This is a genomic window from Nocardia sp. bgisy134, from assembly GCF_057708325.1.
Window position 1 is genome coordinate 801067 of the sequence record NZ_JBYIRW010000001.1, and the last position, 95605, is coordinate 896671.

Sequence of the window (95605 nt, forward strand, 5' to 3'; positions counted from 1 at the left end):
CGAGATCCTCGACGACGATCGGGGTGCGATCGAAGCGGGCGGACCGGGTGGTGCGCGTGTCGTTCACGTCGTTGACGGTACGCCCTGCGATTGCGAGCTCGTCAGGGACTCGGTGTGCGGTATGCCACACGCTTGCGGGGCGAGCCGTCGGTAGAGAGATGGTGGTCCGCTGGAATGGCGGCTTCAGACTTCGACCGGCAGCGTCAGCTGCATCAATGTCAGGTCCATCCATCGGCCGAATTTGTGGCCGACTTCCGGCAATTCACCCACGACGACGAATCCGAATCGCTCGTGCAGCGCGATCGAACCGGTGTTGCTGGATTCGATGGCGGCGATCATGGCGTGCACGCGACCGGATCGGGCGGCGCGGTCGATCAATTCGGTGAGCAGGGCGCTGGCCAGGCCGCGGCGCTGGAAGCGGTCGGCGATGTAGACCGAGTTCTCCACGGAGTAGCGGTATCCCACCTTCGGCCGCCACTGGCCGTAGCTGGCGTAGCCGGCGACTTCGCCCTTGACTTCCGCGACGAGGACGGGCATGCCCGCGGCGGTGCGGGTGCGGAACCAGGTCTTGCGCTCGTCGATGCCGACTTCGTCGATGTCCCAGATGGCGGTGGAGGTGGCGATGTTGGCGTTGTGGATGTCGAGGACCGCGGGCAGGTCACCCTCGTGCGCGTCGCGGATGACGGTGGCGTGGCGGGTGTCCATGGCGGTCAACGAGGTTCTCCGTGGTTCGGTGAAGGAGGTCGGCATTCCCCGCGCAGTGTGCGAGGTGTTTGCCGGTGTGGCCTTCCGGTTGGTGTTCGAATCCGATCATCGCGCGTGCCGGAACGCCCGGCAATGCGGGTTCGGTCACCTGCTGTCCGCAGTTGGTCCGGCGGCCGCTATCGCCGTGAGCGCTTGTGCGGTCCCGTGGCCGCGCGGGACTGGCAGCCCGCCAACGCGAGCGGGTGCAGCCGCAGTTCCCCGAAGCGCTCCTGGCCTGGAGGTGGGACCGCCTGCGGAAGACCACGGTCACGGACGAAGATGCGCCAGCAGTTCGTCCGCGGCGGGGTAGGGGCGCTCCTGGGGCAGGAGCTTGGCGGCAGAGTCGAGGTCGCCGTCGTTGACCAGCGCGTGAATCTCGCGGGCGAGTGGAGTCACGTCGCTGATGTCGACTGTCAACTCGTCCGCGTAACGTCGCACGGCTTCGCCGCAGAGCCCGAGTTGCAGAGAGCGGTACGGGAGGGGCCGCAGGTGCAGATCGCGCTCGGGATCCCACTGGACTCGGGCGGGCGAGCCCTTCAGCTGGCGTTGCCAGGTGCTGCGGTCGGAATGCAGCCCGGGCTTATAGCTGGACAGGCATGCATGCCGCAATGCCCAGTCGAAGCCGTCACGTGAGATCTCCACGGCGAGGACGGTCTCTTGATCCGGCTTCGTACCCCAGCCGCAGCGGTACATCATCCACAGAAATGACGGCTTGATCCACGTCATCCGGTCGCGTTTCCATGCCGCCGGGAAGCGGCCGTCGCGGAGGGCGGGCCCGCCGATGACCGGGGAGTACGCCTGGTAGACGGTGACGGTGGATTCCGTGTGGAGCGCGCGAATCCTGTGTTGTGGTTCTTCCATGCCGAAGAGCGTGCCGCCGATCGACTCGGTTGGCGATCGAATTTCGCCCGAGTAGCCGTCCGCATAGCTCCGACCGCGCCCCAGGCAGGCCGGTCGGCTCGAACGTATCCTCCGCCACATCAGCAGCAGGCCCTCAACCGACCTCAACGGCCGCAGCCAATGTTCGGCCTCGTGGAATCATTCATCCAGGCGGCGGCGAGCGCGGCCCGGCGGCGGGGAGCGGCCTTTCTCAGGCCGTGGGAATGCCAGGTGCGGCACTGCGGACGCGGATCACCGGTCGTCCGAGTCGCGGCCGATGGTCGCGGCCAGGGCGGAGCCGATCGTTGGATGGCGGAAGGGATAGCCCGCCTCCTCCAGCGCCGTGGGGATGGCTCGGGGCCCACGCAGGATGGCCTCGTCGGCGAACTCTCCGACGAGCGCGCGCAGGGCGAACGCGGGCAGCACCAGCGGGGTGGGGCGGTGCAGTGCGCGCCCGAGGGCGCGGTTGAATTCGGCGTTGGTGACCGGGGCCGGGCCGACCGCGTTGATCGGCCCGGACACGGTGTCGTTGGTGAGCGCGAAGACGATCGCGCCGATCTCGTCGTCCATCGAGATCCACGGCGTGTATTGGCGGCCGGTGCCGAGTCGCCCGCCGAGCCCGAGGGAGTACAGCGGGTGCAGCATGCCGAGCATCCCGCCGTGCTTGGACAGCACGACGGCGCTGCGCACGAGCACGGTGCGCACGCCCGCGGCGCTGGCCGGACCGGTCGCGGCTTCCCAGTCACGGCACAGCGTGGCGAGGAAACCCGAACCGGCGGGGGAGGATTCGTCCACCACGCGGTCGCCGGTGGTGCCGCCGTAGTAGTGCACGCCGCTGGCGTTGACCAGCACCGGCACGCCCGCGGCGGCCACCTTGTTGGCGAGGACGTCGGTCGGGGTGATGCGGCTGTCGCGCAGCTCCTGCTTGAAGCTGCCGTTCCAGCGACGCCTGCCGAGGCTCGCCCCGCAGAGGTTGACCACCGCGTCGGCCCCGCGCAGCGCCCGCTCGTCGAGCTCGGCGCGAGCGGGATTCCAGACGAACTCGTCCGGTGCGGCGGCGGGACGGCGCACCAGCCGCGCCACCTCGTGCCCGTCGCGGCGCAGGGCCGCGACGAGCGCCGTCCCGATCAGCCCGGACGAACCGGCGATCACGACCTTCATTGCGGGACGAACCTTCCCGGGTTACAGACCCAGATCGGCCTCGAACGCGGCCTCTTCGAGGCGGTGACGGATCGTGGTCAGGAAGCGACCTGCGTCCGCGCCGTCGATGAGCCGGTGATCGTAGGTGAGCGGCAGGTAGCACATGGAGCGCACGCCGATCGACTCGTTGCCGGTCTCGTCGGTCACCACCACCGGGCGCTTGACGATCGCGCCGGTGCCGAGCATGCCCGCCTGCGGCGGAACAAGGATCGGGGTGTCGAACAGCGCGCCCTGGCTGCCGATGTTGGTGATGGTGAAGGTGCCGCCTGCCAGTTCGTCCGGCTTCAGGCCGCCGTGGCGAGCCCGGTCGGCGATGTCGGCGATGGCGCGGGCCAGACCGGCGAGCGACAGGTCGCTGGCGTTGTGGATGACCGGGGAGAGCAGGCCCTGCTCGGTGTCGACGGCGATGCCGAGGTGCACCGAGGCGTGGTAGGTGATCTCCTTGGTGCCCTCGTCGTAGGAGGCGTTGACGTTCGGGTGCACGCCGAGCGCCTCGACGACCGCCTTGGCGAAGAACGGCAGGAACGTCAGGTTGACGCCCTCGCGCTCCTTGAAGGCACGCTTGGCCTGCGCACGCAGCGCCGCGATCTTGGTGACGTCGGCCTCGTGAACCTGGGTCAGCTGCGCGGTGGTCTGCAGCGATTCGCGGGTCTTCGTGGCGGTGATCTGCCGGATCCGGTTGGCCTTCTGGACGGTTCCGCGCAGGTGCGCCAGCTGCGCGGCGGCCGGAGCCGACGGAGCCTTGGTGGGCGCGGCGGCAGCCGGAGCGGGCGCGGCCGCGGGGGCGGGCGCCTTCTTGGCCTCGGCCGCGGCGAGCACGTCCTGCTTGCGGATGCGGCCGCCGACGCCGGAACCCTGCACGGTGGCCAGGTCGACGTTGTTCTCCTCGGCGAGCTTGCGCACCAGCGGGGTGACGTACGGGGTCGCGCCGTTGCCGTCGGCAGCGGCCGGGGCGGGAGCCTTGGCCGGAGCCGGCTTGGGGGCCGGGGCGGGAGCCGGGGCCGGTGCGGGCGCGGGAGCCGGAGCGGCGGCCGCGGGGGCCGGGGCGGGCTTGGGCGCGGGCGCCGGAGCAGGGGCCGGGGCGGGAGCAGGAGCCGGTGCAGGCGCGGGGGCCGGAGCGGCGGCCGCGGGGGCGCCGCTGCCGATCACGCCGAGCTGTCCGCCGACGGAGACCACCTCGTCTTCCGGCGCGGAGATCTCCAGCAGGGTGCCCGCGACGGGCGAGGGGATCTCGGTGTCGACCTTGTCGGTGGAGACCTCGAGCAGCGGCTCGTCGACCTCGACCGTGTCGCCGACCGACTTCAGCCAGCGGGTGACGGTGCCCTCGGTGACCGACTCGCCCAGCTCGGGCATCTTCACCGAGGTGCCCTCGGCGGGGCCTGCCGACGCGGCGGCGGGCTGCGGGGCCGGGGCCTGCGCGGCGGGTTCGGGTTCGGGAGCCGGGGCGGGCTCTTCCACGGCGGGCGCGGGAACCGCGGCCTCCGGTGCGGGCGCGGGTGCGGCGGCGGGCGCCTCACCGGCTTCGCTGATCACGCCGAGCTCGCCACCGACCTCGACCACATCATCTTCCTGGGCGACGATCTTCGACAGCACACCCGCCGTCGGGGACGGGATCTCGGTGTCGACCTTGTCGGTGGAGACCTCGAGCAGCGGCTCGTCGACCTCGACCGTGTCTCCTTCCTGCTTCAGCCACCTGGTCACCGTTCCCTCGGTGACGCTCTCACCAAGAGCCGGCATCTGGACGGAGAAGGCCATGTCCGTTGACTCCTCTGACTGCTCGACGGGTTCTACAACAGTTGATCTCTGGCGGGTCCTCGCCGCTGGTCGCGGTGAAAACCCGGAAGCCACCAACATTCTGGTGGGCACCGGAGATCTGTGCGGTTCTTGTACCGCGGTCCATCCTTGCACTCGTCCGCGTGGCGCGTAGCACAGGGCATGTCTCTACCGGGAAGCTGGCAGTATGGGAGGACCGGGTGTGAGCATTTATCCGGTGTACGAAGGAGGTCGGCGTCAATGGGTTTGCTCGATCGTTTCCGTGGCGCGCTGAACCGGGGAGGGTCCGTCGCACGTGCGTCGACCTCGAACAACGAGGACGCCCGCTACCTCGCCGACTGGATGCGCACCCACATCGGCGTCGAGGGGTACCTGGAGCCGAAGACCACTATGACAGATGTCACGGTGGTGTTGGTCGCCGCGGACGGTGAGTGGACGCGGCGGATCGTCGGGGAGCGCGGGGCTCGAAGGTTGGCAGGCGATCTGAGCATTCCGGTGTACGAGGTCCGCAAGACGGGGTATCCGCAGCGGATGCGGGATTACGACGCCAGGAAGAAGATTGAGCGTCAGCGGGCGTTCGAGGCGGAGTTGCGGGATCTGTAGGGGATTCTCGGCCTGGCACGCCTCGCAACACGGTGAGGGCGGTCGCTTTGGTCGGTGATCCGGTTCGGTGACGAGTCTTTGGGCTGTGTGCCGGTTGCTGTCCAGGATTTCGGGCAGGGCGAGCCGGTGAGTTCGACTGGCGGTCTGGTTTCGGTGATGTGCGCTCGGACTACCTGTCCGTCTTCGGTACCCACCCGGGCTTCCGCTGAGCGGTGCTGGGCGCGTTGTTTGCCGGACCCGGCTTACCTCCCGCAGTCAGGCGCGATGCGGGCTTCCAGCCTGGTCGACCGGCTGTGGTTGCGGTCTATCGAGCGCAGCAGACTCTCGACATGCGCATTCGAGTAGGGCACTACTCGCGCGTTGGGTCGGACGTGGGCGAATGCTGCAAGTGCAAGTGTTCATCGTCTACACCAGGAGAAGTGCGCGCGCCGGGATCGGTGCGTTCGTCGACTGTCCAGCCATCCAGTGCTGCGTCCACGAAAGTCATGTCCTGCCGGGAATCCCGGCGCACTGACAGCACCGAACGAGCCAGCACGGCGCTCGGCGCTGGGCGGGATCACTCGTAACGCTCGGGATCGCATCGTCGAGCACGGAAGGAATCATGCAATGTTCACGTTCAAGAGCACGGCGGTCGCCGCGGCCATGGCCGCGGCGACCGTAGTACTTGCTGTGCCTGCCACTGCGTCAGCGAATCCGGATGTGTTGCCTGCGCATTCACTCTGGAACGGGCCTGGGTTGGAACCCCCGGGTGTCTTCTCCATCCCCGTTCTGGAGCCTTTGCGGCTGTTCCTCTTGAACGGCTGCTTTGCGATCGGCCCTACCTTCCTCGGCGGCCAGACGGGGTCCGAGCTTTGTTCACTGTTCTTGGGCGGTACCGAAACCGGGAACCCCTAGCAATCGAGATCGGCGAGGTGCCCGCCGACCAGCGCATCGTTGTCAACGAGTCGACGATCGAGATCGCCCGGAGGGTGTCCGCGGGCGGCGCGACGACCAGAGCAGGGCGCCGGGGGGCTTTCCGCGCTGGTACGTAGGCGTGCAGTGGAGTTCAGCCAGGAGACCGAGCACACCTCGTTCTCTTTCACCGACAGGAGGCGAAGTCATGGCGAATGTAACCGTCGATGTGATGAAGTGCGTCGATGAGACCGGTAGCGGATTGGATGAGTGGGGCTCCGACGACATCTACATGTTGCTGTTCCGAGGCAGTATCCCGACAGGTATCGGTCTTGCCTCGAAGACCGAGTTCACCGTCACTGGACCAGGAGGATTCTGGGACGAGATGGACGATGGAGACAGACGCAGTCGTGATGTTCCGGTCGCTGACTACGATCCCCGTTCGCTGTACGTAGTGCAGCTGGTCGAAAAGGACAACGGTCGAGACGTTGACGACGATGTGATCGCCGCGTACCGAACCGCATTGAACGGTGCGTGGAGCGCGGCCCTCACCCGCACCGCAGGGCAGCCCGCAAACGAGCGCGCAGCCGTTCTCGCCGACACTGTGTCGGACACCTTGCGGGGCCTCCACACCATCTACATGGAATTTCCCAAAGGGAATGACGACCCCATCGGCCGGCCTCAACGCCTGACCTTTCCCAACGCGCAGGCCACGCCAGTCCTCGAATTCAGCGGCGCCGCCGGCCGCTACCGGGTCACGTTCAAGCTGGTTGAGCCAGGCTGGTTCATCTAATTCGTTGGCGAACGAATGCCTGTCACCGAGTGGGGATTCGCTTCGCTTCGGTCAGCGCGCGTGATCCGAGACGTGTTGGCCGACCCGGACTGAGACAGGGTGCTCACCGCCGAGGATGAATGCGGCCTGATCCCGCTCTTCTGGTCGCAAGTGCTCCCATGGCGAGGTCGAACTCAACATGAACACTCGGTTCGCGTTGAGCGGAGCATCGTCTATTTGCGGATCGTATGCCGACATCGCCTGGCTACGCGATCGATGGTTCCGGGGTCCAGGAGGACGCCGAGGTTGCCCTGTAGTCGGCTGGCTTCATCAGAACAACGGCGCGCCGCCCCCGAACAGGACGGCGCACCCGCGAACTCACTCCCCGGCGATGTCCTCGATCACCGCGATCAGCGTCCGAACCGGAACACCGGTCCCGCCCTTCCCGATGTACCCGAACGGCCCGCCCGTGTTGTACGCCGGGCCCGCGACGTCCAGGTGGGCCCACTGCACACCTTCCGGCACGAATTCCTTCAGGAACAGTGCGGCCGAGAGCATTCCGCCCCAGCGGTGCTGGGCGACGTTGGCGAGGTCGGCGATCTTGGAGTTGAGGTCGGCGCGGAGTTCGGCGGGAAGGGGCATGGCCCAGCCGTTTTCGCCGACTTCGCGGGAGAGGCGGGCGACGCGGTCGCGGAATTCGTCGGTGCCCATCACGCCGGGGGTGCGGGTGCCGAGGGCGACCATCTGGGCGCCGGTGAGGGTGGCGACGTCGATCAGGTAGTCGGGGGACTCCTCAGCGGCGCGGACGATGGCGTCGGCGAGGATCAGGCGGCCTTCGGCGTCGGTGTTGAGCACCTCGACGGTGGTGCCGCCGTACTGGGTGAGCACGTCGCCGGGGCGCTGCGCGGTGGCCGAAGGCATGTTCTCGGCCATCGGGACGGTGGCGCTCACCGTGACCGGCAGGCTCAGCCGGGCCGCGAGCAGGGTGGTGGCGATGACCGCGGCGGCGCCCGCCATGTCCGAGGTCATGTTCTCCATGTTCTGCGCGGGCTTGATGGAGATGCCGCCGGTGTCGAAGGTGATGCCCTTGCCGACCAGCGCGATCTTCTTGGGTCCGCCGGAGTAGGTGAGCCGCACCAGCCGCGGCGGGCGCGAGGAGCCCTTGCCGACGCCGAGCACGCCGCCGTAACCGCCCGCCTCCAAAGCCTTTTCGTCGAGCACCTCGACCTCGAGACCTGCGGCCTCGGCCAATACCTGGGCGCGCGAGGCGAATTCGGCGGGGAACAGGTGGCTGGGCGGGGTGTTCACGAAATCGCGCGCGGTGGCGACGGCCTCGGCCACCAGTTGCGCGCGGAAGAGCGCCTCTTCGCCGAAGTCCGCCTCGGGGACGAGGAATTCGATCCGGGCGACCGGCTGCTCGTCCGCCTTGGGCGCGGACTTCTCCGACCGGAACGGCGTGAACGAATAGGCGCCGAGGTAGAAGCCTTCGACCGCCGCGCCCAGATCCAGGCCCGACAGCGTGGTCGCCACCAGCTCGGTGCCGTCGAGCGCGCGGCCCGCGACACCGGCGGAGCGGCGGATCTGCTCCGCGTCCACCTTGTCGGCGGCGCCGAGCCCGACGGCGAGGATGCTGGTGACGTTGTCCAGCCCGGCGGGCGCGGGCACCCGGGTCAGTTCTTCGGCCTTGCCCTTGGCGCCGACCGCGCCCAGCTGGTCGAGCAGCTCCGCGCGGACGTCGGCGGTGAGCACATCGCCGAACAGGTCGTCGGGCGCGATCGACGGACCGTTCTCCGAGGACGTCAATCCGATCACCAGCACGTCGGTGTCCGGCCCGATGGTTACGGTGCGCGCCAATTCCGGTCCGAGTGAGCGATCTGCAACAGCGGTCATTGGCATAGGCTATTCGGTCTTCTTCAGGCGGCGCATGGCGACGCCGTCCAGCAGCAGGCCGACTCCCTCGCTCACCAGCTTGTCGAAGTCCAGTTCCGGGCCAGGCGGGCCTGAGGCGAAGAGTTTCCGCAGGACCGGCCGGGCGACGACGAGTTCGACCAGTTCGGCGCGCACCATCTCGGAATCCTGCGGTCGCGCGCTCGCCGCCCGTCCGCCGCGGTCGGCGCTCCACAGCAGCGCCAGGCCTTGCACGAGGCCGGAGCAGGCGAGGTAGACGGCGAGCGCGTCGTCGCGGGACAGACCTAGTTCGTCCAACGCGGTGAACGAGCGTTCCAGGATGTCGAACAGGGCGGGCCCGACCGGCGGCCTGGTGCGGGCCAGCACCGGCAGCAGCCAGGGGTGGCGCTGGTAGAGCCGCCATTCCTGTTCGGCCTCATGGGTCAAGGCGGCGTGCCAGTCGAGGGGCTCCGCAGGCGGCGGGCTCTCGGCGAGGACGAGCTCGGTCATGGCGGTGAGCAGCGCCTCTCGATCGGGGAAGTGCCGATAGAGTGCGGCGGTTGCGACGCCGAGTTCGCTGGCGAGGCGGCGCATGGTGAGTCCGTCGATGCTCTCGCGGTCGGTCATCTCGACGGCGGTGCGGGTGATTCCGACCGCGGTGAGCCGGGCCGGTCGTGGACGGGCGGCGGGAACGCGCCGGTCGCGGCGGGCCCGGTAGGCGCGGGCCTGACAGGAGCGCGAGCAGTAGCGTCGGCGACGTCCGCGGCTCGGCTGGATCAGCGCGCGTCCGCAGGTGGCGCACGGCGGTGATTTCGACACACCAACAAGTGTGACGAAATGGTGGTCGCGGCGCGCTGTGCTGCATAAATTGTCGGCTGTTTACCCCGTTCACTATCGAGAGGTTCACCATGCAGACAACCGTTCGGCGGGCCAATATCGATGAGATCGACGCCATCGCGGCAGCGTTCGCGCGCGGGTCCGTCGACGAGGCGGTGTCGACCTGGGTGGTCGCCGATCACCCCGAGATCGCGGAGGCCTTTCGCACCGAACACGCGCCGCGTTTGGTCGAACGCGCCATCCGCGACGACGAGGTGTGGCTCGCGGGCGCGGGCGACGAGATCTGGGCGGTCTCGCTCTGGCAGACGGTGACCTCGGCGGATCGGGTCGTCGCCGAGGCGGCCGAGGCCCGCGCCATGGCCGAGGCCGCGCCGGGCCTGCGTCCGCTGACCAGGCTGGTCGCCGTCACCGCGCTGCTCGCCGAACATCATCCGCGCGAGTTCCCGCACCGCTATCTCCAGGCGATCGTCACCGTGCCGGAACACCGCGGCAAGGGTGCGGGCGGCGCCATACTTGTCGACCGGCTGAAGGCGTTCTCCGACGCGTCCGAGACCGCGTTTCTCGAGGCCAGCACCGAACGCTCCTCCCGCCTCTACGCCCGCAACGGGTTCGTCCGCACCGGCGTCACGCACACGTTGCCCGACGACGGGCCTACCCTCATCCCGATGTGGTTCCGCAGCTGAGGCGCGGGCAACCGGGCCCAGGCGAGCGGCAGTCGCCGGGACGTCGCGCGTTGCCCGACGACGGGCCCATCTGGCTGCGGTGCTGCGGCTGACGCCTCGGAACTGGCCAGTCCGGTCGAGTGGCGGTGCGCCGGGAGGCCGCGCGGCGCGCGGTGCCCAACGATGCGTCTGCCCTTTCGGCTGTGGTTTCGCGGCTGACGTAACGGTTAGACCGGTCCGCTCGAGTGGCGGTGCGCCGGGAGCCCGCGCAGCACGCGTTGCCCGACGACGGGCCCACTCTCATTCGGATGTTGTTCCGCTGCTGACGCGCCGGACGACCGGTCCGCTCGAGTGGCGGTGCGCCGGGAGCCCGCGCAGCACGCGTTGCCCGACGACGGGCCCACTCTCATTCGGATGTTGACGCGCCGGACGACCGGTCCGGACGAGCGGCAGTGCGCCGGGACGTCGCACGGCGCGCGGTGCCTGACGATTCGCCTGCCCCTCATTCGGATGTGGTTCCGCGGCTGATGTGACTGGTGGACCGGTCCGGCCGAGCTGCGGTGCGCAGGGAGGCCGCGCGACACACGTTGCCCGACAACGGGCCCACTTCGGCTGTGGTTCTGCGGCTGACGCCTCGGATCGGATCGATCCGGACAAGCGGTGCTGCGCCGGGCCGCCGCGCAACGACGTCGTCGTGCGGGCGCCCGTACCGCGGCCCTACCGCCCCGTGCAGCGGTTAAGCTCGCCGGGTGACCGAGACGAACCTGCTGCAAGGCCCGATCCACGATGTCCATGTCGAACTGGGCGCGACGTTCGCGCCGTTCGGCGGGTGGGAGATGCCGGTCTCGTACGCGGGCACGGTCGGGGAGCACCAGGCGGTGCGCACCGCCGTCGGTCTGTTCGACGTGAGTCATCTCGGCAAAGCGACGGTCGCCGGGCCGGGCGCGGTGGCGTTCGTGAATGCCGCGCTCACCAACGATCTCGGCCGGATCCGTCCCGGCAAGGCGCAGTACACGCTCTGCTGTACGCCCGAGGGCGGCGTGATCGACGACCTGATCGCCTATTACGTCAGTGACGACGAGATCTTCCTCGTGCCGAACGCGGCGAATACCGCGGCGGTGGTCGCGGCTCTGCGCGCGGCGGCCCCCGAGGGCATCACAATCACCGACGAGCACCGGGAGTACGCGGTGTTCGCGGTGCAGGGCCCGCGCTCGACCGAGGTGCTCACCGCGCTGGGCTTGCCCACCGAGATGGAGTACATGGCCTACGCCGACGCCGAATGGGACGGGCGTCCGGTCCGGGTCTGCCGCACCGGCTACACCGGTGAGCACGGCTACGAGCTGCTGCCGCGCTGGGCCGACGCCGCGGCGGTGTTTCGCGCGCTCGCCGAGCAGGTCGAGGCCGCGGGCGGCCAGCCCGCCGGTCTCGGCGCGCGCGACACCCTGCGCACCGAGATGGGTTACCCGCTGCACGGGCACGAACTGTCGCTGGAGATCTCGCCGGTGCAGGCGCGGGCGGGCTGGGCGGTCGGCTGGAAGAAGCCGGAGTTCTGGGGCAAAGCCGCACTGGAGAAGGAGAAGTCGGCGGGACCGCGGCGAACCCTGTTGGGGCTCAAGGCGCTCGACCGTGGCGTGCTTCGTCAGGGCCAGTCGGTGCTGCGCGACGGCGAACCCGTCGGCGAGACCACCTCGGGCACTTTCTCGCCGACGCTCAAGGTCGGCATCGCGCTCGCCCTGCTCGACACCGACGCCGACCTCGAGCCGGGCAACGAGGTCGAGGTGGACGTGCGCGGCCGACGGTTGCGCTGCGAGATCGTCAAGCCGCCGTTCGTCCAGGCGCGCACCGCCTGAGCCGCTGGGTATCGCGTCCGCCGCGGGCTGTCGAGTCCGGCGCGCTGGATCGGAACGTGGTCACTCGGCGGCGGCGCCGCGCGGTCGCCGAGTCGTTTCCCGACAGGTGGACGGAAGGAAATCCGGCACCGATAGGATCACCTGCATGACCGTTGCCGCACAGTTCGCCCATGTTCCGCATCCTGCGCCCGCGCCGGCGCAGCGGGTACAGGAGATTCTGGCGGCGCCGGGGTTCGGCCGGTTCTTCACCGATCACATGGTGTCGATCGACTACACCGCGGGCGAAGGCTGGAGCAATGCGCGAGTCGAGCCGTACGGTCCACTGGCGCTGGACCCGGCCACCATGGTCTTCCACTACGGCCAGGCCATCTTCGAGGGTCTCAAGGCGTACCGGCAGAGCGACGGCAGCGTCTCCTGTTTCCGGATCGACGCGAACGCGACCCGTTTCCGTAAGTCGGCGCGGCGTATGGCGATGGCCGAGCTGCCGGAGGAGCTGTTCATCGAGTCGGTGCGCCAGTTGCTCGAAGTGGACGAGCGCTGGGTGCCCGCCGCGGGCGGCGAGGACTCGCTCTACCTGCGGCCCTTCATGTTCGCCACCGAGGCGGGCCTGGGTGTGAAGCCCGCCGCCTCCTACAAGTACCTGCTGCTGGGTTCGCCCGCGGGAGCGTACTTCCCGCGCGGCGTGAAGCCGGTGCGGGTGTGGCTGTCCACCGAGTACGTGCGGGCCGCGCCCGGCGGCACCGGCGAGGCCAAGGTGGCGGGCAACTACGCCGCCTCGCTGCTCGCCCAGGCGCAGGCCTCCGAAAAGGGCTGCGACCAGGTGGTGTGGCTGGACGCCTGCGAGCGCCGCTACGTCGAGGAGATGGGCACCAACAACCTGTTCTTCGTCTTCGGCTCCGGTTCCGAGGCGCGGCTGGTGACTCCCGAACTGTCGGGCTCGCTGCTGCCGGGCATCACCCGCGATTCGCTGCTCACCCTCGCCGCCGACTCGGGTTACCCCGTGGAGGAGCGCAAGGTTTCGGTGGAGGAGTGGCGCAAGGGCGCCGAAAGCGGTGAGATCAGCGAGGTTTTCGCCTGCGGCACCGCCGCCGTGATCACCCCCGTCGGCTGGGTGCGCTCCACCGAGGGCGAATTCACCATCGGCGGCGGCGAACCCGGCGCGGTCACCATGGCGCTGCGCGACACGCTCACCGGTATCCAGCGCGGCACCTTCGAAGACAAGCACGGCTGGATGCGCGGTATGTGAGACTGGCCCGCCCTTGGGCGTGGGCGGGCCGTAGCCTCGGCTGTCGGACAGCCGGGAAAGTTGGGGGGACGCAGTGCGTACATCGATCGCGGCCGGAATCTTGTCGGCAGCCCTGGGTGTTTCGGCCTGTAGTGGTGGAACTTCGGTGCCGGACAACGTAGTTCGCACCACCACGTCCGCCGCTACTCCGGCGACGACTACCGGGCATCCCGCCAACCCCGAGCCGACGTGGTCGAAAGCCGGTCTGGACTTCGACCATTCGGCGGACTCGTGGATCTCGGTGGCGGGCAGTGCTGTCCTGGTTTCGAGCGAAGAAGCGCTGGTCGCTGTGGACCGCGCCACCGGTCGTGAGCTGTGGCGAAGAGTGCCGAAGACGAAACCGAGCGACTACTCCTACGCGGTGAGCGGTGACACCGTCGTTTTCCTGGAGAACGAGGGCAAACCCAGCGAACCGGCGCTGGTGGAGGTCATCGAGGCCGCCGATGGCCGGACGCTGTGGCAGGCGAGCGCCGATGACGTTGTGGTCTTCGACAAAGCGATCTACATGGTCGAGTGCGCGCGCGGCCGCGACGACTGCACCTCCCTGCGGCTCGACATCCGATCCGGAGCGCCGACGTGGCCCGCGCCGGCTCGGGGATCGGTCGACGGCGACACCGTCGGCGTCTGGCACCGTCGTGCCCCCGCCGAACCGGCGCTGGTGGCCATCGCCGTGGAGGACCCAGCCTCCGCAGCGGAGCGCCCGTGGGCGCTTGTCGAGGCGGCGAAGGGAACCGTCCTCCCGGGCCGGGCCGAGCACCACGCCTGGTACAACCTCGCTGCGGGCGACCTCCTGGTGATCACCGATCATCACGCCTCGTCCGGCAGCGATGAGTGCCGCGTCGCGATCACCGCGACCGACGCGCGCGGCGGCGCCGAACGCTACAGCGGCGCGGTCTACAGTGGCCGCCGCAAGAACGGCGAGTGTCAGAACATGCTCGGCCCGGACTTCGGGACCCAGTTCGTCGGCGCGGGCACCCGCATCGCGGCGGTCACCGATTCCGGTGCGCCGCAACTGTTCGACCTCGCCACCGGAACGACGGTGTGGACCGGCTCGGGCACGGGTAGCCCGCTGGACGGCGACGACCGATCACTGCTGTTCAGCGAGTTCGCCGATCAGGGTGCGCTGTCGTTGTTCGACATCGAGACCGGCGCGATGAAGTGGACTGTTCCGGATCCGGGCTTCGAGTCGACGGCGATGAGGCAGCGGCGCACGATCATCGCGGGTGACCGGGTTGTGGTCGGCGGCTTCCTCACGGCGGAGGGTGGGTACGTCACCGTCGTCTTCGACCGGGAATCCGGCCGGGAGCTCCAGCGGTACCGCGGTTATCTGTGCGGCGCCGGGACGGATTGGGTGGCCGTCCAGGCCGAACGGGACGGTCGGCCTGCGCTGGAGTTCCATCGCTGAGACGAAGCGGACCGCCCGCTCCGCCGGATCGACTATCGGCGTCTCGTGTTCGACGGGCGCCGGTGCGACGAAGCCGACCGCCTTGCTCGCCGGGTCCGATCTCGGTCGTCGTCCCGTGTTCGACAGGCGGCACCGGTCGGCGTGGGCAGTCGAGGACGCCCGATCGATCGCTGGGCGGATGCTCAGCCCGGCATCAGCATCTGCCACTGCTCGAGTGTCTGCGGCCGCATGACGTAGTTGTTGTCGCGGATCGACGACAGCGCCGCGCTGGGTTCGTGCGAGTACCAGTGGCCCGGGTAGACGACCGGGTCGCCCTGAAGTCCGGCGAGATAGCGCAGGCTGCGGAACATTTCGTCGGAGTCGCCGCCGGGGAAGTCGGTGCGACCGCAGCCGTCGACGAACAGGGTGTCGCCCGCGATGAGGCGATTGTCGAACAGGAAGCACTGGCTGCCCGGGGTGTGCCCCGGGGTGTGTAATAACTCGATCTCGAAGGCGCCGACCGCGACCTTGTCGCCGTGCTCGTGGCCGGTGAGTTCGCTGGGCGCGATGCCGGTGACGTTGGCGACCCAGGACAGTTCCTGATCGTTCACGTGCACGGGGACACTGGTCTTCTCCAGCAGTTCGCGCACGCCGCGCAGGGTGAAACCGAGCATGGTGCCGCCGACGTGGTCGGGGTGGTGGTGGGTGGCGAGGACTCCGGTGAGGCGCAGCCCATCGGCCTCGGCGATGTCCACCAGATCGCCCGCGGCGTAGGCCGGATCGACCACAACGCATTCGCCCGTCTCCCGATCACCGATCAAGTAGGCGAAATTTCGCATCTGCGTCGCGATCGGATCACCGACGGCGTAGTCCTGCCCGGACAGCAGTTGTCGAAAATAGAGGCGCTCGGAAGACATACCGCCCACATTAGATCCTGACCCAGACGGTTGGTGTGCCAGTGCGGAAAAGATTCCGTTGGGTCGGATCACGGTGTGCGCAAACCGGTGGCGAGTGGGTACGGTCGCCGCCTTCGGCGGGGCGCCGAGTGTTGCGTTCGTCACGATTTGCGCAGGGCGAGTTCGCCGGTTCGTCGACTTCGATTGTCCGCCAACGATTTTCCCGGCACGAGGAGATGGCGCGCGAACGCGGCCCGGCATCGCCGCGTGCCCGGGATTCGGCGTGGTCCGCGCGAAATCGGTGCTGGGCGAACCGCACCGCAACCTTGTGCGCCCATTCTCGGTGCAGAGTAGGGAGACGAAGTTCATACACTGTCGAAACCCGATATATATCGCCACGTGATACCGAGGGTTACGGCAATATTCCGATTTATCCGGTGAGCGAGAGTCCGGCCGCGGCAAACGTGATCGAAATCTCTATCGCCGCGCCGAGCACGTCGCCCGACAGACCCCCGAACCTGCGCACCATGTGCCGGACCGCCACCATCGCGACGGCCACGGACACCGCGACGGCGACCGGCCCGAGCCAGGGGTGATCCGGCACCGCCAGGACGCCGCAGCACAGCGCGACGACCACCCACACCACACCGGTCACCGGAGACTGGGTATCGGACACGAGCGCGCCGAAGGCGGCGCCCGGCGCGGCGGGCACCCCGCGGCGACAAGCGAGGACGACCACAACCCGCCCGGTCGCGACTGCCAGCGCCACCGCGAACCACCGTCCCGCGCCGGCCAGCGCGCCGAAGGCGAACGATTGCGCGCCGATAGCGAAGACCAGCGCGGCCACGCCGAACGGCCCGACCCCGCCGCTCTTCATGATCTGCCGCGCGCGCTCGGGCGGCCCGTAGCTGCCGAGCCCGTCCATCGCGTCGGACAGGCCGTCCAGGTGCATGCCGCGGGTGAGCAGCGCCAGCGCCGCCACGGTCACCAGCCCGGCCAGCGGTGCGCTCGCGCCCGCGCCGGTCAGCGCCCACAACAACGCGGCCGCGGCGGCACCGAGCAGCACGCCGACGACGGGCGCCAGCGCGATCGCGCGGCGCGCCGCGGCTCGATCGACCTCGTCCGGGCCGCGCACCGGAAGCACGGTCAGCCAGGAGACGGCCAGCCGGATCCCGGCGCCCGGTGTCATTTGGTCAGGTTCGGGGCGGCCGGGGCCGCGTCGTCGGCGGTGCTGACGCCCGCCTCACCGAAGGTGGCCATCTCGGCGAGCGCGGCGACGGCGGCGCGCAGGATGGGCAGGGCGGTGAGCGCGCCGGAGCCTTCGCCGAGACGCATGCCCATATCGACGAGTGGTTCCAGGCGCAGCTGCTTCAGTGCCAGATTGTGCGAGGGTTCGGTGGAGCGGTGTCCGGCCAGCCACCAGGCGCTCGCGCCCGCGGCCAGATCCTCGGCGACCAGCGCGGCCGCGGTGACCACCACGCCGTCCAGGATCACCGGCGTGCGCCGGGTCGCGGCCTGCGCGAGAAACCCTGTCATGGCGGCGATGTCGGCGCCCGCGGCGACGCGCAGCAGATCCACCGGATCCTTGACGACCGGCCGGGCCCTGCGCATGGCGTCGCGAATGGCCGCGACCTTGCGAGACCAGCCCGCGTCGTCCACGCCGGTGCCGCGCCCGACCGCGACGACCGGCTCGGTGTCGGTGAGCGTGGCGATGAGCACGGTGGCGGGCGTGGTGTTGCCGATGCCCATATCGCCCGCGACGAGCAGGTCGGCGCCGCCGTCGATCTCTTCGTCGGCGATGGCGCGGCCCGCGGCGAGGGCGGCCTGCACCTCGTCTTCGCTCAGCGCGTCCTCGCGGTCGATGGAACCGCTCGACCGGCGCACCTTGTGCTTGCTCACGACGGGATCGGTCTCGGCGTCGACGGAGATGTCGGCGACCCGCACGCTCGCGCCCGCGACCGCGGCCAGCGCGTTCACCGCCGCGCCGCCGCCGAGGAAGTTGGCGACCATCTGCGCGGTGACCTCGCTCGGGTACGCTGACACACCGTAGCGCGCGACGCCGTGATCACCGGCGAAGACGACGACCCTGGCGCGCTCGAACTGCTTCGGCGGACACACACCCTGGCAGGCGGCCACCCAGTTGCCCAGCGTTTCCAGGCGGCCCAGCGCCCCAGCGGGTTTGGTCAGCTGCGTCTGCCGCTGTTCGGCGGCCGCGCGGATCCGCGGGTCGGGGGGCGCAACCGGTCCGAATCCGTGTGTCACTGTCGAGCCTCTCCGGTCGGGCGGCGTCCGCCGCACGTGCTTCCGACGCCCAATCTTGCCCGGAACGCGTCGCCCGTATCGCACCCACCCGGATCCTCGGCGTCCGCCTCCGCCGTGACCCGCGCCACCGCTGTTTCCCTATCGGGCGGAGTCGGATGGATTCGACGGGAGTGACATGGCGGTTCGACACGCGCTCGCCGCCATTCCTCTCCGGGGCGTACCGCTACTTGAGCCGAACGGGAAGACCCGCGACGACGAGGAACGCTTCGTCGCAGGCCTGCGCGAGGCGCTGGTTGAGGGCGCCGATCTCGTCGCGGAACAGGCGGCCGGAGCGGGTCGCGGGGATGACGCCCATGCCGACCTCCGGGCTGACGATGATCAGCCGGTGCGGATATGCCGCGACGGCGGAGACCAGGGCTTCGGTGTTGGGGGCGACGGTGCCGCGCGGAGAATCCCAGGCGTCGAGCGCGTCGATACGCGCGGTCAGCCAGGTGCCGATGTCATCGACCAAGGTCGCGGCCTCGGGTGCGGGATCGGCGAGAACCGCTGCGGCGTCGGCACTTTCGACCACGCTCCAGCCGGCGGGGCGGCGCTCCCGATGCCGGGCGATGCGTTCGGCGAAGTCGTGGTCGTCCGGATCGGGGACCGAGGTCGCCACGTACCGAACCTCCCCCGTCGCCGCGGCGAGGTTCTCCGCGAACGCCGACTTCCCCGAGCGAGCCCCGCCGAGCACAAGCGTCCGAGGCGGACGCGCGGTTCCGGAATCCTGCGACACGCCAGCACGCTACCAACCAACCGTGTTGCTCGGTCTCTCGCCCGAAGCCCCGGCCGGTGGGCTCCTCAGCCTGTCGGTGAGGCGGCACCGAAGCGTCGGCGGTATTCGGTAGGGGAGATGCCGACCAGGCGCTGGAAGTGGTGGCGCAGCAGCGCGCCGGAGCCGAAGCCCGCGCGGGCGGCGATCTGTTCGAGGCCCTGTTCGGTCTCTTCGAGCAGGTGCTTGGCGTAGAGGACGCGCTGGTTGGTGAGCCATTTCACCGGGGTCGTTCCGGTCTCCGCGGCAAAGCGGCGGGCGAAGGTGCGCGTGGACATCGTAGAGCGCGCGGCCAGCTCGTCGATGGTGTGCGGCAGGTCGAGGTTCTCGCCCATCCACTGGAGGGTCGTCGAGAGGCTGTCGGAGGTGCAGGCGGGGACCGGGCGTTCGATGAACTGCCGTTGCCCGCCGTCGCGCTGCGGCGGCACGACCATGCGGCGGGCGATGCCGTTGGCCGCGGCGCTGCCGATCTCCCTGCGCACCAGGTGCAGGCAGGCGTCGATGCCCGCGGCGGTGCCCGCGCTGGTGATGAGGTTGCCCTCGTCGACGAAGAGCACGTCGGGGTCGACGGTGGCGGACGGGTAGCGCTCGGCGAGCTGATCGACGTAGCGCCAGTGCGTGGTGCATTTGCGTCCGTCGAGCAGGCCCGCCGCGCCCGCGACGAACGCGCCGGAGCAGACGGTGAGCACGATCGCCCCGGCGTCCGAAGCGCCGCGCACGGCGTCGACGATCCGCGGGTCCAGCCCATCCGAGAGTGCGGTGGCCGGGGCGGCGGGGACCGCCACCAGGTCGGCCTCGAGGAGTTCTTCCAGTCCGAACTCGGGGGTGATCGTCACGCCGGGCGTGGTGGCACGTAGCGGCTTGCCCGGTTCCGCCCCGCAGACCTTGAAGTCGAAGCCGGGCAGGCCATCGGCGGTGCGGTCGAGCCCGAAAACCTCGCAGACTACGCCGAACTCGAACATGGCGAGCTTTTCGAACAGCACGACGGCGACCTTCGACAGCATGCCCCGAGGGTACCTGGCCGGATTTTTGCGAACAATGTCTTCGCTGCCACTTTCGGCGGAAAATAAGTCAGCGCAAAATTTCTGCCATGCTGACTCTCCTTCTCCTCGCGACAGTCATCGTCGCCGTATCCCTCTTCTTCGCTCGCGGTCGCGGACTCGCCGGATCCACCCACGTGACCGACCGGGACGCGCAGCGCCTGCGGGCCGAGTTGAACGCCATGCGCTTCTCGCACCACCGCTGAAACGCGAAACGGCCGTCCGTGGCAAGTGCCACGAACGGCCGAACTCGGACTCTCGGATCGATCGCTGCTCGCGACCGATGAACTTCTACACCGCGTCGCCTGCGCTGACCCGCGGCTTCGGCGCCCGCATCTTGCGGATCTGCGAGGCGCGGACGAAGGCGTACCAGCCGAGCCGGAAGCCGGTGTCGGTGGTGTCGGGGAACCGCTCACGGACCCGGTTGTTCACGATCCGGCCGAGGATGACGCCCTCGATGATCATGAACAGCATCATCACCAGCATGGCCAACGTCACGATGGTCTGCAGGCCGGGTGCGGCGAACATGGACATGATCAGCACCAGCGCCATCGGCATGAACAGGCCGACCAGGTTGCGCCTGGCGTCGACGAGATCGCGCACGTAGGCGCGGACCGGGCCCTGATCGCGCGGCAGGAGGTACTTGTCCTCACCCGCCAGCATCCGGGCCCTGCGATCCTGGACGGCGAGCTTGCGCTCGGCACTGGCGGCCTTGCGCTCCTCCTTGGTGCCGCGGGTGGCCTTGCGGCGCGCCCGCGCTTCCTTCGCGGTCAGCGGTGCGGGCGCGACCGGTCCGCGCCGTTTGCCTTCCGCGTCACGACGTTTCGGGGTGGGACGGCCCTTGCCCGGGGTGACCGGGGGAGTCGTCTTGGTGGTGATGGCGGTCGAGCCGCCGTTCGCGTCCGCCGTGGTGTCGGCGGTCGCGTCGGTGGTGCTGGACTCGCCGCGACGGAACAATTTCACAGCAACCAGGCTATTCGATGCGCCAGCCAGCCGGAAATGCGGTCGTAAGGAGGGCTGCGCAACACCGAGGTTGTGTCAACGCGCGAGGGGCCGAGTGGCAAGATGGGGAATAGCAGCCCGCTGAGTGGTGTTGACTCCACGAGCCGTGCGCTGTTCACGGGTTGACCACAGCTGTCCTTAGGAGAGTTCATGACTGTGCCGAACGAGACGACCACCCACGGTGTGACTCTGACCGATGCCGCCGCCTCGAAGGCCAAGGCGCTGCTGGATCAGGAGGGCCGCGACGACCTGGCGCTGCGCATCGCGGTGCAGCCCGGTGGTTGTGCGGGCCTGCGCTACCAGCTCTTCTTCGACGACCGCTCGCTCGACGGTGACCTGACCGTCGACTTCGGCGGCGTCACCCTGGCCGTCGACCGGATGAGCGCTCCCTACGTCCAGGGCGCCTCGATCGACTTCGTCGACACCATCGAGAAGCAGGGTTTCACCATCGACAACCCGAACGCCACGGGTTCCTGCGCCTGCGGCGACTCCTTCAACTGACCCGCCACAAGGCGTAACCTCCACCTCCGCTGAGGGGCCGTGCGCGGCTGTCGACGACTGCGTCGGGCCGCGCCGACCGGGCGTATCTGCGCCTCTGCGGCCGTACACGGAGTGTCGGCTAGCTGCGGCTGCGCTGTCTGGATGACCTCGCGCCTCGGCTCCGGCCGTGCGCGATCTGTTGACGGACGGCATCCCGGCCGCACGGACCGCACCGTCGCCCGCACGGACTGTCGGCGGACCGCATTCGGCTGAACCCGACCAGGCGTACCTGTGCTTCCGCTCTGGCCGTGCGTGGTCTGGTTAGCAGCCTGCCGTCCGGCTGCGTTGGCACATACGGGCCTGCGGCTCCGCTCCGGCCATGCGCGGCTGTCGACGGACGGCCGCGCCCACCGGGCGTATCTGCGCCTCCGCGGCCGTACACCGATTGTCGGCCCGCTGCGGCTGGCTGACTGGACATACCTGGCGCCTCGGCTGGACGTGCGCGATCCGTCGACGGACCTGCTCCCGGCCACGCAGACTTCGCGTACCTGCGCCGGTCGCACGGACCGTCGACAGACCGTATTCGGCTGAGCCGACCAGGCGGACCGCCGCCTTCGCTGCGGCCTTTGGTCGTGTGAAGTCTGTCGACGGGCTATGTCAAGCTGCGCTGACAAGGCTCCTCTTCGTCTCCGCTGTGTCCAACCGCGGACCGTCGATGGTCTGCGCCGATTGCGTCGATGCCTCTGGAGCACCCGGTGGATCGGCTACGGTGGGAACGGGGATTTCGATCTCCCCTCACCGCCTGCCGCCTACCGTTGAAGGGGCCCAGCCTCGTGTCTATCGCCGTGTCCGCGTCCATCGCGACCGACCACCTCATGCGTTTCCCTGGACGGTTCGCCGATGTGCTCCTGGCCGATCAACTCGATCATGTTTCGCTGAGCTTCCTCGTCGACGATCTCCAGATCCGCCGCGGCGGTGTGGCGGGCAATATCGCCTACGCCATGGGCGTGCTGAATCGCACGCCGCTGCTGGTCGGCGCGGTCGGCGCCGATTTCGCCGACTACCGCGCCTGGCTGGAGCGGCACGGCGTCGATTGCTCCACGGTCCACGTCTCCGATCGCGCGCACACCGCACGCTTCGTCTGCACCACCGACGACGACATGGCCCAGATCGCGTCCTTCTACCCCGGCGCGATGAGCGAGGCCCGCGACATCTCCGTCGCCGAACTGGCCGAGACCAGGCAGCTGGATCTGGTGCTCGTCGGCGCCAACGACCCCGAGGCGATGCTGCGCCACACCGAGGAATGCCGCGAGCTCGGCATCCCGTTCGCCGCCGACCCCTCCCAGCAGCTCGCCCGTCTGGACGGCGACCAGGCGGTGCGCCTGATCGACGGCGCCGCATACCTTTTCACCAACAAGTACGAGTGGGCGCTGCTACTGCAGAAGACCGGCCTGAGCGAAGACGAGATCGCCAAGCGGGTCGGCATCCGGGTCACCACCCTGAGCGCCGACGGCGTGCAGATCGTCGACAAGGACGGCACCGAGGTCCACGTCGGCGTGGTCCCCGAGCGCACCAAGGTCGAGCCGACCGGTGTCGGCGACGCCTTCCGCGCGGGCTTCCTGACCGGCCACACCGCCGGACTGAGCCTGGAGCGCTCCGCCCAGCTCGGATCGCTCGTCGCGGTGCTGGTGCTGGAGACCATGGGCACCCAGGAGTGGACGCTCCACAAGGACGAGGCGCTCGAGCGCCTCACCGCGGCCTACGGCGCGGAGGCCGCGGCCGAGATCAAGCCGCTGCTCTGAGCCGGTTGCGACGCGGTAGTCACCGGAGCCCTCGGTCCATCTGACCGGAGGCTCCATGGCGTCGGCGAAGCGCGCGGAACCTCGATCGGCCCGCACAGGACGCGCGCGGGCTCGTCAGGCCGCGGCGTGGGCGCGGACGAACTCGCCCAGCTGCGCGGAGTCGAGGTGATCGACCAGGTCGTTCTCGCTGATCGTCCCGACCAGCCTGCGGTCCTCGACGACCGGAATGTGGCGCAGGTGATGGCTGTTCATCTCGTCGAGGACCTCGCGCAGGTCGGCGCGCGAGTCCACCCAGCGTGGCGTGCCCGAGAACAAGGCGCCCACGGTGGTGCGATCCGGCGGCAGACCCGCCGCCACGCACTTCAACGCGATGGCGCGGTAGGTGAGGACTCCGGACAGGCGGTCGTTCTCGTCGTCGCCGACGACGAGGACGTCGACGCCGTGTGCCGCCATCATCCACGCCGCGTTCTGCACGGTTTGTTCCGCGGAGATCCACTGACCCCCTCGCCGCATGACGTCCTTCGCGATGGTCACGACCTGTACCTCCTCGCTGATCAGCTGGATCGGTCGTCACCCATTGTCGCGCTGCTCAGGCCTGATAGCGCCGCATCGATCGACCGAATACGACTCGCCACCCCCGGCCGATCGGCCGGGGGTGGCGAGTCGTATTCGGGTCTTTACAACGAGACCGGGTAGACCGGCTCCTGGATCTCCGGCTTGATCCGGTCCTCGACGAAGATGCCGTGCCAGACCATGAAGACCAGTAGCGTCCACAGCCGCCTGCTGTGGTCGGACCGACCGGCGCGATGGTCGTCGAGCATGGTCTTGATGGCGGCCTTGTCCAGCAGGTGGTCGGTCTGCGAGTCGGCGATCTGCACCTGCGCCCAGTCGTAGAGCTCGGTGCCGCGCAGCCAGTGCCGCAGCGGGACCGGGAAGCCGAGCTTGGCGCGGTGCAGCACGTGCGGGGGCACGATGCCCTCCAGCGCCTGGCGCAGCGCGTACTTGGTGGTCTCCTTGGTGATCTTCTGCTCGAAGGGCAGCTGCTCGGCGACCTTCAGCACCTCGGAGTCCAGGAACGGCACCCGCAGCTCGAGCGAGTTGGCCATGGTCATCTTGTCGGCCTTGACCAGGATGTCGCCGCGCAGCCAGGTGAACAGGTCCAGGTGCTGCATGCGGGCCACCGGGTCCCAGCCGCGGGACTGGGCGTAGATCGGGGCGGTGACGTCCTGATGGGTCCACTCCGGGCGGAACTCGCGCAGCACGGCGCGCAGCTGGGCGTCGTTGAAGCTGCGGGCGTTGCCGTAGTAGCGCTCCTCCAGCGTGAGCGAGCCGCGGTGCAGCAGGCTCTTCCCGCGGGTGCCGTCCGGAATGCGGTCGGAGAGCTTGCCCGCCAGCTTGCGCAGCCCCTTCGGCAGGTACTCGAAAGGCTCGAGCGACAACGGCTCCCGGTAGATGGTGTATCCGCCGAACAGCTCGTCGGCGCCCTCGCCGGAGAGGACGACCTTGACGTGCTTGCGCGCCTCCTTGGCCACGAAATACAGCGGAACCAGCGCCGGGTCGGCCACCGGGTCGTCCAGGTACCAGACGATCTCGGGGATGGCGGCGGCGAATTCCGCGGGCGAGACCACCTTGACGATGTGGCGGGCGCCGATCGCCTCGGCGCTCTCGGCGGCCACGTCGACCTCGGAGTAGCCCTCGCGCTCGAAGCCGGTGGTGAAGGTGATGAGCTTCGGGTTGTGCCGCATGGCGAGCGCCGCGACCGCGGTGGAGTCGATGCCGCCCGACAGGAACGACCCGACGGTCACGTCGGCGCGCATGTGCTTGGCGACCGAGTCCTCGAGCGCTGCCGCGATCTCGCGGTAGCGGGCGGATTCCGAACCCGGCGTGAACGGGCGCACCCGGAAGCCCGGCCGGAAGTAGCGGGTGAGCTTCGGCTCTTCGCCGGCGCGGACCGTCGCGTAGGTGCCCGACTCCAGCCGCCGAATGCCCTTGTGCAGCGTCTCGGGCTCCGGCACGTATTGCAGCACCGTGTAGTGCTCCAGCGCGCGCGGGTCAAGCTCGTCGGAGGACCGCAGCGCGGGCAGCAGGTCGAGCAGGCTCTTCTTCTCGCTGCCGAAGGCGGTGCCGCCGGGGCCGGTGGCCAGGAACAGCGGCTTGATGCCGAACGGATCGCGGGCCAGGAACAGCTCGCTGGTCTCGGTGTCCCAGATCGCGAAGGCGAACATGCCGCGCAGCCGCTGGACCGCCTCGGCGCCCCAGTAGTGGAAGGCCGCCACGATGGCCTCGCTGTCGCCCTCGGTGGCGAACATCTTCCCGTCCGGGAACTCGGCGCCGTGCGCCGCCGCCAGTTCCTCGCGCAGCTCGATGTAGTTGTAGATCTCGCCGTTGAAGGTCAGCGCGTAGCGCTCGGGGTTGTCGGCGGGACCCCAGCGCAGCGGCTGGTGCGAGTGCTCGATATCGATGATCGAGAGGCGGTTGAAGCCCAGAACCAGGTGGTCGTCGTGCCAGGTGCCGCGCTCGTCGGGGCCGCGGTGGCGCATGCAGTGCAGCGCGTTGTAGACCTGGTCGACCACGTCGGATGTCGCCGCGTCAGATGTCAGGAATCCGAGCAGTCCGCACACGGTGTCGGCAACCTCGTTTCTCCGGTGGGGGACGCCGGCTGGCGGGCGTCCGGATGGCTGGGGGTGCTGCGGCGCGCGCCACGCACACCGCCGGCCGAAATGTTGTGTCCGAGTATGCCGCACGCGGGGGATCCGCGCGCTGCGCGCGTCCTGTCCTGCGCGGATGCGCCGGTGGCCGCCCCCGCTCCCGCGCCTGTGGAGTGTCGAATGCGACCCGACGTCAATGAGGACGCCGGTTTGGTCTACGCTGCGTAGTACTCAGGCCATTCTCAGGCGGCGCGTGCGCGGAGTCGGATGCCCGCCGGGACGGCCTGACATGAGCTTGAAAAGTGTCGTCAGGGCGGATCGCGGCCCGGCGGCGCACTGTCGGAATGTGTGGCGACCAGGAAGGCGTGAGCGTGGCGCACAAGGCGAGCGAAGAGATCGGGGCACGACCCGTGAAGGGTCGGCAGGGCCGCGTCCTTCGGCGGGCCGGGCTGGCGGTGTCCTTGGGGATCACCGCGGTGCTCGTCTCGGGCTGCTCGATCGACAATGTTTGGCTGCGGTTCGGCTGGCCCTCGGGTATCACGCCGCAGGCCACCCGGATGCGGGAGCTGTGGACCTGGTCGGTCATCGCCGCGCTGGTGATGGGTGTGCTGGTCTGGGGTCTGACCTTCTGGACCGTCGCGTTCCACCGCAAGAAGAAGGACTCCCCGGAATTCCCGCGGCAGACCGGTTACAACGTGCCGCTGGAGCTGACCTACACGGCGATCCCGTTCGTCATCATCGCGGTGCTGTTCTACTTCACCGTGGTGGTGCAGAACTACGTCCACGAGAAGGTGGACAACCCGGACGTGACGGTCGACGTGACCGCCTTCCAGTGGAACTGGAAGTTCGGCTACCGCGAGGTCGACTTCAAGAACGGCTACCAGTTCAACGGCATCGACTCCGCCCGCGAGGAGGCCGCGCAGGCCCAGCTGGAGGAGTACGAGGAGCGGACCAAGGACGGTCACCCGCAGCCTGGCCCGGTGCACGGCAAGCCGGAGAACGACATCCTCTCCTACCTGCACTACGACACGGTCGAGACCGTCGGATCCAGCAACGAGATCCCGGTCCTGGTGCTGCCGACCGGCAAGGTCATCGAGTTCCAGCTCGCCGCCGCCGACGTGATCCACGCCTTCTGGGTGCCGGAGTTCCTGTTCAAGCGCGACGTGATGCCGAACCCGAAGGAAAACCACTCGGACAACGTCTTCCAGATCACCAAGATCGAGAAGGAAGGCGCGTTCGTCGGCCGCTGTGCCGAGATGTGCGGTACCTTCCACTCGATGATGAACTTCGAGGTCCGCGCCGTCTCGCCGGAGAAGTTCACCCAGTACCTCGACGCGCGTCGGGCGGGCAAGACCAACGCCGAGGCACTCGAGGCGATCGGTGAGTCCCCCGTCGCCACCTCCACCCGGCCGTTCAACACCGACCGCACGGTCAAGAGCGCGGCCGCGCCCGAGACCAAGTGAGGACTGATCTGACATGAAGATCGAAGCGCGCATTTTCGAACTGCTGACGGTGTTCTTCATCATCGTCGGCATCGTGTACGGGTTCTTCACCGCCCAGTCGCGCACCGGCGTCGAGTGGGCGGGCACCACCGCGATCGTGCTGACCGCGGGCCTGTCGCTGATCATCGGTACCTACTTCCGGTTCGTCGCTCGTCGTCTCGACCTGCGTCCGGAGGACTTCGAGGACGCCGAGATCGTGGACGGCACCGGTGACCTCGGCTTCTTCTCGCCGGGTAGCTTCTGGCCCATCACCCTGGCGGCCGCTGGTTCGGTCACCGCGCTGGGCCTGGCCTTCTTCGAGCCGTGGCTGATCGGCGTCGGCGTGCTGTGCGTGCTCGCCGCGGCGGCGGGCCTGGTGTTCGAGTACCACCTCGGCCCCGAGAAGCACTGAGACCACACACGAAGCGCCCCGCCGGAAACCGGTGGGGCGCTTCGCCGTTTCCGGGGTGCGTCAGAATCCGAACGCGTGGCGCAGGCGCGTGGTGGAGCGCGGCGCGGCGCCCGCCAGTTCGCGCAGCCTGCGGGCGAACCGCGGGTGCGCGTCGTCTCGGTCGGTGAGGGCGGCTGCCACGGCGCGGGCGGCCTCGGCCGGATCTCGCTCGTATTCGTCGGCGAAGTCCGGGTCGTCGGTGTGCAGTGCCGGATAGTCGATCGCGGTGACGTGGACGCCGCTCGGTCCCAGCTCGGCCTCGGCGCACTCGGCGAAGGTGGTCCACGCCGCCTGAGAGCTCGCGTAGGAGGCGAAACGGGCGGCCGCGGCGGTGTTGTGGTGCGCGGGGCCGACATTCACGACGTGGCCGGAGCCGGAGCGGATCATCGCCGGGAGCAGTCCGAGGGTCAGTCGCAGCGGCCCGAAGTAGTTGGCGGCCATCATGCGCTGGTAGTCGCGGAAACGGTCGAGCGATTGCGCGACGGGGCGGCGTACCGGGCGGCCCGCGTTGTTGATCAGGACGTCGACGGCGCCGAACTCCGCGAGCACCCAGGTGACCAGCTGGTCGACGTCGCCGAGCGCGGACAGATCGCAGCGGAACCAGTGCGCCCGGCCTCCCGCGGCGACGATCGCCTCGCAGGCGGCGATGAGCTGATCACCGCGCCGGGCGACCAGGAGCAACTCGGCGCCGTGCTCCGCGAGCAGCGCGGCGGTGGCGCGGCCGACGTCGGAGCAGGCGTCGGTGACGAGAATCCGTTGGTCAGCGAGGGATTGGGCGTCGGGCAGGTCGGCGCGCGGTGCGCGCAGCTTGCGTTCGACGAAACGGGCCGGGGCAGGGCGGAATTCGAGCATCGATACAGCCTTCGCATCGGATGACATGCTGAACTGACCCATCGACACCCCGCCGACAGTGCCGAATCGGCCACGGCCGCCGGGTGACAGCTATCACCCAGTGACCGCGGCGCGACACAGTTTAATCGGCCGACTCGTAGCGCATGGCGTGTTCGGACGCGCAGATCTCATCGATTCCGGCGACGATGTCGCGCAGCAGCTCCGAGGGCAGCGCGGACGGACGCAACCGGCAGGTGAAGGTGATCAGGCCGTGGTCCTCGGCGGGCAGGCTGCGCGCGGCGGCCTCGTCACGCAGGTAGCTGGAGCGCACGCCGTAGGTCATCGCGGAGATGACGGTGAAGCAGCCGGTGCGCTCCCGGTGTCCGGAGAACAGGTCGTGTAGCCGGTAGAACACCGAGGCGTAGGTCGACAGCGGCGCGAAAATGCCCACGCGGTAGGCGGGTCCACGCTCCGAGGAGCTGATCACCGTGTCGGCGAGGTATTCCGCGTCGCGCAGCGTGAGCACCTTGGGAGCGAACATCAGCGCGCCCGCCGCGGCGTTGCGCACCGGCATGCCCGCCTTGCCGCCCGCGTGCGAGGCGATGGCGCCCAACGACTTCCGGGTGCGGGTGCCGACCTCGCGGCGGGCCCGCAGCGAACGGGTCGGCGTCGTGGGGTAGAGGCTGGACCACTGACCGAATCGAACGGTGCCGAGCTGCACGTGGCCGGTGCCGACCGGTCGCGCCACCTTCAGCGGCGCGGTGTCGACCCAGCGGCCGACCTGCAACGCCGCGTTACCGGGGTTCGCGATCTCCGTGTGCGCGTGCTCGACGAAGGAGTCGAAATCGAGGAACCGGTCGGCGTCGGTGGTGAGCCAGGTGTGGTCCTTGTCGATGTCGACGGCGTCCAGGGTGAGCGCGGTGATGATGCCCGCGCGCCCGCCCGCGCCGAGGATGCGGTGGAACCGCTCCGTGTGGTGGTTGCGCCCGCAGGTGCCGATGCGCCCGTCCGGGTCGACGTATTCCAGATCCACGATCTGATCGATGAACAGGCCGTACCGGTGCGAGGCGCTGCTCACGCCGCCGACCGAGGCGAAGCCGCCCGCGGTGATGTCACGGTGGTCGCCGACGACGGGCAGGCCGAGTCCGTGCGCGCCGAGGCGGCGATCGATGTCGGAGAGCTTGGCGCCTGCCTGCACGCGGACGGTGCGACGGCCGAGGTTGATGTCGAGCACCGAGTTCATCCGGCGCAGCGAGACCACGGTGCGCTGATCGGGCAGTGTCAGGCTGTCTTCGATCGGCTCGCCGCCGCGGACCGTGAGGCGCTCCGCGCGACCCCGTGAATTCCGCACGGTGCGAACGACATCCGCGGTGTCACGGGGTAGATATTCTTCGGCGGAGACAGTCTGCGGCGTGCTCATGGCACGGTAGCTAACCACAGTCTGGCGCTCGGTGCGTACCCGAAGTCGGAGGCTCTTTACCCGCACCCGGACAACCCCTTGTGACCTGCGACGATGCCGATGTCGCCCGCCCCCGTGACCAGGGGCGTGGACGCGCGGCCGGCCGCCTCGGCGAGCACGCCGCGCACCGGCTCTCGATTCCCGCTCAACGGCCCGGCGCGGGCAGGCGCTGACTGAACAACACCGCGCCCGTCGCGTCGCACAGATCCACCGTGAGTTCCGCGGTGCGGCCATCGATGCGGACCTCGCCGAAATGCTGATAGGCGCCGTCCAGCGGCGAGGTGTTCGGCGCGGGCGGCGCGTGCACGAAGACCGCCTCGGGACCGAACGTGGGGTCGAGCTGGTTGGGGCCGAAGGCGCCTGCGTTGAGCGGTCCGGAGACGAACTCCCAGAACTCGTCGAAATCGGTGAACGCCGCGCGCTCGGGGGAGTAGCGGTGCGCCGCGGTGTAGTGCACGTCGGCGGTCAGCCACAGCACGCCGGTGACCCGGTTCGCTTTGATCGCCGAAAGCACCTGCGCGATCTCGGATTCGCGGCCCGAGGGCGCACCGGGCGCGCCGTTGGCCGGACCCTCGAAGGCGGTCTTGCCGTCCGGGACCACCACGCCGAGCGGCAGGTCGTTGGCGACGATCTTCCAGGTGGCCCGTGACTCGCGCAGGCCGTCGATCAGCCATTTCGTCTGTGCCGCACCGAAGATCCTGCCCTCGGGCGCGGTGTTGGCGCCGTTGGCGTCCTTGTAGGTGCGCATGTCGAGGACGAACACGTCCAGCAGCGGGCCGTACGAGACCTTGCGGTACAGCCTGCCGTCGACGGCCTCCTTCGGGTCGAGGGGCATCCACTCGTGGAACGCCTGCCATGCGCGAGTGGCGAGGGTGTCCATGCTGCGCTCGGTGTAGCCCTTGTCCGCGGCGACGGTGCCGCCGGGGTACCAGTTGTTGACCGTCTCGTGGTCGTCCCACTGAACCAGTTGCGCCACCACGGCATTGAACCCGCGATAGTTCCGGTCGGACAGGTTGTAGGCGTACTGGCCGCGGAACTGGTCGAGCGTCTGGGCGACCGCGCTCTTGGCCTCGGTGACGGTGTTGCGCCAGATCCGGCCGTCAGGCAGGGTGACCGACTCTTGGAGCGGGCCGTCGGCGTAGACGACGTCGCCGGAGTGCAGGAATAGGTGCGGGTCCCGGGCGGCCATGGTCGAGAAGATCCGCATCCCGCCCAGATCGGGATTGATCCCGTAACCCTGCCCCGCGACGTCGCCCGACCACTGGAGCTTGATGTCGGCCGGACCGGTCGGCGCAGTGCGGAACACGCCGGTCAGCGGCTCGGAGGTGGCGCCGTCCTCGGCTTCGAGGGTGACGCGGTAGTGCACCACCGAGCCCGAGGGCAGTCCGGCGACGCGGACCCGTCCCGTGCCGTCCGCGTCGGGCGTGAGCAGCGGACCGGTGAAACGGCGCGCGTCGGTGAAGGATTCGGTGGCGGCGGTCTCCACGATCAGCGTCGCGGGCCGGTCCGAGCGAGCCCAGATCAGCGCGCCGTCGGAGCGCGGGTCGCCGACCGCGACGCCGTGCGTGAGGTTCGGCCGCTGCCGGACCAGGACGGGTCCGTCGTCGGCGCCGCAGGCGGCAAGCGCGGGCCCGGCCACCAGACCGAGCGCGGACGTGCGCAGCAGGGTGCGCCGGGAGATGCCCAGTGCCGGACCGCTGTGTGCCATGGTCGCCACCCTCACGCAGTCACGTCAACGCCGCGTGAACGGCCGCTGTCGGTCCGACCAATTGACCGGACCGCCCGCGGCATCCCGGTGAGACGGTCCTCGCGGCGATGCGCTCACCGGGATGGCGATCCAGCTCTGGAGCCGCACGTGGAACCTCCGCCGCCGAACCTGGGCGCACGACTTGCGAGCGCGCCGATGGCCGCAACCGGCCCGCGCGGCCGACGGTCGCTTCAGGACCGGGCTGCCGCGCGGCCGTCACGTGCCGGATTCGGCTGCGCGTCTCGGCTTTGCGGTCGATTGGGCTCGTGCTGGTATCCGGGTCGTGCGCTCGGCTACGTGGTGGGGTTCAGTGGCCGGGTTCGGCCGGTCGGTTCGTCGTCGGCGCATCGCTGGTGATGGCCCGTTGCGCATTGGGTTCGGTTGCGTGGTCGCGCGCCAGGGAGTCGGCGGCCTTCGGCGCGAGTGTGAGCCGGGCGCTCGGTTGGGCGGGGTTCAGGCGGCGCAGCGGTTCGGTCGGATTGTCCGGCGGCCATGGCGAACCCGCGTCGTCGAGTCCGAGCGCGGCGATCACGTCGGGGAACCAGCGGGTGCATTCGGTGCGCAGCGGCAGTTCCGGCTGGAGCTGCGACATCACGCTCACACCCGCAAGGAACGTCCGCAGCATCGGGGTGTGCTCGGCGGGCATGGTCAGCTGCCGGATCACGTTGGACAGGCTCAGATCCACTGTCGCCGAGACGCGTTTGCGCAACCACTCGGTGGTCAGGCGGAAGGTCGGGTCGAGCATGGCATCACGCATCGGCGCCAGCTGCTCGAGCACCGTGTGACTGTCCAGCGCGCGATCGGGCCCGACGTAGCCGCGCCGACGGATCGCCGCCTCCAGATCGGTCGGGTCGTCGGTCAGGATCGCCTGGGCGATATCGGTCAGCGCGTCGAGGTAGCCGGGCGGGAACGGCGCGCACGCGCCGAAATCGACGATCCCGAGCCTGCCGTCGGGCATGATGCGGAAATTGCCCGGATGCGGATCGCCGTACAGCAAACCGGCTTTCGTCGGGCCGGACAGCAGGAAGCGCAGGACGAGCAACCCGATCCGGTCGCGATCGAACGGCGCGCCCTGCACGAGCATCCGCGACAGCGAGACGCCGTCCAGCCATTCGGTGATCAGCACGTCGCCCTGCTGCGCCACCACTCCGGGCACCACGAAATCGGGGTCGTCGGCGTAGGCGGCGGCGAAGCTGCGCTGATGCGCGGCCTCGATCTCGTAGTCGAGTTCCTCGCCGATGTAGGCACACAGCGCCTCGATCACCGCGCGGGAATCCGCGCCGGGCAGCAGCGCGGTGAACAGGGGAGCGATCTGGCGCAGCGCCTGCAAATCGCTGAGCACAGCCTCGCGCGCGCCGGGATACATGACCTTCACGGCCACCCGGCGGCCGTCGCGCCATACCGCGCGGTGCACCTGGCCGACGGAGGCCGCCGCCGCGTGCCGGTCCTCGAACTCCAGAAACAACGTCCGCCAGTGCGGGCCGAGCTGGGCAGCCAGCGCCGAATGCACCATCGGGGGCAGCATGGCGGGCGCCGAATCCTGCAACTGGTTGAGCGCGTCGCGGTACGGCGTGGCGAAATCCGCGGGCAGCGCGAGCTCGTACAGCGACATCAGCTGCCCGAGCTTGGCCACGCAGCCCTTGAGCTCGCCGAGCACGTCGAACAGGTGCTGGGCGGTCCGGGCTTGGATCTCGCGGTTCACCTCGTCCGCGGGACGGCCGAGCATGCGTTTGCCCGCGCCCGCGACCCGCCTGCCCGCGAACGCCACCGGTAGTCCGGCCAGCTTCGTGGTGCGGGCGAGCCGGCCCGTCGGCGGATCGCCGGCGGGCTCGGCGTCGACACGCCTGGGCAGCTTCAGAATTCGACCACCGGTGTCGCGGCGGACCATGCTCACCTCACTCGCACGCCGAGCAGACCACCCCTACCCGTGGTCCCGCGTCGACGTTGTGCGTGACAAGGCTACCAACGCGGGCTCAGTGCGCGAGCCGCGCCAGGCGATGATGCAGTTCGCCCGCCCAGTCGACGCCGCCGAGGCGCTGGTAGTCGACCCACAGCGCGTCGAAGACGTCGCGGCCCTCGGAGATCCAGCCGCCGCGCTTGTCCGCCTCCAGCACCACGCTCATGCCGGTCTCGGTGGCGACGAAGGTGACCTCCAGCTGGTTCAGCCGCGGGTAGTGCGGTGAGCCCGCGAACTCGATCTCCTGATAGAACGGCAACGTCTGGGGCGTGTTGTGCACCCGGCCCGCCTCCACGTCGGCGCTGCGCAAGTGAAAACCCAAGCGCTCCACAGCCTCCAGCAGCACGTGCTGGGCGGGCAGCGCGCCGACCCCGATCGGGTCGGTGTCGGCGGCGTCGACCGCGCCGTGGATCTCGACGATCGTGCGCAGCGAGACCACCGTGCCCGGCAGGTGCCTGCCGTTGTAGAACGTGATCGGCGTTTCCATCGGCGCGCGCGCCGCGAAGCGAAAATCCAGCACGGCGCCGGGCGGCAGGTGCAGCGGACCGTGCACCCCGGTGCGCCCGAACGCGATGTCGCGCACGGCTTCGTGGTCCTCGTACTCCTGCTCGGCCCTGGTCACGAATTCCACCGCGATGTGCGCGATGTCCTGCCCGACCTTCCCGCCGCGCAGCCGCACGACGCCCTCGACCGTCCCACCGGGCTGCACCCCCGGAGTGAACAACTCGGTCTCGACCTCGGCCCCGCCGACCCCTGCCGCCGCCAACAACTTCTTGAACATGCCCGCAGTCTCCCCGCCCAGCCCTATCAACACCTTGGCGTTCGCTTACCGTGTGATCAACGTCATCGGCGGTCTCGCGTCGTAGGTCTCGCAGGGCCCGACGCCGTTGCGAGGCCTGTGCGGGTCAGGCGCGGTGGGCGGTGGTGACGAAGTCGGCGCAGGCTTCGGGGGATTTGTCGCCGGAGGGGTGTTCGACTCCGCTGTTGACGTCGACGGCGAAGGGGCGGACCGTGCGGATGGCGTCGGCGACATTGGCCGCGTTCAGGCCGCCCGCGAGGATGACGGGGCGGCCGAGCAGGCGCAGGTCGTCGACGATGGCGGCGCTCACGGACCAGTCGTGGGTGCGGCCGGTGCCGCCGAGGCGGTCGTCCGTGCGCGAATCGAGCAGGACCGCATCGCAATCCGCCGCGGCCGCGCGGGCGGCGTCCACGGCCTCGGGACCGGTGACGTGCACGGCCCGGATGATCCGGTGGACCGAGGCCGAGCGGACCTGCCGAACGGTCTCGGCGGTCACTAGGCCGTGGATCTGAACGGCGTCCACGCCGACGCGTTCGGCGAGCTCGAGGATTGCCGCGGCGCTCTCGAGATGGGTGACCAGAACCCTGGTGACGAACGGCGGCGTCTGCCCGGCGAGCCAGGCGGCCCGGTCGGCGTCGAGCGCGTCCTCGCTGACGTGGGTGACGCCCGCGATGAATCCGACCGCGTCGGCGCCCGCCGCGATCGCGATCCGCAGATCGCTCTCGGACCTGATTCCGCACAGCTTCGCACGCACCGGCACCGGGGCAACGATACCGTCGCGGAAACGAGAACGGCCCCGGGACCTTTGGTGGTCCCGGGGCCGTTCTGGGAAGAATCAGCTGGCCGCGGTGTCGGGGATGCGGGCGGCGTCGGGCTTCGAGCCGGAGGGGACGCCCTTGAGGCTGTGGGCGTAGACGTCGACGTATTCCTGGCCGCCCAGTCGCATGAGCTCGTACATGACCTCGTCGGTGACGGCGCGTTCGACGAAGCGGTTGCCGCCCATGCCCTCGTAGCGGGAGAAGTCGATCGGCGCGCCGAACTTGATGGTGACCTTGCGGCGGCGCCACTTGAAGGGGCCGGGCGGGGAGACCTCGTTGGTGCCGATGACCGCGACGGGGATGACGGGCACGCCGGTCTCGAGCGCGAGGCGGGCCAGGCCGGTCTTGCCCTTGTAGAGGCGGCCGTCGGGGGAGCGGGTGCCCTCGGGGTAGAGGCCGACCAAGCGGTTCTCGTCGAGCAGCTTGCGCGCGGCGTTCAGCGCGTCCTCGGCGGCGTCGGCGCCGCTGCGGTCGATCGGGTACTGGCCGGTGCCGCTGAAGAAGAACTTCTGCAGACGCCCCTTGAGACCGGGGGTGTTGAAGTATTCGGCCTTGGCCAGGTAGTTGATGCGCCGCGGGCTGGTCAGCGGGGCGAACAGCCAGTCGGCGAAGGAGAGGTGATTACCCGCCATGATGGCCGGCCCGTCCGCCGGGATGTTCTCCACGCCTTCGACCGTGGGCCGATTGTAGAGATGAATGAACGGTCCCAGCAGCACGAACTTCAGCAGCCAGTAGAACATGACGTCCTTCCCCCGGGACCGGGATAGTAGCGGGCAACCTGCGTCAGTTGCCGACTTTACCGCTGGTTCTAGATCACATCCAATTGCAGCGGTGTATCTCACCACAATCGGATCGTCGCAGGTCCCGAAGGCCCCTCCGCGACGGCCTTATTCGAACGGATGTGCCCGTGCGCGCGGACGCGTCAGCGCCCGCTGCGCGCGACCCGCGACGAGCGCCGCCCCGGCTCCGCGAGCACGGCGCGCGCCAGTTCGGCGGCGCCGATCATGCCCGCCGCCTCACCGAGCTGGGTGGTGCGGATGCGGGCCAGCGGCCGGTGTCCTGCGCCCGTGACGGCGCGGGCGTACTCCTCGCGCGCGTCGTCGAGGAACAGCGGAGCCGAACTGCTCACGCCGCCCGCGATGACGACGAGATCGGGGTCGAAGATGTCGCTGACGAACGCCAGCCCGAGCCCGAGCCAGCGCGCGAAGTCGGCCATCGCGGCGAGCGCGACGGGGTCGCCGTCCTGGGCGGCGCCCGCCACCCGCCTGCCGGTGAGCGAACCGGGATCGCGGGACACCTCTCTGGCCAGCACCGTCGAGCGGCCGGGGTCGGTGGCCAGCAGCTCGATCGCGGTCTCGGCGAGCGCGGTTCCGCTGCAATACCTTTCCCAGCAGCCGTGTTTGCCGCACGGGCAGACCCGGCCGTGCGGGACCACTTGCAGATGGCCGAGTTCCGGTGCGACGCCGTGCGTGCCCCGGTAGAGCGTGCCCTCGATGAGCAGCGCCGCGCCGACGCCGGTGCCGATCGCGACGAGCACCACGTTGTGCCCGCCCGCCGCCGCGCCGAACCGGTACTCGGCCCACACGGCGGCGTTGGCGTCGTGCTCGAGGATCACCGGGAGGTCGAGACGCTCGGTGAGCCGCGCCGCGACGGGCGCGTCTTTCCACGGCAGGTGCGGGGCGAACCGCACGGTGGACCGGTCGCCGCTGATGAAGCCCGCGACGGCGAGACCGACGGCGCCGATCGGGTGGCGGCGGCGCAGTTCCCGCACGGCACGGTCGAGGGCGTCCTCCAGGGCGCGCTCGCTGTGCGGTGTCGGCGACTGCACGGTGTCGAGCACCTCGCCGTCGCCGTCCACCACCGAGGCGCGAATGTTGGTGCCGCCGACGTCGATACCGACGGTCAGCGGGAGCGCATCTGCCACCGGGTGTGTCATGCCTTGATCGTCACGGGGATACCGACGTACCCGGGCCGCTTGCCCATGAAGCGGGAGTGCCTGGGCTGCTCCGGCGCGTCGGACGCCGCGGTGTGCTGATCCTCCGGGCGTGCGGTGCCGGTGTACTGGTCGGCCGGGCGTGCGGCGTCGGTGCGCTGGTCGGCCGGGCGTGCGGCGTCGGTGCGCTGGTCGTTCGAGCGCGCAGAGCCGGTGCGCTGGTTGGCTGGGCGTGTGGCGTCGGCGCGCTTGTCGGCTGAGGGCGCGGCGCCGGTGCGCTCATCGGCCGGGCGTCCGGCGTCGGTGCGCCGCGACCTGTGGTCGGAGCGGGAGCCGTCTCCGCGCTGGTGACCGGCGTGGTCCTCGTCCTGGCTCCGGACACCCGAGCGAGCGGCGGTGTGCCGATCGGTCGAACGGGCCGGATTGCCGTGCCGGTCATCGGAGCGGGACGCACCACGACCACCCGGCCCAGCCCCGGCATCGTGCCGGTCGGCCGTGCGCGAGCCGCCGTGTCCGTCACGCGACCTCGCCGCATCGGCGGTCCGATGCTGCGCGCCACCGGACCCCGGATGCCGGTGCCGCACATCGGTTTCCAGATCGTCGGTGGGCAGCAGCGGATCGACCGGCACCCCGGCCAGCGCCTCGCGCAGCACCGTGACGATCGCGGTGCCGTGATCCGCGATCGCCGCGACCACGTCGTGGTGCTCGCCGCGCACCAGCGCGGCGGCCGCGCACACCGGGCACCAGCTGCACGCAGGCCAGTCCGGCTGACCCTGCGCCGCGCTGCGCCGCAGCACCGGTTCGACGCGTTCGAGCACCGCCTCCGCGAGCAGCTTCAGTTCCTCGGCGAATTCGCCGATCCCGTCGCCGGGCGAGGCCGACATCCCGTGCTCCATCTCAGCGACCCTCTGGCGTCAGCGGCCATACGTCCGGATCCGGGCGGAAACGCACGACCAGGTAGCCGCTGTCGAGTTCGGCGTCGTCGACCGCACACCGCCGCAACACCGGCGCCAAGCGCACCCGGCGCCGCACCCCGTCCGCACCCACGATCAAATCGTCCTCCACTCGTCCCAGTCGCAACGTCGCCGGATCGACGACGGGCAGGTGCATCCGCATCGCGTACACCGAATGCAGACCCGTGCCCGATTCCAATCGAACCACCGGTTCACCGGAACGTGCGTGAACCTCCGCTGGATTGTCGCCCAGCATAAATGCCGTTCCCGCGTCTGACGCGCCGGAATCGACCGCGTAGGAAAGCGCTTGGAGCGAACCGAGACCCACCGGCTCCGTGCCCGTGTGCTGGGCGATCAGCACCGGGATGTCGCGCATGGCCTTTCGAAGCCCCTCGATCACGTCGAACTGCTCCGCGCGCCGGTTGTGATACCAGTGCACGGCGGGATGGACGGCCTCGGGCGGACCGGACGGTTCCGGCATCGGCGGCAGCACCTTGTTGACGATCACCGCGTCCAGCCGCAGCCCCAGCAGCGCGGCGGCCGAGCGCACCCGCTCGGACTCCGCGAGCGCGACCCGTTCGGCGACGGTGACCAGCCGCGTGCCGGTGCGGCGGTGGTCGGCGAGCAGATCGCGCACCTCGCCGACGGCGCCGACGATCCGATCCACCGTCGCCGCGAGCACCGCCCGCCGCAGATCGGTGCCGATGGTGCTCATCGCTCGCGCGTGCGGAGGCCAGATCCGTTCCAGATAACCGAGCAGGGTGTCGGGGGCGGTGACGATGCGCAGCATGTCCGCCGAGGGCGGGCAGTCCACGACGATGACATTCCAGTCGTTCTCGTCGGCGAACTGCGCGATCTCCACCAGCATCAGCAGTTCCTGCACGCCGGGCAGGCCGGTCAGCTCGGCGGGGTCGAGCGCGGCCAGGTCGATGCCGTGGTCGTGGGTGTGCGCGCCGCCCACGGACAGCATTCGCGTCACCTCACGGAACCGATCCTCCAGCAGCGCCAGCGAATCCACCTCGATGACGTCGAGTCCCGGCAGCACCCTGGCGATTCCGGTCACCGTCCCCGGATCGTGCGGGAAACGGAAACCGAGCGCGTCGCCGAGCGAATGCGCCTGGTCGAGGGAGGCCAGCAGGACGGTGTGCCCGGCGCGGGCATAGGACATAGCGGTCGCGCAGGCCAGCGTGGTCTTGCCGACGCCGCCCTTGCCGACGTACAGCTCGAGCCTGGTCGGCTCGCGCCGGCCGGGCTTCTGCTGCCCGGTCAGCCTTCGACCCGCTTCTTCAGTTCCTTCAGTGCGGTATCGGTGATGACCTTCTCGGCCTTGCGCTTGAACATGCCGATCATCGGGATGTTGAGATCCACGGTGAGCTCGTAGATCACCTGCGTGCTGCCGTCGGGCTGCTCGATGAGTTCGTAGGTGCCGTCCTGCGCCTTCTGCAGCTCACCGCTGATCAGCTTCCAGCTGACCGCCTTGTCGTCGGCGCGCCAGGTGTAGGTCAGCACGTAGGTGTCCTTGACGACGCCCGCGTCGAGCACGAAGCGGGCCGTGCGAGCCCGGCCGTCGGGGCCCTTCTCCAGCACCTCGACGGACTTCGCCGCCGAGACCCACTCCGGGTAGGACTCCAGATCGGCGATGACGGACATCACTCGCTGCGAGGGGGCCTCGATGAGGATCGACCTCTGGGTCCGGTCGGCCATGGTGGTCAACGATTCCTTTCGGTGTCGAATGGCCGCGCGGGCGCGGCGGCGCCGCCTCGGTGCTCAGCCTGCCGTCGTCGCGGCGGGCGTCACCCCGGCCGGACGGCCCGCCTCGAGCCGCGCCTTGATCTCGAACGACATGTTCTTGCCCGCGACCCGGCGTGCCCGGTTGGCGGCCGACAACTCGCGCGGTGACATCCCTTCGGCGCCCCGCGGCTCGCAGTGCAGGAAGTAATGCAGGATGACCCCGTCGAGCGCGGGCTCCAGCCACACCTCCATGGTCCCCGTCAGCGCGCCGGACACCGACCAGCGAATTCCCTTGTCGCCGCGGTCCTCCCGCACGTCGAGGGTGAGGTCGGGCCACCACTGGCGCCATTTGTCGGTACCCTCGAGCACCTGCGCGACCGCCGCGCCCGAGGCGGCGACGAACGTCTGGTCCGCGACCTGAATACTGCTCACACCGCTGAGCGTAGTTGATCGGGGTTCCCTCAGCGGAGGAGGTGGCGCAGGCGCGCGCCGAGGGCGTCCCAGCGCCAGTTCTCCTCCACCCAGGCGCGGCCCGCGGCGCCCATGGCCGCGGCGGCGTCACGGTCGGCGAGGATGTCCACCAGCGCGTCGGCGACCTCGGTGACCTTGCGTCCGTCCACCACCCGGCCGGTCTTGCCCTCCAGCACGGTTTCCGGCGCGCCGCCGGAACGGCCCGCGACCACGGGAACGCCGCTGGCCGAGGCTTCCAGGTACACGATGCCGAGGCCCTCGACGTCGAGACCGGCGCCGCGGGTGCGGCACGGCATGGCGAACACGTCGGCGATGGTGTGGTGCGCGGCGAGCTCGGCCGAGGGCACCCGGCCGGTGAAGACCACGCTGTCGGTGACACCGAGCGCGGCGGCGAGACCGCGCAGCTTGTCCTCGTAGGGCCCGCCGCCTGCGATCACCAGCACCGCGCCGTCGACCCGGTCGCGGATCTCGCGCATCGCCGCGATCAGCACGTCCTGGCCTTTACGTGGAACCAGCCGGGACAGGCACAGGATGGTCGGGCGGTCGCCGAGCTCGTAGCGCCTGCGTAGCTCGGCGCGCGCCTCGGGGTCGGGACGGAACATGTCGGTGTCGACGCCGGGCGGCAGGTATTCCAGCGCCGCGTCCGCGCCGAAGGCCGAGGCGAACCGGCCGCGGGTGTACTTGCTGACGTAGGTGACGACGTCGGTGTGCGTGCCGATCGCGCTCAGCGCCTGTCGCGCGCCGGGCAGCATCGACCAGCCGACCTCGTGCCCGTGCGTGCTGGCCAGAATGCGCCCGGCGCCCGCTCTGCGCAGCCGCGGCGAGAGCAGGGCCAGCGGCGCCGCCGCGCCGAACCAGACGGTGTCGCACTTCTCGTCGCGCAGCAGCCGCGCGGCCCGGCGCAGGACCAGCGGCGTCGGCAGCATCAGGGTGGTGGGATGGCGAACCACCTGGAACTTCTGCTTGGCATCGAACTTCAGGTGCGAGTCACCGCGCCAGCGCGGCGCGTAGACCACCAGATCGTCGGGCGGTAGCTGTCCGGCGAGCGCCTGGAGATACGACTGGATACCGCCCGGCCGCGGCGGGAAATCATTGGTAACCAGCAGAGTTCGGGCCATGGGGGACAACCTACTTGGTGGGATCGGCGCGGCGCCGCTCCGGTCGGGCTCCGTGGGGACGGATCACACGGCCTTGGCCGAGAGCCAGCTGCGCCAGTCCGCGACGAAATCGGCGCGCCCGATGCCGAGCACCTCGCGCAGGACGCGATCCTCGCTCGCGGCGTCCTGCCGTTGCGCGGCGAGGCGTCGATAGAGCTCGACGAGCCGGGATTCGTCGTACTTCTCGGCTACGAAAGCGCAGGCCGACCACGCCTGCTCGTAGGCCGCGACGGCACTGCCGCCCGCGAACGCGGTGTCCGGCGGCAGGTCGTCGGGGAGCGCTCCGTCGTTCAGCGCCGCGTGCACGGTCGGCGCGATGTCGGCGAACGGATGACCCTGGCCGCGGTGCGCGGCGTACTCGGCGAAGCCCTCCAGCATCCACTGCGGGGCGCCGTCGGCGGTCTCGGCGCGCGCCGCGATATGGGTCAGTTCGTGGCGCAGCAGCGTGCGCAATCCGGCGGGCGAGAGGCGACGGCCCGCGTCGGGGCTGAAGACCACCCGCTGACCGGTCGGCTTGCTGCCGCGCACGAACGGATCGGCCACCGAGGCCGCGGCGACCTCGGTGGGCATCTCGCCGCCCGCCCGCACCAGCGCGGCGAACTCCGACGGATTCGCCGCGACCACGACGAGCGCCGACTGCGCCCAGTTCGGACCCCACAGCTCGGTGATCGCGGCCGTGGCGGCGGGCAGTTCGCGCGCGAGCACCTCGAGTTCGGCGCGGTGGCCGGGATGGCCGACCACGAGGGATTCCGCGCCGTCACCGCCGGGGGCGCGGATCGACTCGATCGGGCCGAACGGTTCGATGGTGCGGCGCACGGCGGCCAGTCGCGGGTCGTCGCCGGGCATTTGGCCCAGGCTCTCGGTCGAGGTGTCTTGGGCGGCGAGGATTTTCGGCAGCGCCCACTTGGGCGCCATGACCAATGCGCAGCACAAGCCTGTCAACAGGGTGACCATTCCGACGGTGAGTACGAACTGACACCGCCCTTTGGCCATGCACCAGCCGCGTGCCCGTCGCCAACCCTCCATAGCGGATCAGTATCGCCTAGCGGAGTGATAAGGCGTCGACCCCATGGGCGCTACGGCCACCGGCACGCCGAAAGTGGAGGCGTGCAACATGAGTCCGTTGCCCGCGTAGATGCCGACGTGGGAGATGTCGGAATAGAAGAACACCACGTCACCGGGTTGCAGATCGTCCTTGTCCACGGGTGTGCCGTAGGACGCCTGCGCCGAACTGGTGCGCGGCACGTTCTTGCCGACCTGTTTGAACGCCCACTGCACCAGGCCCGAGCAGTCGAACTGGCTCGGTCCGGTCGCGCCCCAGACGTACGGATCGCCGACGCGGGTGAGTCCGGCGGCCAGCGCGCTGGTTCCGCTGCCGGGCACCAGGCCCTGCAGCAGCGTGTCGCGATCGAAGCCGGGCGGGAACGGCGACCCGGCCAGCGCGGACTTGTCCTTGCTCGACAGCGCGCCCCACGCCTCGACCACTTGGGCGACCGCGCCGCCCAGCTCACTGCGCTTGCGTTCCAGATCGGCGCGCGCTTGGTCGGCCTTCTGGGCGGCGCTACGAGCCGTGTCGGCGGCGGCGCGGGCGGCGGACTCGGCGGACTCGGCCGCGTCGGTGGCCTTCTTGAACTGGCGCAGCTGATCGGTGGTCTGCGCGCTGAGCACGTCCAGCGTGGACATCTGATCGAGCAGCTTCTGCGGGGAATCGCTGACCAGCACGGCGTATATGCGGTTGGTGCGCGCGCCCTGATAGGCGGCGATCGCCGTGCGGTCGATGACCGGCTGGAATTTCCGCACCTCGGCGCGCGCGGCGTCGGCGACCTCGGTGGTCGCGGCCAGCTTCGCGTCGGCCTCCTGCTGCACGGCGAGCTTGGCGTCGAGTTCGGCCTGGACGGTCAGCGACTGCTGATTCAGCTGCTCGGTCTGCCGGGAGAGGTCGACCATCCGCTGCACCGCTTCGGTCGCGGTGGTCGGCAGCGCCGCGGGGTCGGCGCCCGCGGGACCGCTCGCGTGGAGGGCCGCGGCCAGTACTCCGGCCGCCAGCACCCCGCTCACCAGACGATGCGCGCGAAGTCTTCGGTGACCAGCTGTCACTGGCGTGCCCCGTTCTCTCGTAATGCCGACTCGTGAAATCGAAAGCGACGCAGTCGCCCACGCGGCTCACGGAGACGGGTTAGGCGACTCTGCAACCCGGTAGGTCTCATTTAGGTTACGAAACGGCGGCTGTCGGTGTCCAGTGGAGAACGAACCGATCACGGCCGGTGAGAAGAATCGAGCCGGGCCGCGCGCGGCGACCCGGCTCGATTCGGCCGATCAGAAGCGGCGCGCGCCCGCGACCGGCATCGATGACATCGAGGCGATCATCACCGGGCTGCCGGAGGTGGAGGCGTGGATGACGTTGCCGTCGCCCGCGTACAGGCCCGAGTGGCCGCCGCCGTAGAACGACACCAGGTCGCCGAGCTGTAGGTTGTCGATCGAGATCGCGGTGCCTGCGCCCAGCTGGGCGCCGCTGGTGCGGGGCAGCTCCATGCCCGCCTGGCGGTAGGACCACTGCACGAGGCCGGAGCAGTCGAAGGAGTTCGGGCCCGCGGCGCCGTACACGTACGGGGCGCCGAGCTTGCTCATGGCGGCGTCGAGCGCGACCTCGCCGAGGGTCTTCTGCGGCGCGACGAACGGCAGCGGAGCGCCGGGCACGGTGCCGAGCTGCACGCCGGGGACGTCGGCCGGGATCGGGATCTCGTTCGGAACCTCGAACGTTCCCACGCCGGGGATGGTCACCGGCTGAGCCGACGCGGGGGCGGCGGGAAGGAGGAAGGCGCCGATGGTGGCAGCGCCGACGGCTCCGGCGGCAACGGCACGCTGCGCCTGTCGCTTGACGGTGTTGGTCGCCATGATGCGGTACTTCCAATCTGCCCCACGACGCCACACCCGGTGGTGCAGCGGACTGCGTGCTGCCGCTCCGTTCGGTGCGGCGGACTCCGTGAGGTCTCGAAAAGATTACGAACACATCACGGTGTTTTGTAAAGCCCAAGGCATCCGAAATGGCGACGCTCAACAATTTTCGCCACGCATATCTGCGAGGTATCTCACAGCAATCACGAAACGATAACGGCGGCCGGTTACCCGTCGGCGTCCGCCTCGTTACCCCCAACTGTCCCAGGTGGCGATGTGGTCCATGTCAGGTCTGCATAACCGGCATTTGCGCAGGTGGAGATACCCGAGCCGGTGCTTGACGCGTCCTCGAACCGGACGCGCGACCAGAGTGCGTCCGGCAGCGGGGCAGCATGCCTGGCACGGCAGGTCGGCTGTACCGGACACGCCCGGGCGCTGATTCATTCGCGGCGGAAATGTGATCTGGATCGCTTTTGGGTGTTCTAGATCATTTCGGGGGTATCGCAACGAAAACCTCGCGCGACAAATCGGACGAATGGCGCACGGTTTCGCGTGCCCGGAGGTTGTCGTACCGGGCCCCTACGCTGCTCGCCGTGCCCGACCCCGCGCCGCGCCAGGCCGCCGCCAAGCAGCTGGCCTTCGACGAACTCGATACGCCGCTCTACGACACCACCTTCGTGGTCGTCGACCTGGAGACCACCGGCACCAGCGCGGACGGCGACGCCATTACCGAGATCGGCGCGGTCAAGGTGTGCGGCGGCGAGGTGCTCGGCGAGTTCGCGACGCTGGTGAACCCCGGCAGGGCGATACCGCCCGCGGTCGTGCACGTCACCGGGATCACCACCGCCATGGTCTACGCGGCCCCGCGCATCGAGTCCGTGCTGCCCGGGTTCCTCGAGTTCGCCGCGGGTGCGGTGCTCGTCGCCCACAACGCCCGCTTCGACATGGCCTTCCTGCGGGCCGCCGCGGCGCGCTGCGAAACCGAGTGGCCCAAGGCGCCGGTGCTGTGCACGGTGAAACTGGCCCGGCGGGTGCTCGGCAGGGACGAGGCGCCCTCGGTGCGACTCGCGTCGCTGGCCCGGCTGTTCGGCGCGAGCACCCAGCCGACGCACCGCGCCCTCGACGACGCGCGCGCCACCGTCGACGTGCTGCACGCGCTCATCGCCAGAGTGGGAAACCAAGGCGTGCACAGTCTCACCGAGCTGATGGACTACCTGCCCGGCGTGAGTTCCGGGCAGCGCGCCAAACGGGTGCTGGCCACCGACCTGCCCGCCGCCCCCGGCGTCTACCTCTTCCGCGGCCCCACCGACGAGGTCCTCTATATCGGCACAGCGGTGAATCTGCGCCGCCGCGTGCGCAATTACTTCACCGGCTCGGAGACCAGGGGCCGGATGAAGGAGATGGTCGCGCTGGCCACCCGCGTCGACCACGTGGTGTGCGCGCACGCGCTGGAGGCCGGGGTGCGCGAACTGCGGTTGCTCGTCGCGCACGCCCCGCCCTACAACCGGCGCTCGAAATTCCCCAAGCGCGGATGGTGGCTCACATTGACCGACGAGCCGTTCCCGCGCTTCGCCATCGTCCGCACACCGACTCGGGATGCGTTGGGGCCATTCACCTCTCGACTGGATGCCGCCGATGTCGCGGCCACCGTCGCCGAGCACGCCGGACTCCGCACCTGTACGGCGCGATTGCCGCGCGGCGCCCGCCACGACTGCCCGCCCGCGGTGGTCGGCGGCTGCCCCGCGGCCACCCCCTCCGGAATCCCTATAGATACAAAGGAATACGCCTCGGCTCCCGCCGCGGTGCGCGCACTGTTTCACGGCGATTCCGACGCCACCCTGCGCGCCATGCTCGACCGCATCGAAAGCCACTCCCGCGCCGAGCATTTCGAGGCCGCCGCGCGATTGCGTGACCGCACCGTCACGGTGATCAGGGCGGTGCGACGCACCCAGCGGCTCGCGGCCGTCGCTCGCATCGCCGAACTGATCGCCGCGCATCCGGACGGCGCGGGCGGGTGGGAGTTCGCCGTCATCCGGTACGGCCGCCTCGCGGGATCCGGGGTGGCGCGCCGCGGCACGCCGCCGATGGTGATCGTGGAACAGATCGTCGCGGCGGCGGAGACGGTCGTCCCGGACGGGATCGCCGAGGCACCGTCCCTCGCCGACGGCGGCTGCCCCGATCTCGTCGACGCACCGCCGCTGCGGGGCGCTTCACCGGAGGAAGCGGGGCTGATCGCCCGCTGGCTGGCGCGGCCGGGCGTGCGAATCGTGCGCAGCACGGAGGGCTATCGGGAGCCGCGCCACGGCGCAGGCCGGTGGCTCGGCTGGGCCGAGGTGGCCGACGCGGCAGCGCGGACCCGATCGGCCGAGGCGGACTACGCCGACCGCCTAGGCTGACGGCATGATTAACGCGATCGTGCTGATCCACGCCGACAATGCCCGTATCCCGGAGACCGCGCAGGCGGTCGCCGATACCGAAGGCGTTACCGAGGTGTACTCGTGCGCGGGCGATGTCGACCTGATCGCGATCGTGCGGGTGCGCGATCACGAGCAGGTCGCCGAGGTGGTGACGCACCGGATCGACAAGACGCCCGGCGTGCTGCGCACCACCACCCACATCGCGTTCAAGTCCTACTCGCGCGCCGACGTGGAAGCCGGTTTCTCGCTGGGGGAGTGACCGGTCAGGAGACCGCGATGGACGCGCCGTTGATCGTGACCGATTCGCCCTGCGCGACCACGGCCGTCACCTCGCCCTGGCAGTCCACTTCGGTGTGCACCATGACGGTGGCGTCGGTGTTGTTCTGCACCGAGACCTCGTCGGTGCCCGCGGTGATCTGGACGCAACCCGTCGGGTTCTGGATCGCCGTCCCGTTCACGACCAAGTCGCCCTCCGCCGCGTGCGCAAGCGGCGCGGCGAGCAGTGTGCAGGCGGCAACGATTCCGAATAGTGCGTGCTTCATGGTGAGCTCCTCACGTGTCGGAAATGGCGCGCCGACCCGTGTCAGGGTGCCGCGCCGGATGAATGCCGCGCAGCGGCGGCGGTCGAGCGGCCGCCGGGAATCGCGACATGCTGACCAGTTGCGGCGGGCGAATCGCTGCGGCCGATCCATCCCGCGCCGAGCCAGTCTAATGATCCGTTACCTGTGTGGAAGCGATTCGGCGACGCTCGATCAATCGTTCGCCGAAAGTTCACCGATCGCCGAGCGTGTGCGAAAGCTTGGCCCAGCTGTCCAGCAGCGCCGCCGCCTGACCACCGTCGATCGCCGCCGCCGCGCGCTCGATGCCCGCGGCCAGCGCGTCGTGCACGTCGGCCTCGGGATCGCCGACCCCGCGCGACAGGTCGTAGGCGACGATCGCGGCGGCCGAGTTCACCAGCACCGCGTCGCGCACCGGACCCGCCGCGCCCGCGAACACCGACCGCGCGACACCGGCGTTGACCTCCGCGTCACCACCGCGCAGCGCGTCCAGCTCGACGCGCGGGATGCCGAGGCGGGTCGGATCGATGGTGATCCGGCGCTGACGGCCGCCCGATACCACCCAGGCGTCGGTGGTATCGGAGGTGGTGATCTCGTCGAGACCGTCGTTGCCGCGCACCACGAGGGCGCTGGCCCCGCGCTCGGCGAACACGCCCGCGATCACCGGAAGCAGTTCGGGGAAGGCGCAACCCACCAGCCCGGCCCGTGGCTGCGCGGGGTTGGTCAGCGGGCCGAGCACGTTGAAGACGGTCGGGATGCCGATTTCCTTGCGCGCCGGGCCGGCGAAGCGCAGGGCCGGGTGGAACAGCGGCGCGAAGCAGAATCCGATCCCGACCTCGCGGACGCACTGCGCCACCGACTCGGGGCCGAGGGTGAGCCGCACGCCGAGCGCCTCCAGCACGTCGGCGCCGCCGCTCTTGGACGAGGCCGCCCGATTGCCGTGCTTGACCACAGGAACGCCCGACGCGGCCACCACGACCGAGGACATGGTGGAGATGTTCACCGAGCCGGACCGGTCGCCGCCGGTGCCGACGATGTCGACCGCGTCGCCGTCGATGTGCACGAGGCGGGCGTGCGAGAGCATGCCGGACGCCATGCCGGAGAGCTCGGCCGGCGTCGGTCCCTTGATCTTCATCGCGACGCCGAAGGCCGCGATCTGCGCCTGCGTCGCGTTGTCGGTGAAGATCTCGTTGATGACCCACGCCGTGTCGTCCGCGGCCAGGTCGCCACCGTCGGCGAGGGTTCCGAGCACCTGGGGCCAGCTGCGCACGCTCATTCCATCTCTCCCGTCACACTGGTCCTCCACCAGTTCTGTGTGAAGCAGCCTAGTGGGCGCGGTCGCGCGAAGCCCGTCTATAGCCGCGCATGACCGGAGCGTAGGCGGAGGTACGGCTGGTCGGCGCGGCCGGACGAAGTCCAGCCCGCGTACGGCCGCAGCGTGGGTGGAAGCCCCCTACGAGCCCGGTTGCAGGACGTCCCAGCCGTCGGCGACTCCGTCGTGGCGCTGGGCCAGCCCGGCCATCCGCGACTTCTCCTGCGCGCAGTGCAGCGCGTCGACCAGCTGCACGCGCTGGAGGATCAGCGCCTCCAGTTCGCCCGATGCCATGGCGGTGGGCGGCGCGGGCGCGTACCCGTCCTGCGCCGCGATCTCGCACACCCGCTGGACCTGAGCCGCCGGAATCCGCAGGTGATGGCGCAGCACCGCGGGCGCGTCCTCGATCAGTCCCTCGGCCCTCTCCAGCACCGCCGAGCAGGACTCGGCGTCCTCGAAACCGGCCGCGACCACCACCAGATCGGCACGCGCCGGGTCCAGCGGCGCCGGGGCGCCGCGCCCGAACAGCCGTCGCCAGATTCGCGGTGCCACATCCGCCTCCTCGTCTCAGCTTCTACTTACTCTCGCCTGTCATCATGGCCGCCTCCGCGCAGGTCGGCGCGTCCGGTGCGGCGGCGTCCCCGCGAGGTCGGGCACAGCGGCGCCGATGCCGTCGGGACCCGGTCCGTCCGTGCGTTTTCCGACACAGACGGCCAAGTTTCGTACCCGGCTACTGCTGTCGTACTACGACGAGTCATACTTAGCCCCGTGACGACCGCAGTAGGGACCCCAGGATCGGCCATTACCCAGCGTGTGCACTCGCTGAACCGGCCCAACATGGTCAGCGTCGGTACCATCATCTGGCTGTCGAGCGAGCTGATGTTCTTCGCCGGCCTCTTCGCCATGTACTTCGTCGCGCGAGCCCAGGCCCACGGCAACTGGCCGCCGGAACCGACCGAGCTGAACATGAAGCTCGCCGTGCCGGTCACGGCCGTGCTGGTCGCGTCGTCGTTCACCTGCCAGATGGGCGTGTTCGCCGCGGAGAAGGGCGACGTGTTCGGCCTGCGTCGCTGGTACGTCCTCACGTTCCTGATGGGCGCGTTCTTCGTCGGCGGCCAGGGCTACGAGTACTACCACCTGGTCCACGAGGGCACCTCGATCTCGAGCAGCGCCTACGGCTCGGTGTTCTACATCACCACCGGCTTCCACGGTCTGCACGTCATCGGCGGCCTGATCGCCTTCGTGTTCCTGCTGGTCCGCACCAAGATCAGTAAGTTCACCCCCGCGCAGGCCACCGCCGCGATCGTCGTCTCGTACTACTGGCACTTCGTCGACATCGTGTGGATCGGGCTGTTCGCCACGATCTACTTCGTCCGATAGCCAGCGGGTCAGCCCCGAATCTTTTGCACAAGTCGGTTCCGTCTACTCCAAAGGGACACAGATGAGTTCATCTCCCCCGTCAGCGCCAGAGCCCGCCAGCCCCGGGAACGGCGAGGCCAGCAAGACCCGCAAGCAGCGTCGCCTTCGCAGGCGCATCGCGGGCGGTCTCGCGCTCCTGGTGGGTCTGGTCGGAGCCGGCTTCCTCGCGACGGCTCTCACGCCCGAGCCCCAGGTGGCGACCGCCCACCAGGATGAGTCCGCACTGATCCGTGAGGGCAAGCAGCTCTACGAAACGTCCTGCATCACCTGCCACGGCGCGAACCTCCAGGGCGTGCCGGACCGCGGCCCCAGCCTGATCGGCGTCGGCGAGGCCGCCGTCTACTTCCAGGTGTCCTCCGGGCGCATGCCGCTGGCCGCCAACCAGGCCCAGGCCACCCGCAAGCCCGCGAAGTTCGACGCCCAGCAGATCGACGCGCTCGGCGCGTACGTCGCCGCCAACGGCGGTGGCCCGACCGTGGTGCGCGACGCCAACGGCGAGATCGCCCAGGAGTCGCTGCGCGGCGACGACATCGCCCGCGGCTCGGAGCTGTTCCGCATGAACTGCGCGTCCTGCCACAACTTCACCGGCAAGGGCGGCGCGCTGTCCTCCGGCAAGTACGCGCCGCCGCTGGAGCCCGCCAGCGAGCAGCAGATCTACGCGGCCATGCTGACCGGCCCGGAGAACATGCCCAAGTTCTCCGACCGCCAGCTCACGCCGGAAGAGAAGCGCGACATCATCGCCTACATCAAGAACGCCACCGAAGAGAAGACCCCGGGTGGCTACGGCCTCGGCGGCTTCGGCCCCGCGACCGAGGGTCTGGCGATCTGGGTGGTCGGCATCGTGCTCACCGTTGGTGCGGCTATGTGGATCGGATCCCGGTCATGACCGGTCAGCGCCCGGAGGCGGTAGCTTGCGTGGCCACGGAGGGCGTCCGGACATGGCCGAAAGGACACAGTCATGAGTGAACAGGAGCGTGACGACGTGAGTCGCCCGGATGAGGGGCCCGAGCTGTCGAAGGGGCCGGTGAACCCCCCGGCCGACCCGACCGAAGATGAACTGGACGCGATGTCGCGCGACGAGCTGGTCAAGCTCGGCACCGAGCGCGACGGCGTCGACGTCGCCTACCGGCGCGAGCGCTTCCCGATTCCGGGGACCAGGGCCGAGAAGCGCGCCGAGCGCGAGGTGACCTTCTGGTTCGCCATCTCCGGTCTCGCCGCGGCCGCGCTGATCGGTGTCTTCCTGTTCTGGCCCTGGCAGTTCAAGGGCGCGAACGAGGAAGGCCACGACGCCTATTCGCTGTTCACGCCGCTGGTCGGCCTGACCTTCGGTATCTCGGTGCTGGTCATCGGCGTCGCCGTGGTGCTGATCCGCAAGAAGTTCATCCCGGCCGAGATCTCCATCCAGGACCGCCACGACGGTCGCTCGCCCGAGGTGGAACGGCGCACCCTGGTGGCCGAGCTGTCGGACGCGCTCGACACCTCCACCCTCGGTCGTCGCAAGATGCTCACCCGCACCGCGGGCGCCGGCGTCGGCATCCTCGGCCTCGGCTCGCTGTTCCTCTTCGTCGGCGGCATGATCAAGAACCCGTGGGCCAAGGGCGACAAGTCGCCGCTGTGGGTCTCCGGCTGGACGCCGGACTTCGCGGGCGAGACCATCTACCTGCGCCGCGACACCGGCCGTCCGGATGACGTCGTGCTGGTGCGTCCGGAGGACCTGGACGCGGGCGCCATGGAGACGGTGTTCCCGTGGAAGGAGAAGTGGCGCGGTGACGAGCACGAGATGCTGCAGTCGCTGCGTGGCATCCGCAACGCGGTCATGCTGATCCGTCTGCGCACCGAGGACGCCGAGAAGGCCATCAAGCGCAAGGGCCAGGAGAGCTTCAACTTCGGCGACTACTTCGCCTACTCGAAGATCTGCACCCACCTCGGCTGCCCGACCTCGCTGTTCGAGCAGCAGACCAACCGGATCCTGTGCCCCTGCCACCAGTCGCAGTTCTCGGCGACCGAATGGGGTAAGCCGATCTTCGGTCCTGCCGCTCGCGCACTGCCGCAGCTGCCGATCACCGTCAACTCCGAAGGCTTCCTCGTCGCCAACGGCGACTTCATCGAGCCGCTCGGACCGGCCTACTGGGAGCGTCGTTCATGAGCCCTTCAGTCGCAGCCCAAGCCAACGAAATGGACGAGCGGTATCGCGCCGCGGCGTTCATGAAGCGGTCGATCAACAAGGTCTTCCCGACCCATTGGTCGTTCCTGCTCGGTGAGATCGCGCTCTACAGCTTCATCATCCTGTTGCTGTCGGGTGTGTACCTGACCTTGTACTTCGACCCGTCGATGTCGCACGTGGTCTACGACGGCGCCTACCAGCCGCTGCGTGGCGTCACGATGTCCCGGGCGTACGAGACCGCGCTGAACATCTCCTTCGAGGTGCGCGGCGGTCTGTTCGTGCGGCAGATCCATCACTGGGCGGCGCTGTTGTTCGCGGCGTCGATCATCGTGCACCTGTTCCGTATCTTCTTCACCGGCGCGTTCCGCAAGCCGCGTGAGGCGAACTGGGTGATCGGATCGTTGCTGCTGATCCTGGCGATGTTCGAGGGCTTCTTCGGCTACTCGCTGCCCGACGACCTGCTCTCCGGCACCGGTCTGCGGGCCGCGTTCTCCGGTATCACCATCTCGATCCCGGTGATCGGCACCTGGATGCACTGGCTGATGTTCGGCGGCGACTTCCCCGGCGACATCATCATCCCGCGTCTGTACATCGCGCACGTGCTGCTCTTCCCGGGCATCATCCTGGCTCTGATCGCGGCGCACGTCGCGCTGGTCTGGTACCAGAAGCACACCCAGTTCCCCGGCCCCGGCCGTACGGAGAACAACGTGGTGGGCGCGCGCATCGTGCCGGTGTTCGCCGCGGATCAGGGCGCGTTCTTCGCCTTCACCCTGGGCATCGTCGGCATCATGGGCGGCGTGCTCCAGATCAACCCGATCTGGAACCTCGGCCCCTACAACCCGTCCCAGGTCTCGGCGGGCTCGCAGCCGGACTTCTACATGATGTGGACCGACGGTATGGCGCGCCTGATGCCGCCGTGGGAGCTGTATCTGGGCCGCTACACGGTTCCGGCCGTGTTCTGGGTGGCGCTGATCATGGGTCTGGTGTTCACGCTGCTGATCGCCTACCCGTGGATCGAGAAGCGTCTCACCGGCGACGATGCGCACCACAACCTGTTGCAGCGTCCGCGCGATGTGCCGGTGCGCACCGCGATCGGCGCCATGGCGATCGCCTTCTACGTGGTGCTGACGCTGTCCTGCGTCAACGACATCATCGCGCTGAAGTTCGACATCTCGCTGAACGCCACCACCTGGATCGGTCGTATCGGCCTGCTCGTCGCCCCGCCGGTGGCCTACTTCGTCGCCTACCGGTTCTGCATCGGCCTGCAGCGCAGCGACCGGGCGGTGCTGGAGCACGGCATCGAGACGGGTGTGATCAAGCGCCTGCCGCACGGTGAGTACATCGAGGTGCACCAGCCGCTCGGCCCGGTCGACGGCCACGGTCACCCGATCCCGCTCGAGTACCAGGGCGCCCCGGTGCCGAAGAAGATGAACAAGCTGGGTTCGGCGGGCAAGCCGGGCACCGGTAGCTTCCTGCGACCCGACCCTCGCGAGGAGTCGGAGAAGAACTTCGAGCTCGACCACGCCGAAGAGCACAGGCAGCTCGCGGTCCTGCAGAAGGCACAGGACAAGGCCAACGGCAACGGCAATCACAACCACTGACCCACGGTCGGCGCGAAGGCCCCGAGTCGAGTTCGACTCGGGGCCTTCGCCTTTGTTCATGCCCGCCTGGCGGTTCTTGTCGGCTCGACGAGAAACCCCTGGCGGCTTCGAACGCAAAGGCCCCGAGTCCGGTGGACTCGGGGCCTTTGCCATGGGTCGCAGCTCGGTGCCGCAGCTCAGCGCCTGCGGGCCGCCTCGATGGCCTCGAACTTGGCGTAGTTGTGGCGGGCGTCGGCGAGCGCGTCGTGGGCGTCCGGCGGTACCGGCGGCAGCGCGGGGCGGCCGTGCGCCTCCCAGTGCTGGCGCAGTTCATTGGTGTAGCGGGGGAGCGCGGTGGGCAGATCGACCATCGAACCCCACAGCTGGCACAGCGCCACGTGGTCGTACGCGCCGACCCAGGCCCACAGTTCGGGCTGCACGGAGGCGCGCGGGATCAGGAACTTGTAGAGATCGTCGCGGATCTGCTCGCGGCTGCGCCACCGCGGCGAGCTGGGTGGAGGCAGCTGCGGCAGCACGTACTTGCGTACCCACGGACCCGCGCGCTCGGGGTCGAATTCGGTGGACACCGCGTAGTATTCGCGGCCGTCCTCGCAGACGACGCCGATGGACACCAGGTCGATGACGACCCCGTCCTCGATGAACTCGCAATCGTAGAAGTATCTCAGCGAGATCGACCTCTCCTCGGTCGGGCGGGTAGTGGCATGTGCCGGTCGATGTCACCCTATGCGGCGATGTGGGCGGCGGACGCGAGGGGTTACTCCGAGTGGGGATCGCTCACACCTTCGGGATGCACACTCCACCCCACCTCCGCCTGTCTGCACGATTGCCCGGTCCGTATCCTGAACTCGTGAACTGGACCGTCGACGTACCCATCGATCGCCTGCCGGAACTGCCGCCGCTGCCCGCCGAGCTGCGCCGCAGGTTGGACGAAGCGTTGGCCCGCCCGGCGTTGCAGCAGCCGTCGTGGGATCCCGAGCAGGCGGCGATGATGCGCACCGTGCTGGAGAGCGTGCCGCCGATCTGCGTGCCCGCCGAAGTGGAGGAGCTGCGCGGACAGCTCGCCGAGGTGGCGCGCGGCGAGGCGTTCTTGATGCAGGGCGGTGATTGCGCGGAGACCTTCGCCGACAACACCGAACCGCATATCCGCGGCAACATCCGCACGTTGTTGCAGATGGCCGTCGTGCTGACCTACGGTGCGAGCCTTCCGGTGGTGAAGGTCGCGCGCATCGCGGGCCAGTACGCGAAGCCGCGCTCCTCCGACGTCGACTCGCTCGGCCTGAGGTCCTACCGCGGTGACATGGTGAACTCGCTGGTCGCCGACGCGGGCCAGCGCGAGCACGACCCGTCGCGGCTGGTGCGCGCCTACGCCAACGCCAGCGCCGCGATGAACCTGGTCCGCGCGCTGACCAGCGCGGGCATGGCCGACCTGCACAAGGTGCACGACTGGAACCGCGACTTCGTCGCGCAGTCCCCGGCGGGCGCGCGCTACGAGGCGCTGGCCGAGGAGATCGACCGCGGCCTCGCGTTCATGACCGCCTGCCGGGTGACCGACCCCAGCCTGCAGTCGGCCCGCATCTACGCCAGCCACGAGGCGCTGGTGCTCGACTACGAGCGCGCGATGCTGCGCTTGAGCGAGCACCCGGTGTCGGGTGAACCGGTGCTGTACGACCTGTCGGCGCACTTCCTCTGGATCGGGGAGCGCACCCGTCAGCTCGACGGCGCGCACATCGCGCTCGCGGAGCTGCTCGCCAACCCGATCGGCCTCAAGATCGGCCCGACCACCACCCCGGACCAGGCCGTGGAGTACGTCGAGCGGCTCGATCCCAACAACGAGCCGGGCAGGCTCACCATCGTCTCCCGGATGGGCAACAACAAGGTGCGCGACGTGCTGCCGCCCATCATCGAGAAGGTGCAGGCGACCGGGCACCAGGTGATCTGGCAGTGCGACCCCATGCACGGCAACACGCACGAGGCCTCCACCGGTTTCAAGACCCGCCACTTCGACCGCATCGTCGACGAGGTGCAGGGCTTCTTCGAGGTGCACCGCGCGCTGGGCACCCACCCCGGCGGCCTGCACATCGAGCTGACCGGCGAGGACGTCACCGAATGCCTCGGCGGAGCGCAGGACATCTCCGATCTGGACCTGTCCGGCCGCTACGAGACCGCCTGCGACCCGCGCCTGAACACCCAGCAGTCGCTGGAGCTGGCGTTCCTGGTCGCCGAAATGCTGCGCTGAGGTCTTGAAAGACGCTGCGCTGAGGTCCTGAAAGACGCTGCGCTGGGCGGAAAGCCGCTGCGCGGTGTGAAAGCTGCTGCGCGGTGTGAAAGCCGCTGCGCGGTGGTCGATCCCGCTGCGCTGAAGTTCGAAGGTCGCTGCGCTGGGCTCGATCCCGCTGCGCTGCCGTCGAAGGGCGTTACTGCGCGGGTTCGAGCTTGCGGGCGTCGCCATCGAAAGGCTCGCTGCGCGGGGTTCGAGCCCCGCCGCGTTGCCGTCGAAGCCCCTGTGCTGGGCCCGACGGCCTGCGCTGTCATCGAAAGCCGGTGCGCTGGAATCGCGCCCGTTGCTGCCTTCGAAGGGCGCTGTGGTGGGCTCGAAGCTGCCGCGTCGAGCTCGAACCGCAGCGCGCGGTACCGCTGCGGTGAGCCCGAACTCGCGGCGCATGGGCATCGAACCCGAGAACGCCGAGATCCGCACCGGAATCCTGCCGGTGCGGATCTCGTTGTGTGTGGGCTCGTTTCGGCACGTCCCCACCCGATCGCGCTGACGCGCGGGAACTCTCAGCCGCGGGTCGCGTCGAAGCGCGTGCGCAACGCCGCCGAGTCGTTGAGCTCGCCGAGAATCTCCGCGAGCACGTCGCGTCGTTCCGGGGACAGGTCGGCGAACATCTCCTCGTGCACCTCGCGCAGGATGGCCACGATGTCGGCGAGTGTCTCGCTGCCCTTGTCGGTGAGGATGACCAGGTAGCGCCTGCGGTCGCCGGGATCGCGTTGCCGCTCGGCGTAGCCGTGCCGTTCCAGGTCGTCGAGCGTCGAGACCATGGTCGCCGCGTCGATGCGCAAGTAGCCGCCGAGTTCGGCCTGCGCCATGCCGCCGCGGTCGGCGAGTGCCTGGAGCACGCTGTAGTGCCGCACCCGCAGGCCGATGCCGAGCAGGCGTTCCTCGGCCAGTCGGAAGGCGACCTGTCCCATCTTCTGTATCAGGCACACGGTGTGGTTGCCGATGGTCCCGGGAACCAGCGGTGCGTTGTCGGACATCGTTCACCTCCCGTCACATCATGCCCAGGGGCCCGCTCGCTTGACAAACCGTTGCGTCTATAAAACAGTAGTAGTACAAACGATTTGTGAAGCCAATTATATGTGGCACTTCTTGGTTCGGCCGGGAATGCTGCGGCTTCGTAACCGGGAGGCTCCCTCGTGACCACACAGACACTGTCCGGCCGCACTCTGTTGATGTCCGGCGGTAGCCGGGGCATCGGCCTGGCCATCGCCCTCGCGGCCGCCCGCCGCGGCGCCAACGTCGTCCTGCTCGCCAAGACCGATGTCCCGCACCCGAAGCTGGAGGGCACCGTGCACACGGCGGCCGCCGAGATCGAGGCGGCGGGCGGATCGGCCCTCGCGGTGGTCGGCGACGTGCGCGACGAGGAGTCGGTGCAGTCTGCCGTCGATCAGGCCGTCGAGCGCTTCGGCGGCATCGACATCGTGGTCAACAACGCCAGCGCCATCGATCTCCAGGGCACCGAGACGCTGCCCGCGAAGAAGTTCGACCTGATGCAGCAGATCCAGCTGCGCGGCACGTTCCTGCTCACCCGCACCGCGCTGCCGCACCTGCGCAAGTCGGAGAACCCGCACGTGCTGTCGCTGTCGCCGCCGCTGAACCTGGATCCGAAGTGGCTCGGCGTGCATCCGCCCTACATGCTGGCCAAGTACGGCATGACCCTGCTGACCCTCGGCGTCGCCGCCGAACACCGCGAGTCGGGCATCGCCGCGAACTGCCTGTGGCCGGAGACGCTCATCGCCACCGCCGCGGTCCGTAACCTGCTCGGCGGTGAGGAGGTCGCCGCCACCGCGCGCACCCCGGAGATCGTCGCCGACGCCGCCGTGCTGATCCTGGAGAGCCCGGCCGCGACCACCACCGGCAACACCTACCTGGACGTGGAAGTCCTTGCCGCGCACGGCATCACCGATCTGTCCGGCTACGGCCCCGAGGGCGAGATCGGCTACGACATCTTCGTCGACCCGCCCGCCTGATCCGAAACAGACCGCACCCAGGGAGTATTCATGCCGCACCTACGTCGCGACGACGCCGTTTTCGTGCTCGATCTCGGCGAGCCGGATCAGCTCGACACCGAGAACCGCTTCACCCCCGAGTGGATGGACGCCGTCCACGCCTGCCTGGACGAAGTGCAGGCGGCCGACGGGCCGAAGGCGCTGGTCACCACCGGCTCCGGCAAGTTCTTCTCGAACGGTTTCGAGCCGGAGCGGTTCCTGCGGCCGGGCGTCGACGACTATCTCCTCGCCGGACAGCGGGTGTTCGAACGGGTGCTGACGTTCCCGGCGCCGACCATCGCGGCGATCCAGGGGCACGCGTTCGGCGCGGGCGCGATCCTCGCCATGGCCCACGACGGGCGGGTCATGCGCGGCGACCGCGGCTATTTCTGCCTGCCCGAGATCACCCTGCCGTTGACGCAGTCCGATGACGGCCTCGTCATCCCCGGCGGCATGGCCGACCTGCTGACGGCCCGGCTCCCCGGACCCGCCACGCACGAGGCGATGCTGACCGGACGCCGCTACGGCGGGCACGATGCGCTGGCCGCGGGCATCGTCGACGTGCTCGAGGAGCACGAGCGGCTGTTGCCGGTCGCGCTGGCCAGAGCGGGCGCGCTGGCCGGTACCGCGGGTCCGAAGCTCGGGGCGATGAAGCGGTGGATGTACCGCGATGTCGTCGCGGGGCTCGGCAAGGTCACGCTGACGCTCTGAGCGCCGGTCAGGGCAGCGCGGTGAGGGTGACCGTGCTGCCCGGCTGGACCTTCGCCGCCGCGCCGGGGCTCTGGCCGATGACCACGGAACCGTCCGACGGGGTCAGCTGCTGGACCTGGACGCGCAGGCCGAGCCTCTCGAGCTTCTGGCGGGCCTCGCCGACGCTGTCACCGACCAGGAAGGGCAGTTTGACGGCGTTGGAGACGATCAGCACTACGCCCTCACCGGAGTTCACCGTGCTGCCCGCCGCCGGGTCGGTGCCGATCACCTGGTCGGCCTCGAAGGCCTTGTCGTACTCGGTGCGCGTCTCGCGGACCTTGATGCCCGCGGCGGTGAGCGCCTGCACGGCCTCCTCGGTCGTCTTGCCGCGCACGTCAGGGACCTTCACCGGCTGCGCGCCGTTGCTGCGGAAGACCTTGACCTGTCCGCCCATCGGCAGCACGGTCCCCGGCGCGGGCTCGACCTTCGCGAGCGAGCCCTTCGGCGCCTGGCTGCCGACCTCGCCCGCGTCGATCGGCTGGAGTCCAGCGTCCTTGATGAGCTGGTTCACCTTGCGCACGTCGTCGCCGGGCTTGATGTCGGGTACCCGGGGCTTGCCGCTGGAGACGAGCACCGACACCGTCGAGCCTTTGGTCACCTTGGAGCCCGCCGACGGGTCGCTGCCGACCACGCCGCCCACCGGGATGGTGTCCGAGGCCTTCTGTCTGATCTCGGTCTCGAAGCCCGCGTCGCGCAATGTCGCGGTCGCCTGCTCGCTGCTCAGCCCGGCGATCGGGGGCACCGCCTCGTACCGCCCGACGCCTAACCACCAGCCGCCGACGCCGACGATCAGGGTGAGGACGGCGACGATCGCGATCCACACCAGGGTCGTCCTGCGCGATCTGCGGCGGTCGGCGTCGTAAGGCTGGAACGGCGGCTGATGCAGGTTGGTCGTTCGCGGATCGTGGTCGGTAGGCGGTCCGTACTCCCCGGGCCGGCCGTAGTCCCCGGAGGGGCCGTAGTCCGGCACCCGGGGTCGCTGCGCGGTCACCACCTTGGTGTGCTGCGTCGGCTGCGGCGTGTGCTGATCCGGCGCGGGTCCCGGCCGCGGGGTCGCCGCCCTGCCGCCGGGGTCGGCGCGGAACCCGGCGCTCAGATGCTCGGCCGATTCCCGCGGCGCGGGCACCCGGTAGGGCGGCAGGCTCAGCCCGGCGGCGATCGCACGCAGCTCCGCGGCCATCTCGTTGGCGTCGGCGAAACGGTGCGCGGGCTCCCTGTTGGTCGCGCGCGCGACCAGCTCGTCGAACTCCGGCGGCACGCCCGAGATGAACTGGCTCGGGCTCGGCACGTCGTTCTCGATGCGCTGGTACGCCACCGACAGCGAGGTGTCGCCGATGAAAGGGACACGGCCGGTGAGCATTTCGAAGATCAGCACGCCGAACGCGTACACGTCGCTGCGTGAGTCGGCGGTGCCGCTGGTCACCTGCTCGGGAGAGAGATAGGCCGCGGTGCCGAGGATGACGCTCGCCGAGGTGGTCGTCGCGGCCGCCACCGCGCGCACCAGGCCGAAGTCGGCGATCTTCACCTCGCCGGAATCGGAGATGAGCACGTTCTCCGGCTTGACGTCGCGGTGCACCAGGCCCGCGGAGTGCGCCACCCCGATGGCGGCGAGCACCGGTTCGGCCACCGCCCGCACGGCGTGCGGGGGCATCGGCCCGCGTTCGCGCAGCAACTCGCGCAGCGTGCCGCCCTCGACCAGCTCCATGATCAGGAACGGGTGGTCGCCGTCCACGCCCTGGTCGTACACGGCGACCAGCGCGGGGTGCTTGAGCTTGGCGACGGCGCGGGCCTCGAACTCGAACCGGGAGAGGAACTGCGGATCGGCGGCGAACTTCGGGTCCATCACCTTGATCGCGACCGGGCGGTCCAGGCGGGTGTCCTCACCGCGGAAGACCATCGACATCCCGCCCCGAGCGATCGGCGCGTCAATCCGGTAGCGCCCCTCCAGCATCTGCCCGATCAAGTGATGTCCTCCGGCTTTCACAAAACTGTGCACCCCTCGCTAGTGCGCGAACAGCGACAGACCGCCCCGTGCGGCCCCCACGATGGTAACCGTGCCAGGCGGCCGAACCGGTCTGTTGCCCGGGTGTCACACGACGCGCGGCGCCACACCGTCTACCGTTGTGCGGGTGAGTGCATTTCCCTGCAGCGAGGATGTCCTTCCGGAGTCCGTGGCCATGCTGCCGCTGCCCGAGGTCGCCGACCGGCTCGGGATCGTGGTGACGCGGGTGCATCAGATGCTGCGCGACCACCAACTCCTCGCCGTGCGCCGCAATGGAGTGGCGAGCGTTCCCGAGGTCTTCTTCGACGACACCGGCGCGGTGACCAAGCACCTGCCCGGACTGATCACCGTCATGAAGGACGCCAAGTACACCGACGAGGAGATCCTGGAATGGATCTTCACCGACGACGCCAGCCTGCCCGGCAAACCGATCGACGCCCTGCACGGCCCCCTCGCTCGCGAGGTGCTGCGCCGCGCCGCCGCCGACCCGTTCTGAATCTCGCAGACCGTCCGCACGCCTCCTAGCCCCTTGTTACCTGTGCGAGGCGTGTGGCAGGTGTGCGAGGCTGTGCGACTCGGCGGGGTTCAGGGGCGGGTGCCTGCGAGGAGCTGGGTAGTGGCGACCAGCAGGCGTCGGCCCCGTGGCACCGTAGCCCGGTTTTGGAAGATCGCGTAGCCGGATTGCTCTATGCGGTAGAGGATTTCGGCGTAGAGGGCGCTGGCCGCGCGGATGGCGGGGCGGACCCTGGGGTGCAGCAGCTCGATGCCGGGATCGGCGGTTCGGTAGACGTCGCGGTTGATCGCGATCAGGTGGGCGAGGGCCCGGCGGACCCGCGGGTCGGTGTGGCCGGTGCGGCGGCAGTCGGCGAGGAGGTCCGCGTCCACGCCGAAGGCCGCCAGGTGGTCGGCGGGCAGATACACGCGCCCGCGGTCCAGATCCTCGGCGACATCGCGCAGGAAGTTGGTGAGCTGGAAGGCCTCCCCCAGCGCGGCGGCCGCGGGTTCGGCTTCGGCCCGCGGCCCGACGGTGCCGAGCACGGGAAGCAGTTGCAGTCCGATGGCCGCGGCCGATCCGCGCATGTATTCGCGCAGCTCGGCCATCGTGGCGTAGCGGTCGCGGAATTGGGGCGTGCCGGGGACGTCCATGCGCATGGAGTCCAGGAAGGTCCAGAAGTGTTCCGGATCGATCGCGTAGCGGTCGACGGTGTCGGCGAGCGCGGAGAGCACCTGGGCGCGAAGCAGGGGAATCGGTGCGCCGGGTGCGTCCCACGGCGCGAATCCGCCCTGTTCGAAAGCCGTGCGTAGCTGTTTCTCGATCAGGTCGAGTTCGTTGGCGGGGCTGTGTTCGAGGGTCAGCAGCGACTCCGGCGACGCCGAGTCGGGGAGCCCTGTGCGCCCGAGGCTCGGGTCCGCGTGGTCGACGATGTCGTCCACCATCCGCGCGAACGCGTAGAGCGCGTGCACCGCCGGTCTTCGGGGCGTCGACAACAGCCTGGTCGCCAGGAAATACGTGCGCCCGTGCTCCGCGGCGATCGCCCGGCACGCGCGATAGGCGGACTCGAGGTGTACCTGCGCCTCCGCTCCGGTCGTGCGCGGGTCTGTCGACGGACTGCGTCCGGCTGCGCCCGTTGTGTGGACCCGCGCTAGGTCCGGGTCGTCGCCGTCGGGTCTCGCGGCGTTCATGGACGCGAAGCGGTGGCCGCGACCTCGGCGCCCGGGGTTACCTGTTGCGGTGGCGTCGAGCGCAGTCGCAGCGGGTCCACCGTGCGCAACGAGAGCGCGGCGACGACGGCGGCGAAGGTCGCGGCCGCCACGTGCCAGAAGTTGTACAGGCCGATCGAGCCGTCCGGCTGGAACACCAGCATCAGCCAGGTACACAGGCCGACGAGCACCATGAGCGTCGTGGTCGACAGCGCGAACGCGGCGGCCAGCGCCAGCGGCCACGAGTAGTACCAGGGCAGCGCGGCGGGGGAGAGGATCACGATGCCGACGAACGCGATGAGGATCCCGAACACCGCCTCCCGCTCGCTGTGCCGGAACCGCCACCAGGTCCACACCAGCACCGCCACCAGTGCCAAGGCGCACAGCGCGCGGGTGACGGTGAGCACCGATTCCATGCGCAGCGGGGTGATCCAGGTGGTGGCGTGCGCCATGATGGTCGGCAGCGAGAGCCAGTTGATGATCTTCTTCGAGCCCGACAGCGCGGTCAGCCAGCCGATGCCGACCCCGGCGATGGCCGAGGCCGCGACGAAGACCACCGCGAACACGCTCAGTCCGAGCCCGGCGATCTTGGCGAACGTCATGGCCGGGTGCGGCATATCCGGTCCGGCTTTCGCGGCGTCCGGGGCGCCGTTCGCGGGAGTGGAGCTCGGATCCGCCGGCGCGTTCGGGTCCGCGGCCGCGCGTTCGGCGGCGCGGCGTTCCCGCTCGTGCAACATCCAGATCCACACCAGGAACGGCAGCGCGATGCCCGCAGTGGCCTTGATCGCCACGCCGATGGCGACGACCACGATGCCCGCCACGTGGTGGCGCTCCAGCACCAGCGCGATGCCCGCGCACATCAGGCCGACCATCAGCATCTCGTTGTGCACGCCGCCGATGAGGTGGATGAGCACCAACGGGTTGAGCACCGCGAGCCACAGCGCGACCGTCGGTTTGCCACCCAGGTGCTTGGTCAGGTACGGGACCGCCCACATCATCAGCGCGAGGCCGGGCAGCATCACCAGGCGCAGCGCGATGGTGCCCGCGACCACGTTGTCACCGGTGATCGCGGTGATGGCGCGGCCGAGCAGCAGGAACACCGGGCCGTACGGCGCGGTGGTGGTGGTCCAGACCGGGCTCACATTGTCCAGCAGCACACCGGGATTCGCGACGGGACCGACCAGGTAGGGGTCGAAGCCGTCGCGCAGCAGCGCGCCCTGGGCCAGGTAGGAGTAGGCGTCGCGGCTGAACATCGGCACCGCGAAGAGCAAAGGGAAGATCCAGATTCCGACGATCGCGCGCAGCTCGTTGAGCGTCACCCCGGCGCCCGCCCGGTTGCCCAGCCCGAGTGTGGTGCGGCCGAGGCGAACCCACGCGGTGATCATCAGCAGCACGCCGATCCAGATGAGCATGGTCGAGAGCGCGTAGCCGTGCCCGAACCGCAGCCAGGACAGGTTCATCGCCTCGAGCAGCGGATCGCGCTGGCGCACGCTGCCCGCGCCGAACCCGCCGAAGGTGATCATCATCGCACCGAAGAAGCCGAGCAGCGCGGCGTGACCCTCGGGGCTGCGCGCGAAGTCGGCGTAGGTCTGCATCCGATCCAAGAAGCCGGGTCCTTCGGCGCCGTCGCCGGGGGATCGCGGGCTGCTCGAGGCACCGGCGTGACCGGATACGCGGGGCGCGGTGTCGGTCGCCTGCGCGGCTGCGGCGCTCGTATCGGGGGGATGCATGTGGTGTCGGTCCCCCCGGCAAGGTCGGCGGCCGCAACCGCGAGCGAATAGGTCGGCGATCAGTTTAATGGTTCGCCGAGAACACTATCCCGCTGGTACGTGCGGTTCATCCCGAGTAACGCCCTTGGCGCCGGTAATTCGGTTTGCCGCCAGTTTCCCCGAGAGCAGCGCCGTCGGCACGCCGACGCCCGGCGTGGTGCCGCAACCGGCGATAACCACGTTGTCGCTGAACTTCGGGAAATTGCGTGGTCGAAAAGGTCCGGTCTGCCGGAAGAGATGCGCGACGGAGAACGGCGTGCCCGCGATCATGCCCTGTGCCTGCCAGGTGCGCGGGGTGTCCAGGTGATCGACAGTGAAGTGCTCGGCGATCCCCCGGTAGCCGCGCGCCTCCAGCACCGCGAGCAGCTCGCGCAGGTAGGGGCGGGCCAGCCGGTCCCAGTCGAGGGGAGCGCTCGTCAGGTTGGGGCACGGAGCGAGCAGCGAGAACGGCTCGTGGCGTCCGTCGGGCCGATCGATGTAGAGCCCGGGATCGGTCAGCGCGGGGCGGGTCAGCAGCAGTGAGGGGTCGCGCATCAGCCGTCCGCGCGCGGTGAGCCGGCCGCCGCGGCGCGGTGCGGCGGCGATCTCGTCGAAGGTGGTGTCCCATGCCGCGCCGAAGTCGATGGTGTGGTGCGCCTGCACCGGCCAGGTCGCGGCGATCTCGGCCGGGATGGTGCCGTGCGCGACCACCGCCGACGGCGCGGCCCGCAGCCCGCGCCTCGGCCGGACGCCGAAGCGTTCCATCGAGCCGAAGTCGGCGGTGAGTATCACCGCGTCGCAGTCCAGTGCGCGTCCGTCGGCGGTGCGCACCCGGCGGGCCCGCCTTCCCTCGTACTCGATCCCGGTGACCTCGGTGTTCAGCCGCAGCACCCCGCCCGCGGCGGTGAACGCCTCGGCCATGGTGGCGGCGATGGCGCGCATGCCGCCCTCGGGGAAGTAGACGCCCAGGGAGGTGTCCATGTGCGGGATCGCGCCGTAGACGGCCAGCGCGTCGGAGGGAGCCATGCCCGCGTAGAGCGCTTGGAAGGTGAACAGCCTCGCCAGCCGCGTGTCGGTCAGGATCCGGCCGACGCGCGGTCCGAGTCTGCCGAACCCGCCGAGCCGAACCAGCTCCGCCAGCGCGGCGCGTTTGCGCGGCGACCGCACCATGTCCAGCGGCGAGTCGAAGTTGGTGTCCATGAACTCGGTGAACTCGGCGCGGTAGACGCGCGCCAGCCAGTCGCGGAGCCGTCGGTAGCGGTTCGCCTCGCCGGGGCCGCAGGTGCGGGCGACCTCGTCGGCCATGGCGTCCGGGTCGGCGAACACCCGGATGGTGGAGTCGTCGGCGAAGCGCGCGTGGTAGCTCGGCGCGAGCCGGTGGATGCGCAGCGGGGCCGGGCCGGATTCGGGTGTCCGGCCGACGGCGGCCAGCGCGTCGGTGATCAGTTCCGGCAGCGTGAGCACCGTGGCGCCGTTGTCGATCTCGTAGTCCGGCCCGCGATACCGGCCGACCCGCCCGCCCGGATGATCGGCCCGCTCCAGCAGCGTGACCGACCGTCCCGCGCCGGTGAGATACAGCGCGGCGGCAAGACCGGACAGGCCCGCGCCCACGACGACCACCCGATCGGTCGGTCCCGCAACGGTTTTCATTCGACTTCTCCTCGACCGCCGGGCACGGCGGGCTACCCGTGAAACTCTGCGTCGGCCGGCGCCGCGTCGATCACCGGACGACGCGGCCGTTTTCACACCGCGGGGGCCGGTCCCTGCCTGTGCGGTATTCCGCCGCAATCCCATGCCTGCCGGTCGGTAGGTGGATCGCTACGCGGCGTGCGGCGCCGGTCGACTCGTCGGCCGACGCTCGAAAGACGGGGGACTCAGTCCTCGGCCGACCGAGGGTCCCGCGGCGCCGAACACGCGCGCGGGACACGGACGCCGCGCCGGGTGGGCAGGGCGGCGCCCAGGATCAGCCGACGTTCGGTCAGCGCGGCCGGGGACTTCCCTCGGCGCTTGCCCGTGCTGCGCGGGGCCGGGCCTGCGCCGACGGCGATCACGCGATCGGCTGGTCCCACAACGGCTTTCATGCGGTCCTCCTGGTTGCGGCCAGTGCCATACCGCGCAGTTGCTCTTTGGCGGCGGGGGTGGCCGAGCTGGAATCTATGGCGGCTAGGCCGCGGTCGGTGAGGTCGGCGATGCGGCGTTCCACTTCGTCGACGGCGCCGAGCTCGGTGAGCACGGCGCGCAGGCGCGTGACATCCTCGGCGCCGAGATCGGTGCCGATGCTGGTGCGCAGCAGGTGCGCGGCGGACGGGTCGGTGGCGTCGGCGCGGCGCAGCGCCTCGGCGAGCAGCACGGTGCGTTTGCCCTCGCGCAGGTCGTCGCCGGAGGGTTTGCCGGTGACCTCGGGATCGCCGAACACGCCGAGCAGGTCGTCGCGCAGCTGGAAAGCGATCCCGATGTCGGTGCCGAAGGTGCGGTAGGCCGCGATCAGATCGCGGTCGGCGGCGGCGATAGCGGCGCCGAGGTGCAGCGGGCGCTCCACGGTGTAGGCGGCCGTCTTGTAGCGGTTGATGCGCAGCGCGGCGTCCACCGACTCGTCGCCGACCGCCTCGCCGTTGATGTCGAGCAGCTGACCGCCGAGCACCTCGGTGCGCATCTGCGCCCAGACCGGCGCGAATCGCGCCAGCGCGGCCGGGGCGAGCCCCGCGGCGTGCACCAGGTCGTCGGCCCAGGCCAGGGCGAGATCACCGATCAGGATCGCGACGCTGGCGCCGAAGTGGGCGGCGTCGCCCGACCAGTCGCGCTCGCGATGGCGCTGCTCGAAATCGACGTGCACGGTGGCGAAGCCGCGGCGGGTGCGGGAGGAATCGATGATGTCGTCGTGGATGAGCGCGCACGCCTGCACCAGTTCGAGCGCGGAGCAGGCGGCGAGCACCGCGCCCGCTTCGTCGCTGTCCGGGTCGCCGCCCGCCCCGAGCCAGCCGGTCCAGGCGAACGCGGGCCTGGTGCGCTTGCCGCCACGGAGCACGAACAGCTCCAGGGCGTCGGCGGCGTCGACGAAGACCGGGCCGAGCGGCTCCACGAGGGGCCGCCGGGTGGCGAAGAAGTCGGTGAGGCGGTCCTGCACCGCCGCGACGAAATCGGGCGTACCGGGGATCGGCGTCCGCTGCGCGTCGGCGGGCGTTGCCGGGGTTCGTGTCGGAGTACCGGGTCCGGCGGACAGAGGAACCTCCAGGGTCACGGGTGTGGTCGCGCCGGTCGAGCGCGACGAGTGGTCTGTGAGCGAGCGTGTGTCACCGCCGCCCGGGTCGGCGCGATCGCGGCGCACGTCCGGTCCGGCCGCAGCGATAGTGGTGCCGTATCAGAGAATACGCGGCCATCCCATCCTGTCGGCGACCAACCTCCGCCTCGAAACAACCACTGATGGGGTGGTCGGACATAGGACGTCTCGCGCCCGGCGCGCGGCCGGAGTTACGCGGAACGAGTGCGACCGGACGAAGCCCGCCGACGGGCCCCGCGCACGGCCGCGACGGCAGCGGATATCCGCCGGAGCCGGAGTGAGCGCGCATGTCAGGACGGCCGTCCCACTACACTGAACCGGTGACTTTCGATTCCGTGCGGGGACGTTCGACCCCAGGGCGCCCGTCCCCGACGCCACCGATCGTCTCGGGAACGCCTTCGGTTGTGCAGAGCTTGCAGGTCCATTCGGGCCGGAACGTACCGTTCTCCGTCGAGTTCAACCCGCCGCGCGATGCCGCGGGCGAGGCCAGGCTCTGGCGCGCCGTGCGCGAGTTCGAGCGCATGCATCCGGCGTTCGTGTCGATGACCTACGGGGCGGGCGGTTCCACCAAGGACCGCACCGTGCGGGTGACCGGTCAGCTGGCGCAGGAGACCACCCTGCTGCCGGTGGCGCACCTGACCGCCGTCGGGCACAGCGTGGCCGAGCTGCGCTCGCTGGTCGGCGCGTACGCCGACTCCGGCATCCGCAACATCCTGGTGCTGCGCGGCGACCCGCCCGGCGACCCGCTCGGCGAGTGGCACAAGCACCCGGAGGGTGTGGAGTACGCCGAGGAACTGGTCCGCATCGTCCGCGATCTCGGCGATTTCCACGTCGGTGTCGCCTCCTTCCCACAGGGTCATCACCGCTCCCCGGACCTGGACTCCGACACCGCCTTCCTGGCCGCGAAACTGCGTGCCGGGGCGGAATATTCGATCACCCAGATGTTCTTCGAGGTCGAGCACTACCTGCGCCTGCGCGACCGGGTCGCGGCCTTGGATCCGATCGAGGCCGCCAAGCCGATCATCCCGGAGCTGATGCCGATCACCTCGCTGCGCACCGTGGCGCGGGCCGAGGAACTGTGCGGCCGTCCGCTGCCCGACGCGGTGCTGGCGCGGCTGCGCAAGGCCGCGGGCGACGGCCCCGAGGAGGACCGCGCCGCGGTGCGCGAGGTGGGCATCGAGATCGCCACGGAGATGGCGCAGCGGCTGATCGACGAGGGCGCGCCCTGCCTGCACTTCATCACCCTGAATTTCGCCAAGGCGACCAGCGAGGTGCTGACCAACCTCGGCTACGGCGTCACCGCGGCGCCCGTCAGCGCCTAGACGACACCGCGCCGGTGCGCTCGATGGCGCACCGCACCGGGTGCGCTCGACGCACAGCGCTGGTGCGCTCGATGGCCACCGCGCCGGATGCGAGCGATGGCGCAGCGTGTCGAGCGTGCCCGAGGCTCAGTGCCGGTGTGCTCGATGAGTCGCAGCCCCGGATGTGCTCGATGGCACAGCGCCGGGTGCGCTCGAGGCACAGCGTCGACGACAGCGTGTCGAGCGTGCTCGAGGCTCAGTGCCGGTGTGCTCGATGGGCCGCAGCCCCGGATGTGCTCGATGGCACAGCGCCGGGTGCGCTCGAGGCACAGCGTGTCGAGCGCGCTCGAGGCACAACGCCGGTGCGCTGCGAGGCCGCGGCGCCGGGGTGCGCTCGATGGCACCACGTCGATGACAGCGTGGCGAGCGCGCGCCTCTGATCGCTCGACGACCGCACGCCGATGCCCCGCCGGTCGACGACCGGCGGGGCATTCGCACATCAGGCGGCGCGGGCCGCTCGCAGCCCCCACGCCTCGGCCAGCAGCCGATGGGATTCGAGCCGGTCGGCGTGCTCGTGGGCGACGCTGGTGATCAGCAACTCGTTCGCGCCCGTGACCTGCTGCAAGGCGGCGAGCCGTTCCACCACCGTGCTCGGCGACCCGACGAACTGGGTGGCCAGCCGGTCGTCCACCAGCCGCCGCTGATCGGGGGTCAGCGGGCCCGCGGCGTCCGGCGCGAGGAACTCGGCCGCGCCCGCGCCGCTGCGGATGCTGTACACCCAGTGCCCGTAGCCCGAGGCGAGCTCTCTGGCCTTCGCGTCGTCGGCGCCGACCACCACGTCGGCCGACACCACCACGTACGGCTCGGACAGGTACTGGGAAGGGCGGAACGCCGCGCGGTAGGCGGCGACGGCGTCGAGCGCGGAGCCGGGCGCCACGTGATAGGCCGCCGCGAACGGCAGTCCGAGCCTGCCCGCCAGCTCGGCGCTCTCGCCGCCGGAGCTGCCGAACAGCCACAGCTGCACCTGCGCGTTCTCACCGGGGACCGCGTGCAGCGGAATGCCGTCCTCGCTGACGTAGGTGCCCGCGAGCAGGGCCCGCACCTCGGCGATCTGGTCGGCGAAATCCGGCGCCTGCGCGCCAGGCTGTTGCAGTGCGCGCAGCGAGGCCACGAAACGGGACCGGTCGATGAAGCGGCCCGCATCGAAGGGCGGCGGGACCACCACGCCGTCGCGGATCTCGGTGCGTCCGGTCGCGGTGTCGACCACCGGCCTCCCGCCCTTGGGATGCTCTGGCTCCGCGCCGAATTGGGCCCGCCGGTGGCCGGAACGCCCGAGCCCGAGGTCCAGCCTGCCCGGGTACAGCGCGTCGATGGTGCCGAACGCCTCCACGATCGAGGCCGAGGTGTGGTGGCCCACCTGCACCGCCGCCGAACCCACCCGAATCCGGGAGGTGTTGGCCGCGACCAGTCCGATCAGGGTGATCGAGCTGGAACTGGCCACCGCGACGAAATGGTGTTCGGCCAGCCAATACCGGTGATAGCCCCACTGTTCGGCGTGCTGGGCCAGGTCGACGGTGTTGCGCAGCGCCTGCTGCGCGGTGGACCCGGCGCTGATGGGGGACAGGTCGAGGATGGAGAGCGGGACCGTCACGCCTGCCTCCTCGCGAGCCGGGGATCCTGCTCGCCCGCCTCGATGGCCACCCGCAGCCGGTTCTGCTCCGGCGCCACCGGGCAGGTCGCGAAATCGGTGAAGGCGCAGGGCAGATTGGCCGCCCGGTTGAAGTCGAGCAGCACCGAGCCGTCGGCGTCCGGCGCGGCGACGCTCAGCGACCTGGCCGCGGGATACGTGGTGACGCCGCTGGTGGCATCGGTGAACAGGATGCGCAGCCCGTCTCCGGCCTGGAACGCGACGACGCGTTCGGTGACAGCGCCGAGGGTGAATTCGAGGGTGCCCGCGGCGGTGTGGTGGTGCTCGAGCCCGTCGACCACCGCCGCGGTGACGACGGTCCGCGGCTCGGCGAACGGTTCGAAGCGGCCGGGTACGATCCAGCGCGAATCCGGCTCGTAGGCGGGGATGCCCGTGAACGCGGCCAGGGTCGGGGCGGCGGGATCGTGAATCCGCACGGCGTAACGTCCGGTACGCCGGATCACCTCGAGCAGGCGCTGCTCGTGGCGGACCTCGAGACCCGGCGCGCCTTCGACCGGGGTGAGGATCTGCACGCCCGCGATGTCGGTGCCGTCGAACGTCAGGCGGTCGGCCGGTTGCGCGGTGATGAACACCTTGTTGTCGGTGACCCACCAGGTGCCGGGTACGTCGGGCAGGCGCTCGGGCTGGTCGGTGAGCCAGTGCAGTCCGGTCAGGCTGAGAAAGCCGAGCCGGTCGCGCAGCTGGTCCTCTCGCGCGGCGTGCCAGGCGGCCCACTCGGTGTCGAAACTGGTTGCGGTGGTTGCGGTCATGACGCTCTGGCTCCTTCGTGGACGGATGTGCGGTGGTGGGGGTGGCGCAGGCCGAGATGGTCGCGCAGGGTGTCGCCGGTGTACTCGGTGCGGAAGCTGCCGCGCTCCTGGAGTTCCGGGACGACGCGGTCGACGAACTCGTCGAGTCCGGCCGGTGTGAGGTGGGGGACGAGGATGAAACCGTCGGCGGCGTCGGTCTGCACGTATTCGTCGATGCGTTCGGCCACTTCGGCGGGCGTGCCGACGAACTGCTGGCGCGCGGTGACCTCGATGATCAGTTCGCGGATGCTCAGCTTCTCGGCCTCGGCCTTGGCGCGCCATGCCTCGGCGACCGCACGCGGATCCTTCGCGTGGCGCACCCGGCCCCTGGTGATGTTCACGTCGCCGGAGGGGTCGACCTCGGGCAGCGGGCCGTCCGGGTCGTAGCCGGAAAGGTCACGGCCCCAGACCTGTTCGAGGAACGCGATGGCGGTCTGCGGGCCCACCTGCTGGCGGCGGATGTGCCTGGCCCGGTCCTCGGCCTCGGTGGCGGTGTCGCCGAGCACGAAGGTGGCGGCGGGCAGGATCTTCAGCTCGTCGTGCGCGCGACCGTATTTGGCGAGGCGGCCCTTCATGTCGGTGTAGAACGCCTGTCCCGCCTCCAGCGTGCCGTGCCCGGTGAAGATGGCGTCGGCGGTGGCGGCGCCGAATTCGCGGCCGTCGTCGGAATCGCCCGCCTGCAACAACACCGGGTGACCCTGCGGGCTCGGCGGCAGCACGAAGCGCGCGGCGATGTCGAATTGCGCACCGCGGTGGCGGGTTTCGGGAATCTCTCTGGCGAAGACGCCCGCCTCGCGATCGACGACCAGCGTGTCGGCGGGCCAGCTGTCCCACAGTGCGCGCGCCACCTCGACCGTCTCGGCCGCGCGGCGGTAACGATCCGCGTGCTCCAGATATCCGCCGCGGCGGAAGTTCTCGCCGGTGAACGCGTCGGAGGAGGTGACGACGTTCCACGCCGCGCGCCCGCCCGACAGGTGATCCAGCGACGCGAACTGCTTGGCCAGCTCGAACGGTTCGTTGTAGGTGGAATTGATGGTGCCTGCCAGCCCCAGCTTCTCGGTGACTCCGGCCAGCGCGTTGAGCACCGTGAAGGTGTCGGGCCTGCCGACCACGTCCAGATCGTGGATGCGCCCGAGGTGTTCGCGCAGCCGCAGGCCCTCGGCGAGGAAGAAGAAGTCGAACAGGCCGCGTTCGGCGGTGCGGGCCAGGTGGACGAAGGATTCGAAGTCGATCTGGCTCTTGGACGCCGGATCGCTCCAGACCGTGGTGTTGTTCACCCCGGGGAAGTGCGCGGCCAGATGCACGGTCTTGCGCGGCTTGGCGGAACTCATGACGGTGTCCCTTCTTGAATCGTGGCGTAGCGGCTCACCGGGCGCGGCAGATCCAGCCGCTCGCGCAAGGTGGTGGCGGGTGCGGGCGGCACGGTGGGCAGCCTGCTCAGGGTGGCGTGCACCGCGAGCGGCCGCAGCACCACGCCGTCGGCAGCGCCCGAATCGGCCACGGCGGCGAGCAATTCGGTCAGCGAGTCGCCGGTGCCGACGTGTCGCAGCGCCGCGCCGGCGGCCCTGGTACCGACCTGCGGCGCGGCGAGCGCACCGGACACCGCCGCCGTCGCGGACGCCGACCAGCGGTCCAGCTCGGCCAGTTCCTCGTGCGCGCGCTCGGCGGTATCGGCGAGGTGGACGTCGATGTCGAGGAGCACGCGCGCGGCGTCCGGGTCGCGCTCCGCGCCGAGCAGTGCGCTGCGCAGCTCGGCGCGCCTGGCGTGCGCGGCGTCGAGATCCGGTGGGGCGATGCGAATCAGGTCGGCGCGGCGCACCGCGACCTGGATGCTCGGCCCTTCGTCGGCGCGGACCGCGACGATCGGCTGCCCCTGCGGTGAGCGCGGCGTGATCGACGGCCCCTTCACCGAGAAGTTGTCGCCCGCGTAGTCGATGTAGTGCAGCTTGTCCCTGTCGATGAAACGCCCGGTCGGCAGGTCGCGGATCTCCGCGTCGTCCTCCCAGGAATCCCACAGCCGCGTGACCACCTCGACGGCTTCGTCCGCCTCGTGCCACAGCGCCGCCGTGTCCTGAGCGCCCTTGCGGCCGAACGCCTTCGCCTGCTCGGCGCCCTCGGACACGGTGACCTCCCAGCCCGCGCGCCCGAGGGTGGCGAAGTCGAGGCTGGCGATCGCCTTGGACAGGTGGAACGGCTCGGTATGGGTGACCGGCGCCTGCGGCAGCAGGCCGATGCGCCGCGTGGCGGCCGCGGCGCGGGCCGCGATCGCCACTGCGTCGAGCCTGCCCTTGGCGATCTCGGCGCCGCCGGGCGGCAATCCGAAGGAATCAGGCAGGAAAACGGCGTCGGCTCCGGCCTTTTCGGCGGCGGTGATCGCGTCGACCCAGTAATCGGCGGTGAACAGGTCCTCGGCGCGCGAGTCCTGGCGTCGCCACGACGCCGGGTGCGCGCCGGTCCCGGTGAGTTCCACCGCGAGGAAGAAATCCGAATCCGGCATCATGCGGTCCTTTCCGTTGCGAAATCCATCAGGCGGCTCCTCGTGCTGGGGAGGGGATCGCGGAGAGCAATTCCCTGGTGTAGTCGTGGCGCGGATTCTCGAAGATCTCCGCGGTACGGCCGGTTTCGACGATGCGGCCGCGGCGCATGACGGCCACGTGGTCGCTGATCCGCCGCACCACGGCCAGGTCGTGCGAGATGAACAGGTAGCTCAGGTCGAGTTCGGATTGCAGGCGGTCGAGCAGTTCGAGGATCTGCGCCTGCACCGAGGCGTCCAGCGCGGAGACCGGCTCGTCCAGTGCCAACAGGTCGGGGTGCAGTGCCAGCGCACGCGCGATGGCCACCCGCTGGCGCTGGCCGCCGGACAGTTCCGCGGGCCGGCGTTCGGCGAAACGCTCCGGCAGCGCGACCTGGCCGAGCAGTTCCCGCACCCGATCGCGGCGGCCGACGCGGTCGCCGATCCCATACGCGCGCAACGGTTCCTCGATGATCGCGCCGACGCGCCAGCGCGGATCCAGTGAGGAGTACGGGTTCTGGTACACCACCTGGAACCGGCGCCGCAGCGTCCGCAGCCTGCCGCGACGGGCTGCGGTGAGATTCTCGCCGTCGAAGACGACGCTGCCGTGGTCGGCGTCGGTGAGCCGCAGCGCGATCCGCGCGGTGGTCGACTTGCCGGAGCCGGATTCGCCTACCAGGGAGAGGGTTTCACCGCGGCCCAGCTCGAAGCCGACGCCGTCGACCGCCGTGATGGCGTCGCCGGAGCGGGCGTGGAAGCGCTTGCGCACCTCACGCAGCACGAGCAGCGGTTCCCCGTTGCGCGGCCGTTCCGGTCGCGGCGGGCCGGGGGCCAGGCTCGGCGCGGAGCTCAGCAGCCGTTTGGTGTACGGATGCCGCGGCGCGGTGAGGATCTCCGCCGTCGGCCCGGACTCGACGACCTCGCCGCCGTTGAGCACCACCAGCCGGTCGGCGCGTTCGGCGGCCATCGCCAGGTCGTGGGTGATGAGCAACACCGCCGTGCCACGCGCCGTGGTGCGCTCGGCGAGCCGGTCGAGCACCCGCCGTGCCACGGTGGCGTCCAGCGCGCTGGTCGGCTCGTCGGCGATGATCAGCTCCGGACCACAGGCCAAGGCGATGGCGATCAGCACCCGCTGGCGCTGCCCACCCGACAGTTCGTGCGGGTACTGCTCCGCCCGCACCTCCGGGCGGTCCAATCCGACCTCGGTGAGCAGCTCCAGCACTCGTACTTGCGCACTGCGGCGATCGACGCGCCGATGCACGAGCATCGCCTCGGCCACCTGATCGCCCACCCGGCGCACGGGATTCAGCGAGAGCCCCGGGTCCTGCGGTACGAACCCGATCCGCGCCCCGCGCAACTTGCGCAGCGCTCGTTCCGAGCCGGTGTCGACCCGTTCGCCGTCGAAAGTGATGGTCCCCGAGCCGATCTCCGCGGTCGCGCCGAGCAACCCGATCACGGCGTGCGCCAGCGTCGACTTCCCGGAACCGGACTCGCCGACCAGTGCCACCACCTCGCCGCGAGCGACGCGCAGCGAGGCGCCTGCCAGCGCGGTGACCGGCCCCGCGGAAGAGCGGTAGTCGACGCGCAGTCGATCCACGTGCAGCAGTGCACCTTCCGCGGTGCCCTCGTCCTCGCGCCGAGCCGGACGCGCGGTGTCCTTCTCGGTGCTCGACGGGGTCGAGCCGTCCGCCGGTCGTTCGGTCGGCTCGTGTCGGGCGACTCGCGTAGCGCGACTCGCATCCGAGATCTCGCTGCCGCCAGGCGGTGACCCCTCGCCCTGCGATCGGGTTTCGGCGTCGCCTGGCTGCGCGGAGCGGGGTTCCGAGCGCGATGCGTCGGGTGGCGCGGCGGCGCTGTCTTCGGCGGGCTGCCGGTCGGCGTGGGCGGTGGTCGGGTTGCTCACGGCTGATCGGTCCTTCCTGCGGCGCGGCCGAGGCGCTGTGCGGCCAGCACGACGGCGATGATCACCAGCCCGGGGAGGGTGGTGAGCCACCAAGCGGTGGCGAGGTAGTTGCGGCCCTCGGAGATGAGCGAGCCCCATTCGGGGGTGGGCGGTTTGGTGCCGTAGCCGAGGAAGCTGAGCGCCGAGACCGAGAGCACCGCCATGCCGAACTCGACCGCGGCCAGCGCGAGCACGGGTTGGTAGGAGTTGGGCAGGACGTGCCGGGCGAGCACCGTGTACCAGCGCACCCCGGAAGCGTGCGCCGCCTCGACGTAGACCGCACGCCGCAGCCGAAGCACCTCCGAGCGCATCACCCGCGCGAAGTTGGCGATCAGCGAAACACCGACGGCGATGGCGACATTGCGGGTTCCGAACCCGAGCGCGGTGACCAGCGCCAGCGACAGCAGCAGCGCCGGAATGGAGAGCAGCACGTCCACTACGCGCATCGCGATCGCGTCGACGACACCGCCGATTGCTCCAGCCAGCAGCCCGAGCAGCGCCCCGGCCACCAAGGCCAGTGCGACGGCGGACAGCGTGGCGGTGAGCGAGAGCCCGGCGCCGTGCACCATCCGCGTGTACAGATCGCGCCCGAGGTTGTCCGTGCCGAACCAGTGCTGGGCGCTCGGCGGCTGGAACTTCTCGGCGGGTACGCCGGTGAGCGGGTCACCGCCGGCGAACAGCGACGGCGCCAGCGCCCACCCGAGCGCCAGCAGCGTCACCGCCGCCGAGAGGATCAGCCCGGCGTTGCGCGGGAGCGCCCGCAGGCTCGGCGCCGGTCGGCCCAAGCCGGGCAGCGCGATCCGGCGGGTCTTGTCGACCACGTCAACCACGGGCATTCCTCTCTCGATCCGCGGCGTTTTCGTCACACACGGACGAGCACCTCCTCCGCGATGTCCTCGGCCTCCGTCGCGTCGCCGCCGGAACGACCGCCGCGCACCGCGATCCGCGGATCGAGAAGCGGATACAGCAGGTCCACAGCCAGATTCACGGCCACGAACACCAGCGAGGTCAGCAGCACGATGCCCTGGACCACCGGAATGTCCTGGGCCAGCACCGAGATCTGCGTGAGCCTGCCGACGCCGGTGCGCGCGAACACCGTCTCCACGACGACCGAACCGGCCAGCAGGTTGCCCACCAGCACCCCCGCGATGGTGAACGCGGGCACGCTGGCCAGCCGGGCCACATGCCTGCGCTGCACCCACCAGCGCGAAGCGCCTTTGGCCAGCGCGACTTCGGTGAACGGCTGCCGCCATGTGGACTCCAGCCCGGCAGCGAGCACCTGCGCGATCACCGCGCCGATCGGGATGGCCAGGGTCAGCGCGGGAAGCACCGTGCCACGCAGTCCCTGTCCGCCGAACGCGGGCGCCAGGTGCCATCGGAACGAGAACAGCTGGAGCAGCAGCAGTCCCGTCCAGAACGTCGGCACCGAGACGCCGAGCGGTGGCACCGCGGCGAGCAGGTTGCGCAGCCAGGGCCTGCGCGTGTAAGTCGCGGCGAAGGCCACCGCCACCCCGCCCACGGTGGCGAAGAGCAGGGCGAGCGAGGCCAATCCGAGGGTCGAGGGCACGGCGTCACCGATCGCCTCGGTCACCGGCTGCCCGGTTGCGATGGAGAGTCCGAGATCGCCGCGGACCGCATTGCCGAGCGCGGTCCAATACTGGTCCCACAGCGGACGATCCAGCCCGTAGCGGGCCTGCAGCTCCGCGATCGCGGCCTTGTCGATCGGCGTTCCCGCGCCGCCGCCGTCGGCCGCGATGGAGACCGGGTCGGCGGGCAGCAGGTAGAGCACCACGAACGAGATGCTGAACGCCGCCCAGAGCACCCAGATCGCCTGCAGGACGCGCAGCGCCAGATAGCGGGCCATCTCAGTGTCCGCTCAGCCAGGTGTCGAAGAACTGCAGCCGGGCCGAGGCCTCGAACTTCAGGTCCCTGGTGTGCCCGGCGGCGCCGATCGCCTGGGAGAGCTCGATGGTCGGGATCCACAGCCCCGCCTCGAGCACCTGCTCCTGCGCGGTGCGGATGAGCGCGGTGCGCGCGGCGGGGTCGGCCGTGCTGAGCTGGTTGCGGAGGGCGTCGTCCAGTGCGGGAATGCGTTCGCGAGCATTGAAGTTGCGGCCGTCCACACTGAACGCCGTGCGCAGGATGTCGCCGTCGGCACGGGTGGAGTTGTAGTAGGTGGCGTCGAAATCCTTGGCGTTCTGCCGCGCGGTGTTCTCCGGTCCGGACACCAGGTCCAGCTTCAGTTCCACGCCGACCTGCCGCAGCTGCTGCTGCACCAGCTCGAGGATGGCCTGGTTGCCCGCGAACGCCTGGCTGAACAGCACCGAGAACGACAGTCGCTCACCGTTCTTCGCGCGGATGCCGTCGCCGCCCGGCGTCCAGCCCGCCTGGTCCAGGATGCTCTTCGCTGTGGCAGGGTCGTAGCTCACCCGCGCCGAGAAGTCCTGGTAGCCCGGCGTGGCGCTGGCCAGCGGGCCGCTGGCCGGCTTGAACTGCGGGCCGAGCACAGTGTCGACCAGTTGCTTGCGGTCGATGGCGGGCAGCAGCGCCTGGCGCACCGCGGGGTCACGCAGCGGACCGCGGGTCACGTTGGGCTGGAGGCCGAACGGCACACCGGGATTGGCCGTGCTGAGCAGACGCGCGCCCGCGGCCTCCAGCTGCGGCACGTCCTGCGGCAGCGCGTCGCTGATCGCGTCGAGCTGACCGGAGACGAGACTGCCGGTGCGCACGCCGGATTCCGGTACCACCGTGAATTCGATGCGGTCCAGGTAGGCCTCGCCCTGGTGCGTGAACACCGCGGAGCCCCAGCCGTATCCGGCGCGCTTGGCCAGCGTCGCCGACTGATCCTGGCGCCAGCCCGCGTAGGTGAACGGCCCGCTGCCGATGTTGTCGCCCAGGCAGCGCTGCTCGGCCGACTTGGCCGTCGTCGCGTCGGCGAGAATACCGAGCTGCACAGTCGACGAAGCCTGGAGGAACTGGGCATTGGGCTGGCTGAACTCCACGCGCGCGGTGAGCCGGTCCGCGGCGGTGGTGCTCACGTAGTTGGTGAGGTAGCTGGCGCCGAGCGGCGCCTTCGCCCCGCCCAGCCGCAGCACCGAATCGAAGGTGTTGCGCACCGATTCCGCGGTGAGCGGGGTGCCGTCGCTGAAGGTGACGCCGTCGGCGAGGTGGAAGGTGAACACCTTCGCGTCCGGGCTGATCTCCCAGCTGCGCGCCAGCCAGGGCTTCAGCTCACCGGTCTGCGGATCCTGGTCGGTGAGCGAATCGACGATCTGCCGCGCGACGTAGATGGTCTGGTTGGTGCCTGCCTGCGCCGGATCCGAGCAGGTCGGCGCCTGGGACAGCCCGTAGCGCAGGGTGCCGCCCGGGCGCGGCGGACCCGCGTCGCCCCCCGGCGCGCTCGAATCGCTGCCGCAGGCGGCCAGGGCGCTCGTCGCGGCGAGCGCGCCGACCAGCGCGAAAATTCGATGGCGGGTTCGGATCACGGTGTCACTCCAATGAGTTCGCTACTTGCGGTGTCGGCGGCCAACGGCCTGCTGGGAATTCGGCGGCGCAGCTCTGGCGCCACCTCGGATTGGAAGAGTTCGAGGCTGTCGCGGTGCTCGGCCACGGTGCGCCCGTCGCGCTCGGCGGACAGGTGGATCACCTCGTGACCGAATCGCTCGTATTGGCGGCCGACCTTGTCGATGACCTGTTCCGGGCTGCCGATCAGTGCGGAGCTGCGGTCGACGAAATCATCGAGGGTCTCGAACACGATGGGTAGACCGAGCTTTCGGCTCAGCGCCAGCCGTGCCTCGAAGATCGGACGGTAGGTGGTCAGCGCCTCCTGCGAGGTGCGCGCCACGTGGAAGCCCGCGGTGCCCGCCCCGACCAAGGCGTCGGCCGGGTCGTGTCCGTAGTGCTCCCACCGCTCGCGGTAGTGGCGGACCAGTTCGGCGTAGGGCTCGATGGGGTTGGTGACATTGGCCGAGAACAGCGGGTCACCGTGGCGCGCGGCGAGTTCCACCGAATCGCGGCTGGTCGCGCTGCCGTGCCAGATCCGGATGCGGGGCTGCAGCGGGCGCGGCAGCGCCTTGGCGCGCTCCAGCGGCGGACGGAATTGTCCCGACCAGGTGACGCTGTCGCTGGTCCACAGCTGCCGAAACAGCTCGTAGCCTTCGCGATTGCGCTCCCACTGATCGTCGGTGGTGACGTGGAACAACTGTGCCTGCGCCGCGCCGTTGCCCTTGCCGATGATCAGTTCGAGGCGTCCGGCCGCCAGGTTGTCCAGCGTCGAGTAGTCCTCGAAGGCGCGCACCGGATCCAGCAGGCTCAGCGTCGTCACCGCGGTGAACAGCGTGATGCGCGAGGTCACGGCCGCGATGTGGGACAGGAGCACCGGCGGCGCCGCGGACAGGAACGGATCCTCGTGACGCTCGCCGACGGCGAAACCGTCGTACCCGAGATCCTCGGCGAGCCTGGCCTGCTCGACCACGGACCGCAAGCGCTCCCTGGTCTCCGGCACCACGCCCGTCCGCGGATCCGGCACCCGCGTCACCAGCGTGAACAACAGGAACTTCATGCCGTCGCCTCCCATGCGCCGAGGTCGAGGAACTTCTCGAACGAGTGCGGCCCGACCTCTTCCGCGGGCAGCGCGGGATCGTAGAGCGCGGTGTACCCGGCCGCCAGGTACAGGCCGACCGCCTCCGGCTGGCGCGGTCCGGTGGTCAGGTGGATACGCCGGTAACCGCGGTCGGCGATCTCGGTCTCCAACCGCTCCAGCACGAACCGGCCGAGACCCTGCCTGCGGTGCTCGCGGGCGGTCCAGATCCGTTTGAGCTCAGCGGTGGTCGCGTCCAGCTGCTGGAAAGCGCCGCCCGCCACCGGTTCTCCGTCCTGGGTCACCACGAGCAGCCCGCCCTCGGGCGGCGCGAAGTGCGCGGCCGGATACCCGCGCAGATCGGAGTGCACCTCACCCGGGGTGCGGCCGTAGCGGCTGCTGTACTCGAGCGCCAGCTCGGCGAGCAGCGGCGCGGCCAGCGGGTCGTCCTGGGCGATCCAGTGCGCCCTGCGGATCGTCGATATTCCGTACGGCATCGGATCACCGCTGCTTCGGCAGGCCGGGCGGATTGATCCGCGATTCGGTGACGGCCTCGGTCTGGAGTCCCCAGCGGTCGATGACCCGCTGATAGAGCCCGGACTCGATGGCGTGCCGCAGCGCCTTCTGCACCGCGCCGATCAGCCCGTTGTTCTTCTTGGTCAGCACCCCGATCTCGCCCTGCAGCGCCTCGCCCGCGCCGGAGAAGGTCGCCACGATCTTGGTCTGGTTCGCCGTGCTCACGTGGTAGATCGCCGTCGGATTCGGGCCGAGATAGCCGTCGAGCCGCTGCGAGGCGAGCGCCAGGTAGTAATCGCTGGTCTTGTCGTAGTAGGCGATCTCGATCGCGGGCAGTCCCTCGGCGCGGTTCTGCTCGTTCCACTTCACCAGCAGCTGTTCCTGGTTGGTTCCGGTGCCGACGCCGATTCGCTTGCCCGCCAGGCTCTTGCGGTCCTGGTATCGCAGATCGCTTTTCGCGGGCACTTCCAGCGCGACGTTGTCGTGGCGGTAGGTGGCGAAGTCGTACTTCTCCTTACGCTCCTCGGTGACGGTCACGTTCGAGATGAACGCGTCCACCTCGCCCGAATCGACGCGCACGAAGTTCTGCGACCAGTCGGCCACGCCGGCCACCAGTTTCAATCCGAGGATGTCGGCGACCAGCGAGGCGAAGTCGACCTCGGAGCCGGCCACCGTCCTGTCGTCGGTGGCGTAGAAGCGCAGCGGCGGCGCGGTGCCGGACGCGCCGGTCACCACGAGGGTGCCGCGGTCGCGGATGGCCTGCGGGACCTCGGCGGCGATGGCGCCGACCTTGTCCGCGCGGATGCGCCCGGACTGCTCGGGCGACAGGTCGAACGCGACCGTGCCGTCGGAGGAGACCTGCAGGTCTTCGTCGGGGTCGGTGCCGCACGCGGTGACCAGCAGTGCGGCCGCGGCGAGTGCGCCGACCAGGGCGGAGAGCTTCATCGGGAACCTGTTCGTGACTGGGAGCGTCGGGGCGCTCGGCGGACCCGGCGCGGGAGCGCCGGCCGGACCGAGCGCGAAGACGCTCAACGGACTCGGGAAAGAAAAGCGCGGGTGCGCGGATGCCGGGGGTTGTCCAGGACCTCGCCGGGCGGGCCCTGTTCGACGATCACGCCCGCGTCGAGGAACACGACCGTGTCGGCGACCTCACGGGCGAAACCGATCTCGTGCGAGACGATCACCAGCGCGGTGCCGTCGTCGGCCAGATCGCGGATCACGTCGAGCACCTCGCCGACCAGCTCGGGGTCCAGCGCCGAGGTCGGCTCGTCGAACAGGATCACCCTGGGCCGCACGGCCAGCGCCCTGGCGATCGCCACCCGCTGCTGCTGCCCGCCGGACAGCCTGCGCGGATAGGCGTCGGCCAGTTCGTCGATGCCGACCCGCTCCAGCAGCGCCTTCGCCTCGCGCTCGACCTCGGCGCGGTCCCTGCGCTGGGCGGTGAGCGGCGCGAGGGTGACGTTCTCCAGCACCGTGAGATGCGGAAAGAGGTTGAACTGCTGGAAGACGAAACCGATGCGGGAACGCTGCTTGCGGACGTCGCGGTCCGAGAGCGGATGCAAGACGTTGCGCCGCAGGCGGTAACCGATCAGCTCGCCGTCGATGTGCACGGTGCCCGCGTCGACCGGCTCCAGGTGGTTTAGCACCCGCAGCAGGGTCGACTTGCCCGATCCGGACGGCCCGATTACGGCCACCACCTCGCCCGCGCGCACCGTCAGGTCGATGCCGTGCAGGATCTCGGTGCACCCGAACGACTTCCGCACGCCGTTGACCTGCACGGCGGGCGTCTCCAGCGCGGTCATCGGGTCGCTCCCCGCGGCGCGGCGGAACCGGACTCGGCGATCTCGCGGACTCGCTGACGCAGCTTCCGCCATGGCGTCGGCGGCAGGGTGCGCTGCGCGCCCTTGGCGTAGTGGCGCTCGATGTAGTACTGCGCCACCATGAGAATCGTGGTCAGCACGATGTACCAGACCGTGGCGACCATGAGCAGCGGCACCACCCGGCCGTTGCGGCCGTAGATCACCTGGACCTGGTAGAACAGCTCCGCGATCGCCATCACCGAGACGATCGAGGTGCCCTTGAACAGGCTGATCACCTCGTTGGTCGCGTTCGGCACGATCGAGCGCATCGCCTGCGGCGCCACGATGGTGCGGAACTGTCGCAGGCGCGGAATGCCCAGCGCCGCCGCCGCTTCCAGCTGGCCGGGATCGACCGAGATGAGCCCGGCGCGGATGATCTCGGCCGAGTACGCGGCCTGGTGCAGCGCGAGACCGATCACGGCGGCGGTGAATCCGCTGATCACGCCGTTGACTTCGAAGGTGAGGAACGACGGTCCGAACGGGATGCCCAGCGAGAGAGTCTGATACAGGTAGGCGATGTTGAACCAGAACAGCAGCTGCACGATCATCGGGATCGAGCGGAATGCCCAGATGTAGACCCACGCGATCACCTGCAGCACCGGATTGTTCGACAGCCGCGCCACCGCGAGCAGGGTGCCGATCAGGAAGCCGAGCGCGGTGCCCCACAGGGTCAGTTCCAGGGTCACCCGCAGTGCGGTCAGAACCGACTGCGCGGTGAAGTATTTCGCGAACGTCGGCCAGTCCCAGCCGGGGTTGGTGACCAAGCCGTGCACGAACTGGACGAGCAGGACCAGAGCGACCGCGCTGACCACCCAGCGCCACGGATGGCGGGTGCGCGCGACTGTGGGAGCGGTCTGTGCGCGGTCGGAATCGGCGCTGAGTTGCGCGACGCGGTCACCGGTCGACGCCGCGGTGTCGGGTGTCGCCGTGGCGGCGTCGGCCACCGCGTCGGCGAGCTGTGCGTCGGTGAGCTCTGCGTCGTCGAGTTGTGTGGCGTCGAGTTTCGCGGTGGCGTCGCGCTGTGCGGTGACGTTTGGCTGTGCGGTCGCGTCGCGCTGTGCGATGACGTCTGGCTGTGCCGTGACGCTGCGCTGTGCGGTGGTGTGGCCGGGTGTGGAGCCGGGTGGTTCGGCGTCGGACGCCGCGGCGGCGTCGGGTGCGAGAGACGCACTCATGTTCGGGCCCTTCGGAAGATCTCAGACGACCGCGCCTGGCGCTGGTCGGGTCGTCACCCGGCCAGCGACGGGTGCAAGGTCTGGCGCGTCAGCGCGAACAGCTGGCTGGGGTGGGACGGCAGGTCGTGTCGGGGTGTCGCGTCCGGCGGGCGCCACTGCGGGGGCAGATCATTCGGTCCTCCATCGTTCCTGGCGGAAGCACCCGCACCCGGTGGCCGGGGGGTTGCTGCGACGTCGGCGAGCCAGGTCTCTCAGTCGCTCTGGATGGTGTTGCGGACCCCGGTCCGCTCCGGGTGCAGCAGGGGTCGAGCCGAATCATCATGCGGATCAGGGCCGGAGCCGGACAAGGTTAGAAATCAGGGTGAGCACAGCCCTTTCGCCGCGCATCGCGGAGTGTGATCATTTGCGCGGTCGGCGGTTCCCGCACCGGATACCGCGAAGCGCTTGTCGTCGCGACGCCTCCAGCGCAAGCCAACGCTCCAGCGCAAGCCGACACCCCAGCGCAAGCCAACACCCCAACGCAAGCCGACGCGCCGAAAGCTTGCCAATTCGTGAAACGGCTGCTGAGCGAGTTTGCCGGAGTACGGTGTCCTCACCGTGCCGACGATGAGGAGCACCGCTGTGACTTTGTTGCGCCGCTTCACCACTCTCACCGCCGCCGCGACCGGCTCGGTCGCGCTGGCCTTCGGCGTTTGCGCCCCCGCCGTGGCGGCGCCCGCCCCCGCGCCCGCCGCCCCTGCGGCCTCGGCCGAACTGCCCGGCAAACAGCAGGCAGCCGCGCCCGGCGATCTGCTCGGCGCCTATCAGTCCACCGTCGAGGCGCTGCGCGGCTTCGGCATGGAGCCGTTCCTGTATCCGACCGCCGCCGCCTTCTGCGGCAACGGCAGCACTTTCGGTATGGTGCCCGCCGTTGCCGGTGCGATGCCGGGCCCCTGGCCCAAGACCACCGTCTCCATTCCCGGCCTGGATCTCACGGCGGTGAAGTCCGGTCAGACCATGTTCACCTTCGTGCCCTACGGCCTCGGCGCGGAGAGCCGCAACACCGCGGGCATGCAGGTGGCCTGGCTGAACGTGAGCAACGGACGCAGCGGCATCACCCAGATGGGCCCGCTCGCCGACATCTTCCGCACCATGGTCCCCGCCGCGGTCCCCGTCGAGCTGCGCGCGCAGACCGAACGCGCCATCCAGGACTTCTTCTTCGCCGCCCTTCCCGTCGGCGGTATCCGCGCGGTCCCCGTCGACACCGGCAAGGGCACCGTCCTCGCCGCGGTCTTCGGCAGCGTCGACAACGGCGATCGCACCTGCTTCTTCCTGCCGACGGTCGGCATCACCTCGGTGCCGTAAAGCCTGGCGGCACACCTGTTCACCGGACACCGGCTCGGTCCTCGGACCGGGCCGGTGTCGTGTGTTCAGCCCGCGTCGACCAGCGCGCGGCCCTTCCAGCGCAGCGCGCCCCGGCGTCGGGCGCGATGCGATCGCAGGACGAGGCGCTGGTACGCGGCGATGGAGAAGGGGTGCGCCGCCGCCGCGCATACGTCGGAAAGACGGAGGGGGCCACCGGATTCGAGCGAGCGGGCCAGCAGGCGGCCGGTGACGGCGGCGGCGTAGCCGAGCGCTCCGGCCCGGCGCGTCGCTCCGCTGCCGAGAAGTGCGGCCAGCGGGGGAAACCAATAGCCAAGGGCCAGTACCGTTCCCACGGCCGCGGCGGCCGAGCCGGAACCGCCGTAGGCGGACCAGAGCCAGCGTGTGTAGCCCGCCTCGACCTCGTCCGCGCCGCGATACATGCGGGTGCGCGCGAGCGGTCCCGCGGCGACGAGATGGGTGGTGCGACCCGCGCGGCGCAGGGCGCGGGCGATGTCGAGATCCTCGGTGGGGCTGCCCGCTACCGCGGCGTGACCGCCGACGGCGCGGTAGGCGTCGGTGTCGAAGGCGAGGAACTGGCCGCAGGCGACGGCCGTCGAGGGGCGGTGGCCGCGGTTGCCCAGCACGATCGGCAGCGTCGACGCCCAGGACCAGCAGAGCAGCGGCTGCACGAGCGCCTCGGCGACGGTCTCGGCCCGCTGGGCGGGCCACGGGGAGATCAAGGCCGCGCGCCGATCGCGGACCGCGCGCGCCGCCGCCGCGACGGCTCGCGGGGCCAGCCGCACATCGGCGTCGAGGAAGACCAGGATCGGCGCGTCGGCGAGTTCGGCGAGGCGGGCGCACGCCGCGGCCTTGCCGGTCCAGCCCGGCGGCGGATCGGATTCCGAGCGGATCACCTCGAATCGGGGATCGCCCGCGATCGCTGCGCTGGCGACGGCCGCCGTGTCGTCGGTGGAGCCGTCGTCGAGGATCAGCACCCGCAGGTCCGGCACCCCGGTCTGGGCGCGCAGGTCGGCGATCAGCGCGGGCAGCCGCTGCGCCTCGTCACGAGCGGGCACGCAGACGGTGACCGGTTCGGCCGCTGCGGCTTCCGCGTCCAGGCGCGGCATCGAGAACCGATTGACCGCCGCGATTCCGCATCCCGCGAGCGCGACGGCCGCACCCACCCGTCCGCTCAGCGCAACTGCTTGACCGACTGCCACCAACGCCGCCAGGAGAACTGGTGCTCGGGCACCTCGGGCGCGGCCGGGTTGCGGTCCATGTACGCCATGGCGGCGACGATCGCCGCGACCGCGAGGGTGATGCCGCCGACGATGCCCGCCCAGCCCGCGAAGGAGCGGGTGTTCGGGTCGGCATAGCTCACCTCGGCGCGCACCGTGGACACATCGCCCGGCGGCAGCTTCCACGAGACGGTGGAATCGCCTTCGCGGTTGCCGTTGGTCTTGGCCACCCTGGCCGGGAAGGCGACGGTGAACTGCACGTCGGAGCCGTGCGGCGGAACGGATTTCAGGTCGACGCGCCCGTTCAGGCTGACCAGGTCGCCGCTGCGCTGGAATTGCAGCTGGAACATGCCCTGCGTCTGCTCGGACAGCATGCCGAGCTGCTGCACCTCGCCGAAGGAGAGGTCCTCGAAGAAGACCTTGCTGCCCACGTACCCGTCCTGGCTGTAAGGCTCGACGCGGATCTTCGCCGCCAGCGTCTCGGGCGCTTTGAGCTGCGGTCCCTTGTCGTCGGGCCCCGCGGGCACCACGGCGGCCACGATCCGCCCGGACACCCGATCGTTGGACGACACGCCCATCGATGCCTGCACCCGCAGGCACCCGGCCAGCGCCGGAGCCAACAGCGCCGCGAGCAGCACGGCCGCGGCTACCCGCACCCGGGTGCGTGGCGCGCGCCGCGTCGGTCGATCCGGGACATCGGGCATCGGGATGGCGGGACTCGGTTGCACGGCTCACATCGTGCCAGGCCGAACGCCCGAATCGCCACGCGGCAGCCGCGACACGACGGCACGCCGCACCTTCCGGCGCGGCGCCGCAGCGCGCCCCGCCCTGTAATACGTGCTCGCTCCGTATCCGGCCGCTCGCCGCCGAGCCGAGCTCGAACAATTGACTGTTTGGTAAATTTTGCTCTGCGAGTGGGCGCCGACAGCGCTCGGGGAAGGTGGGAACGGTCGTGGCGGGATCCGCTGGAACCAAGGGAGTGCCACGCGCAGAGCGTGAGGCGCAGATCCTCGACGTCGCGGCCGCCGAGATCAGCCGGGTCGGCTATGCGGGTCTGTCGCCCGCGGTGGTGGCCGCCAAGGCGGGAGTCTCCAAGCCGCTGGTGTACGCCTACTTCGAGACGAAGGACGGCCTGTACGTGGCGTGCGTGCGACGGGCGGCGACGACGCTCGGCGACGCGATCGATGCCGCGATCGACGGCCCCGCCACGCTGGAGCTGGCCGAACGCACGCTGGCGGGCATCTTCGGTGCGCTCGAGCCGCGCCCGCACGATTGGCACGTCGTCTTCGACCGATCGCACCCGGACGAGGGGCCCGCCTCCGACGCGGCCCGCGCCGCCCGGCGCCGCATCGCCGAGCAGGCCAATCGCGGGGTCGCCGCCTTCCTGGCCGGTCGCGGGATCACCGATTCCGACGATCTGTCCGCGTTCGCGGCCGTGTGGATGGGAACCGTGACGGCGCTGGTCGGCTGGTGGTTGCGGAACCCTGGCGAGACCGCGGAGGCGATGACCGCGCGCACCCGCCGCCTGCTCGCCGCGCTCGCCTGACCTGCTCCGGCCGTCGCCGCGCCCACGAATCCCGAACGGCGCCGGCTCATTGCTCGTGCAGGTTGTTACTCGTGCGGGCCTAATTGCTCGTGCCGGGACCGATGCCGGGCCAGGTGGATCAGCAGCGGCACCCCCAGGGGACTCATCCCGAGGGCGCCGTACCAGGCCGAGGACGGCAGATCGAGGAAGACCGCGTGGGCGACGAGGGAACCGAGCCAGGTCCAGAGGAACACCGCGACGGGAACGGCCAGGGAGGCGGCGGAACGCGCCCGGGTCGGCGCAGGAGCGGCGCGATCCCAGACCGCGAGCAGCAGCGCCATCAGCAGGCCGACGCAGCACCAGCCGAGGTAGTTGGTGAGCGGGATGTCGGCCAGGCCTGGCAGCCCGGAATCGGTGTCGCACCAGGTCCATTGGCCGTCGGCGACCATCTGCGGATCGAGGTACAGGTCCCAGCCCACGGCGCCGATCGTGGTCAGTGCGACCCGCACCGAGGTCCGCCTGGTCACGATGCCCGCCACGATCCACACCGGATACATCCCGCCGGTCCAGGCCAACGGCACCAGCAGGGGCACGCCCGCGAGGGCGGGCCCGATCCGGTCCTCGGCGTACTCGTAGCAGCCGAACGGGATACCGGTCGCCACGCCGAGCATCTCCGCGAGCAGGCCGACGCCGGAGACGATCACCAGAAAGCCCATCGCGTAACGGGTGCCGCGGGTGGCGGCGGCGTGCGCGAGCGCCGTGCCCGCGGAGAGCAGCACGATCACCACGGTGATCCGGTCCCGCGCCGCGCCGTCGGTGAGCGGATAACCGATCTGGGCGAGCACGAGCAAGACCGCGAGCAGCACCGGCGCGGGGTGGCGCACCGACCGCACCCGCGACCACGCCCGCCGCGCGCGCGTCCGGTGTTCCCGCGTCCGCATCCCGGAGGCCGTCATCGTCTGCGCGGGAAGGGGAATCGCCTGCGCCTGGCGTCGCGGAGGGCGAGCCGTGCCGCGGTGCGCCCGCTCGCGCCGGAGACGCCGCCGCCGGGATGGGTGGACGCGCCCGTCAGATACAGGCCGGGCGCACCGGGCACCCGCTGACCCGAGAGCTCGGGCAGCGGCCGCCACAGCATCATCTGGTCCAGCGACATCTCGACGTGCATGACATTGCCGCCGCGCAGCCCCATCTCCCGCTCCAGGTCGACCGGCGTCTGCACGAACCGCTGACGCACACTGGACGCGAAACCCGGTGCGTAGGACTCGACTTCGGCGATGATCCGGTCGCCCTCGCGCTCGGCGTGCTCCGCCCAGTCGCTGCCGTCGGCCAGCCGATAGGGATGCCACTGCGCCCACAGCGACAGCTGGTGCTCGCCGGGCGGGGCGATGCTCGGATCGAGCGCGCTGAAACTCATCGCCAGTACCACCGGCCGCGGCGGCAGGTCGCCTGCCAGCGCGGCGCCGTGCGCGCGCCGCAGCTGGGCGCGGTCGGAGACCAGGAATTGCAGGCCGCGCGCGGATTCCTTCGCCGAGGCCCCGTGGTAGCCGGGCAACGCGCTCGTCGCGACCCGCACCACCATGCCGATGCCGGGCCCGACTCGGATGCGCCGCTGCCAGTCGTCCAGTGCGGCGCCGTCGAAGCCGCCCGCGCGCAGCAGGTCGAGCGTGGTGAGCACGTGCGCGCCCGCGATCACCGAGTCGGCGCGCAGACCGCGCCCGGACGCGGTGCGCACCAGCCAGCCCTCGCCGGCGCGCGCGATCGAGGTGACCGCGTCACCGGCGGTCACCGTCCCGCCGTCGGCGCGCAGCCGCGCGACCAGCGCCGCGCTCAACGCGCCGCTGCCGCCGACCGCCCGCCCCGGCGGCAGCGTGTGCATCAGCGCCGCGAAGCCGACCATCGGGGCCGTTCCCGGTTCCGACATCGGCGGACCGGACTGCGCGCCGAACCAGGCCAGCGACGCTTTGAGCCGTTCGTCGCGAAACCAGGCGTCGAGCAATGCGTCCCCGGACTGGAGGAACTCCCTGGACAGCGCGCTGCCGCCGTCCGCGGCATCCAATCCCCAGAACGAGCGCAGCAGATGCCCGGGCCCCGGCGCGCCGCCGAACGCGCGCATCACCCGTGCGCTGCGCGGACCCCACACCGCCACGAACCGCCGGTACGCCTCGGCGTCGGCCGTACCGCACGCCTCGGCGATGGACGCGCAGGTCGCGTCGAGATCGCGATGGAACACGAGCGGCGCGCGGCCTTCGGCATCGGCGGGGGTGAAGCCCCAGGGATCGCAATCGATATAACGGAGTCCGAAACGCTCCAGCTCGAGCTCTTCGACGATCCCCGTGTGCCGGATCATGATGTGCGCCGAGGAGCCTCGGTCCACCAGGTGTCCGGGGAACCGCTCGACCGTCGACACCGCGCCGCCGAGCACCTCGTCCCGTTCCAGCACCTCGACCCGGTGTCCGTCGCGCGCCAGGTAGCAGGCCGCCACCAGCGCATTGTGCCCGGAACCGACGACTACGACGTGCACGGTCGCGCTCCGCCGCCGTCCGCATGCGTCGCGCTCGCCGCGCCGAGGTCGTGTCCGCTCACAGCGGCAGCCGCCTGCCGAGGATCGCGAACGGCCGGTTGTCGCCCGCGAACACGAAATGCCGGATGACGTCGGCGAATCCCTCGCGGCGATAGAGCCGCCACGCGCGGTTCCCCTCACCCGCCACCTCGGGTGTGGAGAGCAGCACCGCGCTCTCCGTCCGGTTCTGGAGCAGCCTGCGCAGCAGGATCGCGCCGATGCCCCGACCTTGCGCGCTCGGGTGCACGTGCAGCTCGGTCAGCTCGAAGTAGTCCGAAAGCAGTTCGCGCGTAGAGTGTTCCGGCCAGCCGGAGCGGCGCATCCCGCTGTGCACCTGTTGGTGCCACCACTGGTGCGGCGCGCCGTGATAGCCGTAGGCGATGGCGACGATGGGCGAGGTGCGCAGGTCGACGCGGCCGTCCTCGTCGGGCAGCAGCGCCGCGACCGCCTGCCAGCCCGCACGGGTGGTGTGCTCGGTCCACATCGGAGCGCGGTGATTCTCGGTGCCGCGCGGATAGTCCATCGCGGCGACATAGACCGCTAGCGCGTCGTGCAGCCGGTAGCGCAGGTCCGCGACCGAGAGGTCGACGACGACGGGTGCGGGTGCGGGGGAGTGGTGTGGCTTGACGGCTGTCATGGCTCTCGTCGGACCGCGCGGACGCGGAAAGTTGTCGGTGGGCGTCTTTATATTCAAGCTCAATTCAAACGTTCGAATACCTGTTCGGTCCGCGCGGTGCACGGGACCGGTGGGTGTACGAGTGCGGAGGGACGTGCCGATGAGTCGGATCGAGCAGCCGGGGCAGCCCGGCAAGGCGGGGAAACTGCTGAAGAAGGCCGACGGACTGCTGCTGCAGGCGGCGGGGGAGACCGACCCGAGGGAGCGCTTTCGCACCGCGTATCTGGCGGCGCTGCGCGGCGCGGGCGCGGTGCTCGCGTTCACCGGCGCCGACGCGGCGCCGCGCGCCCGCTCGCGCAACGCCTGGGTGCTGCTGCAGCGCGCCGCGCCCGAGTTCGTCATGTGGGCCGACTACTTCAGCGCCCGCTCCGAATTGCGCGCCGCGCTGGAGGCCGGATTGGACCGCGAAGTCGACGAGCAGCAGGCCGACGAGTTCTCTTCGCGGGTGGGAGCATTCCTGCACGACGTGGAAGATCTGGTCAATTCGGCCGCGCGGTTGCGGCCCGCGCCGGGATGGAGCGGAGGCATGACCGCTTAGTTATCACCGAGAAGGTGGTACGGCCCTGATCGAACTCGTATCATTGGTGACAGATAGCCGCCAAGGTCGGCTATCTGTCGCCTACCCGGAGGCGACAAGCCACGTCCTAGTGCCGGGGGAGGTACCGTGCCACTCTCCGAGCACGAGCAGCGCATGCTCGAACAGATCGAGAGCGCGCTCTATGCTGAGGATCCGAAGTTCGCCTCGTCCGTCCGCGGCGGACGCCTTCGCTCGACCTCGAGTCGTCGCAGACTCCAGGCCGCGGCCTTGTTCGTCCTCGGTCTGTTTCTACTGGTCGCCGGTATCGCCGCTCCGGTGAAGCCCGGTGGCTTTCCGATCATCAGCCTGATCGGATTCATCGTCATGTTCGGCGCCGGCGTGCTTCTGCTGATCGGCACCTCCAAGAGCGCCGCCCGTGGCGCGCGTTCCGGCGAGGCGTCCACCAGCGGGCCGGGCGGTGGCGGATCGAGCGGACCTGGGCGTCAGCGCAAGTCCGGTGGTTTCTCCGAACGCATGGAGGATCGCTTCCGGAGACGGTTCGAGCAGGAGTAGCTCGGCTGTAACCCGAAATCTTCATCACGGCAGGCGACGCCGCACCACGTACTGGTGCTGCGTCGCCTGCTCGCGTTTCCGGGGCTTTCACCCCGATGGGTCGGTCCCCACGTCTCCCCACGGCGTTCCCCACCTTCCCCCAGAACCACCCCCTTCCACCTCGAGGGCCTTGGCTACCAGGGCGGTTTGCTGGATGTTTTCGGGCCTCGACGCGCCGATGCCCGCGTGTCGGCAGAACACGCAAAAAGTTCCCCACCCGGTGATAGCTGGGATGACCTGCGAAATCGTCTCGGCGGGGAGCGAGATCACCTCCACTTTCGATTGAAAGTGGGGGAAAGTGGGGTAATGTGGAGCGCGCACTACAGGAGAGGCCATCCAGAGAGGTGATCCGGTAGGGAGGTATCGAGTTGTTTCTCGGTACCTACACACCTCGGCTGGATGACAAAGGGCGACTCACGTTGCCTGCGAAGTTTCGAGACGATCTGGCGGGAGGGTTGATGGTCACGAAGGGTCAGGACCACAGCCTTGCCGTGTACCCCAAGGAAGAGTTCACCGCGCTCGCTCGGCGAGCCGCGGCCGCGTCTCGCAGCAATCCGCAGGCCCGCGCATTCGTCAGGGCACTCGCGGCCGGAACCGATGAACAGCGTCCGGACGCACAGGGCCGCATCACGTTGTCGGCCGATCATCGGCGCTACGCGAACCTGGACCGGGATTGCGTGGTGATCGGCTCGGTCGACTTCCTCGAGATATGGGACAAGCAGGCGTGGGAGTCCTACCTCGCCGAGCACGAGGAGGATTACGCGCAAGCGAGAGACGAGTCGCTGGGCGGAATCTTCTAGCCCGAGCGGACGAGTGCCACGCGGCCTCTGCCCGGACGCGGACCCTGGCGTACTTCCCCGACGCCAGGTGCCGTAGTTCGGTCAGAGACCACGGGGCATTCGTCTTCGACAGCAGCTTCTTTTACCAAAAGCACTGTGGAACAAGGCGACCCGTGTGCGATGGTCGAACGTTCGGCCACCGAGGCGATCGCCCGTCCGGTGCAAGCGACGACGCGAGAATCCGGGAGGTCGAGGGTGAACCGTGAACAGCACGGCCCCCGGCATGTTCCGGTTCTGCTCGGCCGCGCCGACGAACTGCTCGGCCCGGCGCTCACCGAGCCGGGCGCCGTCTACGTCGACGCCACTCTCGGTCTCGGCGGCCACGCCGAGCATTTCCTGCGCACCTATCCGGAGCTGCGACTGGTCGGGCTCGACAGGGACACGAACGCGCTCCGCTTGGCCGGAGAGCGGCTGCGTCCCTTCGCCGACCGAATCACGTTGGTGCACACCACCTATGACGGCATCGCCGACGCGCTGACACAGGCGGGGCTGGATCCGGTGGGTTCGGTGAGCGGCATCCTGATGGATCTCGGCGTTTCGTCGATGCAGCTGGACGAGGCCGAGCGCGGCTTCGCCTACTCCGTCGACGCCCCGCTGGACATGCGGATGGATCCGACGACCGGGATCACCGCCGCCGACGTGCTCAACACCTACAGCCACGGCGAGCTCGCCAGGGTGCTGAAGACCTACGGGGAGGAGCGCTTCGCGGGCAAGATCGCCTCGGAGGTGGTGCGCCGTCGTCAGCAGCGGCCGTTCACCACGAGCGCCGAGCTCGTCGAACTGCTCTACGCCACCATCCCGGCCGCCACCAGGCGGACCGGCGGGCATCCCGCCAAGCGCACCTTCCAGGCGCTGCGGGTGGAGGTCAACGGCGAGCTCGACTCGCTGCGCGCCGCGCTGCCCGCCGCGTTCGACGCGCTGCGGCTGGGCGGCCGGATCGTGATCATGTCCTACCAGTCGCTGGAGGACCGGGTCGTCAAGCAGGAGCTGGCGCCGCGGATCGCCTCTCGCACCCCGGTGGACCTACCGGTCGAACTGCCGGGCATGGGACCGGAATTCCGGATGCTCACCCGCGGCGCCGAGAAGGCGACCGAGCGGGAAGTGGAAGAGAACCCGCGGGCCGCGCCGGTGCGCATGCGGGCGGCCGAACGGATTCAGGAGAAGGGATGAGTGTGACGACATCGAGCAGCAGCTCGGCTGCCGTCGTGCTCATCGGACGTCGGTCCACGACCGGAGCCGCCGCGCGCGGCCCGATCGTCGCGGATCGCACGACGTCGACGGGGTGGGGGTGTTCTTGCGGAACAGAGGAGGCGACGACACCATGAGTATCCGAACGCGTACGGTCGAGTCGCCAGGTCGGGTCGCTCGTCGGGTGCAAGCCGCCGACCGGGTGAAATCCGGTGCGGCGCAGCGCGCTTACGCGAAGCGCAAGACGCGCGCCGAACAGCGGACCGACACCGCGCTGTTGCCGACTCGCAGGTCGGTGATGGCCGCGCGGATCCCGTTCGTCGCGGCGATCATCGCGATGCTCGGCTGCGGTCTCGCGCTCACCCTGCTGCTCACCACCCGGGCGGCCGAGGACAGTTACCAGCTCAGCGACGCCAGGGAGCTCAACAGGAAGCTCTCCGAGGAGCGCGCCGGGCTGCAGCGCGAGGTCGAGGCCGCCGATTCGGCGCCCGAACTCGCGGCGCGCGCCCGCGAACTGGGCATGATCCCGGCGAAGGACCCGGCCCGGCTGGTGATCGAGCCGGACGGCACGGTGACGGTGATCGGCACGGAGGCTCCCGCGCGGGGCGCGCCTGCGCCGCCGTTGAACGTGCCGCCCAAGCCCTCGACCACGCGGCCAGGGCACGCGCAGGCGCAGGGCGAGCACGTCGTGCCGGTCTCGATCACGCCGCCTGCGGGCAGGTCTGCCGCCGAGCAGGCCAATGGCGCTCCGGCAAATGGCGCTCAGTCCAATGGAACGCAGGCCAACAGCACGCAGGCGAGCCCGATGCCCGCCGCGCCGCCTTCCCCGGTCCCGTCGCACGCCGAGACGCCGCGACCCGCCGCCCAGAATCCGGTGGAGGCAACTGATTCCGCGGCACAAGCGCAAGGACCGGCTGGGCAGGCACCGGGACCCGAAGCAGCACAGAACCCTGCCGCACCGCAGCCGGTGGCGCAAATTCCCGCCGACCAGCAGACCGCGCCACCCGGGGAGCAGGTGGCGCCGCCGCCACCCGAGCCGCGCGATCAGCAGGGAGGCATCCGATGACCCAGACCAGGCCCGCGCCGCGCAGGCGGTGCGGGCCGGTGGCATCAGGGACCGC

89 protein-coding genes, 1 pseudogene and 1 riboswitch (1 of these 91 cut by a window edge) are annotated in these 95605 nt (G+C 70.1%); of the genes and pseudogenes, 30 read left to right on the forward strand and 60 right to left on the reverse strand.

What is annotated here, in order from left to right; genetic code table 11:
- The 5 genes and pseudogenes from lipB to sucB form a co-directional block, all read right to left on the reverse strand.
- Positions 1-67: pseudogene (gene lipB, locus AC3ERS_RS03565) on the reverse strand (lipoyl(octanoyl) transferase LipB) (its annotated part extends 689 nt beyond the left edge of the window); the annotation flags it as partial.
- A 116-nt stretch (positions 68-183) separates the two neighbouring features.
- Positions 184-705 (reverse strand): GNAT family N-acetyltransferase, encoded by a 522-nt coding sequence (locus tag AC3ERS_RS03570; RefSeq protein WP_431963594.1) that lies wholly within the window; start codon positions 703-705, stop codon positions 184-186.
- 306 nt (positions 706-1011) lie between these two features.
- On the reverse strand, positions 1012-1605 hold the full coding sequence (locus AC3ERS_RS03575; protein WP_431963375.1) for a DUF4291 domain-containing protein: 594 nt from the start codon (positions 1603-1605) through the stop codon (positions 1012-1014).
- Positions 1606-1875: 270 nt separating this feature from the next.
- Entirely contained in the window at positions 1876-2784 is a 909-nt protein-coding gene (locus AC3ERS_RS03580; protein WP_431963377.1) for a TIGR01777 family oxidoreductase, read from the reverse strand.
- A 21-nt stretch (positions 2785-2805) separates the two neighbouring features.
- A complete protein-coding gene (sucB, locus tag AC3ERS_RS03585; protein ID WP_431963381.1) occupies positions 2806-4578 on the reverse strand; it encodes a 2-oxoglutarate dehydrogenase, E2 component, dihydrolipoamide succinyltransferase in 1773 nt (590 codons plus the stop codon).
- Between the two features lie 258 nt (positions 4579-4836).
- On the opposite strand from sucB, the gene AC3ERS_RS03590 reads away from it, so the two are divergent.
- From AC3ERS_RS03590 to AC3ERS_RS03600, 3 genes are all read left to right on the forward strand, one after another.
- Positions 4837-5199 (forward strand): oxidoreductase, encoded by a 363-nt coding sequence (locus AC3ERS_RS03590; protein ID WP_431963383.1) that lies wholly within the window; start codon positions 4837-4839, stop codon positions 5197-5199.
- 606 nt (positions 5200-5805) lie between these two features.
- Positions 5806-6093 carry a hypothetical protein gene (locus tag AC3ERS_RS03595; RefSeq protein ID WP_431963385.1) on the forward strand — a complete coding sequence of 96 codons (288 nt, stop codon included), beginning with the start codon at positions 5806-5808 and terminating at the stop codon, positions 6091-6093.
- Between the two features lie 205 nt (positions 6094-6298).
- Entirely contained in the window at positions 6299-6883 is a 585-nt protein-coding gene (locus tag AC3ERS_RS03600) for a hypothetical protein (protein ID WP_431963387.1), read from the forward strand.
- Positions 6884-7240: 357 nt separating this feature from the next.
- Here AC3ERS_RS03600 and AC3ERS_RS03605 read toward each other — a convergent pair whose 3' ends face one another.
- Both AC3ERS_RS03605 and AC3ERS_RS03610 read right to left on the reverse strand, forming a co-directional pair.
- Positions 7241-8752: a leucyl aminopeptidase gene (locus tag AC3ERS_RS03605; protein WP_431963389.1), complete on the reverse strand. Its 1512-nt coding sequence runs from the start codon at positions 8750-8752 to the stop codon at positions 7241-7243.
- Between the two features lie 9 nt (positions 8753-8761).
- Positions 8762-9568, reverse strand: coding sequence for a TetR/AcrR family transcriptional regulator (locus AC3ERS_RS03610; RefSeq protein ID WP_431963391.1), 807 nt, complete (start codon positions 9566-9568; stop codon positions 8762-8764).
- A gap of 89 nt (positions 9569-9657) precedes the next feature.
- On the opposite strand from AC3ERS_RS03610, the gene AC3ERS_RS03615 reads away from it, so the two are divergent.
- The 4 genes from AC3ERS_RS03615 (at position 9658) to AC3ERS_RS03630 (ending at position 14788) form a co-directional block, all read left to right on the forward strand.
- Positions 9658-10269 carry a GNAT family N-acetyltransferase gene (locus AC3ERS_RS03615; protein WP_431963393.1) on the forward strand — a complete coding sequence of 204 codons (612 nt, stop codon included), beginning with the start codon at positions 9658-9660 and terminating at the stop codon, positions 10267-10269.
- Between the two features lie 728 nt (positions 10270-10997).
- Positions 10998-12098, forward strand: a complete 1101-nt coding sequence (gene gcvT / locus AC3ERS_RS03620; RefSeq protein WP_431963396.1) for a glycine cleavage system aminomethyltransferase GcvT — start codon at positions 10998-11000, stop codon at positions 12096-12098.
- Between the two features lie 145 nt (positions 12099-12243).
- A complete protein-coding gene (locus tag AC3ERS_RS03625; RefSeq protein WP_431963398.1) occupies positions 12244-13344 on the forward strand; it encodes a branched-chain amino acid aminotransferase in 1101 nt (366 codons plus the stop codon).
- A gap of 145 nt (positions 13345-13489) precedes the next feature.
- Positions 13490-14788: an outer membrane protein assembly factor BamB family protein gene (locus tag AC3ERS_RS03630; protein ID WP_431963400.1), complete on the forward strand. Its 1299-nt coding sequence runs from the start codon at positions 13490-13492 to the stop codon at positions 14786-14788.
- Between the two features lie 182 nt (positions 14789-14970).
- Here AC3ERS_RS03630 and AC3ERS_RS03635 read toward each other — a convergent pair whose 3' ends face one another.
- The 5 genes from AC3ERS_RS03635 to AC3ERS_RS03655 all read right to left on the reverse strand — a co-directional run bounded on the left by AC3ERS_RS03635 (position 14971) and on the right by AC3ERS_RS03655 (position 19740).
- Complete coding sequence (locus tag AC3ERS_RS03635; protein WP_431963402.1) at positions 14971-15684, reverse strand: MBL fold metallo-hydrolase; 714 nt, start codon at positions 15682-15684, stop codon at positions 14971-14973.
- A 409-nt stretch (positions 15685-16093) separates the two neighbouring features.
- Positions 16094-16852, reverse strand: coding sequence for an adenosylcobinamide-GDP ribazoletransferase (locus tag AC3ERS_RS03640; RefSeq protein WP_431963404.1), 759 nt, complete (start codon positions 16850-16852; stop codon positions 16094-16096).
- Complete coding sequence (cobT, locus tag AC3ERS_RS03645) at positions 16849-17925, reverse strand: nicotinate-nucleotide--dimethylbenzimidazole phosphoribosyltransferase (RefSeq protein WP_431963406.1); 1077 nt, start codon at positions 17923-17925, stop codon at positions 16849-16851. Before cobT ends, AC3ERS_RS03640 begins: the two co-directional genes overlap by 4 nt.
- 223 nt (positions 17926-18148) lie before the next feature.
- On the reverse strand, positions 18149-18700 hold the full coding sequence (cobU, locus tag AC3ERS_RS03650) for a bifunctional adenosylcobinamide kinase/adenosylcobinamide-phosphate guanylyltransferase (RefSeq protein WP_431963408.1): 552 nt from the start codon (positions 18698-18700) through the stop codon (positions 18149-18151).
- Between the two features lie 65 nt (positions 18701-18765).
- Complete coding sequence (locus AC3ERS_RS03655; protein ID WP_431963410.1) at positions 18766-19740, reverse strand: helix-turn-helix domain-containing protein; 975 nt, start codon at positions 19738-19740, stop codon at positions 18766-18768.
- An 86-nt stretch (positions 19741-19826) separates the two neighbouring features.
- Between AC3ERS_RS03655 and AC3ERS_RS03660 the strand changes: the two genes are divergently transcribed.
- Positions 19827-19982: a hypothetical protein gene (locus AC3ERS_RS03660; RefSeq protein ID WP_431963412.1), complete on the forward strand. Its 156-nt coding sequence runs from the start codon at positions 19827-19829 to the stop codon at positions 19980-19982.
- 85 nt (positions 19983-20067) lie between these two features.
- On the opposite strand, the gene AC3ERS_RS03665 is transcribed toward AC3ERS_RS03660, so the two are convergent.
- On the reverse strand, positions 20068-20739 hold the full coding sequence (locus AC3ERS_RS03665) for a DUF3043 domain-containing protein (RefSeq protein ID WP_431963414.1): 672 nt from the start codon (positions 20737-20739) through the stop codon (positions 20068-20070).
- 189 nt (positions 20740-20928) lie between these two features.
- Here AC3ERS_RS03665 and AC3ERS_RS03670 point away from each other — a divergent pair, with 189 nt between their 5' ends.
- On the forward strand, positions 20929-21279 hold the full coding sequence (locus AC3ERS_RS03670; RefSeq protein WP_067785873.1) for a HesB/IscA family protein: 351 nt from the start codon (positions 20929-20931) through the stop codon (positions 21277-21279).
- An 812-nt stretch (positions 21280-22091) separates the two neighbouring features.
- A complete protein-coding gene (locus AC3ERS_RS03675) occupies positions 22092-23060 on the forward strand; it encodes a carbohydrate kinase family protein (protein ID WP_431963416.1) in 969 nt (322 codons plus the stop codon).
- A gap of 114 nt (positions 23061-23174) precedes the next feature.
- Here AC3ERS_RS03675 and AC3ERS_RS03680 read toward each other — a convergent pair whose 3' ends face one another.
- Together AC3ERS_RS03680 and asnB are read right to left on the reverse strand one after the other, a co-directional pair.
- Entirely contained in the window at positions 23175-23594 is a 420-nt protein-coding gene (locus AC3ERS_RS03680; RefSeq protein WP_431963418.1) for a CBS domain-containing protein, read from the reverse strand.
- Positions 23595-23737: 143 nt separating this feature from the next.
- Positions 23738-25681 (reverse strand): asparagine synthase (glutamine-hydrolyzing), encoded by a 1944-nt coding sequence (gene asnB, locus AC3ERS_RS03685; RefSeq protein WP_431963420.1) that lies wholly within the window; start codon positions 25679-25681, stop codon positions 23738-23740.
- Positions 25682-26118: 437 nt separating this feature from the next.
- Between asnB and ctaC the strand changes: the two genes are divergently transcribed.
- Together ctaC and AC3ERS_RS03695 are read left to right on the forward strand one after the other, a co-directional pair.
- Positions 26119-27171: an aa3-type cytochrome oxidase subunit II gene (gene ctaC / locus AC3ERS_RS03690; protein ID WP_431963596.1), complete on the forward strand. Its 1053-nt coding sequence runs from the start codon at positions 26119-26121 to the stop codon at positions 27169-27171.
- 13 nt (positions 27172-27184) lie between these two features.
- On the forward strand, positions 27185-27601 hold the full coding sequence (locus AC3ERS_RS03695; RefSeq protein WP_431963422.1) for a cytochrome c oxidase subunit 4: 417 nt from the start codon (positions 27185-27187) through the stop codon (positions 27599-27601).
- Positions 27602-27661: 60 nt separating this feature from the next.
- Here the strand turns inward: AC3ERS_RS03695 and AC3ERS_RS03700 are convergent, their stop codons facing one another.
- The 16 genes from AC3ERS_RS03700 to AC3ERS_RS03775 all read right to left on the reverse strand — a co-directional run bounded on the left by AC3ERS_RS03700 (position 27662) and on the right by AC3ERS_RS03775 (position 44391).
- Positions 27662-28492 carry an SDR family NAD(P)-dependent oxidoreductase gene (locus AC3ERS_RS03700; RefSeq protein WP_431963424.1) on the reverse strand — a complete coding sequence of 277 codons (831 nt, stop codon included), beginning with the start codon at positions 28490-28492 and terminating at the stop codon, positions 27662-27664.
- Positions 28493-28613: 121 nt separating this feature from the next.
- The gene (locus tag AC3ERS_RS03705) at positions 28614-29891 is read right to left on the reverse strand and encodes an FAD-binding oxidoreductase (protein ID WP_431963426.1); all 1278 of its coding nucleotides are present in this window, start codon (positions 29889-29891) and stop codon (positions 28614-28616) included.
- 184 nt (positions 29892-30075) lie between these two features.
- Positions 30076-31638, reverse strand: a complete 1563-nt coding sequence (locus tag AC3ERS_RS03710) for an alkaline phosphatase D family protein (protein ID WP_431963428.1) — start codon at positions 31636-31638, stop codon at positions 30076-30078.
- A gap of 346 nt (positions 31639-31984) precedes the next feature.
- Positions 31985-33565, reverse strand: a complete 1581-nt coding sequence (locus AC3ERS_RS03715) for an ABC1 kinase family protein (protein WP_431963430.1) — start codon at positions 33563-33565, stop codon at positions 31985-31987.
- A gap of 85 nt (positions 33566-33650) precedes the next feature.
- Positions 33651-34415: a sporulation protein gene (locus AC3ERS_RS03720; RefSeq protein ID WP_431963432.1), complete on the reverse strand. Its 765-nt coding sequence runs from the start codon at positions 34413-34415 to the stop codon at positions 33651-33653.
- 124 nt (positions 34416-34539) lie between these two features.
- Positions 34540-35193 carry a phosphoribosylanthranilate isomerase gene (locus tag AC3ERS_RS03725; RefSeq protein ID WP_431963434.1) on the reverse strand — a complete coding sequence of 218 codons (654 nt, stop codon included), beginning with the start codon at positions 35191-35193 and terminating at the stop codon, positions 34540-34542.
- A 75-nt stretch (positions 35194-35268) separates the two neighbouring features.
- On the reverse strand, positions 35269-35991 hold the full coding sequence (locus tag AC3ERS_RS03730; RefSeq protein WP_431963436.1) for a lysophospholipid acyltransferase family protein: 723 nt from the start codon (positions 35989-35991) through the stop codon (positions 35269-35271).
- Between the two features lie 182 nt (positions 35992-36173).
- A complete protein-coding gene (locus AC3ERS_RS03735) occupies positions 36174-37187 on the reverse strand; it encodes an ROK family protein (RefSeq protein WP_431963438.1) in 1014 nt (337 codons plus the stop codon).
- Complete coding sequence (locus AC3ERS_RS03740; RefSeq protein WP_431963440.1) at positions 37184-38068, reverse strand: hypothetical protein; 885 nt, start codon at positions 38066-38068, stop codon at positions 37184-37186. The genes AC3ERS_RS03735 and AC3ERS_RS03740 overlap by 4 nt, the downstream gene beginning before the upstream one ends.
- Before the next feature lie 13 nt (positions 38069-38081).
- Positions 38082-39407: an ArsA family ATPase gene (locus AC3ERS_RS03745; RefSeq protein ID WP_431963598.1), complete on the reverse strand. Its 1326-nt coding sequence runs from the start codon at positions 39405-39407 to the stop codon at positions 38082-38084.
- A complete protein-coding gene (locus tag AC3ERS_RS03750; protein ID WP_431963442.1) occupies positions 39404-39841 on the reverse strand; it encodes an SRPBCC family protein in 438 nt (145 codons plus the stop codon). The genes AC3ERS_RS03745 and AC3ERS_RS03750 overlap by 4 nt, the downstream gene beginning before the upstream one ends.
- Positions 39842-39904: 63 nt before the next feature.
- Entirely contained in the window at positions 39905-40300 is a 396-nt protein-coding gene (locus AC3ERS_RS03755) for a polyketide cyclase / dehydrase and lipid transport (protein WP_431963444.1), read from the reverse strand.
- A gap of 29 nt (positions 40301-40329) precedes the next feature.
- Entirely contained in the window at positions 40330-41457 is a 1128-nt protein-coding gene (locus tag AC3ERS_RS03760; protein ID WP_431963446.1) for a glycosyltransferase family 4 protein, read from the reverse strand.
- 63 nt (positions 41458-41520) lie between these two features.
- Positions 41521-42411, reverse strand: coding sequence for a hypothetical protein (locus AC3ERS_RS03765; protein ID WP_431963448.1), 891 nt, complete (start codon positions 42409-42411; stop codon positions 41521-41523).
- 117 nt (positions 42412-42528) lie between these two features.
- Positions 42529-43554 (reverse strand): NlpC/P60 family protein, encoded by a 1026-nt coding sequence (locus tag AC3ERS_RS03770; RefSeq protein ID WP_431963450.1) that lies wholly within the window; start codon positions 43552-43554, stop codon positions 42529-42531.
- A 258-nt stretch (positions 43555-43812) separates the two neighbouring features.
- Positions 43813-44391 carry a C40 family peptidase gene (locus AC3ERS_RS03775; RefSeq protein ID WP_431963452.1) on the reverse strand — a complete coding sequence of 193 codons (579 nt, stop codon included), beginning with the start codon at positions 44389-44391 and terminating at the stop codon, positions 43813-43815.
- A 593-nt stretch (positions 44392-44984) separates the two neighbouring features.
- Here AC3ERS_RS03775 and AC3ERS_RS03780 point away from each other — a divergent pair.
- Together AC3ERS_RS03780 and AC3ERS_RS03785 are read left to right on the forward strand one after the other, a co-directional pair.
- Positions 44985-46787 (forward strand): DEDD exonuclease domain-containing protein, encoded by a 1803-nt coding sequence (locus AC3ERS_RS03780; RefSeq protein ID WP_431963454.1) that lies wholly within the window; start codon positions 44985-44987, stop codon positions 46785-46787.
- A 4-nt stretch (positions 46788-46791) separates the two neighbouring features.
- Positions 46792-47067 carry an Lrp/AsnC family transcriptional regulator gene (locus tag AC3ERS_RS03785; protein WP_431963455.1) on the forward strand — a complete coding sequence of 92 codons (276 nt, stop codon included), beginning with the start codon at positions 46792-46794 and terminating at the stop codon, positions 47065-47067.
- Positions 47068-47071: 4 nt separating this feature from the next.
- On the opposite strand, the gene AC3ERS_RS03790 is transcribed toward AC3ERS_RS03785, so the two are convergent.
- The 3 genes from AC3ERS_RS03790 to AC3ERS_RS03800 all read right to left on the reverse strand — a co-directional run bounded on the left by AC3ERS_RS03790 (position 47072) and on the right by AC3ERS_RS03800 (position 49229).
- Positions 47072-47350 carry a hypothetical protein gene (locus AC3ERS_RS03790; protein ID WP_431963456.1) on the reverse strand — a complete coding sequence of 93 codons (279 nt, stop codon included), beginning with the start codon at positions 47348-47350 and terminating at the stop codon, positions 47072-47074.
- 229 nt (positions 47351-47579) lie between these two features.
- Positions 47580-48641, reverse strand: coding sequence for an anthranilate phosphoribosyltransferase (gene trpD / locus AC3ERS_RS03795; protein WP_431963458.1), 1062 nt, complete (start codon positions 48639-48641; stop codon positions 47580-47582).
- Positions 48642-48818: 177 nt separating this feature from the next.
- Entirely contained in the window at positions 48819-49229 is a 411-nt protein-coding gene (locus AC3ERS_RS03800; protein WP_431963460.1) for a hypothetical protein, read from the reverse strand.
- A gap of 216 nt (positions 49230-49445) precedes the next feature.
- Between AC3ERS_RS03800 and ctaE the strand changes: the two genes are divergently transcribed.
- The 4 genes from ctaE (at position 49446) to qcrB (ending at position 53861) form a co-directional block, all read left to right on the forward strand.
- Entirely contained in the window at positions 49446-50057 is a 612-nt protein-coding gene (ctaE, locus tag AC3ERS_RS03805) for an aa3-type cytochrome oxidase subunit III (RefSeq protein ID WP_431963462.1), read from the forward strand.
- Positions 50058-50118: 61 nt separating this feature from the next.
- The gene (gene qcrC / locus AC3ERS_RS03810) at positions 50119-50982 is read left to right on the forward strand and encodes a cytochrome bc1 complex diheme cytochrome c subunit (protein ID WP_431963464.1); all 864 of its coding nucleotides are present in this window, start codon (positions 50119-50121) and stop codon (positions 50980-50982) included.
- 72 nt (positions 50983-51054) lie between these two features.
- Entirely contained in the window at positions 51055-52242 is a 1188-nt protein-coding gene (gene qcrA, locus AC3ERS_RS03815) for a cytochrome bc1 complex Rieske iron-sulfur subunit (RefSeq protein WP_431963466.1), read from the forward strand.
- On the forward strand, positions 52239-53861 hold the full coding sequence (gene qcrB, locus AC3ERS_RS03820; protein WP_431963468.1) for a cytochrome bc1 complex cytochrome b subunit: 1623 nt from the start codon (positions 52239-52241) through the stop codon (positions 53859-53861). The genes qcrA and qcrB overlap by 4 nt, the downstream gene beginning before the upstream one ends.
- A gap of 176 nt (positions 53862-54037) precedes the next feature.
- Here the strand turns inward: qcrB and AC3ERS_RS03825 are convergent, their stop codons facing one another.
- Positions 54038-54526, reverse strand: coding sequence for a polyadenylate-specific 3'-exoribonuclease AS (locus AC3ERS_RS03825; protein ID WP_431963600.1), 489 nt, complete (start codon positions 54524-54526; stop codon positions 54038-54040).
- Positions 54527-54708: 182 nt separating this feature from the next.
- Here AC3ERS_RS03825 and AC3ERS_RS03830 point away from each other — a divergent pair, with 182 nt between their 5' ends.
- On the forward strand, positions 54709-56097 hold the full coding sequence (locus AC3ERS_RS03830) for a class II 3-deoxy-7-phosphoheptulonate synthase (RefSeq protein ID WP_431963470.1): 1389 nt from the start codon (positions 54709-54711) through the stop codon (positions 56095-56097).
- Between the two features lie 542 nt (positions 56098-56639).
- Here the strand turns inward: AC3ERS_RS03830 and AC3ERS_RS03835 are convergent.
- Positions 56640-57116: a MarR family winged helix-turn-helix transcriptional regulator gene (locus AC3ERS_RS03835; protein ID WP_431963472.1), complete on the reverse strand. Its 477-nt coding sequence runs from the start codon at positions 57114-57116 to the stop codon at positions 56640-56642.
- A 159-nt stretch (positions 57117-57275) separates the two neighbouring features.
- Here AC3ERS_RS03835 and AC3ERS_RS03840 point away from each other — a divergent pair, with 159 nt between their 5' ends.
- Positions 57276-58109, forward strand: a complete 834-nt coding sequence (locus tag AC3ERS_RS03840; protein WP_431963474.1) for an SDR family oxidoreductase — start codon at positions 57276-57278, stop codon at positions 58107-58109.
- 30 nt (positions 58110-58139) lie between these two features.
- Positions 58140-58838 carry an enoyl-CoA hydratase/isomerase family protein gene (locus AC3ERS_RS03845; RefSeq protein WP_431963476.1) on the forward strand — a complete coding sequence of 233 codons (699 nt, stop codon included), beginning with the start codon at positions 58140-58142 and terminating at the stop codon, positions 58836-58838.
- A 7-nt stretch (positions 58839-58845) separates the two neighbouring features.
- Here AC3ERS_RS03845 and pknB read toward each other — a convergent pair whose 3' ends face one another.
- Complete coding sequence (gene pknB / locus AC3ERS_RS03850) at positions 58846-60840, reverse strand: Stk1 family PASTA domain-containing Ser/Thr kinase (protein WP_431963478.1); 1995 nt, start codon at positions 60838-60840, stop codon at positions 58846-58848.
- Positions 60841-61006: 166 nt separating this feature from the next.
- Here pknB and AC3ERS_RS03855 point away from each other — a divergent pair, with 166 nt between their 5' ends.
- On the forward strand, positions 61007-61375 hold the full coding sequence (locus AC3ERS_RS03855; RefSeq protein WP_068063623.1) for an Rv2175c family DNA-binding protein: 369 nt from the start codon (positions 61007-61009) through the stop codon (positions 61373-61375).
- A gap of 89 nt (positions 61376-61464) precedes the next feature.
- Here the strand turns inward: AC3ERS_RS03855 and AC3ERS_RS03860 are convergent, their stop codons facing one another.
- The 5 genes from AC3ERS_RS03860 to AC3ERS_RS03880 all read right to left on the reverse strand — a co-directional run bounded on the left by AC3ERS_RS03860 (position 61465) and on the right by AC3ERS_RS03880 (position 67560).
- Positions 61465-62562: a phytoene/squalene synthase family protein gene (locus AC3ERS_RS03860; protein WP_431963481.1), complete on the reverse strand. Its 1098-nt coding sequence runs from the start codon at positions 62560-62562 to the stop codon at positions 61465-61467.
- Positions 62559-64175 (reverse strand): alpha-(1->6)-mannopyranosyltransferase A, encoded by a 1617-nt coding sequence (locus tag AC3ERS_RS03865; RefSeq protein ID WP_431963602.1) that lies wholly within the window; start codon positions 64173-64175, stop codon positions 62559-62561. Before AC3ERS_RS03865 ends, AC3ERS_RS03860 begins: the two co-directional genes overlap by 4 nt.
- A gap of 219 nt (positions 64176-64394) precedes the next feature.
- A complete protein-coding gene (gene crtI / locus AC3ERS_RS03870; RefSeq protein ID WP_431963483.1) occupies positions 64395-65978 on the reverse strand; it encodes a phytoene desaturase family protein in 1584 nt (527 codons plus the stop codon).
- Between the two features lie 224 nt (positions 65979-66202).
- Entirely contained in the window at positions 66203-66409 is a 207-nt protein-coding gene (locus AC3ERS_RS03875; protein ID WP_431963485.1) for a hypothetical protein, read from the reverse strand.
- The gene (locus AC3ERS_RS03880) at positions 66406-67560 is read right to left on the reverse strand and encodes a polyprenyl synthetase family protein (protein ID WP_431963604.1); all 1155 of its coding nucleotides are present in this window, start codon (positions 67558-67560) and stop codon (positions 66406-66408) included. Before AC3ERS_RS03880 ends, AC3ERS_RS03875 begins: the two co-directional genes overlap by 4 nt.
- A 365-nt stretch (positions 67561-67925) precedes the next feature.
- Here AC3ERS_RS03880 and AC3ERS_RS03885 point away from each other — a divergent pair, with 365 nt between their 5' ends.
- Entirely contained in the window at positions 67926-68927 is a 1002-nt protein-coding gene (locus AC3ERS_RS03885) for a methylenetetrahydrofolate reductase (protein WP_431963486.1), read from the forward strand.
- Positions 68928-69405: 478 nt separating this feature from the next.
- Here the strand turns inward: AC3ERS_RS03885 and AC3ERS_RS03890 are convergent, their stop codons facing one another.
- The 13 genes from AC3ERS_RS03890 to AC3ERS_RS03950 form a co-directional block, all read right to left on the reverse strand.
- Positions 69406-70557, reverse strand: a complete 1152-nt coding sequence (locus AC3ERS_RS03890) for an LLM class flavin-dependent oxidoreductase (protein WP_431963488.1) — start codon at positions 70555-70557, stop codon at positions 69406-69408.
- Positions 70554-71363, reverse strand: coding sequence for a DUF1684 domain-containing protein (locus AC3ERS_RS03895; protein WP_431963490.1), 810 nt, complete (start codon positions 71361-71363; stop codon positions 70554-70556). The genes AC3ERS_RS03890 and AC3ERS_RS03895 overlap by 4 nt, the downstream gene beginning before the upstream one ends.
- Entirely contained in the window at positions 71360-72733 is a 1374-nt protein-coding gene (locus AC3ERS_RS03900) for an NtaA/DmoA family FMN-dependent monooxygenase (RefSeq protein ID WP_431963492.1), read from the reverse strand. Before AC3ERS_RS03900 ends, AC3ERS_RS03895 begins: the two co-directional genes overlap by 4 nt.
- Positions 72730-73899, reverse strand: a complete 1170-nt coding sequence (locus tag AC3ERS_RS03905; RefSeq protein WP_431963494.1) for an LLM class flavin-dependent oxidoreductase — start codon at positions 73897-73899, stop codon at positions 72730-72732. Before AC3ERS_RS03905 ends, AC3ERS_RS03900 begins: the two co-directional genes overlap by 4 nt.
- 28 nt (positions 73900-73927) lie before the next feature.
- Positions 73928-75520: a dipeptide ABC transporter ATP-binding protein gene (locus AC3ERS_RS03910; RefSeq protein ID WP_431963606.1), complete on the reverse strand. Its 1593-nt coding sequence runs from the start codon at positions 75518-75520 to the stop codon at positions 73928-73930.
- A 293-nt stretch (positions 75521-75813) separates the two neighbouring features.
- Positions 75814-76692: an ABC transporter permease gene (locus AC3ERS_RS03915; RefSeq protein WP_431963496.1), complete on the reverse strand. Its 879-nt coding sequence runs from the start codon at positions 76690-76692 to the stop codon at positions 75814-75816.
- 26 nt (positions 76693-76718) lie between these two features.
- Positions 76719-77720 carry an ABC transporter permease gene (locus tag AC3ERS_RS03920; protein ID WP_431963498.1) on the reverse strand — a complete coding sequence of 334 codons (1002 nt, stop codon included), beginning with the start codon at positions 77718-77720 and terminating at the stop codon, positions 76719-76721.
- Between the two features lies 1 nt (position 77721).
- Positions 77722-79341, reverse strand: coding sequence for an ABC transporter substrate-binding protein (locus AC3ERS_RS03925; RefSeq protein WP_431963500.1), 1620 nt, complete (start codon positions 79339-79341; stop codon positions 77722-77724).
- Positions 79338-80417 carry an LLM class flavin-dependent oxidoreductase gene (locus AC3ERS_RS03930; protein ID WP_431963502.1) on the reverse strand — a complete coding sequence of 360 codons (1080 nt, stop codon included), beginning with the start codon at positions 80415-80417 and terminating at the stop codon, positions 79338-79340. Before AC3ERS_RS03930 ends, AC3ERS_RS03925 begins: the two co-directional genes overlap by 4 nt.
- Complete coding sequence (locus AC3ERS_RS03935; protein ID WP_431963505.1) at positions 80414-80932, reverse strand: GNAT family N-acetyltransferase; 519 nt, start codon at positions 80930-80932, stop codon at positions 80414-80416. The genes AC3ERS_RS03930 and AC3ERS_RS03935 overlap by 4 nt, the downstream gene beginning before the upstream one ends.
- 4 nt (positions 80933-80936) lie before the next feature.
- Positions 80937-81896, reverse strand: coding sequence for an ABC transporter substrate-binding protein (locus AC3ERS_RS03940; protein ID WP_431963507.1), 960 nt, complete (start codon positions 81894-81896; stop codon positions 80937-80939).
- Between the two features lie 83 nt (positions 81897-81979).
- A complete protein-coding gene (locus AC3ERS_RS03945) occupies positions 81980-82753 on the reverse strand; it encodes an amino acid ABC transporter ATP-binding protein (RefSeq protein ID WP_431963509.1) in 774 nt (257 codons plus the stop codon).
- Entirely contained in the window at positions 82750-83754 is a 1005-nt protein-coding gene (locus tag AC3ERS_RS03950) for an amino acid ABC transporter permease (RefSeq protein WP_431963608.1), read from the reverse strand. Before AC3ERS_RS03950 ends, AC3ERS_RS03945 begins: the two co-directional genes overlap by 4 nt.
- Before the next feature lie 408 nt (positions 83755-84162).
- Positions 84163-84256, reverse strand: a riboswitch (SAM riboswitch).
- Positions 84257-84591: 335 nt separating this feature from the next.
- Between AC3ERS_RS03950 and AC3ERS_RS03955 the strand changes: the two genes are divergently transcribed.
- A complete protein-coding gene (locus AC3ERS_RS03955) occupies positions 84592-85329 on the forward strand; it encodes a hypothetical protein (RefSeq protein ID WP_431963511.1) in 738 nt (245 codons plus the stop codon).
- Positions 85330-85394: 65 nt separating this feature from the next.
- Here AC3ERS_RS03955 and AC3ERS_RS03960 read toward each other — a convergent pair whose 3' ends face one another.
- Positions 85395-86561, reverse strand: coding sequence for a glycosyltransferase family 2 protein (locus AC3ERS_RS03960; RefSeq protein ID WP_431963610.1), 1167 nt, complete (start codon positions 86559-86561; stop codon positions 85395-85397).
- Positions 86522-87271 (reverse strand): LppM family (lipo)protein, encoded by a 750-nt coding sequence (locus AC3ERS_RS03965; protein ID WP_431963612.1) that lies wholly within the window; start codon positions 87269-87271, stop codon positions 86522-86524. Before AC3ERS_RS03965 ends, AC3ERS_RS03960 begins: the two co-directional genes overlap by 40 nt.
- Before the next feature lie 248 nt (positions 87272-87519).
- Between AC3ERS_RS03965 and AC3ERS_RS03970 the strand changes: the two genes are divergently transcribed.
- Positions 87520-88113 (forward strand): TetR/AcrR family transcriptional regulator, encoded by a 594-nt coding sequence (locus tag AC3ERS_RS03970; RefSeq protein ID WP_431963513.1) that lies wholly within the window; start codon positions 87520-87522, stop codon positions 88111-88113.
- 65 nt (positions 88114-88178) lie between these two features.
- Here AC3ERS_RS03970 and AC3ERS_RS03975 read toward each other — a convergent pair whose 3' ends face one another.
- From AC3ERS_RS03975 to AC3ERS_RS03985, 3 genes are read right to left on the reverse strand one after another with little or no spacing between them, the layout of a single operon-like run.
- Positions 88179-89033, reverse strand: coding sequence for a carotenoid biosynthesis protein (locus AC3ERS_RS03975; RefSeq protein ID WP_431963515.1), 855 nt, complete (start codon positions 89031-89033; stop codon positions 88179-88181).
- Between the two features lie 11 nt (positions 89034-89044).
- A complete protein-coding gene (locus AC3ERS_RS03980) occupies positions 89045-90613 on the reverse strand; it encodes a phytoene desaturase family protein (protein WP_431963517.1) in 1569 nt (522 codons plus the stop codon).
- 58 nt (positions 90614-90671) lie between these two features.
- Complete coding sequence (locus AC3ERS_RS03985) at positions 90672-91289, reverse strand: GNAT family N-acetyltransferase (RefSeq protein ID WP_431963519.1); 618 nt, start codon at positions 91287-91289, stop codon at positions 90672-90674.
- Positions 91290-91428: 139 nt separating this feature from the next.
- On the opposite strand from AC3ERS_RS03985, the gene AC3ERS_RS03990 reads away from it, so the two are divergent.
- The 5 genes from AC3ERS_RS03990 to ftsL all read left to right on the forward strand — a co-directional run bounded on the left by AC3ERS_RS03990 (position 91429) and on the right by ftsL (position 95550).
- Complete coding sequence (locus AC3ERS_RS03990; RefSeq protein ID WP_431963521.1) at positions 91429-91866, forward strand: SAV_6107 family HEPN domain-containing protein; 438 nt, start codon at positions 91429-91431, stop codon at positions 91864-91866.
- Between the two features lie 126 nt (positions 91867-91992).
- Complete coding sequence (locus tag AC3ERS_RS03995; protein WP_431963523.1) at positions 91993-92418, forward strand: DUF3040 domain-containing protein; 426 nt, start codon at positions 91993-91995, stop codon at positions 92416-92418.
- 407 nt (positions 92419-92825) lie between these two features.
- On the forward strand, positions 92826-93257 hold the full coding sequence (mraZ, locus tag AC3ERS_RS04000) for a division/cell wall cluster transcriptional repressor MraZ (protein WP_067785767.1): 432 nt from the start codon (positions 92826-92828) through the stop codon (positions 93255-93257).
- A 234-nt stretch (positions 93258-93491) separates the two neighbouring features.
- A complete protein-coding gene (gene rsmH / locus AC3ERS_RS04005; RefSeq protein WP_431963526.1) occupies positions 93492-94466 on the forward strand; it encodes a 16S rRNA (cytosine(1402)-N(4))-methyltransferase RsmH in 975 nt (324 codons plus the stop codon).
- A gap of 151 nt (positions 94467-94617) precedes the next feature.
- On the forward strand, positions 94618-95550 hold the full coding sequence (gene ftsL, locus AC3ERS_RS04010; protein ID WP_431963528.1) for a cell division protein FtsL: 933 nt from the start codon (positions 94618-94620) through the stop codon (positions 95548-95550).
- The last annotated feature ends 55 nt before the right edge of the window (positions 95551-95605 follow it).

Excerpts from the sequence above, each read along its gene's own strand:
- AC3ERS_RS03915 (WP_431963496.1), bottom strand. The coding sequence starts at position 76,692 with ATGCCCGTGGTTGACGTGGTCGACAAGACCCGCCGGATCGCGCTGCCC.
- AC3ERS_RS03920 (WP_431963498.1), bottom strand. The coding sequence starts at position 77,720 with ATGGCCCGCTATCTGGCGCTGCGCGTCCTGCAGGCGATCTGGGTGCTC.
- AC3ERS_RS03930 (WP_431963502.1), bottom strand. The coding sequence starts at position 80,417 with ATGAAGTTCCTGTTGTTCACGCTGGTGACGCGGGTGCCGGATCCGCGG.
- AC3ERS_RS03605 (WP_431963389.1), bottom strand. The coding sequence starts at position 8,752 with ATGACCGCTGTTGCAGATCGCTCACTCGGACCGGAATTGGCGCGCACC.
- AC3ERS_RS03615 (WP_431963393.1), top strand. The coding sequence starts at position 9,658 with ATGCAGACAACCGTTCGGCGGGCCAATATCGATGAGATCGACGCCATC.
- AC3ERS_RS03935 (WP_431963505.1), bottom strand. The coding sequence starts at position 80,932 with ATGCCGTACGGAATATCGACGATCCGCAGGGCGCACTGGATCGCCCAG.
- AC3ERS_RS03695 (WP_431963422.1), top strand. The coding sequence starts at position 27,185 with ATGAAGATCGAAGCGCGCATTTTCGAACTGCTGACGGTGTTCTTCATC.
- AC3ERS_RS03860 (WP_431963481.1), bottom strand. The coding sequence starts at position 62,562 with ATGAACGCCGCGAGACCCGACGGCGACGACCCGGACCTAGCGCGGGTC.
- AC3ERS_RS03700 (WP_431963424.1), bottom strand. The coding sequence starts at position 28,492 with ATGCTCGAATTCCGCCCTGCCCCGGCCCGTTTCGTCGAACGCAAGCTG.
- AC3ERS_RS03720 (WP_431963432.1), bottom strand. The coding sequence starts at position 34,415 with ATGTTCAAGAAGTTGTTGGCGGCGGCAGGGGTCGGCGGGGCCGAGGTC.
- AC3ERS_RS03735 (WP_431963438.1), bottom strand. The coding sequence starts at position 37,187 with ATGACACACCCGGTGGCAGATGCGCTCCCGCTGACCGTCGGTATCGAC.
- AC3ERS_RS03945 (WP_431963509.1), bottom strand. The coding sequence starts at position 82,753 with ATGACCGCGCTGGAGACGCCCGCCGTGCAGGTCAACGGCGTGCGGAAG.
- AC3ERS_RS03990 (WP_431963521.1), top strand. The coding sequence starts at position 91,429 with ATGAGTCGGATCGAGCAGCCGGGGCAGCCCGGCAAGGCGGGGAAACTG.
- AC3ERS_RS03845 (WP_431963476.1), top strand. The coding sequence starts at position 58,140 with ATGCCGCACCTACGTCGCGACGACGCCGTTTTCGTGCTCGATCTCGGC.
- AC3ERS_RS03670 (WP_067785873.1), top strand. The coding sequence starts at position 20,929 with ATGACTGTGCCGAACGAGACGACCACCCACGGTGTGACTCTGACCGAT.
- AC3ERS_RS03775 (WP_431963452.1), bottom strand. The coding sequence starts at position 44,391 with ATGGCGACCAACACCGTCAAGCGACAGGCGCAGCGTGCCGTTGCCGCC.
- AC3ERS_RS03985 (WP_431963519.1), bottom strand. The coding sequence starts at position 91,289 with ATGACAGCCGTCAAGCCACACCACTCCCCCGCACCCGCACCCGTCGTC.
- AC3ERS_RS03655 (WP_431963410.1), bottom strand. The coding sequence starts at position 19,740 with ATGCTGTCGAAGGTCGCCGTCGTGCTGTTCGAAAAGCTCGCCATGTTC.
- AC3ERS_RS03575 (WP_431963375.1), bottom strand. The coding sequence starts at position 1,605 with ATGGAAGAACCACAACACAGGATTCGCGCGCTCCACACGGAATCCACC.
- AC3ERS_RS03625 (WP_431963398.1), top strand. The coding sequence starts at position 12,244 with ATGACCGTTGCCGCACAGTTCGCCCATGTTCCGCATCCTGCGCCCGCG.
- ftsL (WP_431963528.1), top strand. The coding sequence starts at position 94,618 with ATGAGTATCCGAACGCGTACGGTCGAGTCGCCAGGTCGGGTCGCTCGT.
- AC3ERS_RS03785 (WP_431963455.1), top strand. The coding sequence starts at position 46,792 with ATGATTAACGCGATCGTGCTGATCCACGCCGACAATGCCCGTATCCCG.
- qcrA (WP_431963466.1), top strand. The coding sequence starts at position 51,055 with ATGAGTGAACAGGAGCGTGACGACGTGAGTCGCCCGGATGAGGGGCCC.
- qcrC (WP_431963464.1), top strand. The coding sequence starts at position 50,119 with ATGAGTTCATCTCCCCCGTCAGCGCCAGAGCCCGCCAGCCCCGGGAAC.
- AC3ERS_RS03635 (WP_431963402.1), bottom strand. The coding sequence starts at position 15,684 with ATGTCTTCCGAGCGCCTCTATTTTCGACAACTGCTGTCCGGGCAGGAC.
- AC3ERS_RS03710 (WP_431963428.1), bottom strand. The coding sequence starts at position 31,638 with ATGGCACACAGCGGTCCGGCACTGGGCATCTCCCGGCGCACCCTGCTG.
- AC3ERS_RS03750 (WP_431963442.1), bottom strand. The coding sequence starts at position 39,841 with ATGGCCGACCGGACCCAGAGGTCGATCCTCATCGAGGCCCCCTCGCAG.
- AC3ERS_RS03705 (WP_431963426.1), bottom strand. The coding sequence starts at position 29,891 with ATGAGCACGCCGCAGACTGTCTCCGCCGAAGAATATCTACCCCGTGAC.
- AC3ERS_RS03865 (WP_431963602.1), bottom strand. The coding sequence starts at position 64,175 with ATGCAGACCTACGCCGACTTCGCGCGCAGCCCCGAGGGTCACGCCGCG.
- AC3ERS_RS03875 (WP_431963485.1), bottom strand. The coding sequence starts at position 66,409 with ATGAAAGCCGTTGTGGGACCAGCCGATCGCGTGATCGCCGTCGGCGCA.
- AC3ERS_RS03955 (WP_431963511.1), top strand. The coding sequence starts at position 84,592 with ATGAGGAGCACCGCTGTGACTTTGTTGCGCCGCTTCACCACTCTCACC.
- crtI (WP_431963483.1), bottom strand. The coding sequence starts at position 65,978 with ATGAAAACCGTTGCGGGACCGACCGATCGGGTGGTCGTCGTGGGCGCG.
- AC3ERS_RS03905 (WP_431963494.1), bottom strand. The coding sequence starts at position 73,899 with ATGCCGGATTCGGATTTCTTCCTCGCGGTGGAACTCACCGGGACCGGC.
- AC3ERS_RS03760 (WP_431963446.1), bottom strand. The coding sequence starts at position 41,457 with ATGGCCCGAACTCTGCTGGTTACCAATGATTTCCCGCCGCGGCCGGGC.
- AC3ERS_RS03570 (WP_431963594.1), bottom strand. The coding sequence starts at position 705 with ATGGACACCCGCCACGCCACCGTCATCCGCGACGCGCACGAGGGTGAC.
- AC3ERS_RS03730 (WP_431963436.1), bottom strand. The coding sequence starts at position 35,991 with ATGTTCTACTGGCTGCTGAAGTTCGTGCTGCTGGGACCGTTCATTCAT.
- AC3ERS_RS03940 (WP_431963507.1), bottom strand. The coding sequence starts at position 81,896 with ATGAAGCTCTCCGCCCTGGTCGGCGCACTCGCCGCGGCCGCACTGCTG.
- qcrB (WP_431963468.1), top strand. The coding sequence starts at position 52,239 with ATGAGCCCTTCAGTCGCAGCCCAAGCCAACGAAATGGACGAGCGGTAT.
- AC3ERS_RS03740 (WP_431963440.1), bottom strand. The coding sequence starts at position 38,068 with ATGTCGGCCTCGCCCGGCGACGGGATCGGCGAATTCGCCGAGGAACTG.
- AC3ERS_RS03580 (WP_431963377.1), bottom strand. The coding sequence starts at position 2,784 with ATGAAGGTCGTGATCGCCGGTTCGTCCGGGCTGATCGGGACGGCGCTC.
- AC3ERS_RS03835 (WP_431963472.1), bottom strand. The coding sequence starts at position 57,116 with ATGTCCGACAACGCACCGCTGGTTCCCGGGACCATCGGCAACCACACC.
- trpD (WP_431963458.1), bottom strand. The coding sequence starts at position 48,641 with ATGAGCGTGCGCAGCTGGCCCCAGGTGCTCGGAACCCTCGCCGACGGT.
- AC3ERS_RS03790 (WP_431963456.1), bottom strand. The coding sequence starts at position 47,350 with ATGAAGCACGCACTATTCGGAATCGTTGCCGCCTGCACACTGCTCGCC.
- sucB (WP_431963381.1), bottom strand. The coding sequence starts at position 4,578 with ATGGCCTTCTCCGTCCAGATGCCGGCTCTTGGTGAGAGCGTCACCGAG.
- AC3ERS_RS03600 (WP_431963387.1), top strand. The coding sequence starts at position 6,299 with ATGGCGAATGTAACCGTCGATGTGATGAAGTGCGTCGATGAGACCGGT.
- AC3ERS_RS03590 (WP_431963383.1), top strand. The coding sequence starts at position 4,837 with ATGGGTTTGCTCGATCGTTTCCGTGGCGCGCTGAACCGGGGAGGGTCC.
- AC3ERS_RS03765 (WP_431963448.1), bottom strand. The coding sequence starts at position 42,411 with ATGGCGCCCAAGTGGGCGCTGCCGAAAATCCTCGCCGCCCAAGACACC.
- AC3ERS_RS03660 (WP_431963412.1), top strand. The coding sequence starts at position 19,827 with ATGCTGACTCTCCTTCTCCTCGCGACAGTCATCGTCGCCGTATCCCTC.
- AC3ERS_RS03975 (WP_431963515.1), bottom strand. The coding sequence starts at position 89,033 with ATGCGGACGCGGGAACACCGGACGCGCGCGCGGCGGGCGTGGTCGCGG.
- AC3ERS_RS03895 (WP_431963490.1), bottom strand. The coding sequence starts at position 71,363 with ATGACCGCAACCACCGCAACCAGTTTCGACACCGAGTGGGCCGCCTGG.
- AC3ERS_RS03640 (WP_431963404.1), bottom strand. The coding sequence starts at position 16,852 with ATGACACCGGGCGCCGGGATCCGGCTGGCCGTCTCCTGGCTGACCGTG.
- AC3ERS_RS03900 (WP_431963492.1), bottom strand. The coding sequence starts at position 72,733 with ATGAGTTCCGCCAAGCCGCGCAAGACCGTGCATCTGGCCGCGCACTTC.
- AC3ERS_RS03715 (WP_431963430.1), bottom strand. The coding sequence starts at position 33,565 with ATGGTCCGCCGCGACACCGGTGGTCGAATTCTGAAGCTGCCCAGGCGT.
- AC3ERS_RS03965 (WP_431963612.1), bottom strand. The coding sequence starts at position 87,271 with ATGCCCGATGTCCCGGATCGACCGACGCGGCGCGCGCCACGCACCCGG.
- AC3ERS_RS03595 (WP_431963385.1), top strand. The coding sequence starts at position 5,806 with ATGTTCACGTTCAAGAGCACGGCGGTCGCCGCGGCCATGGCCGCGGCG.